The following is a 112,510-nucleotide window of genomic DNA, read 5'->3' on the forward strand; positions in this document are numbered from 1 at the left end:
AGCAGGCGGAGTCCGACGCGCTGCTGCGGCACCTGTTCGCGCAGGCGCACGTCCCGGAGTACCAGGTCCGCTACCGGTGGACCGAGGGCACCGTGACGTTCTGGGACAACCGCGCCACGCAGCACTACGCCGTGGGCGACTACGGCTCGCACGTCCGGGTCGCCGAGCGCGTGGCGATCCTGGGCGGCAAGCCGTACTGAGCCCCGGCCGAACCCACGAACGGGCCGTTCGTCACCTTCTTCGGTGACGAGCGGCCCGTTCGTACGTTCCGGCGGTGAGCCCTACCGCAGGCCGGCCCGCCGCCAGACGCGCTCCGACGACCCGCCGACCATGCCGACGTCGTCGAGGAACCCGAGCACCTTCTCCGTCATGAACCGCTTCGTGGCGCGGTGCTCCGGGTTCGCGAGGGCGGCGCGGCGGCCGACCCGCCCGGAGATCCCGACGCTGCGGTAGACCCGCGCCTGCCACAGCGAGTTGACGACCTCCGTCGACACCAGCGCCGTCAGCCACCGCTCCCGCTCGAGCTCGGCGCGCGACAGCGTCGGGACGAGGCGGGCGAGCTCCTCGCGGGCGAAGCGGACGTGGCGGGCCTCCTCGACCACGTGCACCCGGGCGACCGCCCGCATCAGCGGCAGGACGCGCTCGTCGTGCATCGACTCGCGCTGCAGCCGGTCGGTGGCCTCCTCCGCGACGAGGACCGACGCGAACATCGAGGCCCCGGACCCGAGGTGCCCGTAGATCCCGCCCAGGCGGTGGAGCCGGCCGTGCGGGCGGTAGTCCGGGCAGCCGAGCGCGTCGACGGCGCGGGCGAACATCACCGAGTGCCGGGTCTCGTCGCCGACCTCGGTGAGGGCGTACTGGGAGTGCGGGCGGCGCAGGTCGAGGTCGTAGGCGTGGCGGACCAGCATCTGCATGAGGATCACCTCGAACCACAGGCCGACCGAGAGCAGGCTCGCGGCCTCGTGGCGGGACAGCTCGCGCTGCTGCTCGCCGGAGAGCTCGTCCCACAGCGGCGTCCCGTGCAGCGACACCCGCTCCGGCGGGACGGCCCAGCCCGCCGGGTCGACCGGAGCCTCCCAGTCCACCTCGATCGCCGGGTCGAGGGTGTGGCGGGCGCTGGCGGTCAGGAGGCGGCTCGCGGTCGCGTCCCGGTCCAGGATCGTCATGGTGACCGACTGTACCCCGTACACAATGTCTCGCATAGTTGGTGCTACTGACGAGTCGGCGGCACCCTGGGAAGACCATGGATGGCAGGACCCGACGCTGGGCGGGGCATCGGGAGGCGCGGCGCCTCGAGCTGGTCGATGCTGCCGTGGTCGCGATCGAGCAGCACGGCCCGGACGTGACCACCGAGCAGATCGCCGCTCAGGCCGGCGTGTCCCGGCCCGGGCTCTACCGGCACTTCGACGGCAAGGACGACCTCCAGGCGGCCATCGCGGCCCGCTCGGTGGAGCGGCTGGTCACCGAGCTGGAGCCGGTGTGGCGGCCCTCCGGGCGCCCGCGCGAGATGCTCGAGCGCGCGCTCGCGGCGCACCTGCGGTGGCTCTCCGAGCACGCGAACGTCTACCTGTACCTCAAGCGCAACTCGCTGCCCTCCGGCGGGGACTCGGTCGAGTCCGCGAGCACGAACGTGCGCAGCGTGGTCTCCGCGCACGTCACGCAGATGCTCGTCGACGGCTCCCTCGGTGCGGAAATCCCGCCCGCGGTCGCGAACCCGCTGGCGTGGGGACTGGTCGGGATGGTCGACACCGCCGCGGCGCACTGGCTCGACGAGCCGCACGGGGCCACGGTGGAGCAGCTCGGTGCACAGCTCACGGAGGCCTGCTGGGCGGTGATCGGCGTGACGATCGGCTCGGGCGTCGTGGATTCGCTCGACACGGTGGGGGCGGACACCGCCTGAGCGGCGCGATCACCCATGATGGGGGCGACACCCGCTCGCCAGGAGGGCTGCCGATGGCGCTGCGCCGCGCGTTCCCGACGATCCTCACCGACCGCCTGCCCGAGACCCGCGACTTCTACGTCCGGCTGCTCGGGTTCGAGGTCGCCTTCGACAGCGACTTCCACGTCGCCCTGCGCACCGCGGAGGACCCCGACGGCGCGGTGTGCGAGCTCGGCATCTGGGCGGTCGGCCACGAGGCGGTCCCCCCGCCGTACCGGGCCGACCCCGCGGGGATCGTCCTCACGTTCGTGGTCGACGACGTGGACGCGCTGCACGTCGAGGCCCGACGCCAGCAGATCCCGGTCGTCGCTCCGCCGCGCGACCAGTTCTACGGGCGGCGTCGGATGCTGGTCACGGACCCCAACGGTCTGCTGGTCGACGTCTCGTCCCCGTCGACGCCGTCGCCGGAGTTCCGGGCGATGGGCGCGGGGGTCCTGCGGGATTGAGCAGGGCTGAGGGCAGCCTAAGCTGGGGTCGTGTTGCGCCGCCGGGACGACCCGCTCTGGGACATCCTGTCCGCCTCCGGACGCGGGGTCGTCGACGCCGTGGTCCCCTCGGCCGCCTTCGTCGTCGTGTGGCTCGTCGGCACCTGGCTGGGCTGGTGGGAGCCGATCCTGCTCGGCGGGTTCGCCGCGGTGGCGGTCGCGCTGGTCGTCGCGGTGGTGCGCTGGCGGGGCGGTGAGCGTCCGCGCGGCGCCGCGGTCGGTCTGCTGATCGCCGTCGTCGCGACCCTGATCGCCCTCTACACCGGGCGGGCGCAGGACTTCTTCCTCCCGCGCATCGTCGCGAACGCCGGATCGCTCACCGCGTGGCTGGTGTCGATCGCGCTGCGCTGGCCGCTGCTGGGCCTCGTCGTGGGGGCCGCGCTGGGGAAGCCGCGCTCGTGGCGGGCCGACCCCGACCTGGTGCGCGGCTACTGCCGGGCCAGCTGGCTGTGGGCGTCGCAGTACGCGCTGCGGCTGGTGGTGTTCCTGCCGCTCTGGGGGGCCGGCGCGACCGTGGCCCTCGGGATCGCCCAGGTGGTGCTCACCTGGCCGCTCGTCGTCGTGTGCGTCCTCGGCTCCTGGCCGCTGGTGCGCTCCGCCCTGCCGCCGGGCCACCCCGGCCCGCGCCACCCGGTCACCCCCCAGGCCCTTCCCGACGACGAGCCGCGCGGCTCAGCTCCCTGAGTCGATCGGCAGCAGCCCCGTCAGGACCCGGCGCAGCACGTCGGGCAGGGGGTCGTGCGCGGGATCGGGCGGCGGGGCGTCGAGGGCGCTGATGTGCGGGTGCGTCCCGGCGGCGGCCACGTGCGCCATGTACTCCGCGTTCCGCTCGAGGTCGCGTCCGGCGTGCTCCGCGCGCGCGAACGTGGCGACCAGCGCGGAGAGGACGCCGAGCGCGACGAGCTTGGCGCCGTCGTCGGCGGGGTGCTCGGCCAGCACCGCCAGGTGGTGCTCGACGAGGTCGGCGCCGTGCGGGCCGGTTCCCGGGGCGGTGAGGACGCGATCGGCCAACCAGGGGTGCCGGCGGTGGATGTCGCGGGCCTGCAGGGCCGTCGCGACCAGGTCCTCGAGCCAGTCGCCGGTGGGCGCGGCGAACGCGTACTCGCCCGTCACGTGATCGGCCATGAGGTCGAGCAGCTCGTCGCGGGTCTCCACGTAGCGGTACAGCGTCCCGGCGCCGGTCCCCAGCTCGGCGGCCACCCGGCGCATCGAGACCGCCTCCGCGCCGTCCCGGTCCGCCACGGCCACGGCCGCGGCGGTGATCTCGCTGCGGCTGCGCCGCGCGGGACGTCCGACCGCGGCGCGTTCCGGACGGAGCCAGACCGACGTGGGCACGCTCGACCCTCCTCGTTCGCGACCACCGTTTGCGAAGCCGGACCGTAGCAGGCTAGTTTCCCGGCACGGCGTTCGCGAACGAAGGACGCGAAAGGAGCGGTCGTGTCACCTCCGCTGCAGGTCGCGCACCACGGTGACGTCGACCTCGCCTACCTCGACCACGGCGGCCCCGCCGGATGGCCGCTCCTGGTCGTCGCCGGCCTCGGCGGCGGGCGCCTCGCCTACCCGGCCGGGTTCCTCGACGCCCTCACCGAGGTCGGGTTCCGCGTGGCGACCTACGACCCGCGCGACGTCGGTGCCTCCACCCGCTTCACCGGCGCGCCCCGGCCCGCCCCCTGGCGGGCGCTGCTCGGCGGTGGGGAGCCGGCGTACACGGCCGAGGACCTCACCGACGACGCCGTGGCCGTACTGGACGCCCTGGGCTGGGACCGCGCCTCGGTCTTCGGGACGTCCTTCGGCGGGCTGGTCGCGCAACGCGTCGCCCTGCGGCACCCGCACCGCGTCGTGAGCGTCACCTCGATGAGCGCGATGCCGAGTGACGCCGGACGCCTCTCCGGGCTGCGCCACCTGCACCCGGGCTTCGTCCGCCGTACCGCCGCGCTGGACTTCCCGGCCACCCCGGAGGGCGACCTGGAGACCGCCGTCGCGGTCGCCCGTCTCTGCGCCTCGCCGGTCTACCCGTTCGACGAGCACGGTGTCCGCGAGGCCCTCTCCGCCGTCCCGGTCGAGGGCGTGCGCGACGGCCAGGCCCAGTCCCGCATGCTCCGGGCCCCCTGGCGCGGCCCTCGCCTGCGCGAGATGCGAGTGCCGACCCTGGTGCTCCACGGCGACCGCGACCCGGTCGTCCGTCCGAGCGCCGCCCGCGCGATCGCGCGGGCCGTCCCCGACGCCCATCTCGAGGTCGTGCCCGGACTCGGCCACGACCTGCCCGCGCCCCTCTGGGATCGCTTCGCGGCCCGGACCCGGGCGAACGCCGACCGTCGCGGGAATGGGCCGAGCGGCGGATGGTGAGCCCGCTCACGTCCGGGGTAGCGTCGTCACTAGACCATTCGAGTGGCGGGAAGGCCTGTCGTGAACATCGACCGCCCCGTGCGTGAGCTCCTCGTCGAGCCCGTCGTGAGCCCCCTGCCCGACGGCGACCCGGCGGACATGCCGAGGTCCGACGGGCCCGACGTCCGGGTGCCCGGGCCCGGGCCCGTCGTGGCCCGGAGGCCCGACGACCCCGGTGCTCCGTCGCCGGCCCGGGTGTGACCTCGGTCCCGGACCTCGCGGAGCCGGTCGCCGCCTGGCGGGTGTGGAACCTGGTGGAGACGCCGGACGGGCCGTTGCTCGTCTCGCCGGTGCGTCCGGTGTTCTGGCCGCCCCGTCGGTCGATGACGGCGACCTGCCACCGCGGATGTGCCCCGCCGCCCTCGCTGCGGTGCCGGTGCGGGTTGTACGCCATGGACGAGCTGCCGCGCCTGTACCGCGAGTCGGCGGGTGCCGGCCGGGTCGTGGGGTGTACGGCCCTGTGGGGGCGTGTGGTCGAGCACGCGCACGGTGTCCGGGCACAGTTCGCCTACCCGCTGCTGCTCTTCCTGCTGCCCGAGACGCGGTCCGGCTCTCGGACCCTCGGGTCGGGCGGGGCGCGCCGGCTGAAGCAGCACTACCGGGTGCCCGTCGTCGTCGCGCCGGGGTCGTCCGCGGACGGGTACTTCCCGGACGACCGGCTCGCCGGGGCGGTCGCCGAGGAGGCGGTGCGGGGGCTGGCCGGCCGCCGGGCCGGTGACCACACCGCCCACGCCCGGTTCGCCGACGCCGTCGAGGACCTCGTCGGCCGGAGCTGGTGACGCGGCTCAGCGCACCGGTGCCGGCTCGGGCCGCTTCGGAGGGCGGCCGTCGCCGGTCGAGCGGCCCTGGAGCCGTCGTCCCACCCAGGGCACGAGGTGCCCGCGCACCCACCGCAGGTCCTCCTCGCGACGCCGCACCCACGGCGTCGGGGCGAGCGGCGGCCACGGGTCGCGCCAGTCCTCGCCGGTGGACACCCCGAGCACCTCGCAGACCCGGACCGCGACCCGGCGGTGCCCCTCGGCGTTGAGGTGCAGCCGGTCGTCGGCGCGGGCACGGGGATCGGCGAGCGTGTCCATGGTCCAGAGGTCGACGAGCTTCGCGCCGCGCCGGGCGGCGATCTCCCGGATGTGCTCGTTCATCGTCGCGAGCCGGCGCCCGACGAGGTCGACCACCGGGGTCGAGCGCGTGTCGAACCCGGTGAAGACCAGCACGTCCGCGCCGGTGCCGCAGAGCTCCGCGACGGCGGCGTCGAGGCGGGCGGCCAGGTCGGCCGGGCGGGAGGAGGGGCGCAGCAGGTCGTTGCCCGCGGCGCAGATGCTGACCAGGTCGGGGGCCATCGCGACGGCGGGTCCGAGCTGGTCGTGGACGATCTGGTCGAGCAGCTGGCCCCGCACGGCGAGGTTCGCGTAGCGCAGGCCCGGGTTCGCGCGGGCGAGGTGCTCGGCGACGCGGTCGGCCCAGCCGCGTTCGGTGCCCGTGCTCGGGTCGACGTCGCCGACGCCCTCGGTGAAGCTGTCGCCCAGGGCGACGAAGGTGCTCCAGGACATGGCCGGATCATCCCGCGCCGGTCCGGCCGTGTCGCTGTGACCCGTCCGGCCCAGTCGGCTGGTCTGGCGATCCGCCGGGCGCACGCGCGAGGGTGAACGTCCTCACCACGGGGCCACGCTGGCATCGTGGAGACGTCCTGCGACGTGGGTGGCCTCGAGGGGCCGTCCAGCCCGACGAGCCCGACGGACCGCGAGCACTGGGAGCCATGCCCGACGCGACCTCGAGAACGACCGCGACCGACCCGTCGCCGGAGGAGAAGCCCTCGGCGACCGGCCTGACGATCCCGCAGATCGTGGGCGGCGCCCTCGCCGCCGCGACGGCGGCCATCCTGGGGTCCTTCCTCGGGGTGGTGGGCACGATCGGCGGTGCGGCGGTCGCGTCGGTGATCTCCACCGTGGGCACGGCGCTCTACCAGCGGTCGCTGGAGCGCACCCGCGACGCGGTGAAGTCGCGGCTGGTGGTCAACCAGGCCGCCGGGCCGAAGGTCGCGAACGCGGTGGCGCGGGTCACCGGCGAGGTCGGCAGCCCCCAGGCCCGGCCCGGCCCCGGCGCCCCGCGACCGGGCATGCCCGGAGCACCCGTCCCCGGCGCCCCCGGCCGGCCCGGCGTGCCCCCGCAGCAGGGCGGTGCGCCGATGTCGCCGCCGTTCGGCGCTCCCGTGGCGCCCGGCGCCCCGACCCGGCGGCTGCCCGACGGCACGGTGGTGCCGGCCCAGCCGCAGCAGCTGCGCGCGGGCGGGCGCACCGTGGCGACGCGGCTGGACGCGTCCGGCCGCCCGGTGCCCGAGCCCGCCGACCCCACGCGGCGGATCCCGAACTCCCGCACGCCCGACGGCGGCCTGCCCACGCAGGCCGTGCCGCCGCTCGGCCCGGACGGCCGCCCGGCGGCCCGGCCGACGCAGCGGATGGGGATGACCGGCCCGTTCTCGCCCCCCGGCGGGCAGCCGACGACCCACCTCATGCACGGTCCCGGCGACGACCCGACGCAGCTGGCCCCGGCGGCCGACCAGCCGAAGCGGCGCCGGTTCGGCTGGAAGACCTGGGCGACCCTGGGCGGCGTCGCGGCCAGCATCTTCGCGATCGGGCTGCTGGCGAGCTTCGCGGTCGAGTCGGCGACCGGCCACCCGCTCTCCGGCGGGTCGTCCGGGACCTCCGTGGGCTCGCTGTTCGGCCAGGACACCGCGGCCCCCGCGACCACGGAGTCGACCGGCGACCAGGACACCCAGGACACCGACGCCCCGGCGACGACGTCGTCCGAGGAGGGCACGGGCAACGAGGAGGGCACGCAGGCCCCCTCGTCGACCACCCGCGCCCCGTCGACCACCACCTCGCGGGCGCCGCAGCAGCAGAACCCGCTGCAGAGCCTGCTGCCGCGCCCCGGCGACGGCGGCGGGACCGGGAACTGACCGCTACCGGAGGGCGTCGGCCAACGACCGGGCGGCGGCCTCCGGGTCCGCCGCGGCGGTGATCGCGCGGACGACCACCACCCGCGTCGCCCCGGCGTCGAGGACCTCGGGCAGCCGGTCGTGGTCGATGCCGCCGATCGCGAACCACGGGCGGTCCGGCTCCTCTCCGGCCGTCGCACGGACCAGGTCCAGCCCCGGTGCGGGGCGGCCGGGCTTGGTCGGGGTCGGCCAGCACGGGCCGGTGCAGAAGTAGTCCACGCCGGGCTCGACGGCGCCGGCCCGGGCCTGGGCCTCGTCGTGCGTGGACCGTCCGATGACCACGTCGTCCCCGAGGATGCGGCGGGCGACGTCGACGGGCAGGTCGTCCTGGCCCAGGTGCAGCACGTCGGCGCCGGCGGCCAGGGCGACGTCGGCCCGGTCGTTCACGGCGAACAGGGCTCCGTGGCGGTGGGCGGCCTCGCGCAGGATCTCGAGCGCCGCCAGCTCGTCCCGCGCCTCCATCCCCTTCTCCCGCAGCTGGATGACGTCCACCCCGCCGCGCAGCGCCGCGTCGGCGAACGCGGCGAGGTCGCCCTGCTCGCGGCGGGAGTCGGTGCAGAGGTAGAGGCGGGCGTCCGCCAGGCGTTCGCGCGTGTCCATCGGGTCCGGACGCTAGCGCGTAGGCTGGCGGGGCAACCGCGGGAGCCCGGACGAGCCGGGCTGAGAGGGGGCCCCACGAGGTCCCGACCGCCGAACCTGATCCGGGTCATGCCGGCGCAGGGAGGGAGCGTCAGTGGAGCTGGGCGAGCGCATCGTGGTCGTCGGGGCCGGCGTGGCCGGGACGACGGCGGCCTGGGTCGCGGCCCGCGACCACGCGGCGACCGAGGTCGTCCTGGTCGACCCGGCGCCGGGGTCCGGGGCGTCGTGGGTCGCCGGCGGGATGCTCGCGCCGATCACCGAGGCGTGGCCCGGTGAGCGGGAGGTGCTCGACCTCGGCGCCGCCTCGCTGGCCCGGTGGCCGGCCTTCGCCGCGGCCGTCGAGGAGGCGTCCGGACGGCGGGTCGGGCTGCGCACCGAGGGCACGCTCGGGGTGGTCGTCGACGCCGCGGACCGCGAGGACCTCGACCGGGTCGTCGAGCACCTGCGCGCGTGGGGCCGCGACGCCGAGCGCCTGACCGGCCGCGAGACCCGTCGTCGGGAACCCGCGTTGGGGCCGGCGGTGCGGGCCGGGATCGCCGTGCCGGACGACCTCGCCGTCGACAACCGGATGCTGCTCGCCGCGCTGCGGGAGGCCGCGCGGCAGGCGGGGGTCGTCGAGCGCGCGGAGGCCGTGCACGCGGTCGTCGACGAGGGCGTCGAGCTGGCGTCCGGGGTGCTCCCGGCCGATCGCGTGGTGGTGGCCGCGGGCGCGTGGTCGGCGGCGCTGCACCCCGCACTGGCCGACCTCGTGCGGCCGGTGAAGGGGGAGATCCTGCGGCTGCGGGCCCGGTCGGGGTCCCTGCCGCCGCCCGCGCACACGGTGCGGGCCGCCGTCTCCGGCCGGTCGGTGTACGCGGTGCCCCGCGACGACGGACGGCTGGTGCTGGGCGCGACGCAGTACGAGGTCGGGTTCGACGACGACGTGACCGTGGCGGGCGTGCGCGACCTGCTCGCCGACGCCGAGCGCGTGCTGCCCGGGATCGGCGACTACGCCCTCGAGGAGACCGCCGCGTCGTTCCGGCCCGGGACCGCGGACAACCTGCCGGTGTTCGGACCGGTACCGGGAGCGCCCTCGTCGCTGGTGGCGTGCTTCGGGCACGGGCGCAACGGCATCCTGCTGACCGCGCTGACCGCCGACGTGATGGCCGGGGTGCTCTCCGGTCATCCGGTGCCGGACGACATCCGCACGCTCGTGGAGGTGGCAACGTGACCGTGCTGGTGAACGGGATCGTGACGGAGGTCGGGCCGGACGCGACCCTGGCCGACGTGCTCGCCGTCCACGGCGTCCCCGAGCGCGGGGTGGCCGTGGCGGTGTCGGGCGAGGTCGTGCCGCGGGCGTCGTGGGCGTCGACGTCGCTGCGCGAGGGCGCGGTGCTCGAGGTGCTGACCGCGGTGCAGGGAGGTTGATCGGCCATGGGTGACCCGCTGGTGATCGGGGGCCGCGAGATCGGCTCCCGGCTGATCATGGGGACCGGGGGCGCGGCGAACCTGTCGGTGCTGGAGCGGGCGCTGGTGGCGTCCGGGACGGCGTTGACCACGGTCGCCATGCGCCGGCTGGACGCGGGCGGCGGACCGGGCGTGCTGGAGCTGCTGCGTCGGCTGGGGATCGAGGCGCTGCCGAACACCGCGGGCTGCCACACCGCCGCGGAGGCCGTGCTGACCGCCCGGCTCGCGCGCGAGGCGCTGGAGACCGACCTCGTCAAGCTCGAGGTGATCGCCGACGACCGCACGCTGCTGCCCGACCCGATCGAGCTCCTCGACGCCGCCGAGCAGCTCGTCGACGACGGCTTCACCGTGCTGCCCTACACCAACGACGACCCGGTCCTGGCGGCGAAGCTGGCCGACGCCGGGTGCGCGGCGGTGATGCCGCTGGGCTCGCCGATCGGGACGGGGCTCGGCATCCGCAACCCGCACAACATCGAGATGATCGTGGCGGCGGCGTCGGTCCCGGTGGTGCTCGACGCCGGGATCGGGACGGCCTCCGAGGCGGCGCAGGCGATGGAGCTGGGCTGCGACGCCGTCCTGTTGGCCACGGCGGTCACCCGGGCGTCCGACCCGGAGGCGATGGCGACCGCGATGCGCCTGGCCGTCGAGTCGGGCCGGCTCGCCCTGGGTGCCGGGCGCATCCCACGGCGGTACTGGGCGCAGGCGTCGTCACCGTCCCGGTGACAGCACTGCGGCCATGCTGACACTGAACGTCACATCCGCCGCAACGTCAGCGCGCCAGGTGGTCCTCCACGAGCGGCACCACTACGGACGCCCGGTGCATCAACCCGTTGTGCGTGGCGTTCGGGACGATGGCGAGGGTGGCCTCGGGCAGCAGGTCGCGGGTGAGCTCGGCGTGCTCCACCGTCACGAAGTCGTGGTCGCCGATCAGCACGAGCGTCCGGGCCGTGACCCGGGCCAGCTCGTCGTCGGACCAGCCGGTGAAGCCCTCGATGACGGGTCCGAGCTTCGCGCCGACCGCCTCCATGCCCGCCGCCCCGGGCGGGGCGAGGCGCTCGTGCTCGCGCGCCATGGCGGCGAAGTCGTCCTCCGTCGGCATGCGGGTCGAGGTGGCCCAGCGCTCCGGGTCGGTGATCTCGGCGTGGTAGCCGCCGGCGCGCACCGTCCCGCCCGCGAACACCAGCCGGTCCACCCGCTCCGGGTACCGCACCGCCAGCTCCATGGCCGCCATCGCGCCGAGCGAGAAGCCGCACACGTCGACCCGGTCGAGGCCGAGGTGGTCGAGCAGCCCGAGCAGGTCGCCGGCGAGCGCGGAGATGGTCGGCTCGCGGTCGACGTCGGCCGTGCGGCCGTGACCCTGCTGCTCGACCGCCACGACCCGCCGTCGGGAAGCCAGCTCCGGCAGGACGTCCGCGAAGTTCAGCTCGATCGTGAGGTGCCCGCCCGGCACGAGCAGCAGCGGCGTGCCGCCGGCCCCGTGCTCCTCGAAGTAGAGCTCCAGCGGGTCCAGGGGCGCGTACGGCATCGTCAGGAACGCCCTTCCAGGTAGGCCTTGAGCCGGGGGAGGGTCCGCTCGATGGCGCGGGTGTTGACGACGGGGTAGCGCAGCAGCTCGAGGACGAGGGGCGCGCGGGAGGTCGACCAGTCGAAGGTCTCGGTGACCTGGGTGCCGCCGTCCACGGGAGTCAGCTCGTAGCGCCAGCGGTGGTGGCCGACGTGACGCCAGGCGATCCGGCGGTCCTCCTCGAACTCCACGACGGTGTTGCTGATCGTGTAGGGCACGCCGATCTTCATGCTCATCCCGAACGAGTCGCCCAGGGACAGGCGTTCCGGGCCCTTGATGGCCGACCGGACGGTGCCGGACCCGTCGAAGCGCCCGTGCTCGCGGGGGTTCGCCAGGACGTCGAACACGGCCGACGGCGGGGCGTCGATGACGATGTCGCGGCTCACCTGGCGTGGGGTCACGGCCGGGAGCGTAGTGACGTTGCGGCGAATGTGACGTCCAGTGTCAGCATGGCCGCACTGCTGACATCCCGGGCTACGACCCCAGCGTCACCGGCAGCGCGTCCACGCCGTACACGATCGACGTCCCGCGCAGCGGCAGGGTGCGCTCGTCGACCGCCATCGTCAGCGCCGGGAAGCGCCGCAGCAGGGCCGGGTAGGCGGTGCGCAGCTCCATGCGGGCCAGCTCCGCGCCGATGCAGCGGTGGATGCCGTGCCCGAAGGCCAGGTGCGGCGACGGCGGGCGGCGCGGGTCGAACACCTCCGGGTCCGGCGTGAGCCGGGGATCGCGGTCCGCGGCGGAGAGCGAGACGAGCAGCCCGTCGCCCTCGGCGATGTCGACCCCGCCGATCGTCATGTCCTCGGTGGCGAAGCGGGGGAACGCGATCTGCACGACGGTCAGGTAGCGCAGCAGCTCCTCGACGAACCCGTGCACCGAGTCCGGCTCGTCGCGCACCATCGCGGCGACGTCGGCGTCGCGCAGCAGGATCACCGACCCGAGCGCCAGCATGGACGCGGAGGTCTCGAGCCCGCCGGTGAGCAGCCCGTCGGCGAGCTCGGCCAGCTCGTCGGTGTCCAGCTCGTCCCCGTGCTCGCGGATCAGCATCCCGAGCAGGCCCTCGCCCGGCTCGGCGCGCTGGCGCTCGACCACGCCGCGCAGGTACACCAGCGACTCGGAGATCTTGTCGAAGGCGGCTGTGGCGCCGGCGAGCAGGTCGAACCGGGCCGTGGAGAGAGCCTGGAACTCGTCGCGCTCGTCGTAGGGGATGCCGAGGAGCTCGCAGATGGTCAGCGAGGGGATCGGGGTCGCGAAGTCGCGGACCAGGTCCACCTCCTCGCCGCGCTCGGCCATCTCCGCCATGGCGTCGAGCCGGCCGTCGACGATCTCGGCGATCCGCGGGCCCAGCCGGGAGAGCCGTCGTCCGGTGAACTCCGGGGTGAGCAGGCGGCGCAGCCGGGTGTGCTCGGGCGGGTCGGTGAAGCCCAGGCCGCCCGGGTTCTGGCCGCTGGCGATCCCGGCCCGGCCGATGAGGTGGTTGAAGTCGTTCGACAGGCCCTTCGTGCGCCCGAGGACCTCGCGCGCCTCCTCGTGCCCCGTCACGAGCCACGCCTTGACCCCGAACGGCAGCGGGAAGTCGCGGACCGGGTGGTCCTCCCGGGCCTCGCGCAGCGCGGGCACCGGGTCGAGGCCGTCGCGGCGCAGCGGCATGAGCGCGTAGTCCGGGATCAGCGACATGGGGTCGAGCCCGCGGCGGGAGCGCCACGCGAGGTAGTGGCGGGCGACGAATCCGGTCGCCTTGCCGCGCAGTGCGTTCACGCCGCGCGCGACGGCCGCTCCCGTCCTGCCCACGGTGACCACGCCCCCTACCTTCCCGTACGGACCGATCCGGCCTGGCAGTCGGGGGTGAGGGTAGGACGTGGCGGGGTCTCACACAGGTGAGATCCGTCGTGTCACCGGTCTCCTCGGATGACCGATTCGCCGGATGTGGTGACCGCGGTGGCGCCCCGTAGCCCCATCCGCGCCAACTCGACGTCCGCCAACCGGAGCAGCACGTGCGGGTCGCCCCGCCGCCAGGCGCCGGCGGCGTCCCCGGTCGGGCCGACCGCCCGCCGGACCCGCCCCGGAGCGCCGTGCGTCAGCGCCCGCAACGCGAGCAGGTCGACGTCGAGCGCGCGGGCGGCTGCGGCGTGCCGCGCCCGCAGCACCCACCGCAGCCGCAGCCAGAACCACGTCGTCACCACCGGGAGGGCCGCCACCACGACGACGAGCCACGCGAGTCCCGTCGCGATCGCCGCGACCGCCTCGACCTGCGCCCGGCCCGCGTCGGCCAGGGAGGACCCGGCGTCGACCCCGGGGGAGAAGGCCCCCGCGAGACGGTCGCCCACGAAGGGCACCCCGCCCGCGGCGTCGGCGGCCCCGGTGAACACCCCGCGCACCCGGTCGCCGGCGTCGGTCAGGCCGCGCCCGGGCGCCTGGAGGGTGAGGACGACGTCGTGCAGGGCGACCGCGGCCGAGACCACGAGGACCGCCCACACCACCACGCACAGGTCGGCCAGCACCTGCACCATCCGTCGTCCGGGTCGCTCGGCGTAGAGCAGCAGGGCGGTGCGCGGGGGCTGGAGGCTCACGTCGGAGTGTGTGCCCCTCCGCCGCAGGGCATACGCGGACCATGAAGGTCGCGCTGCTCGACGACTACCAGCGGGTCGCCCGGACGATCGCGGAGTGGGACCGCCTGGACGCGGAGATCACCACCTTCACCGACCACCTCGGCGGGCCCGACGACGTCGTGGCCGCCCTGGAGCCGTTCGACGTGCTCGTCGTGATGCGGGAGCGCACGGCGTTCCCCGCGGACGTGCTCGGCCGGCTGCCGAACCTGCGCCTGCTCGTGACGACGGGGCCGGCCAACGCCGCGATCGACATGGACGCGGCCGCGGAGCACGGCATCACGGTCGCGGGCACCGGCGGCGTCGACGACAACGCGCCGACCGTCGAGATGACCTGGGCCCTGATCCTCGCGGTCGTCCGGCACCTGCCCGAGGAGGAGAAGCGCGTTCGCGACGGCGGGTGGCAGCGCACGCTGGGCCGCGATCTGAAGGGCCGGCGGCTCGGCGTCGTCGGGCTCGGCGGGATCGGGAAGCCGGTGGCGGCGATCGGGCAGGCGTTCGGGATGGACGTCGTCGCGTGGAGCCGCCACCTCGACCCGGACGACGCCCGGGCGGTCGGCGTGACGCCGGTGTCGAAGGAGGAGCTCTTCGCGACGGCGGACGTCGTCACGATCCACATGAAGCTCTCCCGCGGCAGTCGCGGCCTCATCGGGCGGGCCGAGCTGGACCTGATGACGGAGAACGCCGTCCTGATCAACACCTCGCGCGGCCCGATCGTGGACGAGGACGCGCTGCTCGAGGCCCTGCAGGAGGGGCGCATCGGCGGAGCCGGGCTGGACGTCTTCGGCACCGAGCCGCTCCCGGTCGACTCTCCCTGGCGGTCCGCGCCCCGCACCGTGCTGACGCCGCACCTGGGCTATGTCACCGCCGCGACGTACCAGGCGATGTACGCGGACGCGCTCGCCGACATCGAGGAGTTCGCGGCCGGACGCGACGTCCCGCGCCACATCGCGGGGCCGGAGCGCGCAAGTCGCTGACAAGTGGGCCCGGCGATCGTCGGGCCCATGACCGCAGCACTCCTCCCCGCTCCTTCCCGACGACGGGTCCCGGTGGGGCGGCTCGTCCGCCAGCCGTGGCCCACCGCTGACGTCGGACGTCAGCAGGTCGCCACGGTCACGGCGCCCCCGTCCACCCCCACGCCCGCTCACCACGCGCTGCACGACGACGCGGTCCGGCTCGCCGACCTGGTCCGCGGCCTGCACCACGGCACCGCGACCCTGCGCCGGCCGGACCTGCTCGACGCCCGGCTCCGGCGGCTCGGCGACGACGCCGCATCCCTGACCGGCGACGTCCGGCTCGTCGAGGACCTGCGGGCCGCGGCCGGCCTGGCCCTGCACGCCCTCCGCTCGCGCCCCCTCGCCCTCGCCACCCCGGCCGACTTCCGGCGGCTCGAGCGGCTCGGCGGACTCCTCGACGCGCTGGCCGCCTCGTGCCGACCCGAGTCGACCCGTGGTCGGGAAGCGCCCCGCGGCTGGCGCGCCCGCCGGGCCGATCGCGCTCTGTTCGGCTGAGTGACCAGGTCTGCCAAGTCCGCCGCCAAGTCGTCACCAAGTCGGCCCAGCCAGGCTCGTCGTCGTCACCACCCGTGAAGAGGAGACCCCGTCATGACCGCCACCACCGCCCTCGCCCCGACCACCGACACCGACCTGCTCGGCATCCGGATCGCCCACCGGATCATGCGGCGCGACGCCCGCCGGCTCGCCGGCCTCGCCGCGGCCTGGGCCGACGGCTCCGACCCGCTCAGCGGCCGACGACGGCGGGTGTTCGGCGCGTGGATCGAGGGTCTGTGCCGCGACATCCACCACCACCACGCCACCGAGGACGACGTGCTGTGGCCGGTGCTGGAGCGCCACGCCGGCGCCGAGGTGGACCTGGGCCCGCTCTCCGACGACCACGCCGCGCTGGACCCGGTGCTCGACGACATCCGGGCCGGCTTCGCGGTGGCGGCCTCGGGCGGGCGCGTGGACGTGCTCGCCGAGCGGCTCACCCACCTCGCCGACCTCCTCGACGAGCACATCGGCGAGGAGGAGCGCGACCTCTTCCCGATCATCCGCCGGCACGTGCCCCTGGCCGACTGGCAGGTCGTCGAGAAGGCGGCCCAGCGCGGCGGCGCCGGCATCCGCTACGCCCTCCCGCGGATCGTCGACGTCGCGACCGACGAGGAGTTCGCGACGATGACCGCGTCCGCCCCGAAGCCGCTGCTGCTCGTCATGAAGCTCCTGCTGCCGCGCTACCGGCGGGAGAAGACGCTGCTGGGCTGGTGACTCAGACGCGGAGCACCAACGTGGCCGTCCCGCTCATGGCGCCGGCGAGGTGCCCGCGCCAGGGCTCGAGGTCGCGACGGCAGGCCGCCAGCACGTCGGCGTCGCCGAGGTGCTGCGCGGTGTCGGCCCGGAGCGCCGTCCAGAGCAGCCACCACCAGTCCCGGCTGATCGGCTGCTCCGGGCGCCACACCCGCCGGGCGTCCCCGGGGCGCCCGGCGCCGATCAGGGCGGCGGCGTACGGCTCCGCGACGACGTCGCCGCGCGCGGCGTACTCGCCGGCCAGCAGGTCGACGAGGTCGCCGAGCCGTCCCTGCGCGTGCCGGACCCCGACGAGCCCGACCAGGGTGAGCACCCCGGCGTTCGCCAGGCCCCGGGCGGTCATCGCCTCGCCGAAGCCGAGGTAGAGCCGCTCGGCGTCGTCGTGGCGTCCGTCGAGGGTGGCCTCGAGCGCCCGGAAGATCGTCGTCCAGCCGACGGTGGCCGCGAGCTGTCCGTCCGGCGCCTCGGCGAGCGCGGTGTCGGCATGGGCCCGCGCGGCGGCGAAGTCCTCGCGGTAGCAGGCGTGCAGGAAGCGCGCGTGGTGCCCGACGACCCGGTGGCCCAGCGACCCCGCCCGGTCGGCGACGGCGAGCAGCTCGCTGCCCAGCGCGTCGAGCTCCGCCCACCGGTCCGGGCGCAGCAACGACCAGAACCGGGCGTTCAGGACGAGGCAGAGCAGCTCGGGGTCGTCCGGGACCGTGGCGAGGGCCTCGTCGGCGTCCGCGGCGGACCGCTCTGGTTCGCGCGGGTGCCAGGCGAACGCGCGGGCCGCGAGGAGCCGCGCCCGGTCGGACTGGTCCGGCCCGGCGTCCAGGAGCAGGCCGACCGCGTCGATCAGCGGGCCGTCCAGCGCGCCGTTCTCGGCGAGGGCGAACGTCACGGGTCCGTCGACGCACGTGGCGGCGGCGAGGAGGCCCGCCCGGTCGCCGAGCGCCCGGGCCTCGGCGAGCGCGGCCGAGCGTTCGCGGACGGCGGGTGACCCCGCTCCGGCGTTCGAGTGCGCGGAGGCGAGCGCACAGCGGAGCCGCAGGCGGCGGTGCGGGTCGGTGACCAGGCCCAGGGCGCCCGCGAGCAGGTCGGCCGCGGTGCGCGGCACCCGCTCCCGGCGAGCCTGCGCGGCCGCGCGGTCGACGTGGTCGAGCACGCGGTCGAGTCCCGCGACCGGCCCGGCGGCGAGGGCGTGGCGGGCGAGCGCGGCGTGGTCGTGCGGGTGGAGGGTCTCCAGGACGCCGAGCACCTCGGCGTGCACGCGCGTGCGGCGCAGCCGGGGGAGCTCGTCGTAGAGGGTCTCGCGGACGAGGTCGTGGGCGAACCGGACCGCGTCCGCGCCGGACTCGACGAGCAGCCCCGTCACCACCCCGGCCTCGCACGCGGCGAGCACCCGGTCCTCGTCGTCGCCCTCGAGCGCGACGAGCACCGACACGTCCACGTCGCGGCCGAGCACCGCCGCGCGGCGCAGGGTGGAGAGCGTGACGGCGGGGAGCTGGGCCGCGCGCCGCGACAGCACGTCCCGCACCCCGGCCGGCACGGTGCTGCCCGCCGCGTCCAGCCCGACCGTCCTGGCCAGCCGGGCGACCTCGCGCACGAAGAGGGGGTTGCCGCCCGTGCGGGCCGCGATCGCCCGGGCGGTCCCGCCGTCGATCTCGAGGTGCTCGGCCGCGACCAGCCCGGCGACGGCGTCCGGGTCGAGCCCGGTCAGCTCGACCCGCTCGGCGGTGACGGCGGCCAGCGCGGCGAGGGTGGCGACCAGCTCGTCGGGGATCTCGTCCGGGCGGGCCGTGCCGACGATCAGCACCCGCTCGACCTGGGCCGCCGCGACCACGCGCAGCAGGCGCCACGTCTCCTCGTCGCCGCGGTGGAGGTCGTCGAGCACGACGAGCAGGGAACGCCGAGCCGCGGTGATCGCGCCCAGGAGGGTCTGGCCGGCGTGGAAGGTGCCGGACGTGGCCGTCAGCGATGGACCGTTGCTGGCATCTGACGTCAGGACGGCGCCACTCGCACGTCCGAGCCCGCCGACCACCTCGGTCCACGCCCAGGCGGCGGGCGCACCGTCGACCTCCGGGCACCGGCCGCGCACCGTGTGCCAGCCGCGTCCGGCGAGGACCTCGACCAGGTGCTCGGCGAGCACCGACTTGCCCGCGCCCGCCTCCCCGGTGACGAGCGCGAACCGGCCCGGCCCGGCGCCGACCGCGTCGGCCACCGCGAGCAGCCGGCCGGTCTCGCGGTCGCGCCCGAGCAGGCCGGCCCCGTCGTCGGGACGGGGCGTCAGCGGTGGCCCACTGCTGACGTCGGGTGTCAGGGATGGGCCACGGCTGACGTCGTGGCGCAGGATCGCCGTCTCCAGCTCCGCCGTCGCGGGCGAGGGGTCGAGCCCGAGCTCGTCGGCGAGCCGGTGACGCAGTGCGCCGAGGGCGGCCAGCGCGTCGGCCTGGCGTCCGGACCGGTAGAGCGCGCGGGCCAGCAGCCGGACCGGCTCCTCGCGCAGCGGCTCGTCACGGACGTGGGGCGTGAGCAGGTCCACGACGGCGGCCGGATCGGGTTCGAGGGCGGCCAGGGTCTCGACGACGGAGCGGCGCAGCTCGGTCAGGCGCTCGATCTCCGCGGCGGCCCACGCCGCGTCGGCGAACTCCACGAGCGGCGTCCCCGTGCACAGGGCCAGGGCGCTGCGCAGGTCGGCGACCGAGCCGGACCGCCGGAGCTCGCGGACCCGGACGACGTCGAGGTCGGCGTGCAGGGCGTAGCCGCCGGCGGCGGAGACCAGCACGGTGGCGGGGGTGCGCGGCGCCCGGTGCGGTTCGAGGACGCGCCGCAGGTGCGAGACGTGGGCCTGCAGCCCGGCGAGGGCACGGGGCGGGGGTTCCCCGGCCCAGAGGTCGTCGACGAGCCGGTCGGTGCCGACGACCTCGCCCTCCGCGACCGCGAGCCGCGCGACCAGGGCCCGGCGCTGCGCGGAGCCGAGGTCGACCGGGCGGCCGTCCAGCGACGCGGCCAGCGGGCCGAGCAGCCGGACCTCGAGCACACCGATGAGCTTCGCACGTGAGCAGTAAGTGGGCCCATACGCCCACTTAGTGCTCACCTGGGACGGAGTCCCACTCCGCGATCGCCCACAGCGGCGAGACCGGCCCGGTGCCGGCGCCCAGCGGGTAGGACGCGGCGACCGCCCGGCGGATGTAGCGCTCGGCGTAGGCGACGGCGTCGGGCATGGCCAGCCCGCGGGCGAGCGCGGCGCACGTGGCGCTCGCGAGGGCGTCGCCGGCTCCGTGGACGTGCGGGGTGTCGATGCGCGGACCGGTGAACTCCCAGGTCTCGGTCCCGTCGGACAAGAGGTCGGTCACCTCGGGCGACCCGTGCAGGTGCCCGCCCTTGACGAGGGCCCAGCGGGCGCCGAGGTCGTGCAGGGCGTCCGCGGCCTTCCAGGCGGTGTCGCGGTCGGTCACGGTGATCCCCGCGAGCAGCCGGATCTCGTCGAGGTTCGGGGTGGCCAGGGCGGCGCGCGGGAAGAGCAGCGTGCGGATGGCCTCCATGGCGTCGTCGGCCAGCAGCGGCTCGCCGTACATCAAGGCGGCGACCGGGTCGAGCACGAACGGGGTGCCCTCCCGGCCGATCCCCACCTCGTCGACGACCCCCGCGACCGCCTCGATGATCCCCGCCGTCGCGAGCATCCCGGTCTTGGCGGCGCCCACGCCGATGTCCGAGACCACCGCCCGGACCTGCGCCGCGACCGTCTCCGGCGGCACCAGGTGCACGCCGGAGACGCCCAGCGAGTTCTGCACCGTCACGGCCGTCATCGCGACGCAGCCGTGCACCCCGCACGCCGTCATCGCCCGCAGGTCGGCCTCGATCCCGGCGGCACCCCCGGAGTCGGAGCCGCCGATCGTCAGCGCGCGGGGCGGGGTCTCGGCCATGCTCGGAGGATGCCACGGCCGCCCGAGGTAGACTAAGTGGACTAAGCAGGAGGTGGCGATGACCGTCAACGTCAACATCCACGAGGCGAAGACGCACCTGTCCCGCCTGCTCGAGCAGGTGGCCGCGGGGGAGCGCGTCATCATCTCGAAGGCCGGCGAGCCCATTGCCGAGCTCGTGCCGCACCATCGGACGCCGGTCGTGTTCGGCGGGCTCAAGGGCCAGATCCGCTACGACGACGCCGCGTTCGACTGGCCCGACCCCGAGATCGAGGACATGTTCTACGGGGCCGGAGGGTCCGACGGCGATGCTCCTGCTCGATAGCCACACCGCACTCTGGTTCCTCGATGATCATCCGCGACTGGGACGCGAGGCCCGCGGCAGGATCGCCGACGCCGCTGCCGTCCACGTGTCCGCGTCGTCGGTGTGGGAGCTGTCGATCAAGCACATGCTCGGCAGGCTCGATCTGCCGGAGAATCTCGTCGACGCTCTGACGGCTCAGGGCCTGACCATGCTCCCCGTCAGTGCGGAGCAGGCGGAGGGAGTCCGGACGCTGCCGGACGCCCTCCGTCGTCATGACCCGTTCGACCGTCTTCTCGTCGCCCAGGCGCGCGCACTCGGGCTCACCCTCCTGACGGCGGATCGGGTCCTGCTCGGCCTCGATCTCCCCTTCGTCGTGGACGCGACCCGCTAGAGAGCGGCGGCCCACAGCGACGACACCGGGCCGTGCCCGGCGCCCAGCGGGTAGGAGTGCTCCACGGCCTTCGTGATGTACCGCTTCCCCAGCGCCACGGCGTCCACCAGCGACATCCCGCGGGCGAGCCCCGCCGTGACCGCCGACGCCAGGGAGTCGCCGCCGCCGTGCGTGTGGGGGCGGTCCAGGCGGGGCGACCGGAACTCGTGGAGGTCCCCGTCGACCGACAGCAGGTCGACGCACTGTTCCTGACGGCGGCCCGAGACCGCCTCCAGGTGCCCGCCCTTGACCAGGACGGCCCGTGCGCCGAGCGCGTGCAGCGCCGTGGCGGCCTCGCGGGCGGAGGCGTCGTCGACCACCTTGACGTCGACGAGCAGGGCGATCTCGTCGAGGTTCGGCGTCACGAGGGTCGCGCGGGGGAGCAGCAGGGTGCGGACGGCGTCGAGGGCGTCGTCGGCGAGCAGCGGCGACCCGTGCATCGAGGCGGCCACCGGGTCGACGACGAAGGGGATGCGGCCGGAGCCGATCCCGACCTCGTCGCAGGCCCCCACGACCGCCTCGATGATCTCCGTCGACGCGAGCATCCCGGTCTTGGCCGCGTCCACGCCCATGTCGCCGGCGACCGTGCGGATCTGGGCCGCCACGACGTCCGGCGGGACCGGGTGGAACCCGCTGACGCCCAGCGAGTCCTGCACCGTCACGGCCGTGACGGCGACCGACCCGTGCACCCCGCAGGCGGCGAAGGCGCGCACGTCCGCCGTCATCCCGGCCCCGCCGCCGGAGTCGGTGCCGGCGATGGACAGGGCGACGGGCGGGCTCGTGCTCACGGGCGGACTCCCTACGCCGGCATGACCCGGTCAGGTTCGGGCGGTCGGCGGCGCCGTCTCCCGGCCGCCCTCTCAGCCCGCCTCCGGCGCGAGCTCCCGCGTCTCTCGGTCGCCGACCGTGCCACGCCGGGCGGGGTCGGGCAACCGCTCAGCCCGTGAGCTCGGCCGGCACCGCGAGCACGTCGACCATCGCCTCGCCGCGCAGCACCGTGACCGGCAGGGTCCGCCCGATCGCGTCCGCGAAGAGGCGCCGCTGCAGGTCCCGGGCCTGGCTGACCGGCTCGTGGTCGGCGTCGACGATGAGGTCCCCGGTGCGCAGACCCGCGCGGGCGGCCGGGCTGTCGCGCACGACCTCCGCCACCCGCAGCCCCTGACGGCGCCCGAGGCGCAGCGCCACGTCGACCGGCAGCGGCGCCGGGGCACCGACCACGCCGAGGTAGCCCCGCCGCACCCGGCCGTCGCGGCGCAGGCTCGTCACGATGGCGCGGGTCGTGGCGTTCCACGGCACCGCGAGGCCCAGCCCGACGCCCGCGACCGCCGTGTTGATCCCGACGACCCGCCCCTGCGCGTCCGCGAGCGCGCCCCCGGAGTTGCCGGGGTTGAGCGCGGCGTCGGTCTGGATGACGTCCTCGACGACGCGGCCGTCCTGCGTCGGCAGGCTGCGGCCCAGACCGCTGACGACCCCGGCGGTGACGCTGCCCGCGAGGCCGAACGGGTTCCCGACCGCCACCACCAGCTGCCCGACCCGCAGCCCGGCCGCGTCCCCGAGGGTCACCGGGGCGGGGGTCCGGGCGTCGGGGTGCACGGCGAGGACGGCGAGGTCGGACAGGGGGTCGGCGCCGAGGACGCGGACGTCGGCGTGGCTGCCGTCGGCGAACGTGGCGCGGCCGCTACGGGCGCGGTCCACGACGTGCGCGTTCGTCACCAGGACGGTGCCGGCGCCGTCGGCAGGATCGGCGATCACGACCGCGCTGCCGGCGCCGCGCGGGCGCTCCGGGTCGCCGACGGCGAGCGCGGCGACGGCGGGGCCGAGCGTCTCGGCGACGGTCACCACGGTGCGGGAGTAGGAGTCGAGCTCGTCCACCCCACCGTGCTTACACCGTTGCACGTGTTCCGGCGGCCGTGTTCGTCGTGGGCGGACGTCCCCCCGGGGCGTCAGCAGTGCGGCCATGCTGTCGTCCAGTGTCAGCATGGCCGCATTCACGACACGGGGAGGGCGGAACGCGTCAGTGGCCGAACGGGTCCGGGTCCACGCCCGGCATCCACGTGATCCCCGGGACGCCCCAGCCGTTCGCCCGGACCGCCCGCTTCGCGGCGCGCTTGTTCCGCCCGATCAGCCGGTCGGTGTAGACGAACCCGTCGAGGTGGTCGGTCTCGTGCTGCAGGCAGCGGGCGAAGAAGCCGACGCCCTCCACGGCCACGGGGTCGCCCTCGACGTCCCGGCCGGTCACCCGCGCCCACTCGGCCCGCCCGGTGGGGAAGGACTCGCCGGGCACCGACAGGCAGCCCTCCGCGTCGTCGTCCTCGTCGGGCATCGTCTCCGGGACCGGCCCGGTCTCCAGGACGGGGTTCACGACGACGCCGCGGCGGCGCTCGCCGTCGAGCTCGGGATCCGGGCAGTCGTAGACGAACACCCGCCGGCCGACGCCGACCTGGTTCGCCGCGAGACCCACGCCGTGCGCGGCGTCCATCGTCTCGAACAGGTCCGCGACGAGGGTGCGGAGCTCGTCGGTGCCGAACTCGTCGTCGGCGAACGGGGTCGTCGGGGCGTGCAGCACGGGCTCGCCGGTGACGACGATCGGGCGGACGGTCACGGCGGGGCAGCGTAATCGGCGGCTCCGGCGCTGGTGGGAGCTGGTGACGGCGTGCGTCGCCAGGGTGTTGTCGGAGGGGCGTGGTTGAATGGAGGGCACGCGAATGACACCCGTGTCATTCCGCGTGGCGGCTCCCGAGGGGGCCGATGGGACGACTCCGAGGAGCGTGATGGACGCACCTGCAGCGATGACCGACCCGGCCCCCTCCGCCGGTCGGCACGCCTCGGCACCCGACGACGGCCTGACGCGCCGCGACCGGGAGATCCTCGCGTTCGAGCGGCAGTGGTGGAAGTACGCCGGCGCCAAGGAACAGGCGATCCGCGAGCTGTTCGACATGTCGGCGACCCGCTACTACCAGGTACTGAACGCGCTCGTCGACCGGCCGGAGGCCCACGCCGCCGACCCGATGCTCGTCAAGCGGCTCCGCCGCCTGCGTCAGACACGACAACGCGCCCGTGCGGCGCGTCGGCTCGGTGTGGAGCCCGGCTAGTGGTCTCCTGATCCCTCGAACGGTCGTCGCCGGAAGGGGAGCAGGGTCATGACGGGTCCCGGGGCGTCCGGCGCCTCCCGCTTGCGCATCGCGGGGGTCGCGCTGCTCGGCGTGGCCGCCATCGCCGCGGTCGTGGGCCTGATCAGCCTCGGCGGCCAGGGGACCTCGAGCGCACCGGCCGCGTCCCCGCCGCCCGCGAGCGCTCCGGCGCCGGGCACCGAGGGACAGCCCGGCCAGCCGGGAGAGCCCGGTGCCGGTCAGCCCGGCCAGCCCGGCGCCGGCCAGCCGGGACAGCCCGGCGCCGGCCAGCCCGGTCTGCCCGGCGGTCCCGTGCCGCCCGGTCAGCCGACGCCCGGTGCGGCTCCTCCGGTCGTCGGGGCGCTCCCGCCGGTAGCGGCGGCGCCGCCGATCGTCCCGGGCGGTGGCTCGGGCTCGGGTGGCGGAGGCGGGGCGTCCTACGGCGGCGTCCCGGTCCGCGTCTACAACAACTCGACGATCCAGGGCCTGGCCGACACCGCCGCGGGCCAGATCCGCGGTCGCGGCTTCGACGTCGTCGAGACCGGCAACTACGCCCAGGGCGTCATCCCGGTCAGCACCGTCTACTACCGCCCCGGCAGCGGGGAGCAGGGTGCGGCGGAAGCCCTCGCCTCGTCGTTCGGCATCCGCGCCGAGCCCCGCTTCCCCGGCATCCAGGGCGCCTCGCCCGGCGTCATCGTCATCGCGACGAACAACTGGAGCCAGACGGCCGCGAAGGGCGGCTGACGCCCGGGATGCGCCACCCGCGGATGTGCGAGTGGCGCCGTCCTGACGTCAGGTGACAGCAACGGACCATGGCTGACACCCGGGGGTCAAGCTCACCCCCGGGTCGCGTACGCCTCCAGCTGGGCCAGCTGCACCGGGTCCAGCGACGGCCGGACCGCCGACCGCGCGGCCTCGAACTGGGCCGCGGTGACCTCGGTCGAGTCCAGGGACGCCCGCATGGCGGTGAGCGCGGCCTCGCGCACGAGCGCGGCACAGTCGGCCGCCGAGTAGCCCTCCAGCTCCGCGGCGAACGCGTCCAGGTCGACGTCGTCGGCCAGCGGGGTCGCCTTCGACGCGGCGCGCAGGATCGCGGCCCGGGCGTCGGCGTCCGGCGGCGGCACGTAGATCTGGCGCTCCAGCCGGCCCGGACGCAGCAGCGCCGGGTCGATGAGCTCCGGGCGGTTCGTCGCGCCCAGCACCACCACGTCGTGCAGCGGGGTCGCCCCGTCCAGCTCGGTCAGCAGGGCGGCCACCACGCGGTCGGCGACCCCGGCGTCGGTGGAGCCGCCCCGGCGGGGCGCGAGCGCGTCGACCTCGTCGAGGAACACGAGGGCGGGCGCCGCATCGGCTGCACGCCGGAAGAGCTCGCGGACGGCCCGCTCGGACTCGCCGACGTACTTGTCCAGCAGCTCCGCGCCCTTCACGACGAACACGTTCAGCTGCCCGGTCCCGGCGAGCGCGCGCATCAGGAACGTCTTGCCGCCGCCGGGCGGGCCGTAGAGCAGCACCCCGCGCGGCGGGTCGACGCCGAGCCGGGCGAACGAGTCCGGGTAGGTCAACGGCCAGAGCACGGTCTCGGTGAGCGCCTGCTTCGTCTCGACCATGTCGCCGACGTCGTCGAGGGTCAGCCCGCCGGAGTGCAGGGTCTGCGAGCCGGACGACGACAGCGACACCGGACGCACCGACGCCACCGCCCCGATCAGGTCGTCCTGCGCGAGCTGCAGGTCGTCCTCGGCGCCGCCGCGCAGCGCCGCCCGCACCGCCGCCTCGCGCCGCAGCGCCACCAGGTCGGCCGCGACGAAGCCCGGCGTGCGGAGCCCGACCGCCCCGAGGTCGACGTCCGGCGCCAGCGGCACCTCGCGCAGCAGCACCCGCAGCAGCTCCGCCCGTTCCCGGTCGCCGGGGGCGGGCAGGCCCAGCTCGCGGTCCACGACGTCGGGGGCCCGCAGCCGCGGGTCCACGGCCTCGCCGCCCTGCGCCGTGGCCACCAGGGCCACCCCGTCGGCGACCAGCGAGCGCAGCTCGTCGAGGACCACGGTCGCGAGCGGCGGGGCGTCCGCGGCCGGCAGGAGGGTCTCGACGTCGGGTACGAGCAGCACCGTCGGCCCGGTCGCCGCGCGCGCCCGGGAGCACGCCGTGCGAACCCGCTCCGCCGCCGCCCCGGCCTCGAGGGCCGCGGCCGCCGGGGCGTCCAGCACGACGACGCCGACCTCGGCCTCGGCCGCCACCGCGCGGACGAGGGTGGTCCGCCCCACCCCCTCCGGCCCGGTGACGAGGACGCCGAGCCGGGCGGCGGCGCCGAGGCGGGTGAGCAGCTCCGGGCGGCGGAACACCAGGTCCAGCCACTCCCGCAGGCGGCGGGCGGCGTCCTGGTGCCCCACGAGGTCGGGCACGGACACCGTCGGCTCCGCGGGTGTCTCGGCGGCCGCGGGGACGGCGGGTGCCGCCGCCGGGGTCCCGCTCGACGCCGCCGCGAGACCGGGACCGGGCGCGGCCGGACCGGTGGTCCGGGGCGCCGTCGCGAAGAACCCCGAGGGCGCGAAGGCCGACCTGTCGTCGGGCAGGGCCCGGACGCCGGTCCGCGGGCCGTCCCGCCACCCGACCACCGTGCTCGGCGCCACGACGTAGGCGCCGCCCCCGCCGGGCTCGATGTCCACCACGGACACGAGCTCGGTGGTCCAGGTGCCGCCGAGCTCCGCGGCGAGCCGGGTCCGGGTGCCGACGGCGTCGGCCCCGGGCACCGGGGCGAGGTCCTGGGGGAGCAGGGAGACGGTGTCACCGGGACTGAGCACCTTGCCGGTCAGCGCGAGGCGCAGCGTCTCCGGCGCGACGGCGGCCGTGGCCAGCTGCGACCCGGCCACGGTGATCGTGCGGGCGGCGGTCACCGTCACCGGCTCCACCGCGACCGTGGTGCCGGCGACGATGCCGGCGTTGACCATGGCGGTCTCGTCGAGCGTCGCGGTCCCCGGCGCCACCATCCCGACGGCGGGTGCGGCGAGCGCGACCGTCGACCGCGAGCCGACCAGGCGCACCGCGTCCCACGCGGCGAGGCCGAGGGCGGCGAACACCTCGCCGTGCAGGCGCACGACCCCGCGCCGGGCGTCGACCGCGGAGGTGGAGAGCTGGGCGGTGAGGGTGACCTGCTCGGGGGCGGTCGTCACGGCTGGTCCCCTCCCCGGCGGCGCCGGCGCACCCCGAGTCGTTGTGGCCCGGGACGGCTGCGGTCCCGGTCGCGGTTCATCGTGCGACGGCCGGCGCGGGCGGCGGCGCCGGCCACGCGTCGGGGCAGCGGGCGACGTGGCGGCAGCAGCCCGAGGCGGCGGTGCGCCCGGCGGACCGCGCGGCGCTGGCGGGGCGGAACGTGCCAGACCTCGGGATGCCGCTCCAGCCACCGGTAGCGGTACACCGCGTAGGGGATGTGCGCGAGGTAGGCCAGGATCGCGACCGGGTAGAGCGCGAACGGCACCGCCACGATCGCGGCCGCGACCAGCGCGACGAGGACCAGCGCCGGGGCGATCGCCGCGGCGGGCACGCGGACGCTCTTCAGCGAGGCGGTCGGGATGCGCGAGATCATCAGGCCGGCCGAGAGCACCGTCCAGATCGCGACGACGACCGGTGCCGACCACCAGCCCGGCCCCAGCAGCAGCTCGGTGGCCAGCGGGGTGAGCGCCACCAGGGCGCCCGCCGGGGCGGGGACGCCGACGAAGAACTCGCCGGCGAACGGCGGGGCCTCCGTGTCGTCGGAGAGCGTGTTGAAGCGGGCGAGCCGCAGCGCCGCCGACACCACGAGCACGAGCGCGACGACCCACCCGACCCGCAGGTCGTTCAGCGACCACAGGAACAGGATCAGCGCGGGGGAGACACCGAAGGAGATGCAGTCCGACAGGGAGTCCAGCTCCGCGCCGATCCGGCTGGTCGCGTCCAGGAGCCGGGCGAGGCGGCCGTCGAGGGCGTCGAAGACCCCGGCGAGCGCGATGCACGCGACCGCGGCCACCGTGTTCCCGGCGACCATGAACTGCACCCCGGACAGGCCCGAGCACAGCGCGAGCACCGTGACGGCGTTGGGCAGCAGCCGCACCCCGGGCGCGGTGGAGGCGGGCACTAGCCGAGCTCCGCGACCACGGTCTCGGCGCCCACGGTGCGCTGCCCCACCTCGACGCCGACCTCGGCGCCGGGCGGCAGCAGCAGGTCCACCCGGGACCCGAAGCGGATCAGCCCGTAGGTCTCACCGGCCGCCACCTCGTCCCCGGGCCGCGCGTCGCAGACGATCCGGCGGGCCACCAGCCCGGCGATCTGGACGACCGCGAGGTCGCGGCCGGCGGTGTCGCGCAGCCAGAGCGCGGTGCGGGAGTTGGCCTCGCTCGCCTCGGGCAGGTCGGCGGAGACGAACGTGCCGGGCCGGTGCTCGACGGCGAGGACCTGGCCGTCGACCGGGATCCGCTGGACGTGCACGTCGTAGACGGAGAGGAAGGTGCTGACCCGGGGGCGCGGCCCGGCCGGGAAGCCCTTGGCGATCAGTTCCGGCGGCGCCTCGGCGTCGCCGATCACGCTCACCGTGCCGTCGGCCGGCGCGACCGCGATGTCCGTCCGCCGCGGCGTGGTGCGGTGCGGGGCGCGGAAGAAGGCGGCGACCGCGCCCGTCGTCAGGACCGCCCCGAGGGTGCCGCGGCCGCGCAGCGCGCGGACGGCCAGCGCGCCCGCGGCGACGGCACCGATCACCGGCGCGCCGCCGGGGTGCAGGGGCGGCAACGTCTCGCGCACGAGGTCGACCGCGTGCAGCACGGGGTTGCGCCGCGGGGTGGGCAACACCTCGTGCGCCGTCGCGGCGGGGTCGCCAGGGGCGGGGGAGCGAACGGGCACGGCCATCCCTTGCGTCGACGACGGACCTGACCGAATCTATCGGCCCGCTCCGGGTGGAGCCGGGGCCGCCATCCCCCGAGACGGCGACCCCGGCGAGAACCGCTCGTCCGCTCCCCAGCGACAAGCGGTTGGTCCACGGTGATCGTCACGCGATCCGCCATCGGACTACCCGGGGTGAACTCGACCGGCGACGCCGGCATGAGAGTTCTCACACATGGTGCCCGATCTTCCCCGGGCCTCCAAGTCCCTTTCCCGCGTCCGGCCCAGCGAGAGCACTCGAACGGTGGCTTCCGCCCAGCTCGGCGGCCCGGGACCGGTTCAGGCGGCCGCACCCGGGTCAGCCGTCGAGCAGCCACACCTCGACCTCGGATCCGGCCGCCACCTCGGTGACCTCCGCAGGCACCACGAACAGGCAGTCCGCGTGGGCCAGGGCGGCCAGCAGGTGCGAGCCCGCGCCGCCGACGGGCGTCACCGTGCCGTCCAGGTCGAGGCGGCCGCGTCGGAACTGACGGCGCCCGTCGGGTGACCGCAGGTCCTCCGCGACGCGCGCCCACACCCGGGCGCGGTCGGGGTGCGGGTGACCCGCCGCCCGGCGCAGGGCCGGGCGGACGAAGACCTCGAAGGACACCAGCGAGCTGACGGGATTGCCCGGCAGGGTGACGACGGCGACCCGGTCCGCGTAGCGCCCTGCTCCCTGCGGCATCCCCGGCTGCATCGCCACCTTCGTGAAGGTGATCCCGCGGGTGGCGAAGGCGTCCTTGACCACCTCGTAGGCACCCGCGCTCACGCCTCCGGAGGTGACGACGAGGTCGGTCGGCTCGGCGAGGGCGGCCTCGAGCGTCGTCAGGAACTCGTCGACGTCGTCCGGCACGAACCGCAGGAGCCGGGCCTCGCCGCCCGCGTCCTCGACGGCGGCCGCGAGCATCGGACCGTTGGACTCGTGGATCTGCCCGTGGCGCAGGGGCTGCCCGGGCGCGACCAGCTCGGAGCCGGTCGAGAGCACGAGCACCCGCGGCCGGCGGTGCACCGTCAGCTCGGGTGCCCCGACCGCGGCGGCCAGGCCGATCTGCGCCGGGCCCAGCACCGTCCCGGCCGTGAGCACGACCTGACCGGCGACGACGTCGTCGCCGGCGCGCCGTACGCTCTGCCCGGCCTCGACGTGACGGTCGACGCGCACCGCGTCGCCCGGCAGGCCGCCGTCGGTCCACTCCACCTGCACCACCGCGTCGGCGCCGTCGGGAAGCGCGGCCCCGGTCATGATCCGGTGGGCCGTACCGGGGGCGAGCGGAGGGCCGTCGACCCGGCCGGCGGGGACGTCCTCCGGGACCGGGAGGGTCACCGGCGTCGACGCGAGGTCCGCCGCGCGCACGGCGTAGCCGTCCATCGCCGAGTTGTCGAAGGGCGGCAGCGACACCGGCGAGGCCAGGTCGGCGGCGAGCACGCGGCCCCGCGCCCGCGCCAGGGCGACCGTCTCGGTCCCGGTGGCGCGGATCAGCGCGGCGACCGCGGCCGCGTGCTCCTCCACCGGGCGCATCGCGGCCGGGTCGCCGTGGTCGTGGCCGTGACCCGCGTGTCCACCGTGTCCACCCTGTCCCGCCGCTGCACTCACGGCCGACATCGTGGCCCCTGCACCGGCGTCCCGCCGCGTCCGGCCCCGGGCGGCGCGGGTCGCGCCTTACCCTCGTCGCCGTGACCCGGAGCGAGACACCGATCGAGGACCTCACCGGGTCCTCGCTCGGCCGCTACCGCGTCGAGGGCGTCATCGGCCGCGGCGGCATGAGCACCGTCTACCGCGCCACCGACTCGCGGCTGGGCCGCGTCGTCGCGCTCAAGGTCATCGACCCGGCGCTGGCCCGCGACGAGGAGTTCCGCGAGCGGTTCCGCGACGAGGCACGCAACACCTCCGCGGTCGACCACCCGCACGTCGTGCCGCTCTACGACACCGACGACGTCGACGGCCACCTCTACATCGCGATGCGCTTCGTCGAGGGACCCGACCTCGCCACCCTGGTCGGCGGCCGTCCCCTCGCCCCGGAGCGCACGCTGCGCCTGCTCGACCAGGTGGCCGACGCGCTCGACGCGGTGCACGGCCACGGCCTGGTCCACCTCGACGTCAAGCCGGCCAACGTGCTGATCGGCGGCGCGTCCTCCGGGGCCGACCACGCCTACCTGGCCGACTTCGGCCTCACCCACCGCGGCGCCACCGGCCACCGCACCCGCGGCGGCGACTTCCTCGGCTCCCCGACCTTCGCCGCCCCGGAGCACCTGCGGGGCGAGCCGGTCGACGCGCGCACCGACCTCTACTCGCTGGGCTGCGTGCTCCACACCTGCCTCACCGGGCAGCCGCCGTACCGCGGGTCGGTCACCGAGGTCATCGACGCCCACCTCGCCGGCGTCGTGCCGGGGGTCGGGCCGGGCATCGACGACGTGCTGCGACGGGCCCTCGCGCTCGACCCCGCGGAGCGTCCGGCCAGCGCCCGCGAGCTCGTCGCCGGGGCCCGGTCCGCCCTGGCCCGCCGTCCCGCGCCCGCCGTCCAGCCCCCACGTCCGCGCGAGGGGAACCCCCACCCGGTCAGGACGTCCGGATCCTCCCCTCACGGCGTGCCCGGGCGTCCCCGCCCGCCGGCACGCGGACCCGTCGTCGGGGGCCTGCCGCCGCGCGCCCCGGTGCCGCCGCGCACCGCGCCGCCGCCACGCCGGACCCAGCCGCCGTCGATGCCGAGCGACTTCGGGCCGTTCGCGCGCCGGACGTCCCGGGGGCTGGTCCTGGCGGGGGCGATCACGGTCGGGGCGGTCGTCGCCCTGGTGGTCGTGCTGGTCCTCGCGCTCACCTGAGCGGCTTGCACTCACCCCACCCGAGTGCCAGACTCGCGATTGGCACTCGGTAGTGTCGAGTGCCAGGTCGGGACGGTGAGACCGGCGCAAGGGAGCCGGTCGTCCGTCGCGGGCACCGCCTGGCCGAGCACACGTGTCTCTCATCGGAGGACCACCCAGCATGGCCAAGATGATCGCGTTCGACGAGGAGGCCCGTCGCGGCCTCGAGCGGGGCATGAACAGCCTCGCGGACGCCGTCAAGGTGACCCTCGGCCCGCGCGGCCGCAACGTCGTCCTGGAGAAGAAGTGGGGCGCCCCCACGATCACCAACGACGGCGTCTCGATCGCGAAGGAGATCGAGCTCGAGGACCCGTGGGAGAAGATCGGGGCCGAGCTCGTCAAGGAGGTCGCGAAGAAGACCGACGACGTCGCCGGTGACGGCACCACCACCGCGACCGTCCTCGCCCAGGCGCTCGTCCGCGAGGGCCTGCGCAACGTCGCCGCCGGTGCGAACCCGATGGCCCTCAAGAAGGGCATCGAGAAGGCCACCGAGTCGGTGTCGCAGGCGCTCCTGAAGTCCGCCAAGGAGGTCGAGACCAAGGAGCAGATCGCCGCCACGGCCTCGATCTCGGCCGCCGACCCGCAGATCGGCGAGCTCATCGCCGAGGCGATGGACAAGGTCGGCAAGGAAGGCGTCATCACCGTCGAGGAGTCGCAGACCTTCGGGCTCGAGCTCGAGCTCACCGAGGGCATGCGCTTCGACAAGGGCTACATCTCGCCCTACTTCGTCACCGACCAGGACCGGATGGAGGCGGAGCTGGACGACCCGTACGTCCTGCTCATGTCCTCGAAGATCTCGTCGGTGAAGGACCTGCTCCCGCTGCTGGAGAAGGTCATGCAGTCCGGCAAGCCGCTGGCGATCATCGCCGAGGACGTCGAGGGCGAGGCCCTGGCCACGCTCGTCGTCAACAAGATCCGCGGCACCTTCAAGTCGGTCGCCGTCAAGGCCCCCGGCTTCGGTGACCGCCGCAAGGCGATGCTCGCCGACATGGCGATCCTCACCGGCGGCGAGGTCATCTCGGAGGAGGTCGGCCTCAAGCTCGACACCGCCGACCTCACGCTCCTGGGCCGCGCCCGCAAGGTCACGGTCTCCAAGGACGAGACGACCATCGTCGACGGTGCCGGCGACGCCGAGCAGATCGCGGGTCGCGTGACCCAGATCCGCTCGGAGATCGAGCGCTCGGACTCCGACTACGACCGCGAGAAGCTCCAGGAGCGTCTCGCCAAGCTCGCCGGCGGCGTCGCGGTCATCCGCGCCGGTGCCGCGACCGAGGTCGAGCTCAAGGAGCGCAAGCACCGCATCGAGGACGCGGTCCGCAACGCCAAGGCCGCGGTCGAGGAGGGCATCGTCGCCGGCGGCGGCGTCGCCCTGCTGCAGGCCTCGACCGGTGACGTCTTCTCCGGCCTCGGGCTGGACGGGGACGAGGCCACCGGCGCCAACATCGTGCGCACCGCGCTCGAGGCGCCGCTGAAGCAGATCGCGCACAACGCCGGCCTCGAGCCCGGCGTCGTGGCCGAGAAGGTCCGTGGGCTCAACACCGGTGAGGGCCTCGACGCCGCCACCGGCGAGTACAAGGACCTGATCAAGGCCGGCATCATCGACCCGGCCAAGGTCACCCGCTCGGCGCTGCAGAACGCCGCGTCGATCGCCGCGCTGTTCCTCACCACCGAGGCCGTCGTGGCCGACAAGCCCGAGAAGGCGGGCGCCGGTGCCGGCGCCGACCCGACGGGCGGCATGGGCGGCATGGACTTCTAGTCCCTGCTCGTTCTCGACGACGGGCCGTACCCCTGCGGGGGTGCGGCCCGTTCGTCGTCTTCCGGCCCGTGCGACGTGGTCTGGCCGGAAGCGGACGAATCACCTACCGTGCGTGCCCGACGAACCACCGTGAGGGAGCGCGCATGAGCCAGGCGACCGACCCGGCGTCGACCGAGAGTCACAAGCTGCCGGTGCGGACGCTCGTCGCGGCCAGCATCGGCAACGCGGTCGAATGGTTCGACTGGACGATCTACGCGACGTTCGCGGTCTACTTCTCCTCGCAGTTCTTCGACCGGTCGAACTCGACGCTCGCGCTGATCGGGACGACCTCGACCTACGCGCTCGCGTTCTTCTTCCGCCCGCTGGGCGGTGTGGTCCTCGGCCGCCTGGCCGACCTGCGCGGGCGCCGGTTCGCGATGCTGGTGACGATCCTGCTGATGGCGGGCGGGTCGCTGGTGATCGCGGTGCTGCCGACGTACTCCGCGGTCGGGTGGCTGGCGCCGATCCTCCTGCTGCTGGCCCGCATCGCGCAGGGGCTCTCACTCGGCGGCGAGGTGTCCAACGCCAGCGCCTACCTGGCCGAGATCGCGCCGCCGAACCGGCGGGGCCGGTACTCCAGCTTCTTCTACATCTCCACCGGCGTCGCGCTGCTCGCCGCGTCGCTGCTCGGGCTGCTGCTCACCTCGACGCTGTCGCGCCCCGACCTGGAGTCGTACGGATGGCGGATCGCGTTCGTGGTCGGCGGCGTCCTCGGTCTGGTCGGGCTCTGGCTGCGGCGCAGCCTCACCGAGACCGAGCAGTTCGAGGAGAACGTGGAGAAGGCCAAGGCGACGAAGAACCCGCTGCTGCGGACGCTGACCCACCACCCGCGGTCGGTCCTGCAGCTCTTCGGGTTCACGCTGCTCTCGACGCTCTGCTACTACACCTTCTTCAGCGCCCTGACCCCGTACGCGGTGCAGTTCCGCGAGGCCGCCGGCAGCGACGTGTTCCTCGCGCTGTCCATCGGCACGGTCGTGTTCATCGTGCTCCAGTACCCGATGGGAGCGTGTGCCGACCGGTTCGGGCGCAAGCCCCAGATGCTGATCTGGTCGGCGGCGTTCGCCGTGCTCACGGTGCCGCTGAGCCTGCTCATCACCGACCGCCCGCCGCTGATCAACCTCATCGTCGTGTTCTCGGTGGGCCTGGGTCTCTACGCGGTGTTCTCCTCGATCGCGCCCGCGATCATGAGCGAGATCTTCCCGACGGAGCTGCGCGCCCTCGGCATCGGCGCCTGGTACAACCTCACGGTCGCCCTCTTCGGCGGCACGGCGCCGCTGCTGATCGCGGCGTTCTCCGGCGCGGGCCAGCCGCAGCTGTTCTTCTGGTACGTCACCGGGGGCGCGGTGATCGCGTTCCTGATCATCCTGACGCTGCCGGAGACGAAGGGCCGCGTGCTGACCTGACCCGACCCGACGTCGGGAAAATAGTTCCCGCCGCGGCTCAGGGGGCTCTCAGCCGATCCGGGCATCCTGGACACATGGAAGCCCTGCGGATCCTGCTGAACCTGGTGTGGCTGGTGCTGGCCGGGGTGTGGATGGCGATCGGCTACGTGATCGCCGGCGTCATCTGCTGCGTGCTGATCGTGACGATCCCGTGGGGGATCGCGTCGTTCCGCATCGCGCTGTTCACCCTGTGGCCCTTCGGGCAGCGCCTCGAGAAGCGCTCCGACCACGGTGTCGGGTCGACGCTGGGCAACGTCGTGTGGTTCGTCGTCGCCGGGTGGTGGCTCGCGATCGGGCACGTCGTCACCGCGATCGCCCTGGCCGTGACGATCATCGGCATCCCGTTCGCGTGGGCCAACCTCAAGCTGATCCCGGTGTCGCTGACCCCGCTGGGCCGCCGGATCGTGGACGTGGACGACCCGCGGACCTTCGGGGTGGGGCCGACCACGGCCACCACCCCGATCCCGGGCGCCCGCCGCGAGGTGCCCTGGTACGGCCGCTAGTCGACCTCGGGCACCGGCGGGCCGAGGATGTCGTCGGCGTCGACGATCCGGTAGGCGTAGCCCTGCTCGGCCAGGAACCGCTGGCGGTGCGCGGCGTAGTCGGCGTCGACGGAGTCCCGTGAGACCACCGAGTAGAAGTGCGCCTGCCGGCCGTCGCCCTTCGGGCGCAGCAGCCGCCCGAGGCGCTGGGCCTCCTCCTGGCGGGACCCGAACGTCCCCGAGATCTGCACCGCGACCGACGCCTCGGGCAGGTCGATCGAGAAGTTCGCGACCTTCGAGACGACGAGTCGGGGAAGCTCGCCGCGGCGGAACGCGTCGAAGAGCTTCTCCCGCTCCTTGTTCGTCGTCGACCCCTGGATGACGGGGCAGTCGAGCGCCTGGCCCATCTCCTCGAGCTGGTCGATGTAGGCGCCGATGACGAGGGCGGGCTCGTCGGGGTGGCGCTCCAGGATCGAGCGGACCACCGGGATCTTCGTCCGCGCGCACGCGCACATCCGGTAGCGCTCGTCGGCCTCCGAGGTGGCGTAGACAATCCGCTCGTTCTCGGTCATCGTCACGCGGACCTCGACGCAGTCCGCCGGCGCGACCCAGCCCTGCGACTCGATGTCCTTCCACGGCGCGTCGTAGCGCTTCGGCCCGATCAGCGAGAAGACGTCGCCCTCGCGGTTGTCCTCCCGGACCAGGGTCGCGGTGAGCCCGAGGCGGCGACGGGACTGCAGGTCGCTGGTCATGCGGAAGACGGGCGCGGGCAGCAGGTGCACCTCGTCGTAGATGATCAGGCCCCAGTCGCGGGAGTCGAACAGCTCGAGCGCTCGGTACTCGCCCTTGGTCTTGCGGGTCATCACCTGGTAGGTCGCGATCGTGACCGGGCGGATCTCCTTGCGCTCGCCCGAGTACTCGCCGATCTCGTCCTCGGTCAGCGAGGTGCGCGCGACGAGCTCGCGCTTCCACTGCCGCCCGGCGACGGTGTTCGTGACGAGGATCAGTGTGGTCGCCTTGGCCTTGGCCATCGCGGCCGCCCCGACCAGCGTCTTCCCCGCGCCGCAGGGCAGCACGACGACCCCGGAGCCGCCGGCCCAGAAGCCCTCGACGGCAGCGGCCTGGTAGTCGCGGAGCTCCCAGTCCTCCTGGTCGAGCTCGATGGGGTGCGCCTCGCCGTCGACGTAGCCCGCGAGGTCCTCGGCGGGCCAGCCGACCTTGAGCAGCGTCTGCTTGAGCAGCCCGCGCTGGGAGGGGTGGACGATGACGGTGTCGTCGTCGATCTGCTCGCCGAGCAGCGGGGCGATCTTCTTGTTCCGCATCACCTCGGCGAGCACAGCGCGGTCGAACGACACTATGACGAGGCCGTGGGCGGGGTGGTTGGTCAGCTGCAGCCGCCCGTAGCGGCCCATCGTCTCGACGACGTCCATGAGCAGGTTCTGCGGGACGGCGAAGCGGGAGTGGCTGACGAGTGCGTCGACGACCTGCTCGGCGTCGTGGCCCGCGGCGCGCGCGTTCCACAGGGCGAGCGGCGTGACGCGGTAGGTGTGCACGTGCTCCGGCGCGCGCTCGAGCTCGGCGAACGGCGCGATGGCGGTGCGTGCCGCCGCGGCGTCGGCGTGGTCGACCTCGAGCAGCAGCGTCTTGTCGGACTGGACGATCAGCGGTCCGGTCCCGGGGGTGCTCACGGCGTCCGGCCTCCAGGGGTCTCGCGGGGTGGTCGGCGGGCGGGGCCGCCGCGGTCCATTGTCCCCTCCGCGGTCCGGGAGCGGCTCGCGCTTCCGCCGCGGGCGCCGAGCTGCCACGTCACGTGATCGACGCCGCTCGGAGGGGGTCGGAGGGGCGACGGGGAGATGATCTCGTCGGGGTGGACGGATACACTCCCGCATCACCGACACCCGCCCCGAGGAGTGAACCACCACTCGACGGGGCCGTCGCGGGCCACGCGCGTGTGCCCGTGCACGGCCACCCTGCCCACCATGCGACGGACCAGCGATGCGACCCACTGCCCTGCGGCGTGCACTCCGTGCACACGACCGCTCGTCGACCGGGGTGACCCCGTCACCCGCAGAGCGCCGCCGTGGCCGATCCGACGGCAGTGTAGCCCATGAACAACTACTGAGGGTGGAGCAGGCGTCCGTTCGAGGGCGCGTGTCCGCGGCAGGCGACTCACCGACCGGTGCAAGGGGAAGGACCATCGCGTGACCGCTCCCGTCCGTCGAACCGACGCGCGCGGCGAGGCCCGCGGCGGGGCGCCCGACCCGCCGGCCCGGCCCCCGCGCGGCGACCGGCTCGCCCTGCGCAACTGGAGCCTGCCGGTCAAGCTCGCGGCGGTCCTGCTGGTGCCGACGCTGTTCGTCATCACCCTCGGCGTGCTGCGCATCGTCGAGCAGACCGAGGAGGCCAGCTCCTACGACGGCGTGCAGCAGGCCGTCGCCCTGGAGAGCAACAACACCGCCCTGCTCGGGGCCCTGGACGCGGAGCGCCGCGCCGCCGCGGTGCTGCTCGCCACCAACCGCGCCGGCGGCTTCGGCCCGGTCCAGGAGGCCGTGGACGCGACGAACGACCGGCTGGCCCAGCTGCGCAGCGCCTACGGGTCGGCCGACTCGGTGGACGAGCAGACCCGCTCGGCCTACCGCGAGGCCTTCTCCGCGGTGGAGGGCCTCGACCGCGTGCGCGACGACGTCCGCGCCGGGGCCGTCGACCCGGCGGGCGCGATCTCCCGCTACACCGACGCGACGACCGCGGTGCTCACGTTCGACGAGTCGCTGACCCGCGAGGCGGCGGACCCGTCGATCGCGGGGTTGTCGAACGGCCTGTACGCGCTGTCGGTGGTGCGCGAGCAGGACGCCTACGTGCAGGCCGTCGTGGCGGCGGCGATCGCGGGCGGGCGCATCGACGCCCCGTCGATCGACCAGGCGCGCAACGCGACGCTGCGCCGCACGATCGCCGTCGACGAGTTCCGCAGCGCGGTGGGCACCGACAACGCCGCCCTCGCCGACGCCGTGGTCGGCCCCGACGTCGACCAGCGCGACCGGCTGGCCCAGGTGGTCCTGGGCCGGGGGAGCGCCGGGCTGCCGCCGCAGGTCTCCGCGCAGGACTGGGACGCCGCCTCCGCGGCAGTGCAGACCCGGGTCACCGGCGTCTCCGACCAGCTCCGCGAGCGCCTCCAGGCGAACGCCGCGTCGCTGCAGAACAACGCCCGCAACGCAGCCGGGATCGCGTCGGTGGTGCTCCTGCTCGCGCTGATGGCCGGCGCGGCCGTCGTCTTCTTCGTGACGCGCTCGCTGCTGCGCCCCCTGCGGCTGCTGCGCCGCACCGCGCTCGACGTCGCCGAACGCCGGCTGCCCGACGCGGTCCGCAGCCTGCGCGAGGGCGAGGCGCCCGAGGCCGAGGTCGCCCGGACGCCGATCGAGACCCGCGAGGAGATCGGGCAGGTCGCCCGCGCGTTCGACCAGGTCCACGAGCAGGCGGTCCGCCTCGCCGCGGAGCAGGCCGGGCTGCGGTCCGCGTTCAACAGCATCTTCGTCAACCTCTCCCGCCGTTCGCAGGCCCTCGTCGACCGGCAGCTGCGCCTGATCGAGCAGATGGAGAACAAGGAGGAGGACCCGGACGCCCTGGGCGACCTCTTCCAGCTCGACCACCTCGCGACGCGCATGCGCCGCAACTCCGAGAACCTGCTGGTGCTCTCCGGCACCGACCTCGCGCGGCGCGGCGGCCGACCGGAGGCGCTGGTCGACGTGCTGCGCGCCGCGGCCTCCGAGGTCGAGCAGTACCAGCGCGTCGAGCTCGCCCCGCCGCCCTCGGTGCAACTGCTCGGGCGGACTGCCGCCGACGTCGTGCACCTCGTCGCCGAGCTGCTCGAGAACGCCACCGCCTTCTCGGCGCCGGAGACCCGGGTCGACGTCACGGCCCGCTCGGAGCCGGACGGGGCGGTGGTCCTCGAGATCGCCGACCACGGCATCGGGATGACCGACGAGGACCTCGCCGACGCGAACCAGCGCCTGGCCTCGCCGCCCACCGTCGACGTGTCCGCCTCGCGCCGCATGGGTCTGTTCGTGGTCGGGCGCCTGGCCGTCCGGCACGGGATCGGGGTCACCCTGCGGGCCGGCGACGAGGGCGGGGTCGTCGCGGCGGTCCGCATCCCGTCCTCCGCGGTGCTCTCCGGGACGCCCACGGGCCGGCCGGGCGGCGGGCAGCGGTCCACCCGCGCCCTGGGCGGCACCGGCCTGCCCGTCCGCTCCCCGGGCTCGACCGGGGCGGGCACGCGCCCCGACGGTCCGGGCATCCCCCGCCAGGAGCCGCGCGAGGACCGGCCGGAGCTGCCCCGCCGCACCGCCGCCACGCGCGGGTCCGCGGCCACCGCATCCACCGCATCCACCGCATCCACGGCGGTGGGAGCGGCCGGGGTCGCGGGAGCGGCCACCTTCTTCGCGCCGTCGATCACCCCGTCGACCGCTCCCGAGCCGGGCGACCCGGTCCCGGGCGCGGAGCCGTCCGCCGACGAGCAGCCGGGCCGGCGCAACGGCCTGAGCGGGGCGCTCGCCGCCGCCCTCCCGCGCCGCCCGGTTCGCCCCGGCGCCACGCCGCCCCCACCGGAGCCGCCGGCGGGGGTCACCGGACCGCAGGACGACGCCCCCGAGCCCGACGACGAGGACGAGGACGACGACCGCGTCGCGACCGTCGGCGCCGCCAGGGACGGCGGAGACGACGGGGTGACCGTCTGGAGCCAGGGCGGCCCCGGATCCGACAACCAGCCGGCCGGGGTCCCCGAGCGGCCCGTCGCGGCCCACGCCTGGCGCGGGCCCGCCGAGGAGCAGGCCGAGGAGCCCGCCGGGTCGGAGACCCAGGAGGTCGACGACGCCGGCCCGCCCGGCCGCCACGGGTTCCGCCCGGACGCCGCACCCCCGGCGGCCCCGGTCCGGGACGGCCGTCCGCGGCCGCGCCCGACGCCGCAGGGGCCCGCGGCGCCGCCCGCTCCGCCGCAGGGCTGGGGCGAGCGTGCGCCCGACGGAGCGCTGGTCGGCCCTCCCGGCCGCCCGATGCCGCCGCGGCCGATGCCCCCGGGCCCCGCGGGACCGCCCCCCGGCGGGCCGCGGCCCGCGCCCTGGGGCCCGCCCCGCGACCGCGGTCCCCGGCCGGCCGGGTCGCCCCCGGCGCCGCAACCGACGATGTGGAACGGCGCGGAGGTCGTCCCCCCGCCCGTCCCGACCGGGTCGGGCGCCGAGGAGCCGGACCAGGTCGCGGCGGGGACGCCGGACCCGGAGGCTCCGGAGCCGGTCGTCGACGGCCCGGTCCCGACGGGGCCGACGACCGGCGTGCACGAGGCGGTCGTCGAGGAGGACGAGCCCGCGGGCGGCGCGGACGAGCCCGACCACGAGCCGACCCCGGACGAGGTCGACGCGGCGGTCGCCGGGCCGACCACCCCGGACGGCGAGGTCGACGACCCCTCGGCGGAGCCGGCCGACGACCTCCCGGCCCGTCCCACCCGGCGGTCGCTGCGCCCGCTCGCGCAGCGACGCCGGCCGGAGGGCGGGCCCCTGCTGCGGCCGGGCTCGGCGCCGCGACTGCGGCCCCGGCCCGCCTCCGAGGGCGACGAGGTGCCGGCCGCGGAGGCCGACGAGCTGTTCGCCCCCGCGGACGACACCCCGGCGCCCGCCCTCGCGGCCGACGCCCCGCCCCGGCCGGCCCCTGCCCCGGACGGAGCCCACGGGCCGGGCACGAACGGGCACGCCCCGACCTCCGACGAGGCCGACGTGCTGGGGACCAACGGATTCCCCGGCCCGGGCACGAACGGGACGGGCGGGCTCCCGACGCGGACCCCGGCGGGGAGCCTCCCCCGCCGTCCGGCTGCCGTGCTGCCGAACCGCGAACGCACGCCGATCTTCGACGAGGTCGCGTCGGTGTGGTTCCGGGAGGCCGAGCCCGACGCCCCGGACACGTTCGACCCGGAATGGGCGGACACCGGCCGCGGCGGCTTCGACGCGGGGGCACCGTCGCTCACCGCGGTCGACGCCGGGATCACCGAGTCCGGCCTGCCGCGGCGCCGGCCGCGCGCCCACCTGGTCCCGGGCAGCGCCCGTCCCGGGCCGTCCCCGGTGCCGGCGAGCCCGGGCGAGGCCACCCGCCGCAGCGCGGACGCGGTCCGCGGGCGGCTCGCCAGCTACCAACGCGGGGTCGCCGACGGGCGCACCCGCGCCACCCGGTCGCCCGACGGCGGGCCCGCCGCCGCGGACGACGCCCCCAACGCCATCGAGGAGGAGCAGTGACGGCACCCCAGTCGCAGCCCAGCAGGTTCGGCTGGCTGGTCTCCAACTTCGCCGAGCGGGTGCCCGGCGTGGCGCACGCCGTGGTCGTCTCCGCCGACGGGCTGCTGCTGACCGCGTCGAACCGCCTGCCGCGGGACCGGGCGGACCAGCTCGCCGCGGTCGCGTCCGGGTTGGTCAGCCTCACCCAGGGCGCCGCCCGCTGCTTCGAGGCGGGGGAGGTGGTGCAGACGGTCGTCGAGATGGAGCGCGGCATCGTGCTGCTGATGTCGATCAGTGACGGCTCCTGCCTGGCCACGCTCGCCGCCCCGAACTGCGACATCGGACTCGTGGGCTACGAGATGACGTTGCTGGTCGACCGGGTCGGCCAGCTGCTCACGCCCGAACTGCGCGCGGAGCTGCAGGGATCGGGGTTCCGGTGAGACGGCCGGGGGGAGGTGACCCGCGGTGACCCAGGGACCGGACGACGCGTTCGCCGAGGTCCTCAACGGGATCACCGGCGGGACGCCGCGCCGGGCGGGGGAGCGGCGCGGACTCTTCCGGCGCCGCCGCCGGGACGACGCCGGGTCCGACGCCGACTCCGACGCCGCGCGTCGGCTGGACGCCGAGGACGCCGGACACGTGGAGGGCGCCGGTGGGGCGCACCGCACCCCGCCCGGCGGGACGCCGACGACGAGCTTCGCCCCGCTCTCGGCACCGCTGTTCCCGCACGGGGACCCGGCCCTGCCGCCGACCACGCCGGGCGGCATCCAGGCCCCGGGCCGCCACGAGTTCGTGGCACCGGACTACCCGGACGGCCCCCGCCGCGGCGACGAGCCGCCGGAGGCGTCGTTCGTGCGGCCCTACGCGTGGACCCGCGGCCGGACCAGGCCGGCGTACGACCTGGCGGTCGAGGCCCTGCTGTCGACGACGGCCCAGGGACGCGACCCGGCCCAGGTCGTCCAGTACGAGCACCGCATGATCGCCGACCTGTGCGTCGAGCCCCGGTCGGTGGCCGAGGTCGCGGCGCTGCTGTCCCTGCCGCTCGGGGTGGCGCGCGTGCTGCTGGGCGACATGGCCGCGCACGGATCGATCGTGGTGCACGAGACCGCCTCGTCGACGGGGGAGACCCCGGACATGGCGTTGATGGAGAGGGTGCTGAGTGGACTACGACGGCTCTGAGCAGGCGGTCCCGACGACCACGTCGGCCAAGATCGTCGTCGCCGGGGGTTTCGGGGTGGGCAAGACCACCTTCGTCGGCTCGGTCTCGGAGATCGACCCGCTGACCACCGAGGCGGTGATGACCGACGCGAGCGCCGGCGTCGACGACCTCACCGCGGTCCCGAACAAGCGCACGACGACCGTCGCGATGGACTTCGGCCGCGTGACGCTGGACGAGGACCTGATCCTCTACCTGTTCGGCACGCCGGGCCAGGACCGGTTCTGGTTCATGTGGGACGACCTGGTCCGCGGGGCGATCGGCGCCGTGGTGCTGGTGGACACCCGGCGGCTGGCCGACTGCTTCGCCGCGGTCGACTTCTTCGAGGACCGCAACCTGCCCTACGTCCTCGGGGTGAACTGCTTCGACGGCGTCCTGGCGCACTCGCTCGACGACGTCGTCGAGGCGCTCGCCATCGACCCGGCGGTGCCGGTCGTCACCGTCGACGCCCGCGACCGCGAGTCGACCAAGGAGACCCTGATCGCGCTGGTGGAGCACGCGATGCAGGTGTGGGCGGTGGGCGCGCGGGCGTGACGCGAGGCCCTCACGTCTCGGTCAGCACGCTGACCGAGGTGATGCGGTGCAGGGCGAACGACACCGCCGAGCCCGGCCCCGTGTCGTCGGACTCGACCGCGGCGTCGGTGCCCTCCAGCAGCCCGCCGCCCACCCGCAGCGGCCGCACGACCCGCTGCGAGGCGGTCCCGGCGGCGTCGACGTAGCCGATCCACACCGTGCGGCCCGTCCGGGCCGCGTCGGCGAGCACCGCCACGGTGGCCGACGCGGTCTGGCGGGTCGAGCCGGGCACGGTCGCCGACCCGCGGGCCGCCGTCGCGGCCTTGTCGCCGGCCCGCAGCTGGGCGACCAGCGCCGCCACCTGGTCCTCGGACAGCGACGGCGAGCCGTTCGCGCCCGCCCGGTCCGGACGGCGCGGGGCGGTGCGGCGCCCGCGCGGGCGCAGGTCGAGCACCCCGCCGTCGGCGTCCTCGGCCACCGGCGAGAGCCCCGCGCCGCGCAGCGCGTCCATCAGCTCGGCCAGCGGCGCGGACGAGACGACCACGGTGGGCGCGATGCGCCGCAGCTCCAACGACCCCGCCGCCGGGAGCGCCATCACCTCGGCCATCAGCGCCTCGTCCTCGGAGCGCAGGAACGACGCGGCCGATCCGCCGCGCAGCCGCCCGTGGCGCCGGGCGACGTCGTCGACCAGGTAGGTCAGCCCCTGCGGCACCGGGGTCGCCGAACGTTCGGCGAACAGCGCGTGCACCTCGGCGGCGGTCCACCCGAGGTCGAGGGCGCGGCGCAGCGAGCCCTCGCTGATGCGGTACACCGTCGCGCCGCCCGCGGACTCCACGTCGGCGACCCGGTCCATCGCCGCCGCGAGCTCCGGCTCCAGCCGCCCCGGAGCCACGGCGGTGAGGTCGGCCTGCAGCAGCACGTGGCCCACCGGCTCGGGCATGGCCGGGCGCAGCGCGGCCGCCGCGGCTGCGTCCGGGTCGTCGTCCGGCCGCCGCGGCACCCGCAGCAGCTCGCGACCCGCCGTCGTGATCGCGTCGAGGGCGACGACGCCGAGCGCGGTCGCCTCCCGCACGGTCGCGCGGACCAGCTCGTCGCGCATCCGGCCGCCGCGCCGCGGCGCCCGCCACGCCAGCGAGGTGACCAGGGCGTCCACGGAGGCCGGACCGTCCCCGTCGTCGAACTCGGCCAGCCGTGCGAGCACCCGGCGGCGGACCGCCGCGGCCCACGGCCGCCGGACCTCGTCGGAGAGCGGGCCGACGAGCTTGTCCATCGAGTCGCGCTGCCCGATCGACGACGGCTGGCGCGGCATCTCCAGCCACGCCCGGGCGAGCGCGACCCACTGCGTCTCCGGCGGCGAGGTGAGCCAGCGGTCGGCGGTGGTCGTCGGGCACCAGACCGCGTCCGCCTCCTCGCTGACCGCGACGAGCGACGCGGCGGCGAGGGTCTCGACGAGCAGGCCGGCCGCGGTCTCGTCGACGTCGAGCTGCTTGGCCAGCCTGCGCAGGTCGCGGACGCCGAGCCCGCCGGAGCGCAGGACGGCGGGCGGGGCGGCCGACCAGGCGGCGAGCACACCCTCGGCGCGCCGCACGGTCTCGAGGGCCTCCCCGGCGGCCGTGGCGTCGACGGTGTCGGGCTCGTGGGTGGTCGGCGCCGGCATCGGGTCGGTGGCGACGATCGGCCCCAGCGGCCGGTCGCCGCGCAGGCCCAGCCCGGCCTCCCGGGTGAGCTCCACGGTCTCGTCGTCGATCCGGCGCAGGACGCCGGCCGCCAGCAGCCGCGGCACCGGCCCCTCGTCGCCGTCCCGCGCGCGGCTGCGCCCGACCGGGCCCTCGCGGTCGAGGGCGTCGACGACCGCGCGCTCGTCGTCGGGCAGGCCGTCCATCACCGCCGCGGGGTCGCCGTCCCGCAGCACCGATCCCTCCGGCGCGGGGCGGCCGAGCCCGGCGGGGTGGCGCCGCGCGGTGTCGCGCAGGGCGGGCACGGCGCGGATGGGGGAGCCGCGGCCGTGCTCGGCGTCCCAGACCAGCGCGAGGGTCCGCAGCCGCTCCAGGGCGGCCCGTCCGGCCGTGGCCGGCACGTCGGCGCCGAGGAGCCCGAGGACGGCGCCCGGATCGACCGGCGCCTGGTCGGCCTCGGCCACCAGCAGCGCGTCGACCAGGGCGAGGTGCAGCGCGTCGAGCTCCTCGCAGGCCCGGCCCACCGAGGTGCGCACGCCGGCGCGGGTCGCGACGACGCCGGTGTCGGCGGGCGCGGGCAGGGCCAGGTCCGGGCGGGCACGCAGCAGCGCACCGAGGGTCGCGTCGTCCTGGGCGCGCAGGTGCTCGAGGAGGGTCCTGGCCATCCCTACCAGGTTAATCGCTGCTGATCGCCGGGGCGGTCCACCTCGCTGCGCGGGCCCCGGATGCGGCAGACTGGGGCCCGGGAACCGCGACCAGGGAGGAACCGGTGGCAGCGCAGAGCGAGGGTGACCAGAGCGAGAAGGCCATGGAGCCCCGGCAGGACCCGTGGTGGCCCCAGGTCGACGGCGGGCACCCGATCACCGAGCTCATGGCCCCCACGCAGGGCGCGGCGTCGCCGTTCGGCGAGACCGAGTTCCCCCTGTCGGCCGAGCAGCTCGGCTACGAGCACCCGCACACGGAGATCAATCGCTGATGGCCGTCGCCGGCCTCCTCCTCGCGGCGGGGGCCGGGCGCCGGATGGGCACGCCCAAGGCGCTGGTCGCGCTGGACGGCGAACCACTCGTGGCGCGGTCGCTCCGGGCCCTTCGTGACGGCGGGTGCGACCCGCGGGTCGTCGTGGTTGGGGCGGCCACCGACGCGGTCACCGCAGCGGTGCACGACGCCGACCCGGCGGCCGTCGTCGTCCCCGCGCAGGCGTGGGAGCGCGGCATGGGCGAGTCGCTGCGCGCCGGGCTCGCGGGCCTCCCGGGGGACCCGGACGCCGTCCTGGTCCTGCTCGTGGACACACCCGGGATCGGCCCGGAGGCCCTGGCCCGGGTCGCCGCGGCCGCGACGCCCGGCAGCATCGTCCGCGGCGGCTACGACGGCCGGCCGGGCCATCCGGTGGTGTTCGGCCGCGACCACCTGGCCGCGGTGGCCGCCGCCGCGCACGACGACGTCGGGGCACGGGGCTACCTTGCCGGGCGGGACGACGTGCGGGCCGTCGAGGTCGGCGACGTCGCCACCCGGGACGACGTCGACACCCCGGCCGATCTGGCCCGGCTGGCATCGGACTAGAGCGCAGGAGGGCTGAACAGTGGCGGTCCCCGGACCCGGCTACGCGATCACCGCACGCGTCGAGGCGCCCGCGAGCGCGACCGCGGCGGGCGACCTCGCCGTCGCCGTCGGGCGCGTCGGCGGCGTCATGACGGCGTTCGACGTCGTCGAGTCCCGGGCGGACTCGATCATCGTCGACATCAGCTGCAACGCCCTGTCCGAGCGGCACGCGGAGGAGATCACCGACGCGCTCGACGCCCTGGACGGGGTGCGCGTGCGCAACGTCTCCGACCGCACGTTCCTGGTCCACCTCGGCGGGAAGATCGAGGTGACCGCCAAGGTCGGCCTGCGCACCCGCGAGGACCTGTCCCGGGCCTACACGCCCGGCGTCGCGCGGGTCTGCCAGGCCATCGCCCGCCGCCCGGACGACGCGCGACGGCTGACGATCAAGCGCAACACCGTCGCCGTGGTCACCGACGGCTCGGCGGTCCTGGGGCTCGGCAACCTGGGCGCCGCGGCCGCGATGCCGGTCATGGAGGGCAAGGCGGCGCTGTTCAAGCGCTTCGCCGGGGTCGACGCCTGGCCGGTGTGCCTGGACACCCAGGACACCGAGGAGATCATCCGGACGGTGGAGATCCTCGCGCCCGCCTACGGCGGCATCAACCTCGAGGACATCGCCGCGCCCGCGTGCTTCGAGATCGAGGCCCGGCTGCGCGACTCGCTGGACATCCCCGTCTTCCACGACGACCAGCACGGCACCGCCGTCGTCGTCCTCGGGGCGCTGCGCAACGCGCTGCGGGTGGTGGGCAAGCGGGCCGAGGACTGCCGCATCGTGGTGTGCGGGGTCGGGGCGGCCGGGTCGGCGATCATCCGGCTGCTGCTGCCGCTGGGGCCCGCGGACCTGATCGCGGTCGACGTGGACGGGATCATCCACCCCGACCGGGAGGGCCTGCACCCGTCGCTGCGATGGGTCGCCGAGCAGACCAACGTCGCGCGCCGCACCGGCGACGTGCACGACGCCCTGCCCGGCGCGGACGTCTTCATCGGCGTCTCGGCGCCGAACCTGCTGCACGCCGACGACATCAGGGGCATGGCGGACGACGCGATCGTGTTCGCGCTCGCGAACCCCGACCCGGAGATCGATCCCGGCATCGCCCAGCACCACGCGGCCGTCGTGGCCACCGGACGCTCGGACTACCCGAACCAGATCAACAACGTGCTCGCCTTCCCGGGCATCTTCCGCGGCCTGCTCGACGCCCAGGCCCGCGGGATCACCGACGCGATGCTGCTCGCCGCCTCCGCGGCGATCGCGGACGTCGTGTCCGAGCCGAACCCGCTGTTCATCGTGCCGAGCGTCTTCGACTCCACCGTGTCGCCCGCGGTCGCGTCCGCGGTGCGCAAGGTCGGCGAGGCGGGGGAGGCGCAGCCGTCCTCGGTGCAGGAGGCGCTCGACGCCGGCGCCGAGTCGGCCGAGGGCGTCGCGGAGAAGGAGGACGCGTGAACCGCCACCTGACCCACGTCGACGAGACCGGCGCCGCGCGCATGGTCGACGTCGGCGACAAGGAGGTCACCCGGCGCGTGGCCACCGCGAGCGGCGTCCTGCGGACCACCGCCGAGGTGTGCGCGGCCCTGCGCGACGGCACCGTGCCCAAGGGCGACGCCCTGGCCACCGCCCGGATCGCGGGCATCATGGGCGCCAAGCGCACGCCCGACCTCGTCCCGCTGTGCCACCCGATCCCGCTCGCCGGGGTCACGGTCGACCTCGAGGTGGGCGAGTCCGAGGTGCGGATCGCGGCGACGGCGCGCTCCGCGGACCGCACCGGGGTGGAGATGGAGGCGCTGACGGCCGTCTCGGTGGCGGGCCTCGCGCTGCACGACATGGTGAAGGCGCTCGACCCGGCCGCGACGATGGACGGGGTGCGGCTGGAGCGCAAGGAGGGCGGCCGGTCGGGCGTCTGGACCAGGCCGGAGGGGCGATGACGCGGGCGGAGCGACGGGGAGGGCGGCGATGAACGAGCCGTTGCGCAGGGCGCGGGTGGTCACGGCGTCGAACCGGGCCTCGACCGGGGTGTACGAGGACCGCGGCGGTCCGCTGATCGTCGCCTGGCTGCGGGAGCGGGGCTGGTCGGCCGACGACGCCGTCGTCGTGCCCGACGGGCAGCCGGTGGCGGACGCGCTGCGGGCGGCGGTGGCCGACCGCGTCCAGGTGGTCCTGACGACGGGTGGCACCGGCATCTCGCCGACCGACGGCACCCCGGAGGCCACGCGCACGGTGCTCGACTACGAGGTGCCCGGGATCGCCGACGCCGTCCGCGCGGCCGGGGCGGAGACGGTGCCGACGAGCATGTTGTCCCGCGGCGTCGCGGGGGTCGCCGGGCGCACACTGGTGGTCAACCTGCCCGGGTCGCCGGGCGGGGTGAAGGACGGTCTGGCGGTGCTCGAGCCCGTGCTCGAGCACGCCGTCGACCAGATCCAGGGAGGGGACCACCGGTGAGTGCACCCAGCACCCGCGCCGTCGTGCTGCGGGCCGCCGTCGGCGAGGAGCCGCTCGACGTCGCCGAGCACGCCGCGCTGGTGGACGGGCCGCGCAGCGGGGCGGTCGTCACGTTCGCCGGCGTGGTGCGCGACCACGACCACGGCCGCTCGGTCCGGACGCTCGACTACGAGGGCCACCCGTCGGCGGGATCGGTCGTGGAGGAGGTGGCCGCCGACGTCGCGGGCCGCTTCTCCGGCGTCACCGCGATCGCGGTGTCCCACCGGGTCGGCCCGCTCGCGATCGGCGACGTCGCCCTGGCGTGCGCGGTCGCGGGGGAGCATCGGCGCGAGGCCTTCGACGCGTGCAGCGAGCTGGTCGACGAGGTGAAGCGCCGCCTGCCGGTGTGGAAGCGCCAGGAGTTCGCGGACGGCTCCGAGGAATGGGTCAACTGCCCGTAGGCCGTCGCCTCCGGCGATGCGCGAGTGGCGCCGTTCTGACGTCAGGTGTCAGCAACGGACCAGCGCTGACCCACACACGACGACCCCCGCCGGAGCTCGGGGAACCGGCGGGGGTCGTGGTGCGGAGAGGTCAGCTCAGGGCGAGCTGCTGCCCGACGGCCAGCGTGTCGGGGTCGGCGATCGCGTTGCGCTGCGCGATCTGCTCCCAGCTCACGCCGTGCGCGGACGCGATGGAGCTGAGGGTGTCGCCGGAGGCGACGGTGTAGCCACCGGCCGGGGCGACGGCGGACGGGGCCGGCGCCTTGATCGCCGCGGCCTCGCCCTTCTTCTTGGACGACGACGAGCCGGACGACGAGCCGGACGACGAGCCGGACTTCGACGAACCGCTGTCGCCGTTCGACTTGTTCGAGGTCTGACCGGTCTTCTTGGAGCAGGTCGGCCAGGCGTTCATGCCCTGCTCGGCCTTGACCCGCTCGGCGACCTCGATCTGCTCCTCGCGGCTGGCGTTGTGGGCGCTGCCCGAGCCGCCGAAGGCCTTCCACGTGGACGGGGTGAACTGGAGCCCGCCGGAGAACCCGTTGCCGGTGTTCGTCGACCACTTGCCGCTGGACTCGCACTGGGCGAGCTTGTCCCAGTCGGTGTCCGCGGATGCCGTGCCGGCCGTGAACGCGAGCGGGGTGGCCGCGAGCGCGCCGACCAGCGTCAGCTGGGCCGCCCGTCGGGTGAGGGCGCGCGCCAGCGACTCTTCGGAACTACGAAGCATGACCTCTCTCGTCGCACCGCGCCCCACGATGCAGTCGGCCGGGAGTGATCTCCCCGACGGATCGTCGACCGGTTCCACGCGGCCTCACCGTGGGTACGCCGTGGGCGCACCATGCCTCTGCTCGCTCGGCCCGTCCGGTCCGCACCTCTCGTATCGGGTCACCCGGGGCCGCTGGACGGGCGTCGGACGCGGCGACCTCGGGGCTGGTCGATGGCCGTTCTCGAGACGGCCGAGAGCGAACGGTACGGAGCACACAGGTTCTTTCAAGCCTCTCTCAGATTCCGGGTATTCACCCCATCGGCGACTTGTAACGGCTCCTGCTCGCCGTTATTGCAGGTCAACGCGGCGTGACACCATGTTCAGGCAGATGTCACACGGTTGTGACTCAGGGTCGATGTGTCGCTCTCGTCACGGTGGTCGCGGGCCCGCCTGCGTCGTGTGCCACTGCAACCTGAGCAGCACCGACCCGCGTGAGGGACGATGAACCGGTGACAGCCGCCACCGAATTCGACGGACCCGACGCCGTCGCCGCCGCCCTCGAACGCACCGGGTACCTCGCCGACGCGGGTCTCGCCTCCGCCGCGTTCCTCGCCCTGCGCATGGGACGGCCGCTGTTCTGCGAGGGCGAGCCCGGCACCGGGAAGACGGCCCTCGCCCAGGCCCTCGCCGAGGTGCTCGGCGCGCCGCTGGTCCGGCTGCAGTGCCACGAGGGGATCGACGCCGCGCAGGCCCTCTACGACTGGGACTTCCCGCGCCAGCTGCTGCACCTGCGCACCGCCGAGGCGGCCGCCTCGGCCTCGGGCAGCGCCCTGGACGCCGACGCCGTCGAGGCCTCCCTCTACGACCGCCGTTTCCTGCTCGCCCGCCCCGTGCTGCAGGCCCTCCAGACGACGCCGAGCGTGCTGCTCGTCGACGAGGTCGACCGCGCCGACGACGAGTTCGAGGCGTTCCTGCTCGAGGTGCTCGCGGAGAACTCGGTGACGATCCCCGAGATCGGGGTCGTCCGGGCCGAGACCCCACCGCTGGTGGTGCTCACCTCCAACCGCACCCGCGAGGTGCACGACGCGCTCAAGCGGCGGTGCCTGTACCTCTGGCTCGAGCACCCCGACCTCGCGCGCGAGGTGGCGATCCTGCGCTCGCGCATGCCGCAGCTGTCCGAGGAGCTCGCGCAGCAGGTGGCGCAGGCCGTCCACCGGCTCCGCGGCCTCGACCTGCTCAAGCCGCCCGGCGTGGCCGAGACGCTCGACTGGGCCGCGGCGCTGGAGCTCATCGGCGCGCGCCACCTCGACCTGGAGTCGGCGACGACGACGCTGGGCGCGGTGCTGAAGTACCGCGAGGACGCCGACCGGGCCCGCGACGCGCTGGACGCCCTGCTCGCCTCATGACGACCGCCGACCGGGGCGGGAGCACCGACGGGCCGGCTCCCCGCCCGCACGCCGGCGCGGTGCTCGCCTCGGGCATCGTCGACTCGCTGTCGACGGTGCCCGACGACGACGCCGTGCTGCGCGACTTCGTCGCCTTCACCCGCCTCCTGCGGCACGCGGGGGTGCCCGTCACCCCCGATCGCACCGCCACCTATCTCCGGGCCCTGCGCGAGGTCGACGTCGCCAGCGAGGTGGCGACCTACTGGGCGGGGCGGCTGACGCTGTGCTCCGACCCCGACGACGTCGCCCGCTACGACCAGGCGTTCCACGCCTGGTTCTCCTCCGACCCGCGCGAGCAGCGGATGGGGCGCCCCGCCCCGCCGAAGCCGCGCACGGCCACGATCGCCGCGCTGAACCCGCCCGAGCGGTCGGGGCAGGGCGAGGAGGACGACGACGTCCCCGAGCTCAAGGTCGCCGCGTCCGGTGAGGAGGTGCTGCGCGACCGCGACATCGCGGAGCTGACGATCGGCGAGCGCGAGCACCTGCGACGGATGCTCGCGCTGCTCACGCCGGACCCGCCCCGCCGCCGCGCCCGACGGCGCCGGCCCGACCGGCGCGGGGAGGCCGACGCCCGCCGCACCCTGCGCGCGACGCTGCGCCACGCCGGGGAGGTGCCCGGGCTGGCGCGCAAGCAGCGCCGGGAACGGCCCCGCCGGGTGGTGATCCTGCTCGACGTCTCCGGGTCGATGGCGCCCTACGCCGACGCCCTGCTGCGGTTCGCGCACGTGCTGACCCGGCGGACCCCGCAGGCGGTGGAGACCTTCACCCTCGGCACGCGGCTGACCCGCGTCACCCGCGAGCTGCGCCAGCGCGACCCGGAGCGCGCGCTGCGCGACGCCGGGTCCGCCATCCCGGACTGGTCGGGCGGCACCCGGCTCGGCGAGGTGCTGGCGGCGTTCCTCGACCGGTGGGGACAGCGCGGCGTCGCCCGCCGCGCGGTCGTCGTCGTGTTCTCCGACGGCTGGGAACGCGGCGGCACCGACCTGCTCGGCGAGCAGATGTCCCGGCTGGCCCGCCTCGCCCACACCGTGGTCTGGGTGAACCCGCACGCCGGCAAGCGCGGCTACGAGCCGGTGCAGGGGGGAATCGCCGCGGCCCTCCCGCACGTTGACCGATTGCTGGCCGGTCACTCGCTGGCCACCCTGCAGGAACTCACGGAGGTGCTCGCCGATGCGTGACGTGCTCGGAACCCTCGAGGGGTGGTGGACCGAGGGACGCCCGACCGCGCTGGCCACCGTCGTCGGGACCTTCCGCTCCGCCCCCCGCCAGCCCGGGGCCTCGATGCTCGTCGGTTCGGACGGGCAGGCCGTCGGCAGCGTCTCCGGCGGGTGCGTGGAGGGCGCGGTCTACGAGCTGGGCTCGGACGTCCTCGGCGGCGAGGACCCGACGCTGCAGCGCTACGGCGTGTCCGACGACGACGCCTTCGCGGTCGGCCTGACCTGCGGCGGCATCCTCGACGTGTTCGTCGAGCAGGTCGACCGCGAGAGCTACCCGCAGCTCGGGGAGATCGCCGAGGCGGTCCGCGAGCACCGGCCGGTGGCCACCGCGACGATCGTGTCCGGGCCGGGGGTCGGCCGCCGCCTCGTCGTCTGGCCGGACCGGGTCGAGGGCACGCTGGGCAGCGAGCGGCTCGACGACGCCGTGCGCGACGACGCCCGCGGCCTGCTCGCGGCCGGGCGCACCACGCTGGTCACCTACGGCACCGACGGCGAGCGCCGCGGCGAGGGCCTCGGGGTGTTCGTCGAGTCGTTCGCGCCGCCGCCCCGCCTGATCGTCTTCGGCGCGATCGACTTCGCCGCCGCCGTCGCGCGGATCGGGAACTTCCTCGGGATGCGCGTGACGGTGTGCGACGCCCGCCCCGTCTTCGCGACGACGAGCCGGTTCCCGGAGGCCCACGAGGTGGTCGTGGAGTGGCCGCACCGCTACCTCGCCGCCGAGGCCGAGGCGGGCCGGATCGACTCCCGCACCGCGCTCGCCGTCCTGACCCACGACCCGAAGTTCGACGTCCCGCTGCTCGAGGTGGCGCTGCGCCTGCCCGAGATCGGCTACATCGGGGCGATGGGGTCGCGGCGCACCCACCTCGACCGGCTGGAGCGGCTGCGCGAGTCCGGGGTGACCGACACCGAGCTCGACCGCATGTCCAGCCCGATCGGACTCGACCTCGGCGCACGGACCCCGGAGGAGACCGCGGTGTCGATCGCCGCGGAGATGATCGCCCGGCAGTGGGGCGGGGACGGCACCCCGCTCTCCGGTCGCGAGGGCCCGATCCACGGCGACTCGAACGTCGAACCCGGCATCCAGGCGGCGGAGCTGACCTCCGGTTCACGCTGACGTGCGACCTACTCGGGGGTAGCCCGGACGATCTCCGCCGAGGCTGCCGAACGGCCGCATCCGTCTGTAACGTGGCCTACACCGAGCAACCGATGGCGGTGGGAGGGGGCAGCGTGGTCCTCGTCGACTCCGTGACCCGTGCGGGCGAGTCTCTGGTGGTGTGCCGGAGGCAGGCCGGCCCGGAGACGGAGGCCGAGGTGGCGTCCGGCGCCCGTCCGGCGCCCGTCCGTGACTCGGCCGGCCGCGGCCACGTCCAGTCCGGCCACGAGCCGCCCCGCCTGGCGAAGTTCCACGTCCCCGAGATCGTCTTCGGGTCCGGGTCGCTCTCCGAGGCCGCCCACGCCGCCGCCCGGCTGGGCGCGCGGCGGCCGCTCCTCGTCACCGACGAGGGCCTCCTGGCGGCCGGGTGGCCGCAGCAGCTGGGCCGGCACCTGCGCGACGCGGGCATGCGGCCGTCGGTCTGGAGCGGGGTCACCCCGAACCCCAAGGACCACGAGATCGCCGCGGGTCACGAGCACTACCGCGCCGAGCGCTGCGACGTCCTCGTCGCGGTCGGCGGTGGGTCGGTGATCGACGCAGCCAAGGGGATCGCCCTGCTCGCGGGCAACGGCGGTGCGATCACCGACTTCGAGGGCGTCGACCGGATGGTCAACCCCATCCCGCCGATGGTGATGGTGCCCGCGACGTCGGGCACCGGCGCCGACGTCAGCCAGTTCTGCATCATCACCGACACGCTGCGGAACACGAAGATCACGATCCTGGGGCGGGCGCTCGTCCCCGACGTCTCGGTGGTCGACCCGCAGCTGCTCACCACGATGCCGGACTGGCTGAACGCCGCCACCGGGCTCGACGCGCTCACCCACGGCATCGAGGCCTACGTCTCCCGGGCCCACAACCCGCTGACCGACCACCACGCGCTGCAGGCGATCTCGCTGGTCGGCGGGCATCTCGAGCGGACGATGGACCACCCGCTCGAGCAGGAGTCGCGGGTGTTCATGGCCCAGGCGGCCCTCGAGGCCGGCCTCGCGTTCACCAACGCGATCCTCGGCGCCGCGCACGCGATGAGCCACCAGGTCGGCGGCCTGCTGGACCTGCCGCACGGCGTGATCAACGGGATCCTGCTGCCGCACGTGGTGCGCTTCAACGCCGAGCCCGACCCGGCCCGCTTCGTCCCCATCGCCCAGGCCCTGGGCTTCCCCGACGCCGTCGGCGGACGGTGGTCGCAGGCGCTGGCCGAGGACGCCTCGGAGTGGGCGGCCGTGGAGGTGCGTCGGCTCGCCGACGAGCTGGGCGTCCCGAAGGGCCTGGCCGAGATCGGCGTGACCGAGGCCGACGTCGAGAAGCTGGCCACGATGACGATGGCCGACGCCTGCCTGTCGACCAACCCCCGCGAGGCGACGCGCGACGACATCGAGGCGCTGTTCCGGCAGGCCCTGTAGGGCACGTGACCGAGCACCGCATCCCCGACGCCCCGGATCTCGACCTCCTCACCGGGATCCGCTCGGGCAAGCCGTCCTTCTACGTCGAGTACCTGGCCTCGGCCGAGCGCCTGCGCCGGGTCATCCACGCGCTCGACCGCATCAGCCGGGCCCTGGTGCGCACCACGGAGGGCCCGGGCACGCTGGTCCGCTCCGTCGCCGAGGCGGCCTCGGAGCACCTGACCGCGCACTGGGTCGTCTTCGCCCTCGCCGACGGCGCCCTCCCCGAGGCCTCGCCGCGCCACCTGGTGCTGGGGCCGGACCTCGTCGAGGTCCCCGTCGACACGGAGGACGCCGGGTCCGAGCTGCCGCCGTTCGTCCTGCGGCACCTGCAGGCGGTGCGCCACGGCGAGCACGACGAGGCCGCCGACGTCGAGCCGGGGCCCGGCGCGGGGTCGCACCACCCCCACGACGCCCACCACCTGCACGTGCCGGTCCGGCTCGACGGGGCCGTGGTCGGCGAGATCGTGGCGTGGACCGGGGTGGAGCGCCGGATCGACGCCACGGACGCCTCGGTGCTGCGGGTCCTCGCGAGCCAGACCGCGGCCGCGCTGCAGAACTCGTCGTTGCACCAGCGCACGCTGCGCCTCTACGACGAGGCCAGCCGGCACGCGGAGGACCTCGCCGCCCGCAACGAGCAGCTCCAGCGCACCCGCGACGCCCTGACCGTCGCCCGCCAGCGCGAGGTGCTCGACTCCGAGCGCCACCGCATCGCCCGCGAGCTGCACGACTCGGTCACCCAGTACGCGCTCTCGGCGGGCATGCAGATCGAGGTCGTGCGCTCGGAGATCCGCGACGAGGGCCAGCGCGAGCGGCTCGAGACCGCCAAGCAGCTCACGCGCCGCGCCGTCGAGCAGCTGCGGTCCGCGATCTACGCGCTCAACCACTCCGGCGAACACGGCCACCGCACGCTGCCGGCGATGCTAGAGGAGCTCTCGACGGTGCACATGCCCTCGGACCTCCGGGTCGAGGTGCGCATCGAGGGGCGTCCGGTGTCGCTGCCCTCGGCGGCGGAGCGCTCGCTGTTCCGCGTCGCGGGGGAGGCGTTGTTCAACGCGGCGGTGCACGCCCAGGCGAACGTCGCGGTCGTCCGGCTCTCGTTCCGCAAGGACCGGCTCGTGCTCTCGGTGGCCGACGACGGGTGCGGCGACCCCGAGCACGTCCGCCGCTCGCTGCGGGTGTCCGCGGCCAACGACATCGACGGCTCGCACCGCGGGCTGGCGAACATGGCCGAGCGGGCCCGCGAGTTCGGCGGCACCCTGGCGGTGCAGCGCGCCCGACAGGGCGGGATCCGCGTGCAGGTGAGCGTCCCGCTGCCGATCGGGGGACCAGAACCGTCAACAACGACGGGGACGGCGACCCCCTCCACGGGCGAGGATGCCCACGGACCGTCCGACCCTGGGAGCACGCCATGACCGACATCCGCATCCCCGCCCGCGCGGCGGTCCGACGCGGCGAGGTCCGCATCGTGCTCGTCGACGACCACGCGATCGTCCGGCAGGGCCTGCGCTCGGTGCTCGAGCGCGAACCGCAGCTCGCGATCGTCGGGGAGGCGTCCAGCGCCGCCGAGGCGCTCGCCGTCGTCGCCCACGAGCGGCCGTCGATCGTGCTGCTGGACCTCAAGCTCTCCACCAGCTCGGACTCCGAGGGCCTGCAGCTGTGCCGCCAGCTCACCCAGGCCCACCCGGGGGTCGGGGTCCTGGTGCTGACGACCTTCCTCGACGACCGGCTGGTGGTCGAGGCCGTGCACGCCGGCGCCCGCGGCTACGTCGTCAAGGACGTCGACACCACCGAGCTGATCGCCGCCATCCGCGCGGTCTCCCGCGGCGAGTCGGCGTTCGACTCCCGCTCCGCGGCCGCGGTCGTGCGCTCGCTCAACGGCCAGCAGCCGCACGGCGAGACGCTCACCGGCCGCGAGCTCGACGTCCTGCGCCTGCTCGCGCGCGGGATGAGCAACCGCACCATCGGGCGGGAGCTGTTCATCTCGGAGACGACGGTGAAGTTCCACGTCGGCAACCTCATGCGCAAGCTGGACGTCTCCCGCCGCGCCGAGGCCGTCTACGCCGCCTCCAAGATGGGCCTGATCTAGACCTCCCCGGTGAACACGACGTCGGTGGCGGCGATCGTCGCCGGGTCGCCGACCAGCTCGACCCCGGTGACGACGCCGTCGACGACCGTGAAGCGGAACAGCGACACGGTCCGCCTCGGGGTGGCGTAGGCGAGGCCCGGGAGGCCGTCGATGAGGACCGGGACCGCCGCCCGTGCCCGTCCGGCGAAGACGCGGGCGACCGCGTCCGCCCCGGTGACCTCGGGTGCGAGGGCCGGCGCCCCGCGACCGACGTTGGCCGTCGCCACGCGCACCGCCACCGGGTCGGCCCGCAGCACCACCTCCGGGTCGAGCAGCTGCAGCAGGGCCCCGAAGTCGCCGTCGCGGGCCGCCGCGAGGAACGCCGCCACCACCTCGGCGGAGGCACGGCCCTCGGCCGGGGCGTCCCCGCGCACGCGGCGGCGCCCCCGGCTGGCGAGCTGGCGCGTCGCGGCGACCGACCGGTCCACGACGGGCGCGATCTCCTCGAACGGCAGCCCGAACACGTCGTGCAGCACGAACGCCAGTCGCTCGGCGGGCGCCAGCCGGTCCAGGACGAGCGTCAGCGCCGGCCCGACCGCGTCGGCGGAGACGACGAGCGACTCGGCGTCGTCGGCCTCGTCCGGGAGGTCCTCGGGCTCCTCGACCTCGGGGCGGCGGGCCCGCAGCTGGTTGAGCGCGATCCGCGCGACCACCGTGGTGAGCCAGCCGCCCAGGTTCTCGATGGCGTCCGGGTCCTCCTGGCGGGCCAGCCGCAGCCAGGCCTCCTGCACGGCGTCCTGGGCGGCGTCGGGCCCGACCAGCCGGCCCGCCACGGCCAGCAGGTGGGGGCGGTGGGCGGAGAAACGGTCGGCCAGATCGGTGGGCCGGCTCATGGCTGTCACATCCTTCGCGTCTCGGGGGTCACGTCCATGACCGACCGGCACCGCACGATGTGACCGGCGATCCGACACCGAGGAGCCGTCATGACCACCACTTCTCCCGTCACCGTCGAGGCCCGGATGGCGAATCCTGCCGCGCTGCTGCCCGGCGTGGGGGAGGCGATCGGCGGGCTGGTCGCCGCCGTCCGGTCCGGCGGCCTCCCCGAGCCGCTGCTGGCCCTCGTCCACCTCCGCGTGAGCCTGATCAACGGCTGCGCCTCGTGCGTCCACGGCGGCGCCCGCGACGCGCGGGCGGCGGGCGAGTCCGAGGAGCGGCTCGCCACGGTCGGCGTCTGGCGCGAGGCCCCGTGGTTCACCGACCAGGAGCGGGTCGCGCTCGAGCTCGCGGAGCACGTCACGCGCCTCGCCGACGCCGGCGACGCCGTGCCGGACGCGCTGTGGTCCGAGGTGACCCGCGTGTTCGACGAGCCGGGCCGGGCGGCCCTGCTGCTGTGGATCGCCGTCGTGAACCTGTTCAACCGGTGCAACGCCCCGATCCGGCAGGTCGCCGGCACCGGCTGGTGACGCCCCGAATCAGGGCAGCGGCGTGAGGAGGCGGTGCGGCTCGCGGAGGGCGACGCTGACGGCGTCGTCCCGGCGGCCCGGCCCGCCGACCGCGCGGACCACCAGGTCGGGGGGCGGCGGCACGATCCGGCAGGTCGGGCACCACCCGTCGGCGGTGGTGTCCGTGCCGCACCCGGCGTGGGCGAACCGGCGCACCGACCCGCCGGACTCCGCCTGCGCCTGCTCGCCGAACGCGGCGAGCGCCCGCAGCGCGGGCCACAGCGGCCAGGCGGCCTCGGTCACGCGGTAGGACCGGCCGTCGGGGACGAGCAGACCGGCCTCCACGAGGCGCGCGAGCCGGTCGGTGAGCACGGCGCGCGGGACGTCGAGGCGGGCGACGAGGTCGGCGAACCGGTGCACGCCGAAGAAGCAGTCGCGGAGCACGAGCAGGGTCCAGCGGTCGCCCACGAGCTCCAGGGCGCGGGCGATCGCGCAGTCCTGCCGGGGATAGCCCTGTCCGAGAGGCACGGCCGACAGTCTAGTTCAATGACCGAACCGGGCCGTGCTAGCGTCCCGGACCGTGCGGTCCCAGCCAGACGGTCCAGCTCCGCGGCGCTCCGCGTCCGGGTCCGGAGCCACCCTCGTCATCGCCTCCGCCGCGACGTTCCTCGCGCTCGTGGTCTTCACGTCCACCCTCGCGACCATGCCGGCGACGGCGGCCGCCCTCGGGGCGGGCGCCGAGGGGCAGGCGTGGATCCTCAGCTCGATGAGCATCGGGCTCGGGGTCGCGCTGCTCCCCGCGGGCGCGGTGGCCGACGACCTCGGGCGGCGCCGCGCGCTGGTGCTGGGTGCGGTCGTCCTCGCCGTCGGCTCCGTGCTGTGCGCCGTCGCGCCCTCGACCGCGGTGCTCGTGGCCGGCCGGATCGTCGCCGGGGTCGGGGCCGCCGCCCTCGTGGCCGCGAGTCTGGGGCTGATCGGACACGCCTTCCCGGCCGGCACGCCGCACGCCCCCCGGGCCAGCGGCATCTGGGGTGCCTCGCTCGGCGCGGGGATCGCGGTCGGGCCGCTCCTCGCCACCGGCAGCGAGGCGCTCGCGGGGTGGACCGCGGAGTACTGGATCGAGGCGGTGCTCGCGGTGGGGCTCGCCGTGGCGGCGCGGCTGGGCGTCGAGGAGTCGCGGGCGGCGACGCCCCGCCCGCTCGACCTGCCCGGCGTGGCCCTGCTCGCCGTCGGGATCGCGCTCCTGCTCACCGGCCTGGTGGAGGCTCGCACCGGGGTGTTCCGTCCGGCGCCGGTCGGCCTCGTCGTCGGCGGCCTGCTCGTGCTCGGCGGGTGGCTGCTGGTCGAACGGCGGCGCCGGGACCCCATGCTCGATCCGGCGCTGTTCCGCTCACCCCGCTTCCTCGCGATGATGCTCGCGGCGCTGGCGACCGGCATGGGGATCATCTCGACCACGTCGGTGCTGCTCAGCGTGGCCGAGCGCGGGCTGCGCACGTCCGCGCTCACCGCCGCGGTGATGCTGCTGGCCTGGTCGGTGACCAGCGTGGTCACCTCGCTGCTCGCCCGCCGGCTGCCCACTTCGATCAGCGGACGGCTGCAGATGGCGGTGTCGCTGCTCGTGGTCGCGGCCGGTCAGGCCCTGCTGCTCGGCGCGGCGCCGGACTCTTCGGTGTGGCGGTTCGTCCCGGGGCTGTTCGTCGCCGGCGTCGCCTCCGGGGTGCTGAACGCGGCGTTCGGCCGGGAGGCGGTCGCCAGCGTGCCCGCGGGCCGCGCGGCCATGGGCAGCGGCGCCAACAACACCGCCCGCTACGTCGGGTCCGCGATCGGGACGACGGTCGTCGCGGTCGTCACGACCCGGCCCGGGCTGCCCCCCGGCCCCGCGGGGCTGCTGGGCGGCTTCGACGACGCGGTGCTCGTCGCCGGGACCTTCTCGCTGCTCGGGGCGATCGCCGTGTTCCTCTGCCGCCCTCGCGGGCACCGGGACGAGCAGGCAGACTCGAATCATGGACAAGGCAGCGCTCGCCGAGACCCAGGGCCCTCTGAAGCAGCAGTACCGTGACGACCCGGAGTCGGCCGTCGTCGTCCTGAAGGCCGACGGCGACCTCGACGGATCCGGGATCGCCTGCCGCGTGCAGACCGCGCAGGCGATGGTCGAGGCCGGCCTGCACCCCGCGACCGGCGGCACCGGGGAGCTGCTCTGCTCCGGCGACATGCTCCTCGAGGCCCTCGTCGCCTGCTCCGGGGTCACCCTGCGGGCGGTCGCGACGTCGATGGGCGTCGAGGTCCGGGGCGGCACCATCCACGCGGAGGGCGACCTGGACTTCCGGGGCACGCTCGGCGTCGCGAAGGACGCCCCCGTGGGGTTCAAGGACATCCGGCTGTCGTTCGACCTGGACACCGACGCCGACGACGACACCCTCGCCACGCTGCACAAGCTCACCGAGCGGTACTGCGTGGTCTACCAGACCCTCGTCCGCTCGCCCGAGGTGTCGCTGAGCCTCGACAAGCGCCAGGCCGCGCAGGCCTGAGCAGTACCCGTCGTCGGGAAGGGCCTTCCCGACGACGGGTCGCGCGGCTCAGTCCGTGTGGTAGGGGTCGTAGTGGATCTGCAGGAACGGTGTCCCGGCGTCGAGCATCGCCGACACCGTGGAGCGCACCATCGGCGGTGACCCCGCGACCACGACCTGGCGGTCCGCCCACGCGCCGTACCGGGCCACGACCTCACCGAGGGTGCCGGTCTCCGCGCCGTAGCGGCGGCCGTCCTCCTCGACGACCGGGACGACGGTCAGCCACGGGTTGTCCTGGGCCATCCGCCGCAGCGTGTCGATGTCGTAGAGCGAGCTCCACGTGCGCCCGCCGACGAACAGCGCGACCTTCCGGTCGGAGCCGTCGACCATGAGCTGCTCGATCAGGGCGCGGGCCGGGGCGAGGCCGGTGCCGCCGGCGACCATGAGCAGGTCGGCCTGCGAGCGCGGGTCCAGCGTCATCTGGCCCATCGGCGGGCCGATGCGCCACACGTCGCCGACGCGGGCGTGCGACACGATCGCCCGGCTCACCCAGCCGCCCGGGACCGTGTGGACGTGGAACTCCATCACGCAGTCCGGGCCGGGCGCGTTCGCGGGCGTCAGGGACCGCCACATGCGCGGGCGCTGCGGGGTCTCCACGGAGACGTACTGTCCCGCGAGGTAGGGGACCGGCTGGCTGGTCTGCACCCGCACGATCGCCAGGTCGGGGGCGACCCGGCGGTGCTCCATGACCCGTGCCATCCAGACGGCGGGCCCGCGCTCGGCGTCCGCCGCCTCGCGCATCGAGGCCGAGACGACGCCGTAGGCGCCGACCCAGGCCTGCTCGACCTCGCGGGTCCATGCCGGCCCGGCGATCTCGCCCAGCGCACCCAGCAGGGCCTCGCCGACCTTGTCGTAGTGCTCGCCGATGACGCCGAACTTGCGGTGGTCGCGGCCGAGCTGGCGCAGGAACACGTTGAGCTCGTCGGGCCGGTCCACCATCTGCACGACGTGGATGAGCGCGCGGAGCAGGCGCGTGCGCTGCAGTTCCATCGTGACCGGGAACAGCTCGCGGGTCTCGGGGGCGATCCGGAACAGCCAGCCGTAGAACAGCTGGGTCAGCTCGTCGGTCCGGTGCGCGACGGCCTCGAAGCTCGCCCGGATGGTCGCGACCATGTCCGTCGCGTCGTTCGAGGCCGGGGCGGCCTCGCGCGGCGTCGGGAGACCGACGCCCTCGGGGACCTGGTGGGCCGGCATGGCGGTGGTGCGGGCGGGCTCGTCGCGGTACGACCCGTAGCCCGAGCCGTACTCGGGGGCGTACTCGGGGGCGTAGCCGCCGGCGTCGTGGCCGGGGGAGCCGTAGGTGGTCGAGCCGTACGAGCCCGAGGCGTGGTCGGCGGGCTGGTAGCCGCCGGAGCCGTAGCCGCCGGAGGCGTAGCCCCCGGTCTCGTAGCCACCACCGCCGGAGCCGTAGCCCCCGGTCTCGTAGCCGGACGAGCCATGGCCGCCGGTCTCGTACCCGGAGGAGCCGTAGCCGCCGGAGGCGTAGCCCCCGGTCTCGTAGCCGCCGGTCTCGTAGCCGCCGGTCTCGTAGCCATCACCGCGGTAGCCGCCGGTGGAGCGGCTCTCGGCGTGGTGGCCCGACTCCGAGCGTGCCGTCGGCAGGGACGGCGGCGGGAAGGCGGTGGTGCGGGCCGGGGGCGGGGGCACGGCCCCGCGGCCGGAGGGATGGCTCATCGTCGTCCCGTCGTCGCGCCGGTCGTCGGCGATGTCGAACACGGCGTCGTCGGGGTCGTAGGACCCCAGTGTGGATCCCCGTCCCGACGATCCGAGGTCGGACCACCGGGATGGTCCGGCGCCGAACGGTTCCCGGCCGGACACCGCCGACCGGTCGAGCGCTGCGGCGCCCCAGTTCCCGGGGAACTCCCCGGCCGTGCCGTCGCGGGGAGGACCCGCCGGTCCGGCGGGGCCGTGACGCCCCGCGTCAGGACCGTTGTTCCTCGCTGCGGTCACGTCCGGTCGACTCCTCATCTCGCGATGACTCGCTCGCCCCCCCGCCCGGGCCACCCCTGCGGTGGGCACTAGGCCGCGACGCTACTCCGCGTCCGCCCCCGATCGTGGAGGGTGGCCTACCGTGCGGTCAGCGTACGGCCACGGCCGGTGAACGGCGACGCCCGCTCCACGGTCGTGCGACCGATCACCCGGCGACGGTCACTGGACGTGGGAAGCCGACCGCTCTCCCCGCCGACCGGGGCCTACTCGTCGGTGTCGTCCGCCGTGTCCGGGGTGTCGGGCGCGGTCGTCGAGGCGGTCGTGGTCGGCTCGTCGTCCTCGGGCGCGGTCGTCCCCGGCAGGGCCGAGCGCTCGGCGATCGGGCGGGTCGAGGCCGACGAGGTCGGGGTGGCGCTCGAGCGCGGGGTGGCCGAGCGGGTGACCGTGGGCCGGGGCGGCTTCGACGGGCGCGGCGTGGTGGACCGCGTCGTCGTCGGGCGGCTCCGGGTGGTCGTCGTCGGCGCGGCCGAGCTCGTCGAGGAGGGGCGTTCGGCGGTCGTCGGGGCAGGTCGGGCCGGGGCCCGCTCGAGCCGGCCGTCGTCGGGCCGGATGAGGTCCGCGCCCGCGACGGCGGGATCGAGGTCGGCCGTGGTCGTGGCCACGCCCTCCGCCGAGGTGGTCGGCAGCTCGGTGACCGGGTCGGCGAGGGCCGGCGACGGCGCCGCGGGCAGGAGTCCCTCGGTGCCGGTGGGCGTGAGGCCGAGGGCCAGGCCCACGCCGCCGACGCTCAGCGCACCGAACGCCGCCACCGCGGCGGGCAGGGCGGTCGAGCTGCGGCGGCGACGGCGGCGCGCGCGTGGAGCGGCCTCGTCGAGCAGCGCGGCCATCTCGTCCGCGCGCTCGCGCAGGTCGCCGGCGCGCGTACGGCCGCCACGCCTGCCTCCCGAGGGACCCGCACCACCGGTGCGGCCCCGTCCGGCTCGGCTCACTCGTGCCTCCCACCGTCGGTCTCGTCACGCTCGGTTCCCGCGACGACTACTGCCGGTCGTCGATCAGCGTGCCAGAGCGACCGGCCCGCGGTCGCGCCGGGCCGACACGGAGAGCACCAACGAGTGACGGACGGTGAGGAACTCCCACCCTCCGAGGAGCGACGGGCGACCCCCTACAGTGGGCCGGAGTGACAGGTCCCGGGGCTGTGCGCGCGCCCGCGCGTCCGGTTCGCCGGGATCGGTCACCGGAGGGGCGGTCGGCCCGCGGGGCGATCGTGTGATGCGACGGGCGGGTGTCAATTGGGCCGGACGGTCCAGCAGATGGACCCGGACCGCCGATGATGTGAGTCCGAACGGCTAGATCCATCGACCGGGAGCCTCGGTCAGGATGGTGTCCGGGCGCGCGGGGGTCCGGCTCGGACGTCGTCACCGACGACGGTTTGACCAGTCTGTCGACGATGTCGCCGGAGCACATGGCGGCGGGACGCAGGACCTCGGAGCACACGGAGGTGGCATGGCGCGCGGGATGGCCACGATGGCCGTCGTCGGGAACTCGTCCGACGCCGATGCGGTGACCACACCGGCGGGCGGGACGCCCGCCCCCGCCGACGAGCCCGCGGGCACGGTGCCCACCGCCCGGGTCGCCGATCCGGGCGTCGCGACGGCCCCGCTCGCCGCCGCACCCCCGACGGCCGGTGCGCCGGCCGTCGTCGTGGACCGGCCCCGTCCCCGGCCCCGCCCGGTGCCGCAGGCGCCCGACCCGGCCGCGACGCCGACGTCGTGGGGTGCGCCCGCCGCCGGGACCACCGGCGTCGCCGCGGTCGACCCGGACGAGGCGGAGGAGTTCCTCCGCCTCTTCCACGCCGAGTCCGAGGAACCGGGTGCGACGACGGTCAAGGGCACGGAGACCCCGGCGACCCCCCTGGCCGACCGGATCGCCGCGGTGCGCGACGAGATCGCCCGCACCGGCACCTACGTCCACACCACCGCCGAGCTCACGTTCGGCGCCCGCGTCGCCTGGCGGAACTCCGCGCGCTGCATCGGTCGCCTGTACTGGCGCAGCCTGCACCTGCGCGACCGCCGGCACGTCGTCGCGCCCGACGAGGTCGCCGCGGAGTGCGTCGGCCACCTCGACGCGGCGACGCGCCGCGGCCGCATCCGCTCGACGGTGACGATCTTCGCCCCGGACACCCCGACCACCCCCGGGCCGCGGATCTGGAACGAACAGCTCATCCGCTACGCGGGCTACCGCACCGGTGGGCGCGTGCTGGGCGACCCGCGCTACGTCGGGTTCACCGACCACGCCCGCTCGCTCGGCTGGGTGCCGCCCTCCCCGATGGGCCGCTTCGACGTGCTCCCGCTGGTCGTCTCCGGCGGCGGCGAGTGGGCCGAGAAGGGGCCGCAGTTCTTCGACGTGCCGACGGAGTCGGTGCTCGAGGTCGACGTGGCCCACCCCGACCACGCGTGGTTCGCGGACCTGGGCCTGCGCTGGCACGCGCTGCCCGTGATCAGCAACATGCGCCTGGACGTCGGCGGGGTCTCCTACCCGGCCGCACCGTTCAACGGGTGGTACATGGCCACCGAGATCGGGGCGCGCAACTTCGCCGACGCCGACCGCTACGACATGCTGCGCGAGGTCGCCGAGAAGATGGGCCTCGACACCTCGAACGACCGCACCATGTGGCGCGACCGCGCGGCGGTGGAGCTCACCCTGGCGGTGCAGCACTCGTTCGACGGCGCCGGCGTGTCGATGGCGGACCACCACGGCGAGTCGCAGCGCTTCCTGCGCCACCTGGAGCGCGAGGAGCAGGCCGGGCGCACGTGCCCGGTCGACTGGAGCTGGATCGTGCCGCCGATCTCGGGCGGGCTCACCCCGGTGTTCCACCGCTACTACGACGAGCCGACCGACACCGGCCCCATGTTCCGGATGGACCCGCAGCAGGCGGCGCGGGGTCAGGGCTGTCCGATGTGAGCGTCGCTCACACGAGACGAAGTCACCTCTCCGCGCACATCCAGCCGCCGTGGTGCTCGTCCACCCGGAACCGCAGGCCGGTGCGCTCGCCCAGGGCGACGAGGTCGTCCGGGGTGAAGCGGCGCAGGTGGCCGTAGACGGGGTCGGGGGTCTCCTCGTAGGGCACGGCCACCACGATCCGGCGGCGGGCGACGCGCACCATCTCGTCGACGACGACGGCGGCCGCCTCCTCGGGCAGGTGCTCGAGCAGGTGGATCGCGGTCACGGTGTCCACCGAGGCGTCGGCCAGCGGGACCGCCCGGGCGTCGCAGGCGAGCGTCCGCACCCGTGACGCCGCCTGCGGCACCACCCCGGCCCGGGCGACGGCCGCGAGCAGCGTCATCGTCCCGACGGTGTGGTCGGTCGCGACCACGTCCAGGCCCCGCTCGGCCATGAGCAGCGGCAGGAACCCGAAGCACGACCCGAGGTCGGCCACCGTCGTCCCCACCACCTCGTCGAGGGCCCGCGCGTGGACGGGCGCGAAGCCCGCCAGGGACGCCTCGGGCAGCCCCCCGGGCCGGGCGCCCGGACCGGGGTGGCGCAGCACCGCGAGGGAGTTCGCGTAGAACGTCGACCACGCCGTCAGCGGGTCCAGCACGGTGGAGCGCACGATCCCCGTCACCACCCGCTCGAACAGCGGTGCCGAGTCGACGACGCCCCCCAGCTCGTCCGCGACCACCGTCGACACGTCGTCGTCGAGCTCGTCGGGCCGGAACCGGTGGAGCACGAGCAGCCGGTCGCCGAGGCGGTGGACCTCGAACCGGGGCGTCACGAGCTCCGGGGCACGCCCCTCGGCGAGGCGGACCGGGACGGCGGCCCGGTCGAGGTGACACACCACCACCGGGCCGTTCTCCCAGCGTCCGGGGTGTCCCGGGGCCAGCGGGTCGATCCGCAGCGAGCCCGCCGCGGGGGTGAGCGTCACCGGCCGATCATCTCGGCCACCATGTCGTGGCTGACCTCGGAGAGCCCGGTGAGGTCGCGGACGACACGGATGCGGTCGACGAACTCGGCGTACTGCGGCAGGTCGCAGGCCCCCAGGCCCCACGAGTAGCGCGGCTCCGGGGTGAGCCAGATCGTCTCGCGGGCCCGCCGGGCGATCTCGGCGAAGGCCTCGATGTTCGGGTCGTTGCCGTTGCCCCGGCCGTCCCCGAGCACGATCACCGTGGACCGCCGGTTGACCGCCGACGCGTGGTCCTCCAGGAAGTCGCCGAACGCCTGCCCGTAGTTGGAGTTGGCGTCCACGTCCAGCAGGTCCCCGCCGAAGATGAGGCCGAGCGCGTCCTCCACGGTGTGGTCGCTGAACAGGTCGGTGACCTCGATCAGGTCGCCGACGAAGGCGAACGAGCGGACCTGGCCGAACATGTCCTGCAGACCGTGGACCAGGTGCAGGGTGAAGCGGGCGGTGGCGCGCACCGACAGCGACACGTCCGCCAGGATCACCAGCCGGGGCTTGTCCTCGGCGCGGCTCACCGTCACCGGGGTGAACGGGACGCCGTCGAAGCGCATGTTGCGCCGCATCGTCCGGCCCGCGTCGATACGGCCGCGCGGGGACTGGCGCCGACGGTGCGTCAGGGCACCGTGCAGCGTCTTCGCGAGCCGGCGCAGGGAGTCCTCCAGCTGCTGGCGCTCGTGCTCCTGCGCGCGGTCGACCTCGGCCTTGTGCGCCTCCTCGTCGGCGTGCCCGCCGTCGACGATGCGCTGCTCGAGCTCCATCAGCCGCTCGAGGTGCCGCTTGATCGCCTCGGGGAGGTTCTCCAGCATCCCGGCCAGACGGCGCCGCAGCGCCATCGCGTCGGTCTCGTCGCCCTCGTCGTCGATGCCGTCCTCGACGCCCTGCAGCCAGCCCAGCAGGGCCTCCTGCTGGGCCACGTTGAGGTCGGCGTCGACCTTCGTGCCCGACGAGGTCGCGATGTCGCCGGGCAGCCCGCCGCCGTGCAGGCGGTCGGTCTCGATCTGGACCTTCTCGGTGGTGTTCGTCTGGTCGGTCGCGCCGTCCTTGGAGAACACGATCTCGTCGGTCATCGACGCCAGGTCGATCTTGTTGGCCTCCTGGTGCAGGTTGAACTGCTGGGCCATGTCCTCCGGGTCGAAGAACTCCTTGATGTCCACCGGCTTGCCGTGGTCGTGGCCCTGCTCGGGCGTCTCGGCCGGCTCGTCGGAGAGCGTGAAGTCCTCGAGCTCGCCGCCGTCGGAGAGGTCCTCGTGGCCGTGCCCGTGGCCGTGGCCGGTGTCCTCCTTGCCGATCCGCACGAGCGCGAAGAAGGCGTCGAAGATCTCCTCGAACGTCGCCTCGTCGCGGATGTCCTTGACGAGCGACACCTGCAGCGCGGCCTTCAGCGTCGGGCGGTCGGCGAGGACGCCGGGCTCCCTCGCGCAGTGCATCGCGTCCAGGACCTCCGAGGTGGAGATCCGGACGTTGCGGATGCGCAGGAGCCGGACGAAGCGGTGGATGGTGGCCTCCACGACGGGGCCCTCCTCTCGTGCTGCTCCGGGGGACTACAGGGCGCGCTTCTTGCCCAGTCCGAAGGACCGGTTGCCCTGCGAGGAGCTCACCGAGCGCGACCGGGTCGGGTTGTCCCCGGAGCGGGCCGCCTCCTGGGCCTCGCGACCCGGGGCCCCGTACACGCCGGCGTGCCGGCCGGGCTCGTCCTTCGCCGCCCGCACCGCGCGGCCGTCGGGACCGTCCTCCTCGTCGTGCACGACCGCCGGGCCGCGCGAGTGGCCGTTGGTGCCGTGGTCGTCGTGCCCGTGGCCATGGCCGTGTCCATGGCCGTGCCCGTGACCGTGGGCGTCGTCGACCACCGCGTTCGGGTCCACGAGGTTCGGGAGCGCGCCGAGGGCCTTCTGGACGTCCTTGTCGTACTTCACGACGACGGACACGGTGTCGGAGAGGATCTGCGAGTTCAGCTCGTCGACGCCGAGCACCGCGAGGGTCCGGGCCCAGTCGATGGTCTCCGAGATCGACGGCGCCTTGCGCAGCTCGAGCTCGCGCAGCCCGCGGACCACCTCGACCAGCTCGCGGGCGGCGGCCTCGGGGAGCCCGGTGTCCTTCGAGCGCACGATCTCCAGCTCGCGCTCGGCGGTCGGGTAGTCCAGGAACAGGTGCAGGCAGCGCCGCTTGAGGGCGGCGGCGAGGTCACGCGTGTTGTTGCTGGTCAGGATCACGTAGGGCGCGTTCTCCGCGGCGAACGTCCCGACCTCGGGCACCGAGATCTGGAACTCGCCGAGGGTCTCGAGCAGGACGGCCTCGAGGGCCTCGTCGGCGCGGTCGACCTCGTCGATCAGCAGCACGACCGGCTCGTCGGACCGGATGGCCTCGAGCAGCGGGCGGGGCGCGAGGAAGCGCTCGGAGAAGAACACCGAATCCTGCGCGCCGATCCGGTCCACCGCGGTGGGGATGTCGGGGGCGTCCTCGACGACCTGCCCGATCTTCTCCCGCAGGATCTGGGTGTAGAGGAGCTGCTTGCCGTAGTCCCACTCGTAGAGGGCCTTGGTCTCGTCCTGGCCCTCGTAGCACTGCAGGCGCAGGAAGCGGCGGCCGGTCGCGACGGCGAGCATCTTCGCCAGCTCGGTCTTGCCGACGCCGGCGGGGCCCTCGAGCAGGAGCGGCTTCTCCAGCCGCGTGAGCAGGAAGACGGTCGTGGCCAGTCGTCGGTCGGCGATGTAGCCCTGGGCGGCCAGTGCCTCCACGACGTCGTCCACCGACTCGAACGTCGCGGTCGCGTCGGTGGTGGGCTGATCGGACGTGCTGGTCACGCGGGGTCCTTCCTACGGGTCGATCGAAGGTAAACACGCCGGTGCCCGGTGGGCCAGCCGCAGGCCGACCCACCGGGCACCGAGATGGGACATCAGCTGAGCAGGTCGTCCAGGTCGCCGTTGAGGCAGTGGTCGACCACGGGGCGCACCGTCGTGAAGGTGCACTCCTTCGGGTTGCCCGGGGTGCAGGCGTCACCGAGGACGTGGTTGGTGATGCGGTCCACGTCGGCGTCGTTGCCCGTGATGGTCTTCTCGTTCTCGTAGAACTTGGTCGGGCCCTGGCCCAGCCGGTTCTTCGAGTACGAGTCCTGGGTGACGTCGGTGAACTTCTCCGGGATGCCCACGTCGCGGAGCAGCCGGATGGAGGCGGCGAGCGCGGCCTCCGCGGCCTGCACGTCGGTCATGTGCGTGGTGTCGACGCCCATGGCCTCGGCGATCTTCGCGAAGCGCTTGTAGGCCACCGGCATGTTGAACGCCCACACGCGGGGGAGCGCGATGGCGTTGTTCAGGCCGTGGTGGGTGTCGTAGAAGGCCGACACCGCGTGCGAGATCGAGTGGATGATCCCGAGACCGCCGGAGTTGAACGCCTGGGCGGCGATGTACTGCGCGTACATCATGCCCTCGCGACCGGGGAGGTCCTGGCCGTTCCACACGGCCTCGCGCAGGTGCTCGTTGGTGAGCTCGATCGCGCGCAGGGCGTTGCCGAGGCTCGGCTGGAAGTTCAGCCGCGACACGTAGGGCTCGGAGGCGTGCGCGAGCACGTCGAACCCGCACTGGGCGGTGAAGTCGATCGGGCAGTCGTAGTAGAGCACCGGGTCGTCGATCGCCAGGGTGGTCACCGAGGCGTCGTCGAACGCGACGTACTTGTGCGGGTTGTTCGGGTCGGTCGTGGTGTCGGTGATGACGTAGGCCCAGCTCGTCTCCGAGCCCGTGCCCGCCGTCGTAGAGACCGCGATGTGCGGCGGGTTCTTCGGGTTCTCGGACTGGTTGAAGCCCTCGAACTCGTTGACGTTGCGGCCGTCGTGCGCGACCGAGACCCGGGCGCCCTTGCAGGCGTCGTGGGAGGAGCCGCCGCCGATGGAGACGAAGCTGTCACAGGAGTTCTCCTGGTACAGCTTCACGGCGTCCATGACGTTGTAGTCCTTGGGGTTGGACTCGACCTGGTCGTAGATGACCGTCTCGACCCCGTGCCACTTCATCGACTCGCTGATCTTGTGCACGATGTCCGTGCCGCGCAGACCCGACGTCATGATCAGGGTCTTCTTGAAGCCCAGCTTGAGGGCCTCCGGGCCGATCAGCTCGTGCGAGCCCGGTCCCAGGAGCGCCCGCGGGAACGGGTGGAACTCCTTGATGGGGAACGGCTTGAGCAGCTCGTCGACCTGCATCGCGATCCTCTCGTCGTCGGGTGAGGACCCGCTGGTGGTCAGCCGGTCCCTCGTCCGGCCGGACGCTAGGCGTGCGCCAGGTCACGGGTAAGAGGAGACGCGTGATCCCGTTCACGGAGCGGGGAGATCACCTGGACCTTCGGGCAGTGTCGGGGGCTGCCCTTCGTGCGGCCCTGATTCGGCGATGCAGTTGCCAGAATCTTGCGACAGGGGTGCGGGGTTCGTCCAGCGATCCGCGGGAACTCGGCGGGGTGGACAGTGCGGACCTCTCCGGTCGGACGGCGGTGGTGACCGGCGCCAGCCGTGGGCTGGGGCGGGAGATCGCCCTCGGGTTGGTGACGGCGGGTGCGCGGGTCGTGGGGATCGCCCGGCCCGGCTCGGCGGTGCCCGACGGGGTCGAGGCGCTGCCGCTCGACCTCGCCGCCGTGGACGCGATCGCGGCCGGCGTCGCCGGGGTGGGCGAGGTGGACGTGCTGGTCAACGCCGCCGCGGTGATGAGCGCGCGGCGCTCGAAGACGCTGGAGATCTCGCTGGAGGACTGGCGGGCGGTGCGGGACGTCGACCTGGACGCCCCGTTCGCGCTCGTCTCGGCGTTCGTGCCCGGGATGGTGCAGCGGCGCTCCGGCCGCGTGGTCAACGTGACCGCGTGCCTGGGACGGATGAGCGGGCCCGGGAACGCCGGCGGGCTCGCCCCGTACCGCGTCGCGAAGGCGGGGCTGAACGCGCTCACCCGCAACCTCGCCCACGAGCTCGGCAACGGGCGCAAGGGCGTGCTGGTCGACGCCACGTGCCCCGGGCACTGCCGCACCGACATGGGTGGCCCGGACGCTCCGCGCTCTGTCGCGGAGGGGGCGGACACCGCGATCTGGCTGGCCGGCCGCACCGCGACCCTCTCCGACCCGCCGCCCACCGGCCGGCTGTGGGAGGACCGCGCCGAGGTGCCCTGGTAGGTCCGGGTGCAGGCCTTCCGCCGGCATCAGCCGTCCGCGAGCGCCGCCCGGGCCAGATCGAGCGCGCGCTCCGGCGACACCCCGAGCTCGCGCATCCGGCCGGCGAAGGCCCGGGCGGCCTCCCGGGCCTCGTCGGGGCCCTCCGACGACTCGACGACGAACGTCCCGAGGCGACCACGGGTCTCCACCACACCGGCCGCCTCGAGCTCGCGGTAGGCCCGGGCGACCGTGTTCGCGGCCAGTCCGAGGTCCACCGCGAGCCGGCGCACCGCCGGCAGTCGCGTGTGGGCGGGCAGCACCCCGGTCCGCACCAGCTCCGTCACCGATGCCCGCACCTGCTCGTAGGGCGCCACCGGCGACGACGGGTCGACGTCGATCGATGCGGTCGGATCGGAGGTCACCCGAACCCCCGCGCGAGGTCGTCGAAGGCCGCCACGACCAGGGACTCGAGCTCCGCGTCGGGCGCGGCGAGCCACACCGTGAACGCCCCGCGCATCGCCGCGACCACGACGCGCGCGAACACCTGCGGCCGCAGCTCGCCGGGTGCGCAGCCCCACCGCGCGGCCGCGTCGGCCGCCAGGGCCCGCTCCCATCCCTCGTAGCGCACGGCGGCGCGGGCGCCCACCTCCGGCACGGTCTCGATCAGCGTCAGACGCCGCCGCAGCACCGGCTCGTCGTCGGGGGAGTAGGCGTTGACCTGCAGGAACGCCCGGCGGGCGGCCGAGGTCGGGTCGACGGTGCCCGGCACCGCGGCGAGGGCGGAGACGAGGCCGGCGAGGGCGTCGTCGAGCTGGCCGAGGACCACGTCGAGCTTCGTCGGGAAGTACCGGAAGAACGTGCGGCGCCCGACCCCGCCGGCCGCCGCGAGGTCGTCCACGGTGACCGCGTCGAACCCGCGCACGGTGAACATCTCCAGGGCGACCGCCTCGAGATGGCGGGCCCGGAGCGTTCGAGTGGCAGAGGTCACGACGACAGTGTCCCCCGTCCGTGACCGCGCTCTCCACGCGCGTAGCAAACGAGACCGCGCTCACGCCCCCGCTGATCGGACAGTGTGAATGGCACCGAGTGCCAACTAGCGTCCGTCGCTGTCCGGAGGTCGAACGCAGGAGGTCGGTATGGCTGAGCCCACGCACGAGGAGACCCCCCTCGTCGAGGAGACCCTCGTCGAGGAGGTCTCGATCGACGGCATGTGCGGCGTCTACTGATGACCGCGGCTCCGGTGGAGGCCTCCACGGCGTCGTCCCTGGAGGCCTCCACCGGCGCCTTCGACCCCGCGCTCCCGTACCGGCTCTCGTCGTCGGTCTCGGTGCGGCCGGAGTCGTTCGGCGCCCTCGTCTACGACTTCCACACCCGCCGGCTGTCGTTCCTCAAGACCAAGCCGCTGGTCCGTGTCGTCCAGGCCCTCGAACACCACCACGACGTCCACGGCGCGCTCGAGACCGCCGAGGTCCCCACCACCCAGCGTGACCAGTACCTGCGGGCCCTCGCCGGCCTCGCGGACGCCGGCACGATCAGGAGGCGAGACACGTGAAGCTCGTCGAGCACTTCACCCACGGCCTGAACTCCCCGATCTGCCTGACCTGGGAGCTCACCTACGCCTGCAACCTCTCGTGCGTGCACTGCCTGTCGTCCTCGGGGCGCCGCGACCCGCGCGAGCTCTCGACCGACGAGTGCAAGGCGGTCATCGACGAGCTGCAGCGCATGCAGGTCTTCTACGTCAACATCGGCGGCGGCGAGCCGACCGTGCGCAGCGACTTCTGGGAGCTGCTCGACTACGCGATCGCCCACGACGTCGGCGTCAAGTTCTCCACCAACGGCGTCAAGCTGGACAAGGCCCGCGCGGAGCAGCTCGCGAGGACGGACTACGTCGACGTCCAGATCTCGCTCGACGGTGCGACGGCGGAGGTCAACGACCACGTCCGCGGACCGGGCTCGTACGACACCGCGATCCGCGCGATGGAGAACCTGTACGAGGCGGGCTTCGGCCAGTTCAAGATCAGCGTCGTGGTCACCCGCCACAACGTCGACCAGCTCGACGCCTTCAAGGCCATCGCCGACCGCTACGGCGCCCAGCTGCGGATCACCCGCTTCCGGCCGTCCGGGCGCGGCGCCGACTCGTGGGACGAGCTGCACCCGACCCGCGAGCAGCAGCGCCAGCTCTACGACTGGCTGGTCGCCCGCGGCGAGGACGTCCTCACCGGCGACTCGTTCTTCCACCTCTCGGCATTCGGCCAGGAGCTCCCGGGGCTCAACCTCTGCGGCGCCGGGCGCGTGGTGTGCCTGATCGACCCGGTCGGCGACGTCTACGCCTGCCCGTTCGCGATCCACGACCAGTTCCTCGCCGGAAACGTCCGGTCCGAGGGCGGGTTCCAGGGCGTGTGGCAGGACTCGGAGCTGTTCGCCGAGCTGCGCGGCCCGCAGTCCGGCGGCGCGTGCACCAAGTGCTCGCACTACGACGCCTGCCAGGGCGGCTGCATGGCCGCGAAGTTCTTCACCGGGCTCCCGCTCGACGGGCCCGACCCGGAGTGCGTGCTGGGTAACGGCGAGGTGGCGCTGGCCAAGCTGGAGATGGACACCGTCATCCCGAAGCCCTCGCTGGACCACTCGCACAAGACGACCCGGGGACCGCGCAAGGACGGCGGGCCGGTGCCGTTGACGCTGTCCGTGCGTCGCCCGGACAAGGCGTGCGACACCGATCCGCTCGCCGGCGAGGGGCGCCGGCTGCCGGCGGGCATCCGCGCCCACTAGACACCGCGGAGCGGAGCTCGACCCGTCGAGCAGAGACTCCCCCGGCGCCGCGATCCCCGCGTCGCGGCGCCGGGGTGACCCCTCAGTCGTCGCTCCGGCCGGGGATCGTCAGGGGCGGCTTCGGCTTGTTCGGAATGGTCAGCGGTGGCTTCGGCTTGTTCGGGATCGTGATCGGCGGCTGGGACGAGCCGCCGCCCGACCCGCTGCCACCACCGGACGACGGCGATCCGCCCCCACCGCCCGTTCCCGACGGCGGGCCGCTGCCGCCCGCCGGCGCCGCAGGCGCGGCCGGCACGGGAGCCACCGGCACGGCAACCGCGCCGGCGGGTGCCTCGACGGCCGGCGGCCCGACGAGCGGGGCGGGCGCGACCGGTGCCTCCGGCAGCGTCGGCACCGCCGGGGAGACCACGGCCGCCGGCGGGGACGAACCGACCCCCGCGATCAGCGCGACCCCTCCGCAGAGGCTCCCCAGCACGAGGCCCGCGGCCACGATCGCGACGCCGGTACGGGCCCGCGTCCGGGTGGGCCGTGGACGACCGGGCCGCGCCGTCGCGGGCACCTGGGGCCAGTGCGGGGGACGGTCGCCGTCGGCGAGGTGGTGGGCGATGCCGTGCTGGTCGACCCAGAGGTCGCCCCGCACGCTCCGGCCCCAGGCCACGAAGCGCGGGGACTCGTCGGGCCGGTGCGGGACGGGGTGTTCGGTGGGGTGGAGCGATGCGGTCATGGGGTGCCTCCCGGAGGCTCTCGCCGGTTCGAGGTCGGCGGGTCCCCGCCGTCCGGGGACGAGTCTGGGCAGCGCTCCGCGCCCGGACCCGAGTAGCGCACTACTCGCCTCGACCGGCCGTCGCGGACGACTACTCAGGCCCCGAGGTCGATCGTCGCGAGCTCGCGCCGACCGGCGACGTGCAGCTTCGCGTAGACGCTGCTCAGGGTGTTGTCGACGGTCCGGACCGACAGCGTGAGGCCCTCCGCGATCGCGCGGCTGGTGAGGCCGCGGGCCGCGAGCCGGGCGACCTCCCGTTCGCGGGGCGTGAGGTCGTCGGGGGCGTCCAGCAGGTCCAGGGCCGGGGTCCGGGCACCCTCGCACCGGGCGGCGAGGGTCCGGGCGCGCGCGGCGGCGGCCCGCTCGGCGGCGACCCGCCCCGCCCGCCGGTGGGCGGCTGCGGCGTGTGCCGCGACCTCGGCGGCGAGCAGCAGTCCACCCCCCGTCGCGAAGACCTCGACGACCTCGTCCAGGGCGGGCCCGTCGCCGGCCGCGAGGGCGCGGGCGTGCGCGAGGGCCGCGCGCGCGTACTCGCCCTCGACCCCGTCGACCTGCCGGGTCAGCCGCTCGACGAGCGCGTCGTCGCTCACGCCGAGCCGGACCAGGCCGTGCAGCATGAGGAAGGTCAGTGGCCGCTCGTCGCGTTCCTCGGCGGCGTCGGCGGCGGCGGTCATGTCGCGGACGGCGCGGGCGAGCTCGCCGCGGGCGGCGGCCGTCCAGGCCCGCGCCATGTGGATCCAGGGGGCGTACTCGGGGTCCGGGTCGCCCAGCTCCGCGAGGACGGCCTCGGCGGCGGTCACGTCGCCCGCGAGCGCCGTCGACTGGGCCAGGCCCGCCCGCAGGACGGGGACGAGCGGTGCGGCACCGATCCGCACCCCGGCCGTCGCGTCGCGCAGCCGGTGGGCCGACGTGCGGACCTGCCCGCACAGGAACAGGACCAGGCCGCCGAAGCCGCCGAGGACGATCTTCGCTCCGGTCAGCCCGGCGTCGAGGGCCTCCTCGTAGCGCTGCTCGCAGAGGCGGACGCCCTCGGCGAAGCGGCCGGCGAAGGCGTGGCCGGACACCTCGCCCATCGCGAGGTGCATCCGCTGCCACTCGGGAGCACGGTCGGCGAGGGCGGCGGCGAGGGCGAGCCCCCGGGTCGCGAGCGCCGCGAGGGTGTCGAAGCGGCCGCAGCCCCGCAGCGCCGTCACGCCGACGACGCAGGCCCAGAGGGTGGTGGGGTCGCCGCCGTCGACGTCGACGAGCAGCGGTGCGAGCAGCTCCCAGGTCTCCACGTAGCGGCGCTCGTAGGACAGGACCGCGGCCCGCAGCACCGTCAGCTGCCGGTCGGTGTCCAGACCGCCGGCGTCCAGCTCGCGGAGGACACCCGCGGCCTTCTCGGGGGCCCCGAGGGCGTAGAAGAGGTTCTGCGCGCGCGTGGTGGCGAGGCGGACCCCGCGGTCGGGGGTGTCCGCCTCGAGCGTCGCGAGCAGCGCCTCGGCCTCGTCCGCCCGGCCCGCGGCGAGGAGGACGCGGGCGGACAGGAAGCCGGCGTCGAACCCGCCGCCCGCCTCGACGGCCGCGTCCGCGAGCCGGCCCGCCGTCGCCGGGTCGCCCGGCAGGACGCGCTCGGCGATCTCGCACAGCTCGGCCGGGTCGACGGACTGGGCCGCGCCCAGCCGCCACAGCAGCAGCCGCAGCCGGTCGCGGGCGCGCCGCGTCCCGATCGCCTCCTGGGCGTCGGCGAGGCGACGGTTCAGCGCGCGGACGCGCAACGGGCTCGCCCGGCCGCGCAGCAGCTCGGCGTAGAGGGGGTGGGCGAGGCGGAGGTCGATCCGGCGCCCGAACTGCTCGGAGACGACGAGCCCGGAGCGGTCGAGGCGGTCCAGCACGGCCGGGTCGACGAGCGACGCCAGCAGGTCCGTCCCGGCGGGCTCGCAGAAGGCGAGCAGCTCCAGCGCGTCGCGGTCCTCGGGCGGCAGGGCCCCGAGGCGGTCGTCGAGGACGTCGTCCAGGCCGTGGGTCGGCGCGTCCCCCGACCACACCCAGACGCCGTCGAGCGGGCGCAGCGTCCCGTGGCGGCACGCCGCGGACACGAGCTCCCGGACGTAGAGGGCGTTGCCGCGCGTGAGGTGCCACAACCGGTAGGCGGCGGCACCGTCGAGCTGCCCGCCGAGCGAGGCGGCGACGAGCTCCTCGACCTCGGGCCGGGTGAGGGCGTCCAGCTCCACCCGCTCCAGCAGGCGTTCGCGCCGCAGCGTGGCGAGGGCGTCGGGCAACGGCGCGCCGGAGCGGGCGGTGACGACGACCGTCGCGGACCGGGTCAGGGCGAGCTGGCCGACGACGGCGGCCGAGAGCGGATCCAGCAGGTGCCCGTCGTCGATCCCGAGCACCAGCCGAGCGCCCGCCTCGGCGCGGGCGACCAGCGCCCGCGCCGCCCACTGCACGAGGTTGGGTTCGCCCTTGCGGTCACCCCACGGCGGGAGGAGGGGGCCGAGGGCCCCGAGCGGGACGTCCACGGTCGCCGAGGTCGCGAGGGCACGCCGGACGGTGTCGCGCGCGGCGGCGCGGCGGGCCAGGAGCTCCCCGGCGGTGCGGGTCTTCCCGACGCCGGCCGGTCCGACCAGCAGGACCCCGCGGTCGGCGTCGAGGGCGGCGTCCGCGACGGCGAGCGGCTCCGCGCGGCCGACGAAGGGCCACGCCCGGGAGGTCGCGACCGCGCTCACCGGGCCCCCGCGGCTCGCGGTCCGGGACGGGGGAGCACGAGCACGGACGCACGGTGCCAGAACCGGACGTCCCGGGACAACACACGTCGCGGCGCGTGCCCGGGCGGCGACGATCAGTCGCCGGAGCTGCCCGAGCTCCCGGAGTCGGAGCTGCTGCTGCCCGAGTCGGAGGTGCAGCTGCCACCGCTGTCGGACCCGCCGTGGTCGGACCAGGAGCCGGCGTCGCAGCCACTCCACCCGCCGCCCCACCCGCCGTCGTACCCGCCGCCGTACGCGTCGTGGTGCGGTGCGGGCTGCCACCATCCGTCGTCGTGCCCGGACCCGCCGTCGTGATGGCGGTGGGGGCCGTGAGCGCCGGCGACGACGAGGCTCGTCGTCGCCTGCCCGAACGCCTCGACGAGGCGCCGTCGGGCCAGGTGGGTGAGGGCGAGGACGGTGAGCACCGACGCGGCGGCCACGCCGAACACGGCCGGGATCAGGATCGACGGTTCCGGCCCGGTGAGGACGGCCAGGACGAGACCGGCGATGGCGAGACCCTCGACGGTGAGGGCGGCGACGACGAGGAGGCGGGGCGCGGTGTCCATGGTGGGAGCCTGGCCGGGCGGCGGGTCGTGCCGGTAGACCCGGACGGACCGAGCAGATCGGGCGCCGACTACTCGGGATCCCCCGCCGGCTACTCCCTCGTCGCGGGCTGCGAGGTGCGGGGCCGGCACCTGCCGTCGCGGGTGCTGTTCGGGCCGCACGCGACGAACCTCGCGCGCCGCCTCGGCCCGGAGCACGTCGGGTACTACCGGGCCCGCGCGGCCGGGGGCGCGGGTGTCGTCGTCACCGAGGTCGCGTCCGTGACGCCCGACGACCGGCCCTACGAGTACGCCCCGCTCGCGTCGGAGTCCCGGGACGGGTGGGCGGCGATCGCCGCGGCGTGCTCGCCGGCCCTGGTGCTGGCCGGCCTGGGGCACGCGGGATCGCAGTCGCGGGGACCGCTGCCGCGGGCTCCTGCGGTGGTCCCCGACCCGGCGACCCGGGTGGTACCGCGTCCGCTGTCGGCGGCGGAGACCGACGAGGTGGTCGAGGCGTTCGCGACGGCGGCCCGGGCGGCCGTCGACGCCGGGTGCGGCGGGGTGGAGGTCCAGGCCGGGCAGTACTCGCTGTTGCGGCAGTTCGGCTCGGGGCTGAGCGGTCCGACGCCGGACGACCGCGTGCTGGTCGACGTACTGCGCGCCGTGCGGGACGCGGTCGGCGACGCGTGGGTGGGCGTCCGGCTGTGCGTGGACGAGCTCGCGCCCTGGGCCGGGATCACGCTCGAGCAGGCGCTGGAGACGGTGGACCGGGTCGCCGACCTCGTCGACCACGTGGTGCCGGTGCGCGGGTCGGCGATGTCGGTGGGCGCGACGCGGCCCGACGCCCACACCCCGACCGGGTTCCTGGCCGAGGAGTGCGCGGCGGTGCGGTCGGTGGTCGCCGGTCGCTGTGCGGTGGTGCTGGCCGGGAGCGTCGTGGACCCGGGGCAGGCGCAGGCGGCGCTGGACGACGGCATCGCCGACCTCGTCGAGATGACCCGCGCGCAGATCGCCGACCCGACGCTCGTGTGGACCGTGCGCGACGGCAGGACGCCGCGCCCGTGCGTGCTGACGAACCAGGGGTGCCGGGTCCGCGACGTCCGGAACCCGCGGATCGCGTGCACCGTCGAACCGGCGGTCGGGGCGCCCGTACCGGGTCCGAATGTGACGTCAGACGTCAGCATGGCCGCACTGCTGACATCGGTAGCCGCACCGGAGGTGCTCGTCGTCGGCGCCGGGCCGGCCGGGCTCGAGGCGGCGCGCACGCTGGCGCTCGGGGGCCGGGCGGTGCGCATCGTGGAGCGCGACGAGGAGCCGGGCGGGCTCCTGCGCGCGATCGCGACCCTCCCCGGGCGGCACCGCTTCGCCGGGCTCGCCGACTGGCTCGTCGACGAGGTCGTGCGGCTCGGGGTGTCGATGCAGCTCGGGATATCTTCGGATCTTCCCGACGGCGGGTCGGTGCTGTTCGCCACCGGCGGACTCGACGCTCCTCGCCCGGGTCTCCCGATCGCCGCGGTCGTGCGGGGGACGGCGCCGCTGCCGGACGGTCCCGTCGTCCTCGACGACCCGCTCGGCGACGGGGCCGCGGTCGCCCTCGCCGAGCACCTCGCCCAGTACCGGGCCGTCGCGCTCGTGACCCCCGACCAGGTCGCCGGCAAGCAGCTCGCCGACCTCGTGGGCGCGAACGGCCGGCTCCAGCGGGTCGGGGTCGAGCGGGTCCTCGAGCACCGTGTCGTCGAGCGCCACCCGGACCACGTCGTCGTCGCGGACGTCGTCACGGGCACGCGCCGGACGCTCGTCGGGACCCTCGTCGACGCCGGCCCGCGCCTGCCCGCGCCCACGCACCCCGGAGCGATCGGCGACGCCCGCGCCCCGCGGACCGTCGCCGAGGCGATCCGGGAGGGCCGGCGGGCCGCCGAGGGGATGCTCCGTGCTGGGTGAGCCGATCCGGGTCGGCCGACAGGTCGTCCGGAACCGGATCGTCTTCCCGGCGCACCTCACGAACGCCGCCGAGGACAACCGTCCGAGCGCGCAGCACGCGGCGTACTACGCGGCCCGGGCGCAGGGCGGTGCCGGGCTGGTGATCGTCGAGGAACAGGCCCTCGACCGGCCCTACGAGAAGGCCGTCCTCGGCACCGATCCCGCCGTCGTCCCCGGCTACCGCGCGATCACGGACGCGGTGCACGCCCACGGCGCCGTGGTGCTCGCGCAGGTCGGCCACAACGGCGCGCAGTCGTCGTCGCTCTACGCGCGGACGGTCGTCGAGGCCCCGAGCCCGGTGCCGGACCCGATGTTCCGCGAGGTCCCGGTCGCCCTGGACGACGCCGGCATCGCCCGGGTCGTCGAGGGCTTCGCGACCGTCGCCCGGCACTGCGTCGCCGGCGGCTTCGACGGCGTCGAGATCCAGGGCTCGCAGGCCTCGCTCGTGCGGCAGTTCCTCTCGCCGCTGACGAACCACCGCACCGACCGGTACGGCGACGGGGTGCTGTTCCTGCGCGAGGTGCTCGCGGCCGTCCGTGCCGAGGTCGGCGGGGGGATCCTGGGTGTGCGGCTGCAGGGCGACGAGGGTCTCGACGGCGGGTTGACCGCGGCCGACGCCGCCCGGGTCGCGGCGCGGATCGCGGACCTGGTCGACGTGGTCAACACCGCGGTCGGGGTCGCCACCGTGACCCTGCCGCTGATCGAACCGCCCATGGGAGTTCCCGCCGGCTACGCCGAGCCGGTGCCGAGCGCCGTCCGCGCCGCCCTCGCCGGCACCGGGATCCCGGTGATCGGGGTCGGTCGGTACACCACGCCCGAGCAGGCCGAACGGGCGCTGAGCAGCGGTGCCTGCGACCTCGTCGGCGTCGTCCGCGGGCAGATCGCGGACCCGTCGTTCGCGACGAAGGCGCTGGCCGGCCGCCGGGTCCGGCACTGCATCGGGTGCAACCAGGAGTGCATCGCGGCGGTCGGCCTGAACCGGCGGCTCGGGTGCGTGGTCAACCCGGACGCGGGCCGCGAGTCGGTCCCCGTCCCGGCGCCCGGTCCCCGACGGCGGGTGCTGGTGGTCGGCGGCGGACCGGCCGGGCTCGCCGCCGCGGCGGAGGCGGCGGAGCGGGGCCACGACGTGGACCTCGTCGAACGCTCCGACCGGCTCGGCGGGCGGCTCGCGCTCGCCGCCGCGGCCCCGGAGCGCGGGGAACTCGCGCTCGCCGTCGCCGACCTGGCACGCCGGTGCCGGGACGCCGGCGTGCGGATCTCGCTCCGCACCGACGCGCGAGAGCTACGTGACGCAGGTTCCGGGGCCGCGGATCCTGCGTGGTGTCGCACTCGCGAGGAGGAGGTCGGCGGCCCGGACGGCGGCCCGCCGCGACAGCTACGTGACGCAGGTTCCGGGGCCGCGGATCCTGCGTGGTGTCGCACTCGCGAGGGAGCCGACGTCGTCATCGTCGCCACCGGAGCCCGCCCCGACCCGCCGTCAGGAACGATCGACGTCACCGACGTGCTCACCGGCACCGCCTCGCCGTCGGGACGGGTCCTGGTCGTCGACGAGCTCGGTGGTCCCGCGGCACCGAGCGTGGCCGAACTGCTCGCGCGGCGCGGGGCGCGCGTCCGGCTGATGACGAGCGGGATGGTCGCGGCGGAGGGCCTCGGCCCCCTGCTGGAGCGCGAACGGTGGCGGCGGCGGGCCGACGCGTTGGGGATCGAGCTGCTGACCGACCGCGTGCTGCTCGGGGACGGCATCCTCCACCACCCCACCGACACCCTCGAGCCCCTCGACGCCGACGCGATCGTGCACGCGGGTCCCGCCGTCCCGGCGGAGATCGAGCTCGTCGGTACCCGCGTCGGCGACGTCCTCGCTCCCCGCGACGCGGCCGCCGCGATCCGTGAGGGGACCGACGCCGCGCGAGCCGTCAGGTAACCGTAGGGTTGCCTGACTCAACAGGGAACCGATAGGTTCCCTGTCGTGCGCGACGACGACGCGGTGTTCCGGGCCCTGGCCGACCGGAGCCGTCGCCACGTGCTCGACGCCCTCAACGCCCGCGACGGGCGGACGCTGGGCGACCTGGTGGCGGGCCTCGACATGACCCGGCAGGCCGTGGCCAAGCACGTCGCAGTGCTGGAGGAGGCCGGCCTGGTCGTCGTGCGCCGCGTCGGCCGCGAGAAGCACCACCACCTCAACCCGGCCCCGCTCGGCGAGATCGCCGACCGGTGGATCCGCACCTTCGACCGATCGCGCGTCGACGCCCTGACCGACCTCAAACGAGCCCTGGAGGAGCCCGCCATGACCACCGACACGACCACCGAGTTCGTCTACGTGACCTACATCCGCACCACCGCCGAGCAACTCTGGGAGGCGCTGACGAACCCCGAGTTCGTCCGCCGCTACTACGGCGGGGGCGGCCCGGAGTCCGACTGGACGGTCGGCTCGCCGGTCCGCTGGAGCATGACCGGCGAGCCCGCGCACGACTGGGACCAGCACGTGCTCGAGGCCGACCGGCCCCGGCGCCTGGCCTACACCTGGCACAACTACCAGCCGGAGATGGTGGAGTTCTCCGACTTCTCCGACGACGACCTCCCCCGCCTGCGCCAGGAGCCGATCAGCCGGGTCGCGTTCGAGATCGAGCAGGCCGGTCCGGACGCGGTCAAGCTGACCGTGGTCCACGACGGCTTCGTGCCCGGCAGCGAGATGCTGCGCGGCGTCTCCGGCGGGTGGCCGGGCATCCTGTCCAACCTCAAGTCGCTGCTGGAGACCGGGGACGTCGTGGTGGCCTGACACCCTGGGGCGGTGCAGATCAGCAACGCGCGGTCGCAGGAGTGCGCGGGGACGGACCTGCTGCTCGTCCCCGTCGGGGCGACCGAGCAGCACGGACCGCACCTGCCGCTCGGCACCGACACCACGGTCGCGACGACGGTGGCCGGACGGCTCGGGCTGCCGGTCAGCGCGCCGGTCGCCTTCGGGGCATCCGGGGAGCACGAGGGGTTCCCGGGCACGATCTCGATCGGCACCGAGACCCTCGCGGCCGTCCTGGTGGAGACCGGCCGTTCCGCGTGCCGGTGGGCCCGCCGCCTGTGCTTCGTCAACGGCCACGGCGGCAACCTGCCCGCTCTGGTCACGGCGACGACGCTGCTGCGGTACGAGGGCCGCGACGTCGCCTGGCACTCCTGCGGGGTACCGGGCGCCGACGCCCACGCCGGGCGGCACGAGACCTCGGTGATGCTGTCGCTGGCCCCGGAGCACGTGCGCGCCGACCTCGCGGCGTCCGGCAACACTGCTCCACTGGCCGAGCTGATGGCGGCCATCCGGGCCGGGTCGGTCCGCGACGTCAGCGGCAACGGCGTGCTCGGCGACCCGACCGGGGCGAGCGGCGCGGAGGGTGCCGAGACGGTCGCGGTCATGGCGGCCGCCCTGCGCGCCGCGCTCGCCGACTGGCGGGTCGACGAGCACGGTCGGCTCAGCTGAGGACCCGGTCGAACTCCGCCTCGTCGACGAACGCCTCGAAGGACGCGATCGATCCGTCGCGCACGCGCAGCACGTGCACCTCGGCGGCGTCGAAGGACCGTCCGGTCGCCCGTGCCGTGCCGCGGGTGCGGCCGACCTGCACCACCGCGTCGCCCGCCGCGAACAGCTCGCCGATCTCGACCCGTGAGTCGACGTGTGCGAGCAGCGCGCCGAGGAAGGCCTGCACACCGGCCGGACCCGTGTACGTGCCCGACCACGGCAGCCCGCCCCCCTGCTCCACCCGCACCTCGGGGTGCAGCAGCGCCCCCACCGCGGCCATGTCCCGCGCCGCGAAGCCCGCGTAGAGCTCCCGGGCGACCTCCACGTCGTCCCTGCTGGACATCCGTCCCCTCCGTCCTGAACGCTCGTCGCGTGTCCCGCTCAGCGTCGGTCGTCCCGCTGCTCACGAGCGAGCCCGCGGCGACTTCCGGAGAGGAAGGGGCGCCGTCGTTCGGGAAAGCCCGCGGCCGACCGGCCGACGACGTCGTGCTGCGGCGGCGGGAGATCTTCTCCGCGGTCGTCCCGCTGATCCCCGACGGCGGGGCGCGGCGACTGACGATGGCGCGTGCGGCCCGCGCCGCCGGCCTGTCGGTCGGCGGGCTCTACCACCGCTTCGACGGCAAGCGGTCCCTGCTGCTCTACGGGCTCGCCCCGGAGAACCTCGGTCGGGCCTGCGCCGACTTCCAGGCGCGGTGGGGGCACGTCGGACCGGTCGAGCTCGTCTCGCGCGCCCTGGACGGGTTCTCCGACGCCGTGGACCGCTGGGTCCGGCCGTCCGTCGACGCCGCCGGGCAGCTCGGGATCGACGTCCTGCAGGGCGCGCTCGAGGACGCGATGACGACGGAGCTCGTCGGGATGGTCCGCTCGGTGCGGCGGATGCGCCCGGACCTTCCCGACGACCGCGCGGCCGACCTGGAGCGCGCGCTGCGCCGGGTGTGCACCGCGCACGTGGTCGACCCGACGGCCCGCGACGGCGAGCTGCGCGAACAGCTGCGCCTGACGGTGGTCGGTGCGCTCTACTCGTAGAAGTACGGGCCGCGGGTCTTGACGGTGCCCATGCCCGCCTTCCCGGTCACGACGATCGTCGGCTTGCCCGGGCCCGCCGGCCCGCGGTGCCGGTTCTTCACGCTGCCCCAGCCGGAGGAGACGCCGTCGGTGTCGACCGACCAGTCGTCGGGAACGATGAGCACCAGCGAGCCCATGCTGCCGTGGACCTCGATGTGCACCCGCTCGTGCCGGCAGATCGCCTCGCGGAAGTCCAGCTTCACGTCCGAGGCCGACGGGACGGCGACGATGTGCGGCGGCACCTCCCACACCCCGACCCGCTTCTCCGAGGCCATGTTCGCGGTCAGGGTCAGCACCGGGATGTCCGCCGTGGGGACGGGTGCCGGCGCGCGGGTGACCCACGGGAGCGCGGCCCCCGGCAGATCGGTGACCACCGCCTCGAGCTCGCCGTAGGTCCGGGACGCGTAGACCGTGACGAGCCGTTCGTCGACCTCGGCGAGGTCGAGCCGGCCCTCGCCGTGGGCCTCGTGCAGGAGCTGGGCGACGGCCTCGCGGTCGCGGTCGCCCGCCCGCATGTCCCGGTGGTCCGGCTCGTCGGCCATGCGCCAACCCTAGTGGGGAAGGGCCCGGCGGCTGCGCCTCGTCGACGCGCAGGCTGGCGCAACGATACGTGGCCCGTCCTGCGGCCATCCCTGCGTGACGCGATCGCCGACTCGCGCGAACGAGCTGACCGACCGAGTCGACGTCAGGCCCGGATGGACGACTGCCGCCGGAACTCATCGAGCTCGCGACCGAGCAGCACCGCCCCGTGATGGTCGGCGACGGCACCGGCGTCCGCGAGCAGCTCCGCCGCGCCCGGCTCGCCCATCGCGTCCAGCGCACGTAAACGCGAGAGCTGGAGCCACGCTCGTTGGTGGGCCGGCAGGGTCACCAGCGTGCGGTCGTCTAGCAGGTCCGGCACTCGTCCAGGTTCATCCATAACGAGCGCCAGCAGCGCGCGGAACCGCGCGACGGGTCCGAGCAGGACCGTCGGCCACCCTGCGAGCACGGTCTCGGTGGAGTGTGGTGCCAGGAGTCGGTCGACCTCCGCGGCGAGGTGGCCAAGGCGCGCCGCCGGCGCAGCACGTCGCCGGTCGAGCACGTCCAGGGTCTCGGCGAGCAGGGCGAGGGTAGGGACGCTCCACCCGTGGACCGGAAAGCCCGGAGCTGCGCGCACCAGGGCCTCGACCCCATCGACGGCCGGACCGCCGAGCCCCACATCGGCCTGCAGGAGGGCGGCACCTGCCGCCCAGACGGGGAAGAAGCGTCGCCGATCCACCAGCCGACCGACATCTCCGGCCAGCAGCTCGTCTGACCGGCCCTGCTCGCGACGCAACCAGAAGCACTGCCCGAGCCAGGTCTGCCGTAACGAGTCCGAGGCGTCGTCGGACGGCTCGTCGCTTTCGAGTCGAGCCTCTGCAGAGTCGAGCCGTCCGTCCCACAGATCGAACAACGTGTCGAGTGCGGACACGAGCCAGGGGCCGAGCCCATGGCGGTGCCGTCGGACGAGGTCACGATGTACCTCGACGAGGCCGCGGGCGCCGTCGAGCTCGCCAAGGCGGAGCAGGTCCACCACGCCGCAGACGTGGGCCTCCCCCAGGAAGTGCACCGAGTCCGCGGAAAGCGCGCGGAGGGCGAGGTCGGTGCTAAGCGTTCGGCCACGGCTTGGGGTCGCGTGGTCGAACAGGGCCCAGCGGGCCTCGACGAGCACATCACAGGCCGTCTCGGGTGGCGTCGCCGAGTTGAGCGCGGCCAGGGTTTTCTCCGCCAGGACCACGCCGTCGCCCGTGGAACCACCGGCTAGGGCCATCGTCGACTTGTGCGCGAGGTGCGCGCAGGCGCGCAGCCACTGGTCGCGGTGAGTGGGTCGGTCGGCCAGCGCCTCGCACAGGTGCGTGAGCCGCTCGATCTGCGCCCTGTCCTCCCGACCCGGGTCCGACCAGCGCCGCGCCGAGCGCAGGGTGGCCTCGGCCCACCAGGTGAGCCCCCAGTCCTCCTGCTCGGGTGACGACGACGGGAGGTGCCGCAGCCGGTCCGCCTCCTCCCTCGCGGCGTCGAAGGCGTCGGCCGCGGCGCTCATGCGGCCCCTGTCGTGGTGGGCATCGCCCACGCATATCAAGAGCCCGATCCGGGTCCTCGGCTCGACGTCGAGGGCGAGCGCGCGCCGCGCGAGGTCCACGGCCCGGTCGGGGGCCCCGCTTTGCCGCGCGGCCCTGCACGCCGCGAGCGAGAGCCGACCGACCCTGTCGTCGGGAAGCAGCGGCCGCGCCTGCCAGGCGTGTTCGGCGCGTCGGACGTCGTCGTCGGTCCCCTCCTGGAGTAGTACGCAAGCGTTACGGTGCAGACGGCGGGCCCTCGCTGGGTCGGCCCAAGCCAAGCGCAGAGCAGCGGCGCGGGCGGCGTCGTCGCGGAAGTGGACGCCGTCCTCTACCAGGACAATCGCGGCGGCGACGGCGGCCGCGAACCCGGCGTCGGCGTTGGCGGACGGTCCCTCCTCGTCGGCCAGCACCCGCCCGACGAGGATCGGATCGATGCGACCCTCGAATTCGACGACCGCCGCTGCGGTCAACCAGGATCCAGGGTGGGCCGTCCGAGACGCCGGGGCAGTGGGCCGCGGTGCCTCCGGCATGACCACCAACAGCGTCGCGTTGTGACGCCGCTGCAATAGGTGGTCGACGAGTTCGATGGACGCGGCCCCGTCTATCACTACGAGGAGCCGGAAACGTTGCGCCGCTCGCTGCATCAGCCCGCCGAGCACCCCGACCCCGACGTCATCGCGCCCTCCGCGCAGCGCCGCCCAGCCGGAGAGGTCCACGGTCCGGTCGCGCAGCAGGAGACTCCACAGTCCCGCCGCGAGCGCTGATTTCGGCCGGCTCCCGACGGCGTCAACCACCATCACCCCGAACGCCTGCGCGGCCTCGATGATGGAGGGTACGAGAGCGGTGGGCTCCGCCGTCAGGTGCTGCACCCTGGGTCCCGTGCCTGGGTGTGCGGCCGCCTCAGCGACTAGGCGGTGCAACTCGGTGGCGTCCGGCGAGGGCGGAGAGTCACCGGAAGAGGCGGAGTGAATCACGACTCCCTGTTCGGCCAGCGCCACGAGGTCGACGCCGCGGGTGAGCGTGGGATCGTCGTAGCGACCGGTCGCCCGGTACCGACTGTCGAGCAACGAGTCGGCGCCGCGGGGACCGCGCTCTGCGAGCGCGCGCACCACACGCAGCAGCCACAGGTCCTCGTCGTCGGGCCCGTCGGGTCGGTCCTCGAGCAGGTGGACCTGGTGGAGGACATCGTGCGTACCTGTGCGCAGCCCGGCCCTGGACCAAGTGCGTACAAGGGCGTCCCTGCGGTCGAGGAGTCGTGCCCGGGCGACCCGCACCCGACGGGGTGGCTCAGTCGCGCCGAGGTCGAACGGGGTTCCCGTCCAAAGCGCGCCTGCGCGCTGTACGGCATGCGCAGCGGCGGCCGGGTCCTTGTCCAGGGCGCGTTCGGCCGTGGCGACATGGGTCTCGAACTCGACGGCGTCGACGGTGACCGCTCGGCCCGGCTCGGCTTCCAGACGGCGGGTGGGGTCACCGCGACCGTCGGTCACGCGGAGTCCGACTGGCGCGAGGAAGCCCCGTAGGTGGGACATCACCGGGGGGAGAGACCGGGGGCGAGCGGCGTCCGGCCACAGGGCGTCGATGATCTCGTCGCGTCCGACTCCCGCGTGCCCGGCCGCGACCAGTAGAGCGAGCACGATGCGTTCCTGGCCGGGCAGGCGCACAGGAACGCCGTCGTGCAGAAGGCGCACGCGCCCGAGGACGGCGATCCGGCCCTCCACGTCACCCCCTGCGACGGTGTTGATGAACCTTAGCGAATGCCATCACTTGATGGTCAGGCTCCGGCCAAGGTTTCCCCAACGTCGACACCTAGCGTCACAGGTATCGAACGGCGGCGCCGCGCCCCGTCATTGTCGAAGGGTTGGGGCGACATGCCGGTCGATCCACGTGAGATCGCGCGGGAGCGCATCGAGGCGGCGGTGGCGCAGAAGAAGGATCGAAACACGAAGGCTGACGCAGCCATCTGGGCCGCCGTTGCTCTCAACACCGGACTGGGCGCTGTCCCGTTCGGCGTCAACATCTGGACTTTCCTCGGAGTGACATCGGTCCTCGTCGTCGCGCTGGGCGCCATCTACGGACATAGTGTCAGCCACGAGGGCGCCGGGAAGATCATTAAGCAGATCTTCATGTCGGTCGGTGCCACGACGCTCGCTCTCACGATCGGAATGAAGTTCTTCGTAGAGGTCATGAAGGGCGCGGGCGTTATCACGATGGGTGGCGCGACGGCGGCCGGTATGGCCCTCGATGCCGTCCTCTGTGGTGCAGTCACGTACGCCATCGGGTTCACGTCCAAGAAGTACTTCCAGCAGGACCAGCAGATGTCCCCCCAGCAGATGAAGGCAGAATTCAACCGCTCCTTCGACGAAGGCAAGTCGAAGGTTCGTGAGGCGCGCGGGAACTGAGGAAGACATGGCCGATGACGGGATGCTGAACGCGCTGCTTGGGGCAGGCGATTCCGCCGACGTGCTGAGTATTTTGGCTCAGCACGGGCTGGCAGGACTGGACTTCGGGCAGCTGACCGACCTGTTGGTGGGAGCGGGGATCGACCAGTCGACGCTCACCGATGCGCAGATCGACCGGATCTCGGGTGCACTCGGGAGCCATACTGACCCGGTGCACTTTGCGGGAGGACGGTGGGAGGGTGTGGACCAGTGGGGTAACCCAGTGCAGCAGAGTCCGGGGACGCCACCGACCGACCAGACGACGGGCAAGCTGGTGAATCCCCGGACCATTACCTGGAATTCGTGATCGAGTCCGATCACCGTCGGCTCGCCTGCAAGAGCCGTGCCCGTAGGGCCTGGCGATGTTCCTCCAGGCCTCCCTGATGTCGACGATTGCCGGGTGTTTAGGCTTCGCGTGCGCTTCGTGCTCGCGTGGCGCCTCGAGGTGCACCCGCTCGTGCGGACAGAGGGCCTCTCGGCCCTCCGGCCCGGGCCCCGCGGCGTAGCGCGCTGGGATCGCGCACCACTCTCGGCTTCCCTTGGAAGTCATCCCGCGGTTTTCGGCGGTGGGCGAGGCGGGCGCGATCGGCACGGACGTCCAGCGCGGCCGGCCCCGGGCTCTGCTGTGGCCGTGGACACCGGGGGCCCGGCCACGTGCCCGCCTAGACTCGCGGTCCGCCATGACTACCCCGCGCCTGCCCGACGGCTGGACCGTCCGCCCCGATCCCCGCACGTGGCGCGTCGACGGCGGCGCGACGTGGATCGGCGGGTCGCCGCCGCGGGTGCTGCGGCTCTCCGCGGCCGCGCGGGAGCACCTCACCGGGCCGGAGCTCGTCGTCGGGAACGCGACGACGGCCGCGCTCGCCCGGCTGCTCTCCGACGCGGGGGTGGCGCACCCCGTCGGGGGCGGCGGTCCGGCGCCGGACGAGGTGACCGTGGTCGTGCCGGTGAAGGACCGGCCGCACGAGCTGGACCGGCTGCTCGCGGCCGTCGTCGCGACCGCCCCGGGGCTGGGCGGGATCGTGGTGGTCGACGACGGGTCCGACGAGCCGGCGCGGACCGAGGAGGTCGTCGGACGGCACGGCGGGCGGGTGGTGCGCCACGAGGCGTCGCGGGGTCCGTCGGCGGCGCGGAACACCGGCGCGCGGGCGTCGACGACCCCGGTGGTCGCGTTCCTGGACTCCGACGTGGTGCCGGAGCCGGGGTGGCTGTACACCCTGCTCGCGCACCTCGGCGACCCGGCCGTCGGCGCGGTCGCCCCGCGGATCGTCGCCTGGGCGGACGGCGGCCCGGAGAACCCGGTGACCCGCTACGAGCGGCGGCGGTCGTCCCTGGACCTCGGCGCGCGGCCGGCGCCCGTGACCGCCCGGTCCCGGGTGGCCTACGTGCCCAGCGCTGCGCTCGTGGTCCGGCGGGAGGCGTTCGGCGACGGGTTCCGCGAGGACATGCCGGTCGCCGAGGACGTCGACCTCGTGTGGCGGATCGCCGCGGCCGGGTGGCGGCTGCGCTACGAGCCGGCCGCGCGGGTCGCCCACGAGCACCGGGCCGCGGTCCGGGCGTGGCTGGCGCGCAAGGCGTTCTACGGCACCGGCGCGGCGCCGCTGGCCCGGCAGCACCCGCGGCGCGTCCCGCCGGTCGCGCTCGCGCCGTGGACCGCGGCGGCGGTGACGCTGCTCGGGGTGCAGCGACGGTGGTCGACGGTGGCGGCGGGGGCGGTCACGCTGGTCGCGACCGCCCGGCTGGCCCGTGGACTCCGCAAGCCCGGGGAGCCGTGGATGGTGCTCCGAGCGGCTCGTACCCCCCACGAATGTGACGTCCGGTGTCAGCATGGCCGCACTGCTGACACCGTCGGGGGCCCCGTCCCCCTGGCCCTCGTGCTGGCGCCGTGGGGCCTCGGCGGCGCCCTGTGGCAGGCGGCCGGCGCCCTGACCCGGCACTGGTGGCCGGTCGCGGCGGTGGCGGCGCTCGCGAGCCGGCGGGTGCGGCGGGCGGTCGTGGTCGCGGCGCTCGCGGAGGGCCTGGCGGACTGGTGGCGCTTCCGCGACCGAGGTGCCGGGCCGCTGGACGCCGCCCTGCACGTCGCCGCGCACCGTGCCGACGACCTGGCCTACGGCGCGGGCCTGTGGTGGGGCGCGTGGCGCCACCGCACGCCGGCCCCGCTGCTGCCGGACCTCTCCGGGAAGGGACCCGATGGCTGAGCCGCAGGTGCTGTCCGTCGCCGCCGGGCGGGCCGTCGAGATCGCCGGGCCGAAGGACCGCCGGACGCTCACGGCGAGCGCCAAGCACCTCCTCGACGGGCCCGTCGCGGTGCACGCCGAGCACCTCGAGGGCGACGAGCAGGCGGACCGGGAGAACCACGGTGGTCCGGACAAGGCCGTGTACGCCTACGCCGCCGAGGACGTCGCGTGGTGGAGCGCCGAGCTCGGGCGCGACGTCGACCGCCAGACCTTCGGGCAGAACCTCACGACGGCCGGTCTGGACCTGCGCGACGCCGTGGTCGGCGAGCGCTGGCGCGTCGGGTCCGCCGAGTTCGAGGTCGCCCAGCCCCGCATCCCCTGCTTCAAGCTCGGGCTGCACTCCGGCGACCCGACGATGCCCCGTCGGTTCATCGCCGCGGTCCGCCCGGGCGCGTACCTCCGGATCGTGACGACGGGCCACGTGGCCGCCGACGACCGCATCGAGGTGCTCGGGCGTCCCGCGCACGGCGTCACCCTCGGCGAGGTGTTCACGATCTACCACCACGAGCGCGACCGGGCGGCGACACTGCTCGACGTCCCGCAGCTCGCCCCGATGTACCACCGGTGGGCGCGCGGACGGGTGTGAGATCGGCGCGAAACCCCACCCTGTCCGATCGGACAGGTCCGCCTGCTGTCCGGACCGCCCGATTTCCGGCCCCAGTCGGTGGCGGCCCGGAAGCGCGGCGCTTGTATGGAACGCAGTTGCGGTGCTCTCGGGGTCAGTGATCCGCATCTTCGGATCGAGCGCCCCGCAGTGACCTGACCTGCACCGGAGGTCACACCCGACGCACCCCGGCCGGGCGTTGCGCGTCGGCGATCACGGGGGTGTGATGTGGCCGCCACCACGCTGACGGGCGTGACGGCATCGTCGTGCGCTTCCGGCCCACACCGGCGGCGCCCCGACGGACCACCACCACGACGACGTGCTCGCCTCCTCGACCCGCGGGACGCGGACGGGGGCGTGTGTGAGGAGTGAATCCATGGCACGCATCCGGACCACCGTCGACGGCCTCGTCTACGAGGACGACGTCGAGCCCCGCATGCTGCTCGTGCAGTACCTGCGGGAACGACTGGGCAAGACCGGCACGGTGATCGGCTGCGACACCAGCAACTGCGGTGCCTGCACCGTGCACCTCGACGGCCTGTCGGTGAAGTCCTGCTCCGTGCTGGCCGTCCAGGCCAACGGCAGCGAGGTGCTCACCGTCGAGGGCCTCGAGCGTGACGGTCAGCTGCACCCGGTCCAGCAGGCGTTCCACGACAACCACGCCCTGCAGTGCGGCTACTGCACGCCCGGCATGATCATGCAGTCGATCGACCTGCTGGGCGACAACCCCGACCCCTCCGAGCAGGAGGTCCGGGAGGGCATCGAGGGCAACCTCTGCCGCTGCACCGGCTACCAGAACATCGTCCGCGCGGTCCAGGACGCGGCGCAGAAGATGAAGCCGGGCTCGGCCGCGTCGCAGCCCGCGACGTCCTCGGTCGCCGGGGGCGGTGCCTGATGACCACGGTCGAGAACAGCGCCCCGGCGCAGGAGATCGGGCGCGACCGGCGCCGCAAGGAGGACCGTCGGCTCATCACCGGGCGCACCCGGTGGACCGACAACCAGGCCATCACCGGCCTGCTGCACCTCTCGATCGTCCGCAGCCCGTTCGCCCACGCGGAGATCGGCAGCATCGACACCAGCGCCGCCAAGCAGGTCCCGGGCGTCGTCGCGGTCTACACCGCGTCCGACATCGGGGCCGACGCGGTCCAGCTGCCCTGCGCGTGGCCGATCACCAAGGACATGAAGTCCCCGCAGCGTCCGGCCCTGGCCGGCAGCCGCGTGAACTTCGCCGGCGAGGGTGTCGCCGTGGTCGTGGCCCGCACCGCGGCCGCCGCCAAGGACGCCGCCGAGCTGGTCGAGGTGGACTACTCCGAGCTGGCGCCGGTGCTGGACATGGAGGAGGCCCTCAAGGAGGGCGCCACCCTGGTCCACCCGGAGCTCGGCACCAACGAGAACGCCCAGTGGGTGTTCGACTCGGGCGAGGCCGGCTCCGGCGGGTCCGCGTCCGAGGCGATCGCGGCGGCCGAGAAGGCCGACGACCAGATCGTCGTCCGGCGCCGCTTCCGCCAGCAGCGCCTGGTGCCGGTGTTCATGGAGCCGCGCTCCACGGTCGTCGACCCCACCGGCGAGCAGCTGGTCATGTGGTCGTCGACCCAGGTGCCGCACATCCTGAAGACGATGCTGGCGCTGACCCTCGGGCTCCCCGAGCACAAGGTCCGCGTCATCGCGCCGGACGTCGGCGGCGGCTTCGGCGGCAAGATCGCCGTGGCGCCGGAGGAGGTCGTCACCCTGCTGGTGGCCCAGAAGCTGGGCAAGCCGGTGAAGTGGACCGAGACCCGCTCGGAGTCGCTGCTCACGGCCCACCACGGCCGCGACCAGATCCAGGACCTCACGGTCGCCGTCACCAAGGACGGCGAGATCAAGGGCCTGGACGTCAAGCTCCTCGCGGACATGGGCGCCTACCTCGGCCTGGTCGGGCCGGGCGTGCCGATCCTCGGCGCGTTCATGTTCAACGCGATCTACAAGATCCCGGCCTACCGGTTCGACTGCACCAACGTCTTCACCACCAAGACGCTCACCGACGCCTACCGCGGCGCCGGCCGGCCGGAGGCCACCTTCGGCATCGAGCGGATGATGGACGAGGTCGCCGTCGAGCTCGGCATGGAGCCGATGGAGCTGCGCAAGCGCAACTGGATCAAGCACGAGGAGTTCCCGTTCACCACGGTCAGCACGCTGACCTACGACACGGGCAACTACGAGGCCGCCACCGACCAGGCCATGTCGATGTTCGACTACGACGGCCTGCGCCGCGAGCAGCAGGAGCGCCGCGACCGCGGCGACGTCAAGCAGCTCGGCCTCGGCATCTCGACCTTCACCGAGATGTGCGGCCTCGCCCCGTCCCGCGTGCTCGGCTCGCTGGACTACGGCGCCGGTGGCTGGGAGACCGCGGCCATCCGGATGCTGCCCACGGGCAAGGCCGAGGTGGTCGTCGGGGTCAGCCCGCACGGGCAGGGCCACGAGACCGCGTTCTCGCAGATCATCGCGGACAAGCTGGGCATCCCGTTCGAGGACGTCGAGATCCTCCACGGCGACACCCAGTCGTCCTACCGCGGGCTGGACACCTACGGGTCGCGCTCGCTCGCGGTCGGCGGGATCGCCATGGTCAAGGCGGCCGAGAAGGTCGTCGAGAAGGCCCGGCCGATCGCGGCGTACATGCTCGAGGCCTCCGAGGACGACCTCGAGTTCACCGCGGGCAAGTTCTCGGTCAAGGGCACCGACAAGGGTGTGGGCATCCAGGACATCGCGCTCGCGGTGTTCGCGGCCCACGACTACCCCGAGGGCATCGAGCCCGACATCGACGCCCACGCCACGTTCGACCCGGAGAACTTCTCCTACCCGCACGGCACCCACCTGTGCGCGGTCGAGGTCGACACCGAGACCGGGTTCGTCCAGCTGTACAAGTACGTCTGCGTGGACGACGTCGGCACGGTGATCAACCCGCTGATCGTCGAGGGGCAGGTCCACGGCGGGCTCGCCCAGGGCATCGCCCAGGCGCTCTTCGAGGACGCCCCGTACGACGAGTCCGGGACCCTGCTCTCGGGCACGCTGGTCGACTACACGCTGCCCTCGGCGGCGGACCTGATCAGCTTCGACACCGCGAACACGTCGACGCCGTCGACGACCAACCCGCTCGGTGTCAAGGGCGTGGGCGAGGCGGGCACGATCGCCTCCACCCCCGCCGTCGTGAACGCGGTCCTGGACGCCGTGCGGCAGTACGGGGTCAAGGACATCGAGATGCCGACCACGCCCTACCGCGTGTGGACGGCGCTCAACTCCGCCAAGGGCACCGGCGCGCAGTCCGACGAGGCGAACGTCGCCTCGCCCGGCGCCGGCCTCGGCAGCATGGCCAAGAGTGACTCGGTGAAGAACCAGGGAGGCGCGCTGTGATCCCGGCATCGTTCGACTACGTCCGGCCGACGTCGGTCGCGGAGGCCGTGCAGGCGCTCGCCGACGGCGGGGACGACGCGAAGATCCTGGCCGGCGGCCAGAGCTTCATCCCCGTCCTGCGGCTGCGCATGGGTGACCCGTCGCTCGTCGTCGACCTCGGCGGCATCGCCGAGCTCCGCGGCGTGCGCGAGGAGGGCGACAAGATCGTCGTCGGGGCCATGACGACCCACCACGACGTCACCCGGGACGACCTGCTGAACCAGCACGTGAAGCTGATCAGCGAGGCCACGAAGACGGTGGCCGACTTCCAGGTCCGCCACCGCGGCACCCTCGGCGGCGCCCTGGCGCACGCCGACCCGGCCGGTGACCTCGCGGCGCCCACGCTCGCGCTGGACGCCGAGTTCGTCGTCGCCGGCCCGGACGGGGAGCGCACCGTCGCCTCCGGGGACTTCTTCCAGGACTACTTCACGACGGCCATCGGGCCGCAGGAGATCCTGACCGCGATCCGCTTCCCGAAGTACACGGGCTGGGGCGCGCGGTACGAGAAGTTCAACCGGGTCGCGCAGGCCTGGTCGATCGTCGCCGTCGCCGCGGCGGTCAAGGTCGAGGGCGGTTCGATCACCGACGCCCGCATCGGCCTGACCAACATGGCAGGCGTGCCCGTCCGTGCGCGGGGTGTGGAGTCGGCCCTGGTGGGGCAGACGATGAGCGAGGAGACGGTCCGCGCTGCCGCGCAGGCCGCCGCCGAGGGCACCAGCCCCACGTCGGACGCCGACGCCGGGTCGGACTACCGCGAGCACCTCGCGAAGGTCCTCACCGGACGTGCGGTGCTCGCCGCGGCCGGCTGACACGCTCGGCCGACAGCCCTACCGTGAGGCCCGTCCCTGCTCGGGGCGGGCCTCACGTGCGTCCACCCACTCGCCTGGAGGCGTAGATGCAACTCGAGAACTCCTTCACCGTGCCGGTCGCGATCGACACCGTGTACGACGCCATGAACGACCCGGAGAAGATCACGCCCTGCTTCCCCGGTGCCACGCTGACCTCCGCCGACGGTGACGACTTCACCGGCACGGTCAAGGTCAAGCTCGGCCCGATCTCCATGACCTACAAGGGCAAGGGGACGTTCGTCGAGCGCGACAAGACCGCGCACAAGATCGTCGTCGACGCCCAGGGACGCGACTCCCGCGGCAACGGCACCGCCTCGGCGAAGGCCACCCTGACGATGTCGGAGGAGGGCGCGAACTCGACGAAGGTCACCGTCCTCACCGAGATGCAGGTGACCGGCAAGCCGGCGCAGTTCGGCCGCGGCGTGATGTCCGACGTGGGCGACAAGATCCTGGGGCAGTTCGCCTCGTGCCTGGCTGACGAGTTCGCGGACGCCCCGGCTCCGGAGGCCGCGCCCGCCTCGGCCTCGACGTCGAACGGTGCGGCCGCGCCGGTCTCCTCGGGCGCGGAGCCGGTGTCCGGCGCCGCCACCCCGGTGTCGCAGCCGGCCTCGCCGGCGCCGGTCGCGGCCGGGTCCGGTGCGCCCGAGGCGGCGCCGATGGCCTCCACGGTCGCCGAGGCCCGCAAGGCCGACGAGACCGCGGCGGTCCCCGGTGCGTCGCCCGCCTCGGGTGCCGGCCCGCGCCCGGTGCAGTCGGCCCCGAAGCCGAAGCGCCAGCAGGCCGAGGCCATCGACCTGCTCGACGCCTCGTCCGACGCGCTCACCAAGCGCCTGGTGCCGGTCGCGGCCGGCGTCGGCGTGCTGGCGCTGATCCTGCTGATCATCCGGCTCGCCCGGCGCTGATCGTGTTCTGAGCGAAGGGCCCCCTCGGTCGAGTAGATCGACCGGAGGGGCCCTTCGCTCGTTCCGCGGTCCCGACGACGGGGCAGGATGTCGACCATGGACGAGGGACCCCTGGCAGGGCTGCGGGTGCTGGAGATGGGGACGATCATTGCCGGGCCGTTCGCGGCGCGGATCCTCGGCGACTACGGCGCCGACGTCGTCAAGATCGAGCCGCCCGGCCGCCCCGACCCGCTGCGCGAGTGGGGCCAGGGCGCGTACCGGGGCGAGCACTTCATGTGGACCGTCATCGGCCGCAACAAGCGCTGCATCACCCTCGACCCCCGCAGTGGCCGGGGGCGCGAGCTGTTCCTGCAGCTCGTGGCGCGCACCGACGTCATCGTCGAGAACTTCCGTCCCGGCACCCTGGAACGCTGGGGCCTCGGCTTCGACGTCCTCGCCGAGGTCAACCCCGGCCTGATCCTCGGGCGCGTCTCGGGCTACGGCCAGACCGGCCCGTACGCGTCCAAGCCCGGCTACGCCTCCGTCGCCGAGGCGATGAGCGGCCTGCGGGGCATCAACGGCTACCCCGACCAGCCGCCGCCCCGCACCGCGGTCTCGCTCGGCGACTCGCTGGCCGGGATGGTCGCGGTCCAGGGCGTGCTGGCTGCGCTGTACTCCCGCTCGGTCACCGGGAAGGGACAGGTCGTCGACATCGCGATCACCGAGGCCTGCCTGTCGGTGCTGGAGTCCTGCATCCCCGAGTACGACAAGCTCGGCCGCGTGCGCCGGCCCGGTGGCACCCGGTTGGACGGGATCGCGCCGTCGAACATCTATCGGAGCGCCGACGGGCTGTGGATGGTCGTCGCCGCCAACCAGGACACGGTGTTCCGACGGCTCTGCGCGGCGATGGGGCTCCCGGAGCTCGCCACCGACGAGAAGTTCGTCGACCACGTCGCCCGCGGCCGGAACCAGGACGAGATCGACGGCATCGTCGCCGACTGGGTCGCCTCGAAGCCCGCGGACGAGGTGCGGCGGCTGCTCGACGAGGCCGGGGTCATCGTCGGGCCGGTGAACACGATCGCGGAGGTCGTCACCGACGAGCAGTTCCTCGCGCGCGACATGATCGTCGCCCACCACGACGAGCGCCTGGACGAGGACGTCCTCGGGCCCGGCGTCGTCCCGACCTTCGCCGGCACGCCCGCCCGCGTCCGCCGCGCCGGGCCGCGGCTCGGGGCGGACAACCACGAGGTCTACGCCGAGCTCGGGCTCTCCACCTCGGAGATCGCGGAGCTCGCCGAGGAGGGGACGATCTGATGATGCGGATCGGCCACGCGGCGCTGTCCGGCCCCGGCGCGCTCAGCGGCACCACCGTCGTGCTCCCCGGCCCCGAGGGCGCGGTCGCCGGGGTCGACGTCCGCGGCGGCGGCCCCGGTACGCGGGAGACCGACGCGCTCGACCCGCGCACGCTCGTCGACCGCGTGCACGCCGTCGTGCTCTCCGGCGGGTCGGCCTACGGGCTCGCGGCCGCCACGGGGGTGATGGACGCGCTGGGGGAGGCCGGGATCGGGTTCCCGGTGGGCGGCCCCGGTGAGGTCGTGCCGATCGTGCCTGCCGCGGTGGTGTTCGACCTCGGCCGCGGCGGCGACTTCCGCCGCCGGCCGGACGCCGCCCTCGGTGCCGCGGCCTACGCGGCCGCGGTCGAGGGGCCGTCCCCGATGGGCGTCGTCGGAGCGGGGACGGGCGCCGTCGTCGGGGGCCTCAAGGGCGGGGTCGGGACGGCGGGCGTGGCGACGGACGCGGGCGAGGTGACCGCGCTCGTCGTCGTGAACGCGGCGGGGTCGGCCGTGGATCCGCGCACCGGCGAGCTGTGGGCCGCGCGGCACCTCACCACGGACGACCGCACACCCCCGCCCCTTCCCGACGACCGGTCGGCGCTGCTCGGGCGGCTGTCCGCGGCGGCGGCCCCGCCCACGTTGAACACCACGATCGGCGTCGTCTGGACCGACGCCACGCTGTCGGTCGCGCAGTGCTCGAAACTCGCCGCGGTGGGCCACGACGGGCTCGCCCGCGCGATCCGCCCGGTGCACGGGATGACCGACGGCGACACCCTGTTCGGGCTCGCGACGGGCGACCGGCCCGCGCCCGACCTCGGCGGCATCCAGGCGCTCCTGACGGCGGGGGCGGACGCGGTGACGCGGGCGGTGGGCAACGCGGTGCTCGCGGCGGAGTCGGTGGGTGGGTTCCGCAGCTACACCGAGGTGGTCAGGGACGCGGAGCGCAGCGGAGCCGGACCCGGGGGTACCGGATGAGGCTCCGCGTCGCCACCTGGAACCTGTGGTGGCGCTTCGGGGAGCCGGACCGGCGACGCCCGGCGATCCTGGAGACCCTGCGCGCGGTGGACGCCGACGTGATCGGCCTGCAGGAGGTCTGGTCGCACGGCGACACCGACCTCGCGACCGAGCTGGCCGCCGAGCTCGGGATGCACGCGGTGTTCGGGGCGTCGCCGGACCCGTCGTCGTGGACCTCCCGGGTCCGCACCGACCACGGCATCGGCAACGCCGTCCTCGCCCGCTGGCCGGTGCGGCCGCGGCACCTCGAGGGTCTGACCGGGACCGGGCGGGTGCTGCTCGGGACCACGGTCGACACCCCGGCCGGGTCGTGGCAGGTGCAGTGCGCGCACCTGACGTCGTCGGTCACCGGGTCCGCGCAGCGGTGCGAGCAGGTCCGGGCGATCGCGCGGCACGTGGTCGCGGCCGACCCGACCGACCTGCCCCCGCTGGTCGTCGGCGACTTCAACGCCGAGGCCGCCTCCGACGAGATGCGCCTGGTCGAGGGGCACCTGACCGCGCCCGCGGAGCCGGGGCTGGTCCTCGTCAACACCCGCCGCTGGGCCGCCGACCCCGACGAGCCGACCTGGACCCCGGCCAACCCGTACGTCGCCCCCAGCGGCTCTCCTCCCTCCCGGATCGACCACGTGCTGCTCGGGGCCGGGCGCGGCTCGGTGCCGCTGCGCGTGGCCGGGACGGCGGTGTTCGGCGACGGCCCGGGCGCCGAGGGGGTGTGGCCGTCGGACCACCACGGCATCCTGGTGGACTTGGAGGTGGTCGCGTGACGGTGGCGCACCCGTGGGTCCGGGAGGCGGCCGGGCCCTCGCTGATCCTCCCGGACGGCTGCCTCGACGTGATCGTGCGGCCCGACGGCGAGGCGGTCGTCGCGGGGCCGGACGCGGTCGCCCGCGAGCACGCGACCGTCGGTCGGTTCCGCGGGGTGCGGTTCTCGCACGGCGTCGGGTCGCTGGTGCTCGAGGTGCCCGCCGAGGAGCTGGTCGGGCGGACGGTGCCGCTGGCCGACGTCGTCGGGCGGGTTCCCGACGTCGGGTCGTGGCTGCGGCGGCGGATGGCCGACCTGCCCGACGACGGGCCGTGGGCCCGGTACGTGTTCGACGCCTCCGCGCGGGGCGTGCCGGTGGCGGCGATCGCCGACGAGGTCGGGCTCTCGGCCCGCACGCTGCAGCGCCGGTGCCGGGTGCGGTTCGGGTACGGACCGCAGCACCTGCACCGGGTCCTGCGGCTCCAACGGGCCCTCGCCCGTCGTCGGGAAGGGAGCTCCTGGGCGGACACGGCGGCCGCCGCGGGCTACGTCGACCAGCAGCACCTGTCCCGCGAGGCGCGGGCGCTGACCGGACGGGCGCCCACGGCGCTCGGGTAGGCGCCCCCGCCCCGCCGAGTGCTGCACCTGGCAGCTCTCGAGGCCCGTCGGCATGCCTGGTGTTGCACTCGACGCGACGTCAGGACGAGGCGGCGAACAGGTCCACCCCCACGCCGTCGGGGTCGAGCACCGAGGCGTAGCGCTGCCCCCACACGGCGTCGAACGGGGCGAGGTGGCCGCGGTACCCCTGGCCCACCAGCCGCTCGTAGGCGGCGTCGACGTCGGCGGGGGAGTCGCACTCGAGCGCGAGGCCCACCCGGCCCTCGCCGGTCGGCGGCGTGAAGGACGGGTCGAACGACGCCACGGTCTCCTCGGTGTCGAGGAGCAGGCGGAGTGCGCCGAACGGGACCTCGACATGCGGCGCGGGCTCGTCGGGCACGTCCAGGCCCAGCGAGCGGTAGAAGGCGAGCGAGGCGGCCATGTCGGCGACGACGATCCCGACGGCGAACGGCTGGAGCTTCATGGCCGCGACGCTAGGACCGCGCCGCACCCGGGGTCGTGGATCCATCGGACGGCGCCACGGGATTGCCGCATGCGCATGGGTGGGCAGCCGGGACGCTCCGATCGACGACGACGACGACGAAGGAGTCCCACCATGGCCGTCTGCGAGACCTGCGGGAACGACTACGAGATGGCGTTCCAGATCACCGCCGCCGGGGCGACGCACACGTTCGACAGCTTCGAGTGCGCCATGCACGCGATGGCGCCCCGCTGCGAGCACTGCGGCGTCATGATCATGGGGCACGGCCACCAGGTCGAGGGCCGCTTCTACTGCTGCGCCCACTGCGCGTCGGCGGCCCAGGGGGCGTCCACGGTCGACCACGTGTAAGGCTCGCGCCGTGGCGGTCGTGCGCGCGGCGCTGGAGTTCACGGAGCCCCTGCGGCCCGACAACCTCTACGGTCACCTCGTCGCGACGGCGGTCCCCGGGGTCGAGGAGTGGTCCGGCGGTGCCTACCGCCGCACGCTGCGGCTGCCGCACGGACCCGCCGTCGTGAGCCTGCCGCCGCCGGTCGGCCGCGTCGTCGAGGCCGAGATCCGCGGCGATCCCGACGACGGGGCGGAGGCGGTCCGCCTCGCGCGGCGCCTGCTCGACCTGGACGCCGACCCGGCCGCGGTCGACGGGGCACTGCGCGCCGACCCGGTCCTGCACCCGCTCGTCGACGCCGCGCCGGGCCGCCGGGTGCCGGGCAGCCCGGATCCCGACGAGTTCGCCGTCCGCGCCGTGCTGGGCCAGCAGGTCTCCACGGCCGCCGCCCGCACCCACGCCGCCCGCCTGGTCCGCGCCCACGGCACCCCCTTGCCCGAGGGCCTCGCCCCGCCCGGATCGGGCCTGACCCACCTCTTCCCGACCCCGCACCAGCTCACCGCCCTGACCGACGACGAACTCGGCATGCCCGCGAGCCGCAAGCGCACCCTGCACGGCCTGGTCGCCGCCCTCGCCGACGGGTCGGTCGACCTGCGCGGCCCGCACGCCCGCGACCAGCTCGGGGCGCTGCGCGGGATCGGCCCCTGGACCGTCGACTCGGTCGCCATGCGGGCGCTCGCCGACCCCGATGCCTTCCTGCCCTCCGACCTCGGCATCCGGGTCGCCGCCAAGCAGCTGGGGCTCCCGGAGCGCGACCGCGACCTCGTCGCCCGCGCCGAGGCCTGGCGCCCCTACCGCGCCTACGCGACGCAGTACCTGTGGGCCGCGCTCGACCACGCGGTCAACACCATGCCCGACTACTGAGCCGCGAGCCGCGCCCGGAGCGCCTTCTTGTCCACCTTCCCGGCGTCGGTCAGCGGCATCTCGTCGACGAACCCGACGTCGGCCGGCGCGTACATCGGTCCCTGCCGCCGCGCGACGAGGTCGGTGAGCTCGGCGGGGTCGGGCGCCGCGCCGGGCTCGGTGACGACGGCCGCGTGGACCGCCTCCGACCCGTCGTCGTCCGGCGCGCCGAACACCGCGGCCTCCCGGACGCCGTCGTGCCCGACGAGGACGTTCTCCACCTCGGGCGTGTGCACGTGCCCGCCGACGACCACGACGACGTCACCGAGCCGGTCGACGACGTGCAGGTAGCCGCGGTCGTCGAGGTAGCCGACGTCCCCGGTGTGCATCCAGCCGTCGGCGTCGAGCGTCCGCGCGGTGAGCTCGGGCTGCTTCCAGTAGCCGTCGAACTCCATGCCGGTGCGCACCCACAGCTCACCCGGCTCGCCCTCGGGACCCCGGACCGACAGCTCCGTGGTGGGCAGCACCCGGCCGACGGTGCCGAGCAGCGACGGGTCCTCGTGCTCCTCCCGGGTCAGCACGCTGATGCCGCCCGCCTCGGTCTGGCCGTAGAACTGCACGAACACCGGCCCGATCCGGCGGACCGCCTCGGCGGTCCGGGCGGGCACGGCGGGCGCCCCGCCGTAGATCACGGTGCGCAGGCTGGACAGGTCGCGGTCGTCGAGGTCGGGGTGGTCGAGCAGGCGGTGCAGCAGCGGCGGGAGCAGCCACAGGTCGGTGATCCGCTCGCGCTCGATCGTCGCCAGCACCTCGGCGGGGTCGAAGCCGTCGAGCAGCACGACCGCACCGCCGACGGCGAGCGTGCGGTCGGCGATGCCGCCCGCGGCGTGCGCGATCGTCGTGCACACGAGCTGCCGGACGGGCTCGGCGGGCTCGTCGGCGTCGTCCGCCGCCGACGGGCGCCAGGTGTGGGAGAGCATCCGCAGGTGGTGGGCGAAGGTGTAGGTGATGCCCTTCGGGTGGCCCGTCGTCCCGCCGGTGTGGCGGATCTGCTCGACGTCCCCGGGCCGGGCGCGGCACGCGACCGGGTCGGCGCCGTACCCGGCCGTCAGCCCCTCGTCCAGGACGACGCGGTCGACGGGCGGAGCGTGCTCCAGGACCGCGTCGGCGTCCCGCTCGTGGCCGGGCACGACGAGCATCGTCGCGGCGTCGACGTCGGCGACGATGCGCCCACGGGACTCCGGGGACAGGCCCGCGTAGGGCTGGGTGACCCCGGCCCCCAGGAGGTTCACCGCGAAGCGGGCGACGATGCCCTCGGGCTCGTTGCCGCCCAGGAGCACGACGATCGAGCCGGGCCCGACGCCCCGCCCGTCGAGGGCACGCGCGGTGCGGAACACCGCGTCGCGCAGGTCGCCGTGGGTGATGCGCCGGTCGTGGTGGACCAGGGCGAGGTCCTCCGCGTGCTCGGCGAACGCCTGCAGGTGGGCCTCGACGTCGGCGCGGGGCGCCATGAACTCCTCCTCGAGTCGTTGCTATACGCAACGACTACCCGGTGATCCGGAGGAGCGGGGCGAGTGTGACGAAGCTCAGAACAGCATGACGTCGGCGGCCTCGAGGTCGAGCAGGGTCCGCTTGGTCCCCAGCCCGCCCGCGTAGCCGGTCAGCGAGCCGTCCGCGCCGACCACCCGGTGGCACGGCACCACGATCGCCACGGGGTTCCGTGCCATCGCGCCGCCCACCCGCCGGGAGTCCGACAGCGGCAGCCCGACCTTCGTCGCGAGCGCGCCGTACGTGATCGTCGAGCCCCACCCGACGTCGTCGAGCCCGGCCAGCACCCGGCGGTGCGCCCCGGAGGTCCCCGAGAGGTCGACCGGCACGGTGAACTCCCGCAGCCCGCCGTCCAGGTAGGCGTCGATCTCTTGGCGGGCCAGGTCCAGCACCGCCTCGTCGTCGGGACCGTCGGTCTCCGGCTCGGTGAACCCGACCAGGCTCAGCCCGGCTCCCGACGCCGCCAGGTACAGCGGCCCGATCCGTGTCTCGTGCACCACGCTCATACCCGTTCGAACACCGTCCCGACGGCGGGTGTTGCGCGTCAGGCGGGCAGGCGGGCGACCACGCCCTCGGCCACCGTGACCACCTGGGCGCAGCTGACCTCGGCCGGCGCCGGGCGCTCCACGGTCACGCGCACCATCTGCCGCTGCCGGTACTCGGGCGGGCCGACCGGGCCACGGTCGAGGTAGAGCTGGCAGCCGGGGGAGAACTGGCCGGGGTAGGAGGTCACGACGGCGGGCGTGGTCCCGACCGTGGTGGACCGCCCGGCCGGGATCGGGGCGTAGTCGTCGATGACGACGAAGTCGGTCCACGCCACGGCGCGCCCGGGCAGCGGCTCCCCGACCAGGCAGCGCCACCCGCCGAAGCCGGGGTAGCGCGGCGGGTCGACGACGCCGAGCAGCGGCGCCGGGTCGCCCAGCGCGGCGCACGCGTCGGCGGCCACCAGCGACCGGTCGGCGAACCAGCCGGGGGTGTAGGTGATGCCGCGCGCCGCGAGCGTGGCCACGCCGGCGCGCATCGCCCGCTCCGCGCCCTCGCAGTCGGCGACCCACCGCGAGCCGGCCTGGCCGCGCCCGGAGAACACCACGAGGGTGCCGTCGACGAGGCGCACGACCCGACGGCAGACGTCGTCGGACGGCGTCGGGCTGAGCACGCTCGCGGCGCCGAGCTGCCGCACGGGTTCGCCGGAGGTGTACGTCGTGGCGGCCTCGGAGTCGTAGACCGCCTCGAGGGCCTGCAGGCGGTCGTCGGCGGCGCGGCCCTGGATGCGGCAGGAGCCGACGGAGTCCCCGGACAATGCCACCGGGTACCAGGAGGCGCCGAACGACCGCGGGTCGAGCAGGTCGCACGGGTTCGCCGCCCGCGGGTCGCCGGTGAGCGTGAGCGGGCCGAGCGGGACCTCCGGCAGCGGCGCCGCCGGCGGGCGCCCGGGGGGAGCCGGGGCCGCCGTCGAGCAGGCCCCGAGCAGCAGGGTCACGACGACGACGGCCACCGCCGCCCAACGACGCATGCCGGACATCCCACCGCACGTCGACGGGCCGCGGAAAGGGGTGCTCAGCCGCGGGCGGCGACCGGCTCGCGGCGCGCGAAGGCGGGAGCGCGCTCCGGCCGGAACCCGACGCCGATCAGGTAGGCGGGCAGGATCGTCGCCGGCGGCACGGCCGCCATGAGCCGGCGCACCGCGGCGGGCGGTCCGGTGCGGCGCCCCTCGAGCACCGGGCTCAGGATCGCCCGGTGCATCAGGCGCTGCAGCGTCTGGACGAGCACCGTGGGCAGCATCCGCCGCCGTCGCACCGCGGCCAGCTCGTCGGGCCGGACGTGACCGCGCAGCAGCGGCGCGGCGAGCAGGGTCGCCGCGGCGACCGCGTCCTGGATCGCGAGGTTGATGCCGACGCCGCCGATGGGCGACATCGCGTGGGCCGCGTCGCCGAGGCAGAGCAGGCCGTCGACGTGCCAGCGGCGCAGCCGGTCGAGCTTGACCGACAGGAGCTTGACCTCGTCCAGCGAGGTGATCGTGTCCATCCGGTCGGCGAACTCCGGGATCAGCTCCGCGACGTCGGCCCGGAACGCCTCGAGCCCGCGCGCCCGCAGGGCGGCGTCCGAGCCGGGCGGCGTCATGTATGCGACCTGGTAGTAGTCCTCGCGCGGGATCAGCAGGCCGAAGCGGCGCTCGCCCATGCGGGGCGAGAGCGCGGTCAGGGTGTCGCCCGCGTGCCGCGGGAGCCGGAACCACCACACGTCCATGGGGCACGCGTACTCGGTGCTCGGCAGGTCGACGCCCGCCCGGGCCGTCGAGGTCCGGCCGTCCCCGGCGACGGTGAGGTCGGCCTCGATCTCGCCCTCGACGCCGTCGGCGGTGCGGTAGTGCACCCCTGTCACCCGGTCGCCGTCCCGCCGCAGCCCGGTCACCTCGGTGCTCATCCGCAGCGTGAACGTGGGCTCGCGCCCGGCCTCGTCCGCGAGCAGGTCGAGCAGGTCCCACTGCGGCACCATCGCGACGTAGGGGTGGCGCACGCCCAGGGCGGCCAGTCGCGTGAAGTCTCCGACGCGCAGCATCTCCCCGCTGCCGACCGCCGTCGCGGGCTCCACCGGCCGCACGGGGAAGGCCACCTCCTCGACCCGGCTCTGGGGCAGCGCGGCGAAGCGCTCGCCGAGCCCCAGGTCGTCGAGGAGGTCCAGCGTCGTCGGGTGGACCGTGTCGCCGCGGAAGTCGCGGAGGAAGTCCGCGTGCTTCTCCAGCACCGTGACCTCAACCCCGGCCCGGGCCAGCAGCAGCCCGAGCATCATGCCGGCCGGGCCGCCCCCGACCACACAGCACGTCGTGCGCTCCATCGCGCCCGCCCCCTAACTCACTGATCGATGAATTCCTCTCGGGGTCACGGTACGACCGGGCCGCGCAGAATTCAACGGCCAATGAGTTCGGCTAGGGTGACGCCATGGCGAAGCGGGCGGCCGGGCGGCGCCCCGGCGACTCCGGCACCCGCGAGGCGATCCTCGGCGCGGCCCGGGAACGGTTCGCCGAGCAGGGGTTCCGGGAGACGACGATGCGCTCGGTCGCGACGGCCGCCGACGTGGATCCCGCCCTCGTGCACCACTACTTCGGCACCAAGGAGGGGTTGTTCGCGAGCGCGATGGCGTTCCCGTTCAACCCGGCCGACGTGGTGGCGCGGATGCTCGAGCAGGGCGTGGACGGCCTCGGCGAGCGCCTCGTGCGGACCCTGCTCGTCACCTTCGCCCGGCTCGGGCCGGCCAACCCGATGATCGCCCTGCTGCGCTCGGCCGTCGGTCACCCGCCGGCTGCGCAGATGCTCCGGGAGTTCCTGACGGGAGCCGTGCTCGACCCGGTGGCGACCGCGATCGAGGTCGACCGCCCACGGCTGCGGGCCGAGCTCTGCGCGTCCCAGGTGGTCGGGATCCTGGTGGCGCGCGAGGTCGTCGAGCTGCCGGAACTGCGGGCGGCGGACACGGCCACGCTGGTGGCCGCCTACGGGCCGACCCTGCAGCGCTACCTCACCGCGGACCTCTGACCCCGCGGCATCCTCACGTGCGCGGTGCGGGGAGCCGGGGCACGGACTCCCGGGCGAGCTGGACGGCCAGGTCGCAGGCACGGTTCGTGCCGACCTCGGGGAGCTCGACGACGATGCGCACCACCTCCCACTGCTTCGGGCCCGGGCGCACGTAGTAGTTCGTGATGTTCCACGGGACGAGGACCTGGCAGGCGGTCCCGAACTGGCCGGGGTAGCGCGAGAGCTGGCCCTCGAGCCCCGGGCGGACCTCCGGTCGCTGGTCGGGCGGCGTGGGGAACGGCGGCAGGGTGTCCATGGCCACGAAGTCCAGCCAGGCCACCGGTTGACCGTAGGACGGGGTCCCGACGAAGCAGTGCCGGTCGGCGAACCCGACGTAGCGCGGCGGGTCGGTGAGGCCGAGTCGGGCGGCCGGGTCGCCCAGCGCGGCACAGGCGTCGGCGCGTTCGAGCACCGACTCCGGCTGGTGGCTGGGGCCGTGGGTGACGCCGGCGTCCTCCAGCCGCACGAGCCCGAACCGCATGGCCCGCTCGGCCACCTGGCAGTCCGCGACCGGCGGCGGTCCGCCCTCCGCGCCGATGCGGGCCTGCTCGGAGATGGTCCGTCCCGAGAAGATCACGTAGGTCCCGTCGACGAGCCGGACGGCCCGGCGGCACACGTCGTCCGCGGGCTGCGGGCGCAGGATCGTCGCGGTCCCCGCCGGTTCGGGCGGCTCGGTGGAGGTGATCGTCATCGAGCGCTCGGTGGCGAAGGACGCCTCGACGCTCTGCGGGCGGTAGGGCTCCGCCTGGCCGATCAGACGGCAGGAGCCGACGGCGTCACCGACGCCCGGGTAGGGCGACGGCGGGATAACCCCGGTGAACAGCTGCGGGTCCAGCAGCGCGCACGCGTCCGCCGTCCGCGGATCGCCCGTCATCGCCACCGGTCCGAGGTCGGGCAGCGGTGGTGGCTCCGCGCTTCCGGAACACGCGGTGCCGAACAGGACGACGAGGGCGATCAGGACGACGGGCGCGAGGCGGCTCATGCCCGTAGTGGTAGCAGAGCGTGACGACGAGCGGCGAGCAAGCCACTCGTTCGGCTCAGTGCTGGTCAGCCTCCGGCGAACGGCGGCAGGACGTCGAGGACCGCGCCGTCGGCGAGGACCTCGTCCCGAGAGTGCACGGCCGTGCCGTCGAGCAGGAACGACGACGCCGCCAGCACCTTCACCAGGGCCTCGCCGTGGTCGGCGGCGACGGCCTCGACGAGGGCGGCGATCGTGGTGCCCACGGGCACCGTCATCGGTTCCGTGCTGCGTCCGGCCGCGGCCTTGGCCCCGGCGAAGTAGCGGACGGTCACCGTGACGGTGCGGGTGCCGAGGGAGCTCGTCATCATCCTCCGATCGCGCTCATGGGACGGTCGGGCTGCAGGAACCCGGGGTCGTCGATCCCGTGGCCGGGCTTCTTGCCCCACATCGCGACGCGCCACGCCGCCGCGATCTCGGCGTCGGTGCCGCCGCCGCGCAGGAGCCCGCGCAGGTCGTTCTCGCTGCGAGCGAACAGGCAGGTGCGGACCTGGCCGTCCGCGGTGAGGCGGGTGCGGTCGCAGGTCCCGCAGAACGGGCGGGTGACCGACGCGATCACCCCCACGCGGGCGGGTCCGCCCCCGGGGCGCTCCCAGCCGTCGACGAGGAACCGCTCCGCCGGCGCGCCGCCCCGCTCGGCCGGGTCGGGGCGCAGGTCGAACCGCGTGCGCAGCGAGGCCAGGATCTGCTCGGCGGTGATCATGCGCTCGCGCTGCCAGGAGTGGCCGGCGTCCAGCGGCATCTGCTCGATGATCCGCAGCTCGAAGCCCTCGGCGAGGGCCCAGGCGAGCAGGTCGGGCGCCTCGTCGTCGTTCAGGCCGGGCATCAGCACGGTGTTGATCTTGATGGGGCCGAGGCCCGCGTCACGGGCGGCGGCGAGCCCGTCGAGCACGTCGCCCAGCCGGTCGCGGCGGGTGATCTCGGCGAAGCGCTCCGGGCGCAGCGTGTCCAGCGAGACGTTCACGCGGTCGAGCCCGGCGGCCGCGAGCCCGCGGGCCCGCCGGGTCAGCCCGAGACCGTTCGTGGTCACGGACATGTCGGGCCGCGGGGCGAGCGCGGCCGTGGCGGCGACGATGTCCTCCAGGCCCTTGCGCAGCAGCGGCTCGCCGCCGGTGAAGCGGATCTCCTGGACGCCGAGGTGCTCGACGGCGACCCGCACCAGCCGGACGACCTCGTCGTCGGTCAGGGCCTGTTCGGTCGGCATCCACTCCAGGCCCTCGGCGGGCATGCAGTAGGTGCAGCGCAGGTTGCAGCGGTCGGTCAGCGACACGCGCAGATCCGTGGCGATCCGGCCGTAGCGGTCGGTGAGCCGGGGGTCGTCGGGACGGTCCGTGGTGGTGTCCGGCGGCCCCGGGACGGACGGGACGCCGAGGTCGAGGATGGTCATCGCCCGCCACGATAACCGCGTCGCGCGGGTGTGGGTGAGCAGCATCTCCGCAGGTGGGAGTGGTGATCCGCAGATGCGGACGCAGGTGATCGCCGGTCCTCGCACCTGCGGCGCGAGTGCGGCGGAACTCTGCGATCGGGCAGGTGGCCGACGCCCGTCACCGTGGCGGGCTCTCGCCCACACGGGTGACACGCCGAACGGTGTCCGCCTCCACGGACGGGCGAGGTGCGGTCACTAGCGTGACGGGAGTGGCCGTCGTCGGGACCCCGTCGCCCCCGGCCCGACGCCCACGCCGGCGCGGCCGGGCCGTCGTGGCCACCCTCGTGCTGCTCGCCGTGGTCGTCGTGGTGGGCGGGTTGGCCCTGGGCGCGGACGCCCCGCCGCGGGTGGAGACCGTCCCGGTCGGGCGTGGCAGCGTCGTCGCCGAGGCGCACACCGGCGGCACCGTCGTCAGCCGCACCGCTGCCGCCGCCGGCTTCGCGGTGGACGGGGTGGTGGCGACCGTCGAGGTCTCCGACGGCGCCGTGGTCAGCACCGGTGACGTGCTCGCGACGCTCGACGACCGCGCCGCACGCCCCCGGATGGAGGCCGCCGCGGCCGCGGTGACCGCCGACGAGCAGGCCCGGGACGCGGCGGCCGCCGCGCCCGTGCCCGATCCGGTGGCCCTCGCCCGGCTGGACGCGACGCTCTCCGCGGACCGGGCGGCCCTGGCCGAGGCCCGGCGCGTCGTCGACGCCGGGGTGCTGCGCGCGCCCCAGGACGGCACCGTCACCGCCGTGCGGGTGCAGGCCGGGACCCGGGTGACCGCCGGGTCGCCGCCCGCCGTCGAGATCGCGGATCTCGCCGCGCTCGCGGTGCGGGTGGGGCTCGAACCGGCGCAGGTCGCCTCGGTCCTCACCGGACGGACCGCCTTCGTGACGCCGGGTGCGGGCACCCCGGGCGCCGACCCCGCGGCG

At 74.9% G+C, this 112,510-nt stretch carries 108 protein-coding genes and 1 pseudogene (1 of these 109 cut by a window edge); 65 read left to right on the plus strand and 44 right to left on the minus strand.

Annotation, left to right across the window (positions count from 1 at the left end):
* A protein-coding gene (locus WCD74_RS05925; protein ID WP_373696036.1) for a TauD/TfdA dioxygenase family protein crosses the window boundary here: on the plus strand, positions 1 to 200 show its 3' portion. 757 nt of this gene lie to the left of the window's left edge; the window shows 200 of its 957 coding nt (coding positions 758–957); its start codon lies off the left edge, out of view; its stop codon occupies positions 198 to 200.
* Between the two features lie 81 nt (positions 201 to 281).
* On the opposite strand, the gene WCD74_RS05930 is transcribed toward WCD74_RS05925, so the two are convergent.
* Entirely contained in the window at positions 282 to 1,166 is an 885-nt protein-coding gene (locus tag WCD74_RS05930) for an AurF N-oxygenase family protein (RefSeq protein WP_337693909.1), read from the minus strand.
* A 77-nt stretch (positions 1,167 to 1,243) separates the two neighbouring features.
* On the opposite strand from WCD74_RS05930, the gene WCD74_RS05935 reads away from it, so the two are divergent.
* From WCD74_RS05935 to WCD74_RS05945, 3 genes are read left to right on the plus strand one after another with little or no spacing between them, the layout of a single operon-like run.
* A complete protein-coding gene (locus WCD74_RS05935) occupies positions 1,244 to 1,900 on the plus strand; it encodes a TetR/AcrR family transcriptional regulator (protein WP_337693910.1) in 657 nt (218 codons plus the stop codon).
* 53 nt (positions 1,901 to 1,953) lie between these two features.
* On the plus strand, positions 1,954 to 2,385 hold the full coding sequence (locus tag WCD74_RS05940) for a VOC family protein (protein ID WP_337693911.1): 432 nt from the start codon (positions 1,954 to 1,956) through the stop codon (positions 2,383 to 2,385).
* 30 nt (positions 2,386 to 2,415) lie between these two features.
* Positions 2,416 to 3,108, plus strand: coding sequence for a DUF3159 domain-containing protein (locus WCD74_RS05945; protein ID WP_337693912.1), 693 nt, complete (start codon positions 2,416 to 2,418; stop codon positions 3,106 to 3,108).
* Here WCD74_RS05945 and WCD74_RS05950 read toward each other — a convergent pair.
* The gene (locus WCD74_RS05950) at positions 3,097 to 3,759 is read right to left on the minus strand and encodes a TetR/AcrR family transcriptional regulator (protein WP_337693913.1); all 663 of its coding nucleotides are present in this window, start codon (positions 3,757 to 3,759) and stop codon (positions 3,097 to 3,099) included. The two genes, WCD74_RS05945 and WCD74_RS05950, sit on opposite strands and share 12 nt — an antisense overlap.
* A gap of 102 nt (positions 3,760 to 3,861) precedes the next feature.
* On the opposite strand from WCD74_RS05950, the gene WCD74_RS05955 reads away from it, so the two are divergent.
* From WCD74_RS05955 to WCD74_RS05965, 3 genes are all read left to right on the plus strand, one after another.
* Entirely contained in the window at positions 3,862 to 4,770 is a 909-nt protein-coding gene (locus tag WCD74_RS05955) for an alpha/beta fold hydrolase (protein WP_337693914.1), read from the plus strand.
* Positions 4,771 to 4,848: 78 nt separating this feature from the next.
* Positions 4,849 to 5,010 carry a hypothetical protein gene (locus tag WCD74_RS05960; RefSeq protein ID WP_337693915.1) on the plus strand — a complete coding sequence of 54 codons (162 nt, stop codon included), beginning with the start codon at positions 4,849 to 4,851 and terminating at the stop codon, positions 5,008 to 5,010.
* A complete protein-coding gene (locus WCD74_RS05965) occupies positions 5,007 to 5,588 on the plus strand; it encodes a hypothetical protein (RefSeq protein WP_337693916.1) in 582 nt (193 codons plus the stop codon). The genes WCD74_RS05960 and WCD74_RS05965 overlap by 4 nt, the downstream gene beginning before the upstream one ends.
* A 6-nt stretch (positions 5,589 to 5,594) precedes the next feature.
* Here the strand turns inward: WCD74_RS05965 and WCD74_RS05970 are convergent, their stop codons facing one another.
* Positions 5,595 to 6,356, minus strand: a complete 762-nt coding sequence (locus tag WCD74_RS05970) for an SGNH/GDSL hydrolase family protein (RefSeq protein WP_337693917.1) — start codon at positions 6,354 to 6,356, stop codon at positions 5,595 to 5,597.
* Positions 6,357 to 6,562: 206 nt separating this feature from the next.
* On the opposite strand from WCD74_RS05970, the gene WCD74_RS05975 reads away from it, so the two are divergent.
* Positions 6,563 to 7,762, plus strand: a complete 1,200-nt coding sequence (locus WCD74_RS05975) for a hypothetical protein (protein WP_337693918.1) — start codon at positions 6,563 to 6,565, stop codon at positions 7,760 to 7,762.
* A gap of 3 nt (positions 7,763 to 7,765) precedes the next feature.
* Here WCD74_RS05975 and thiE read toward each other — a convergent pair whose 3' ends face one another.
* A complete protein-coding gene (gene thiE / locus WCD74_RS05980; RefSeq protein WP_337693919.1) occupies positions 7,766 to 8,401 on the minus strand; it encodes a thiamine phosphate synthase in 636 nt (211 codons plus the stop codon).
* Positions 8,402 to 8,534: 133 nt separating this feature from the next.
* On the opposite strand from thiE, the gene thiO reads away from it, so the two are divergent.
* From thiO to WCD74_RS05995, 3 genes are read left to right on the plus strand one after another with little or no spacing between them, the layout of a single operon-like run.
* The gene (thiO, locus tag WCD74_RS05985; RefSeq protein WP_337693920.1) at positions 8,535 to 9,650 is read left to right on the plus strand and encodes a glycine oxidase ThiO; all 1,116 of its coding nucleotides are present in this window, start codon (positions 8,535 to 8,537) and stop codon (positions 9,648 to 9,650) included.
* Positions 9,647 to 9,847, plus strand: a complete 201-nt coding sequence (gene thiS / locus WCD74_RS05990; protein WP_337693921.1) for a sulfur carrier protein ThiS — start codon at positions 9,647 to 9,649, stop codon at positions 9,845 to 9,847. The genes thiO and thiS overlap by 4 nt, the downstream gene beginning before the upstream one ends.
* 6 nt (positions 9,848 to 9,853) lie before the next feature.
* Entirely contained in the window at positions 9,854 to 10,609 is a 756-nt protein-coding gene (locus tag WCD74_RS05995) for a thiazole synthase (RefSeq protein WP_337693922.1), read from the plus strand.
* Between the two features lie 46 nt (positions 10,610 to 10,655).
* On the opposite strand, the gene WCD74_RS06000 is transcribed toward WCD74_RS05995, so the two are convergent.
* The 4 genes from WCD74_RS06000 to WCD74_RS06015 form a co-directional block, all read right to left on the minus strand.
* Positions 10,656 to 11,411 carry an alpha/beta fold hydrolase gene (locus WCD74_RS06000; protein WP_337693923.1) on the minus strand — a complete coding sequence of 252 codons (756 nt, stop codon included), beginning with the start codon at positions 11,409 to 11,411 and terminating at the stop codon, positions 10,656 to 10,658.
* 2 nt (positions 11,412 to 11,413) lie between these two features.
* On the minus strand, positions 11,414 to 11,851 hold the full coding sequence (locus tag WCD74_RS06005) for an SRPBCC family protein (protein ID WP_337693924.1): 438 nt from the start codon (positions 11,849 to 11,851) through the stop codon (positions 11,414 to 11,416).
* 73 nt (positions 11,852 to 11,924) lie between these two features.
* Positions 11,925 to 13,205, minus strand: coding sequence for a cytochrome P450 (locus WCD74_RS06010; protein ID WP_373696042.1), 1,281 nt, complete (start codon positions 13,203 to 13,205; stop codon positions 11,925 to 11,927).
* Positions 13,206 to 13,339: 134 nt separating this feature from the next.
* Positions 13,340 to 14,017: a hypothetical protein gene (locus tag WCD74_RS06015; RefSeq protein WP_337693926.1), complete on the minus strand. Its 678-nt coding sequence runs from the start codon at positions 14,015 to 14,017 to the stop codon at positions 13,340 to 13,342.
* 41 nt (positions 14,018 to 14,058) lie between these two features.
* Between WCD74_RS06015 and WCD74_RS06020 the strand changes: the two genes are divergently transcribed.
* From WCD74_RS06020 to WCD74_RS06030, 3 genes are all read left to right on the plus strand, one after another.
* A complete protein-coding gene (locus tag WCD74_RS06020) occupies positions 14,059 to 15,030 on the plus strand; it encodes a D-2-hydroxyacid dehydrogenase family protein (RefSeq protein WP_337693927.1) in 972 nt (323 codons plus the stop codon).
* A 27-nt stretch (positions 15,031 to 15,057) separates the two neighbouring features.
* Complete coding sequence (locus WCD74_RS06025; protein WP_337693928.1) at positions 15,058 to 15,564, plus strand: hypothetical protein; 507 nt, start codon at positions 15,058 to 15,060, stop codon at positions 15,562 to 15,564.
* Between the two features lie 93 nt (positions 15,565 to 15,657).
* Positions 15,658 to 16,317, plus strand: coding sequence for a hemerythrin domain-containing protein (locus WCD74_RS06030; protein ID WP_337693929.1), 660 nt, complete (start codon positions 15,658 to 15,660; stop codon positions 16,315 to 16,317).
* Between the two features lies 1 nt (position 16,318).
* Here the strand turns inward: WCD74_RS06030 and WCD74_RS06035 are convergent, their stop codons facing one another.
* Positions 16,319 to 19,375: an ATP-binding protein gene (locus WCD74_RS06035; protein ID WP_337693930.1), complete on the minus strand. Its 3,057-nt coding sequence runs from the start codon at positions 19,373 to 19,375 to the stop codon at positions 16,319 to 16,321.
* A 46-nt stretch (positions 19,376 to 19,421) separates the two neighbouring features.
* Entirely contained in the window at positions 19,422 to 20,261 is an 840-nt protein-coding gene (thiD, locus tag WCD74_RS06040; protein WP_337693931.1) for a bifunctional hydroxymethylpyrimidine kinase/phosphomethylpyrimidine kinase, read from the minus strand.
* A 58-nt stretch (positions 20,262 to 20,319) separates the two neighbouring features.
* Here thiD (WCD74_RS06040) and WCD74_RS06045 point away from each other — a divergent pair, with 58 nt between their 5' ends.
* Positions 20,320 to 20,583: a type II toxin-antitoxin system Phd/YefM family antitoxin gene (locus tag WCD74_RS06045; RefSeq protein WP_337693932.1), complete on the plus strand. Its 264-nt coding sequence runs from the start codon at positions 20,320 to 20,322 to the stop codon at positions 20,581 to 20,583.
* Positions 20,567 to 20,953: a type II toxin-antitoxin system VapC family toxin gene (locus WCD74_RS06050; protein WP_337693933.1), complete on the plus strand. Its 387-nt coding sequence runs from the start codon at positions 20,567 to 20,569 to the stop codon at positions 20,951 to 20,953. Before WCD74_RS06045 ends, WCD74_RS06050 begins: the two co-directional genes overlap by 17 nt.
* Here the strand turns inward: WCD74_RS06050 and thiD (WCD74_RS06055) are convergent.
* The 3 genes from thiD (WCD74_RS06055) to WCD74_RS06065 form a co-directional block, all read right to left on the minus strand.
* Positions 20,950 to 21,780 carry a bifunctional hydroxymethylpyrimidine kinase/phosphomethylpyrimidine kinase gene (gene thiD, locus WCD74_RS06055; protein ID WP_337693934.1) on the minus strand — a complete coding sequence of 277 codons (831 nt, stop codon included), beginning with the start codon at positions 21,778 to 21,780 and terminating at the stop codon, positions 20,950 to 20,952. The genes WCD74_RS06050 and thiD (WCD74_RS06055) overlap by 4 nt on opposite strands.
* A 148-nt stretch (positions 21,781 to 21,928) precedes the next feature.
* A complete protein-coding gene (locus WCD74_RS06060; RefSeq protein ID WP_337693935.1) occupies positions 21,929 to 22,864 on the minus strand; it encodes a S1C family serine protease in 936 nt (311 codons plus the stop codon).
* A gap of 142 nt (positions 22,865 to 23,006) precedes the next feature.
* A complete protein-coding gene (locus WCD74_RS06065) occupies positions 23,007 to 23,594 on the minus strand; it encodes a peptide deformylase (RefSeq protein WP_337693936.1) in 588 nt (195 codons plus the stop codon).
* 169 nt (positions 23,595 to 23,763) lie between these two features.
* Between WCD74_RS06065 and napA the strand changes: the two genes are divergently transcribed.
* Positions 23,764 to 24,084 carry a nucleoid-associated protein NapA gene (napA, locus tag WCD74_RS06070; protein ID WP_373696037.1) on the plus strand — a complete coding sequence of 107 codons (321 nt, stop codon included), beginning with the start codon at positions 23,764 to 23,766 and terminating at the stop codon, positions 24,082 to 24,084.
* Between the two features lie 48 nt (positions 24,085 to 24,132).
* A complete protein-coding gene (locus WCD74_RS06075; RefSeq protein WP_337693937.1) occupies positions 24,133 to 24,846 on the plus strand; it encodes a LytR C-terminal domain-containing protein in 714 nt (237 codons plus the stop codon).
* 92 nt (positions 24,847 to 24,938) lie between these two features.
* On the opposite strand, the gene WCD74_RS06080 is transcribed toward WCD74_RS06075, so the two are convergent.
* From WCD74_RS06080 to moeA, 4 genes are all read right to left on the minus strand, one after another.
* Positions 24,939 to 27,266: an AAA family ATPase gene (locus WCD74_RS06080; RefSeq protein ID WP_337693938.1), complete on the minus strand. Its 2,328-nt coding sequence runs from the start codon at positions 27,264 to 27,266 to the stop codon at positions 24,939 to 24,941.
* The gene (pssA, locus tag WCD74_RS06085; protein WP_337693939.1) at positions 27,263 to 28,207 is read right to left on the minus strand and encodes a CDP-diacylglycerol--serine O-phosphatidyltransferase; all 945 of its coding nucleotides are present in this window, start codon (positions 28,205 to 28,207) and stop codon (positions 27,263 to 27,265) included. The genes WCD74_RS06080 and pssA overlap by 4 nt, the downstream gene beginning before the upstream one ends.
* Complete coding sequence (locus WCD74_RS06090) at positions 28,207 to 28,971, minus strand: phosphatidylserine decarboxylase (RefSeq protein WP_337693940.1); 765 nt, start codon at positions 28,969 to 28,971, stop codon at positions 28,207 to 28,209. Before WCD74_RS06090 ends, pssA begins: the two co-directional genes overlap by 1 nt.
* A gap of 331 nt (positions 28,972 to 29,302) precedes the next feature.
* Positions 29,303 to 30,499: a molybdopterin molybdotransferase MoeA gene (gene moeA / locus WCD74_RS06095; RefSeq protein ID WP_337694263.1), complete on the minus strand. Its 1,197-nt coding sequence runs from the start codon at positions 30,497 to 30,499 to the stop codon at positions 29,303 to 29,305.
* A gap of 155 nt (positions 30,500 to 30,654) precedes the next feature.
* On the opposite strand from moeA, the gene WCD74_RS06100 reads away from it, so the two are divergent.
* The 4 genes from WCD74_RS06100 (at position 30,655) to WCD74_RS06115 (ending at position 35,579) form a co-directional block, all read left to right on the plus strand.
* On the plus strand, positions 30,655 to 31,800 hold the full coding sequence (locus WCD74_RS06100; protein WP_337693941.1) for a serine/threonine-protein kinase: 1,146 nt from the start codon (positions 30,655 to 30,657) through the stop codon (positions 31,798 to 31,800).
* A gap of 160 nt (positions 31,801 to 31,960) precedes the next feature.
* A complete protein-coding gene (groL, locus tag WCD74_RS06105) occupies positions 31,961 to 33,595 on the plus strand; it encodes a chaperonin GroEL (protein ID WP_337693942.1) in 1,635 nt (544 codons plus the stop codon).
* A gap of 143 nt (positions 33,596 to 33,738) precedes the next feature.
* Positions 33,739 to 35,037, plus strand: coding sequence for an MFS transporter (locus tag WCD74_RS06110; RefSeq protein ID WP_337693943.1), 1,299 nt, complete (start codon positions 33,739 to 33,741; stop codon positions 35,035 to 35,037).
* Positions 35,038 to 35,120: 83 nt separating this feature from the next.
* On the plus strand, positions 35,121 to 35,579 hold the full coding sequence (locus WCD74_RS06115) for a YccF domain-containing protein (RefSeq protein ID WP_337694264.1): 459 nt from the start codon (positions 35,121 to 35,123) through the stop codon (positions 35,577 to 35,579).
* Here the strand turns inward: WCD74_RS06115 and WCD74_RS06120 are convergent.
* On the minus strand, positions 35,576 to 37,246 hold the full coding sequence (locus tag WCD74_RS06120) for a DNA repair helicase XPB (RefSeq protein ID WP_337693944.1): 1,671 nt from the start codon (positions 37,244 to 37,246) through the stop codon (positions 35,576 to 35,578). The genes WCD74_RS06115 and WCD74_RS06120 overlap by 4 nt on opposite strands.
* A 513-nt stretch (positions 37,247 to 37,759) precedes the next feature.
* On the opposite strand from WCD74_RS06120, the gene WCD74_RS06125 reads away from it, so the two are divergent.
* From WCD74_RS06125 to WCD74_RS06140, 4 genes are read left to right on the plus strand one after another with little or no spacing between them, the layout of a single operon-like run.
* Positions 37,760 to 41,827 carry a nitrate- and nitrite sensing domain-containing protein gene (locus tag WCD74_RS06125; protein ID WP_337693945.1) on the plus strand — a complete coding sequence of 1,356 codons (4,068 nt, stop codon included), beginning with the start codon at positions 37,760 to 37,762 and terminating at the stop codon, positions 41,825 to 41,827.
* The gene (locus WCD74_RS06130) at positions 41,824 to 42,246 is read left to right on the plus strand and encodes a roadblock/LC7 domain-containing protein (protein ID WP_018332375.1); all 423 of its coding nucleotides are present in this window, start codon (positions 41,824 to 41,826) and stop codon (positions 42,244 to 42,246) included. Before WCD74_RS06125 ends, WCD74_RS06130 begins: the two co-directional genes overlap by 4 nt.
* A gap of 25 nt (positions 42,247 to 42,271) precedes the next feature.
* Complete coding sequence (locus WCD74_RS06135; RefSeq protein ID WP_337693946.1) at positions 42,272 to 42,985, plus strand: DUF742 domain-containing protein; 714 nt, start codon at positions 42,272 to 42,274, stop codon at positions 42,983 to 42,985.
* The gene (locus WCD74_RS06140) at positions 42,966 to 43,556 is read left to right on the plus strand and encodes a GTP-binding protein (protein ID WP_337693947.1); all 591 of its coding nucleotides are present in this window, start codon (positions 42,966 to 42,968) and stop codon (positions 43,554 to 43,556) included. Before WCD74_RS06135 ends, WCD74_RS06140 begins: the two co-directional genes overlap by 20 nt.
* Before the next feature lie 10 nt (positions 43,557 to 43,566).
* On the opposite strand, the gene WCD74_RS06145 is transcribed toward WCD74_RS06140, so the two are convergent.
* Positions 43,567 to 45,876 carry a helicase-associated domain-containing protein gene (locus WCD74_RS06145; RefSeq protein ID WP_337693948.1) on the minus strand — a complete coding sequence of 770 codons (2,310 nt, stop codon included), beginning with the start codon at positions 45,874 to 45,876 and terminating at the stop codon, positions 43,567 to 43,569.
* A gap of 104 nt (positions 45,877 to 45,980) precedes the next feature.
* Here WCD74_RS06145 and WCD74_RS06150 point away from each other — a divergent pair, with 104 nt between their 5' ends.
* From WCD74_RS06150 to WCD74_RS29930, 5 genes and pseudogenes are all read left to right on the plus strand, one after another.
* A complete protein-coding gene (locus WCD74_RS06150; RefSeq protein ID WP_337694279.1) occupies positions 45,981 to 46,187 on the plus strand; it encodes a hypothetical protein in 207 nt (68 codons plus the stop codon).
* A complete protein-coding gene (locus tag WCD74_RS06155) occupies positions 46,187 to 46,771 on the plus strand; it encodes a nucleotidyltransferase family protein (RefSeq protein ID WP_337693949.1) in 585 nt (194 codons plus the stop codon). The genes WCD74_RS06150 and WCD74_RS06155 overlap by 1 nt, the downstream gene beginning before the upstream one ends.
* A gap of 19 nt (positions 46,772 to 46,790) precedes the next feature.
* Positions 46,791 to 48,251, plus strand: coding sequence for an NAD-dependent malic enzyme (locus WCD74_RS06160; RefSeq protein WP_337693950.1), 1,461 nt, complete (start codon positions 46,791 to 46,793; stop codon positions 48,249 to 48,251).
* Positions 48,248 to 48,730, plus strand: coding sequence for a cyclic pyranopterin monophosphate synthase MoaC (gene moaC / locus WCD74_RS06165; protein WP_337693951.1), 483 nt, complete (start codon positions 48,248 to 48,250; stop codon positions 48,728 to 48,730). The genes WCD74_RS06160 and moaC overlap by 4 nt, the downstream gene beginning before the upstream one ends.
* 28 nt (positions 48,731 to 48,758) lie before the next feature.
* Positions 48,759 to 49,684, plus strand: a pseudogene (locus WCD74_RS29930) (molybdenum cofactor biosynthesis protein MoaE).
* Between the two features lie 130 nt (positions 49,685 to 49,814).
* Here the strand turns inward: WCD74_RS29930 and WCD74_RS06180 are convergent.
* On the minus strand, positions 49,815 to 50,447 hold the full coding sequence (locus WCD74_RS06180) for a LysM peptidoglycan-binding domain-containing protein (RefSeq protein WP_337693954.1): 633 nt from the start codon (positions 50,445 to 50,447) through the stop codon (positions 49,815 to 49,817).
* Positions 50,448 to 50,935: 488 nt separating this feature from the next.
* On the opposite strand from WCD74_RS06180, the gene WCD74_RS06185 reads away from it, so the two are divergent.
* The 6 genes from WCD74_RS06185 (at position 50,936) to WCD74_RS06210 (ending at position 57,769) form a co-directional block, all read left to right on the plus strand.
* Positions 50,936 to 51,832, plus strand: a complete 897-nt coding sequence (locus tag WCD74_RS06185) for an AAA family ATPase (RefSeq protein WP_337693955.1) — start codon at positions 50,936 to 50,938, stop codon at positions 51,830 to 51,832.
* 86 nt (positions 51,833 to 51,918) lie between these two features.
* Entirely contained in the window at positions 51,919 to 53,049 is a 1,131-nt protein-coding gene (locus WCD74_RS06190) for a vWA domain-containing protein (RefSeq protein ID WP_373696043.1), read from the plus strand.
* Positions 53,042 to 54,202 (plus strand): XdhC family protein, encoded by a 1,161-nt coding sequence (locus WCD74_RS06195; RefSeq protein ID WP_337693957.1) that lies wholly within the window; start codon positions 53,042 to 53,044, stop codon positions 54,200 to 54,202. The genes WCD74_RS06190 and WCD74_RS06195 overlap by 8 nt, the downstream gene beginning before the upstream one ends.
* A gap of 92 nt (positions 54,203 to 54,294) precedes the next feature.
* The gene (locus WCD74_RS06200) at positions 54,295 to 55,641 is read left to right on the plus strand and encodes an iron-containing alcohol dehydrogenase (RefSeq protein ID WP_337693958.1); all 1,347 of its coding nucleotides are present in this window, start codon (positions 54,295 to 54,297) and stop codon (positions 55,639 to 55,641) included.
* Between the two features lie 5 nt (positions 55,642 to 55,646).
* The gene (locus WCD74_RS06205) at positions 55,647 to 57,095 is read left to right on the plus strand and encodes a MadS family sensor histidine kinase (protein ID WP_337693959.1); all 1,449 of its coding nucleotides are present in this window, start codon (positions 55,647 to 55,649) and stop codon (positions 57,093 to 57,095) included.
* On the plus strand, positions 57,092 to 57,769 hold the full coding sequence (locus WCD74_RS06210) for a MadR family response regulator transcription factor (RefSeq protein WP_018332359.1): 678 nt from the start codon (positions 57,092 to 57,094) through the stop codon (positions 57,767 to 57,769). Before WCD74_RS06205 ends, WCD74_RS06210 begins: the two co-directional genes overlap by 4 nt.
* On the opposite strand, the gene WCD74_RS06215 is transcribed toward WCD74_RS06210, so the two are convergent.
* The gene (locus WCD74_RS06215; RefSeq protein WP_337693960.1) at positions 57,766 to 58,641 is read right to left on the minus strand and encodes a sigma-70 family RNA polymerase sigma factor; all 876 of its coding nucleotides are present in this window, start codon (positions 58,639 to 58,641) and stop codon (positions 57,766 to 57,768) included. The two genes, WCD74_RS06210 and WCD74_RS06215, sit on opposite strands and share 4 nt — an antisense overlap.
* Before the next feature lie 90 nt (positions 58,642 to 58,731).
* On the opposite strand from WCD74_RS06215, the gene WCD74_RS06220 reads away from it, so the two are divergent.
* A complete protein-coding gene (locus tag WCD74_RS06220; RefSeq protein WP_337693961.1) occupies positions 58,732 to 59,211 on the plus strand; it encodes a carboxymuconolactone decarboxylase family protein in 480 nt (159 codons plus the stop codon).
* 9 nt (positions 59,212 to 59,220) lie between these two features.
* On the opposite strand, the gene WCD74_RS06225 is transcribed toward WCD74_RS06220, so the two are convergent.
* Entirely contained in the window at positions 59,221 to 59,718 is a 498-nt protein-coding gene (locus WCD74_RS06225) for a winged helix-turn-helix transcriptional regulator (RefSeq protein ID WP_337693962.1), read from the minus strand.
* Positions 59,719 to 59,770: 52 nt separating this feature from the next.
* On the opposite strand from WCD74_RS06225, the gene WCD74_RS06230 reads away from it, so the two are divergent.
* Both WCD74_RS06230 and WCD74_RS06235 read left to right on the plus strand, forming a co-directional pair.
* On the plus strand, positions 59,771 to 61,249 hold the full coding sequence (locus WCD74_RS06230; protein WP_337693963.1) for an MFS transporter: 1,479 nt from the start codon (positions 59,771 to 59,773) through the stop codon (positions 61,247 to 61,249).
* On the plus strand, positions 61,194 to 61,718 hold the full coding sequence (locus WCD74_RS06235; protein WP_337693964.1) for an OsmC family protein: 525 nt from the start codon (positions 61,194 to 61,196) through the stop codon (positions 61,716 to 61,718). The genes WCD74_RS06230 and WCD74_RS06235 overlap by 56 nt, the downstream gene beginning before the upstream one ends.
* 48 nt (positions 61,719 to 61,766) lie before the next feature.
* Here the strand turns inward: WCD74_RS06235 and WCD74_RS29935 are convergent, their stop codons facing one another.
* Together WCD74_RS29935 and WCD74_RS06245 are read right to left on the minus strand one after the other, a co-directional pair.
* Complete coding sequence (locus WCD74_RS29935; RefSeq protein ID WP_373696044.1) at positions 61,767 to 62,870, minus strand: globin domain-containing protein; 1,104 nt, start codon at positions 62,868 to 62,870, stop codon at positions 61,767 to 61,769.
* Positions 62,871 to 63,949: 1,079 nt separating this feature from the next.
* A complete protein-coding gene (locus WCD74_RS06245) occupies positions 63,950 to 64,675 on the minus strand; it encodes a hypothetical protein (protein ID WP_337693966.1) in 726 nt (241 codons plus the stop codon).
* A gap of 514 nt (positions 64,676 to 65,189) precedes the next feature.
* Between WCD74_RS06245 and WCD74_RS06250 the strand changes: the two genes are divergently transcribed.
* Entirely contained in the window at positions 65,190 to 66,647 is a 1,458-nt protein-coding gene (locus WCD74_RS06250; protein ID WP_337693967.1) for a nitric oxide synthase oxygenase, read from the plus strand.
* A gap of 22 nt (positions 66,648 to 66,669) precedes the next feature.
* On the opposite strand, the gene mftM is transcribed toward WCD74_RS06250, so the two are convergent.
* The 4 genes from mftM to mdo all read right to left on the minus strand — a co-directional run bounded on the left by mftM (position 66,670) and on the right by mdo (position 71,827).
* Positions 66,670 to 67,608 (minus strand): mycofactocin oligosaccharide methyltransferase MftM, encoded by a 939-nt coding sequence (mftM, locus tag WCD74_RS06255; RefSeq protein ID WP_337693968.1) that lies wholly within the window; start codon positions 67,606 to 67,608, stop codon positions 66,670 to 66,672.
* Positions 67,605 to 69,149, minus strand: a complete 1,545-nt coding sequence (locus tag WCD74_RS06260) for a VWA domain-containing protein (protein ID WP_337693969.1) — start codon at positions 69,147 to 69,149, stop codon at positions 67,605 to 67,607. The genes mftM and WCD74_RS06260 overlap by 4 nt, the downstream gene beginning before the upstream one ends.
* A gap of 33 nt (positions 69,150 to 69,182) precedes the next feature.
* Positions 69,183 to 70,442 (minus strand): AAA family ATPase, encoded by a 1,260-nt coding sequence (locus WCD74_RS06265; protein ID WP_337693970.1) that lies wholly within the window; start codon positions 70,440 to 70,442, stop codon positions 69,183 to 69,185.
* A gap of 92 nt (positions 70,443 to 70,534) precedes the next feature.
* Positions 70,535 to 71,827 carry an NDMA-dependent methanol dehydrogenase gene (gene mdo / locus WCD74_RS06270; RefSeq protein ID WP_337693971.1) on the minus strand — a complete coding sequence of 431 codons (1,293 nt, stop codon included), beginning with the start codon at positions 71,825 to 71,827 and terminating at the stop codon, positions 70,535 to 70,537.
* A gap of 251 nt (positions 71,828 to 72,078) precedes the next feature.
* Between mdo and WCD74_RS06275 the strand changes: the two genes are divergently transcribed.
* Positions 72,079 to 72,777 (plus strand): SDR family NAD(P)-dependent oxidoreductase, encoded by a 699-nt coding sequence (locus tag WCD74_RS06275; RefSeq protein WP_337693972.1) that lies wholly within the window; start codon positions 72,079 to 72,081, stop codon positions 72,775 to 72,777.
* 26 nt (positions 72,778 to 72,803) lie between these two features.
* On the opposite strand, the gene WCD74_RS06280 is transcribed toward WCD74_RS06275, so the two are convergent.
* Together WCD74_RS06280 and WCD74_RS06285 are read right to left on the minus strand one after the other, a co-directional pair.
* Entirely contained in the window at positions 72,804 to 73,178 is a 375-nt protein-coding gene (locus tag WCD74_RS06280) for a GntR family transcriptional regulator (protein ID WP_337693973.1), read from the minus strand.
* Entirely contained in the window at positions 73,175 to 73,744 is a 570-nt protein-coding gene (locus WCD74_RS06285; protein ID WP_337693974.1) for an acyl-CoA-like ligand-binding transcription factor, read from the minus strand. Before WCD74_RS06285 ends, WCD74_RS06280 begins: the two co-directional genes overlap by 4 nt.
* Before the next feature lie 148 nt (positions 73,745 to 73,892).
* Between WCD74_RS06285 and mftA the strand changes: the two genes are divergently transcribed.
* From mftA to mftC, 3 genes are read left to right on the plus strand one after another with little or no spacing between them, the layout of a single operon-like run.
* A complete protein-coding gene (gene mftA / locus WCD74_RS06290; RefSeq protein WP_018332344.1) occupies positions 73,893 to 73,982 on the plus strand; it encodes a mycofactocin precursor MftA in 90 nt (29 codons plus the stop codon).
* The gene (gene mftB, locus WCD74_RS06295) at positions 73,982 to 74,308 is read left to right on the plus strand and encodes a mycofactocin biosynthesis chaperone MftB (RefSeq protein ID WP_337693975.1); all 327 of its coding nucleotides are present in this window, start codon (positions 73,982 to 73,984) and stop codon (positions 74,306 to 74,308) included. Before mftA ends, mftB begins: the two co-directional genes overlap by 1 nt.
* Positions 74,305 to 75,525 (plus strand): mycofactocin radical SAM maturase, encoded by a 1,221-nt coding sequence (mftC, locus tag WCD74_RS06300; RefSeq protein WP_337693976.1) that lies wholly within the window; start codon positions 74,305 to 74,307, stop codon positions 75,523 to 75,525. Before mftB ends, mftC begins: the two co-directional genes overlap by 4 nt.
* Before the next feature lie 82 nt (positions 75,526 to 75,607).
* Here the strand turns inward: mftC and WCD74_RS06305 are convergent, their stop codons facing one another.
* From WCD74_RS06305 to WCD74_RS06315, 3 genes are all read right to left on the minus strand, one after another.
* Positions 75,608 to 76,249, minus strand: coding sequence for a hypothetical protein (locus WCD74_RS06305; RefSeq protein ID WP_337693977.1), 642 nt, complete (start codon positions 76,247 to 76,249; stop codon positions 75,608 to 75,610).
* Between the two features lie 134 nt (positions 76,250 to 76,383).
* Positions 76,384 to 78,996 carry a helix-turn-helix transcriptional regulator gene (locus tag WCD74_RS06310; protein ID WP_337693978.1) on the minus strand — a complete coding sequence of 871 codons (2,613 nt, stop codon included), beginning with the start codon at positions 78,994 to 78,996 and terminating at the stop codon, positions 76,384 to 76,386.
* A 113-nt stretch (positions 78,997 to 79,109) separates the two neighbouring features.
* On the minus strand, positions 79,110 to 79,580 hold the full coding sequence (locus WCD74_RS06315; protein WP_337693979.1) for a hypothetical protein: 471 nt from the start codon (positions 79,578 to 79,580) through the stop codon (positions 79,110 to 79,112).
* A gap of 27 nt (positions 79,581 to 79,607) precedes the next feature.
* Here WCD74_RS06315 and WCD74_RS06320 point away from each other — a divergent pair, with 27 nt between their 5' ends.
* Genes WCD74_RS06320 through mftE form a run of 4 tightly spaced genes read left to right on the plus strand, consistent with a single transcriptional unit; the run spans position 79,608 to position 84,999 of the window.
* On the plus strand, positions 79,608 to 81,497 hold the full coding sequence (locus WCD74_RS06320) for an oxidoreductase (RefSeq protein WP_337693980.1): 1,890 nt from the start codon (positions 79,608 to 79,610) through the stop codon (positions 81,495 to 81,497).
* Positions 81,487 to 83,457: an oxidoreductase gene (locus WCD74_RS06325; protein WP_337693981.1), complete on the plus strand. Its 1,971-nt coding sequence runs from the start codon at positions 81,487 to 81,489 to the stop codon at positions 83,455 to 83,457. The genes WCD74_RS06320 and WCD74_RS06325 overlap by 11 nt, the downstream gene beginning before the upstream one ends.
* Before the next feature lie 45 nt (positions 83,458 to 83,502).
* Entirely contained in the window at positions 83,503 to 84,312 is an 810-nt protein-coding gene (locus tag WCD74_RS06330) for an ArsR/SmtB family transcription factor (protein ID WP_337693982.1), read from the plus strand.
* A 12-nt stretch (positions 84,313 to 84,324) separates the two neighbouring features.
* Positions 84,325 to 84,999 carry a mycofactocin biosynthesis peptidyl-dipeptidase MftE gene (mftE, locus tag WCD74_RS06335; protein ID WP_337693983.1) on the plus strand — a complete coding sequence of 225 codons (675 nt, stop codon included), beginning with the start codon at positions 84,325 to 84,327 and terminating at the stop codon, positions 84,997 to 84,999.
* Here mftE and WCD74_RS06340 read toward each other — a convergent pair.
* A complete protein-coding gene (locus tag WCD74_RS06340; protein ID WP_337693984.1) occupies positions 84,992 to 85,381 on the minus strand; it encodes a nuclear transport factor 2 family protein in 390 nt (129 codons plus the stop codon). The two genes, mftE and WCD74_RS06340, sit on opposite strands and share 8 nt — an antisense overlap.
* A 29-nt stretch (positions 85,382 to 85,410) precedes the next feature.
* Here WCD74_RS06340 and WCD74_RS06345 point away from each other — a divergent pair, with 29 nt between their 5' ends.
* Positions 85,411 to 86,064 carry a TetR/AcrR family transcriptional regulator gene (locus WCD74_RS06345; RefSeq protein WP_337693985.1) on the plus strand — a complete coding sequence of 218 codons (654 nt, stop codon included), beginning with the start codon at positions 85,411 to 85,413 and terminating at the stop codon, positions 86,062 to 86,064.
* Here the strand turns inward: WCD74_RS06345 and WCD74_RS06350 are convergent.
* Positions 86,055 to 86,645: a DUF1707 SHOCT-like domain-containing protein gene (locus WCD74_RS06350; protein ID WP_337693986.1), complete on the minus strand. Its 591-nt coding sequence runs from the start codon at positions 86,643 to 86,645 to the stop codon at positions 86,055 to 86,057. The two genes, WCD74_RS06345 and WCD74_RS06350, sit on opposite strands and share 10 nt — an antisense overlap.
* 143 nt (positions 86,646 to 86,788) lie before the next feature.
* Positions 86,789 to 89,899, minus strand: coding sequence for an AfsR/SARP family transcriptional regulator (locus WCD74_RS06355; protein ID WP_337693987.1), 3,111 nt, complete (start codon positions 89,897 to 89,899; stop codon positions 86,789 to 86,791).
* Between the two features lie 150 nt (positions 89,900 to 90,049).
* Between WCD74_RS06355 and WCD74_RS06360 the strand changes: the two genes are divergently transcribed.
* The 12 genes from WCD74_RS06360 (at position 90,050) to WCD74_RS06415 (ending at position 102,323) form a co-directional block, all read left to right on the plus strand.
* Entirely contained in the window at positions 90,050 to 90,580 is a 531-nt protein-coding gene (locus WCD74_RS06360; protein WP_337693988.1) for a DUF697 domain-containing protein, read from the plus strand.
* Positions 90,581 to 90,587: 7 nt separating this feature from the next.
* The gene (locus tag WCD74_RS06365) at positions 90,588 to 90,926 is read left to right on the plus strand and encodes a hypothetical protein (protein ID WP_337693989.1); all 339 of its coding nucleotides are present in this window, start codon (positions 90,588 to 90,590) and stop codon (positions 90,924 to 90,926) included.
* Positions 90,927 to 91,299: 373 nt separating this feature from the next.
* Positions 91,300 to 92,817 carry a mycofactocin biosynthesis glycosyltransferase MftF gene (gene mftF / locus WCD74_RS06370; RefSeq protein ID WP_337693990.1) on the plus strand — a complete coding sequence of 506 codons (1,518 nt, stop codon included), beginning with the start codon at positions 91,300 to 91,302 and terminating at the stop codon, positions 92,815 to 92,817.
* Positions 92,810 to 93,442 carry an MOSC domain-containing protein gene (locus tag WCD74_RS06375; protein WP_337693991.1) on the plus strand — a complete coding sequence of 211 codons (633 nt, stop codon included), beginning with the start codon at positions 92,810 to 92,812 and terminating at the stop codon, positions 93,440 to 93,442. Before mftF ends, WCD74_RS06375 begins: the two co-directional genes overlap by 8 nt.
* Positions 93,443 to 93,836: 394 nt before the next feature.
* Positions 93,837 to 94,355 carry a (2Fe-2S)-binding protein gene (locus tag WCD74_RS06380; protein WP_337693992.1) on the plus strand — a complete coding sequence of 173 codons (519 nt, stop codon included), beginning with the start codon at positions 93,837 to 93,839 and terminating at the stop codon, positions 94,353 to 94,355.
* On the plus strand, positions 94,355 to 96,847 hold the full coding sequence (locus WCD74_RS06385) for a xanthine dehydrogenase family protein molybdopterin-binding subunit (protein ID WP_337693993.1): 2,493 nt from the start codon (positions 94,355 to 94,357) through the stop codon (positions 96,845 to 96,847). Before WCD74_RS06380 ends, WCD74_RS06385 begins: the two co-directional genes overlap by 1 nt.
* Complete coding sequence (locus WCD74_RS06390; protein WP_337693994.1) at positions 96,844 to 97,695, plus strand: FAD binding domain-containing protein; 852 nt, start codon at positions 96,844 to 96,846, stop codon at positions 97,693 to 97,695. Before WCD74_RS06385 ends, WCD74_RS06390 begins: the two co-directional genes overlap by 4 nt.
* A gap of 86 nt (positions 97,696 to 97,781) precedes the next feature.
* Positions 97,782 to 98,636, plus strand: a complete 855-nt coding sequence (locus WCD74_RS06395; protein WP_337693995.1) for an SRPBCC domain-containing protein — start codon at positions 97,782 to 97,784, stop codon at positions 98,634 to 98,636.
* 96 nt (positions 98,637 to 98,732) lie between these two features.
* Entirely contained in the window at positions 98,733 to 99,929 is a 1,197-nt protein-coding gene (locus WCD74_RS06400; RefSeq protein ID WP_337693996.1) for a CaiB/BaiF CoA transferase family protein, read from the plus strand.
* Positions 99,929 to 100,924 (plus strand): P1 family peptidase, encoded by a 996-nt coding sequence (locus WCD74_RS06405; protein ID WP_337693997.1) that lies wholly within the window; start codon positions 99,929 to 99,931, stop codon positions 100,922 to 100,924. The genes WCD74_RS06400 and WCD74_RS06405 overlap by 1 nt, the downstream gene beginning before the upstream one ends.
* Entirely contained in the window at positions 100,921 to 101,727 is an 807-nt protein-coding gene (locus WCD74_RS06410; RefSeq protein ID WP_337693998.1) for an endonuclease/exonuclease/phosphatase family protein, read from the plus strand. Before WCD74_RS06405 ends, WCD74_RS06410 begins: the two co-directional genes overlap by 4 nt.
* Positions 101,724 to 102,323 (plus strand): helix-turn-helix domain-containing protein, encoded by a 600-nt coding sequence (locus WCD74_RS06415; RefSeq protein WP_337693999.1) that lies wholly within the window; start codon positions 101,724 to 101,726, stop codon positions 102,321 to 102,323. Before WCD74_RS06410 ends, WCD74_RS06415 begins: the two co-directional genes overlap by 4 nt.
* 79 nt (positions 102,324 to 102,402) lie before the next feature.
* Here the strand turns inward: WCD74_RS06415 and WCD74_RS06420 are convergent, their stop codons facing one another.
* Positions 102,403 to 102,786, minus strand: a complete 384-nt coding sequence (locus WCD74_RS06420) for a VOC family protein (RefSeq protein ID WP_337694000.1) — start codon at positions 102,784 to 102,786, stop codon at positions 102,403 to 102,405.
* A 132-nt stretch (positions 102,787 to 102,918) separates the two neighbouring features.
* On the opposite strand from WCD74_RS06420, the gene WCD74_RS06425 reads away from it, so the two are divergent.
* Both WCD74_RS06425 and WCD74_RS06430 read left to right on the plus strand, forming a co-directional pair.
* Entirely contained in the window at positions 102,919 to 103,152 is a 234-nt protein-coding gene (locus WCD74_RS06425) for a metallothionein (RefSeq protein ID WP_337694001.1), read from the plus strand.
* A 10-nt stretch (positions 103,153 to 103,162) separates the two neighbouring features.
* Positions 103,163 to 104,053: a DNA-3-methyladenine glycosylase family protein gene (locus WCD74_RS06430; protein WP_337694002.1), complete on the plus strand. Its 891-nt coding sequence runs from the start codon at positions 103,163 to 103,165 to the stop codon at positions 104,051 to 104,053.
* Here the strand turns inward: WCD74_RS06430 and WCD74_RS06435 are convergent.
* The 4 genes from WCD74_RS06435 to WCD74_RS06450 form a co-directional block, all read right to left on the minus strand.
* Complete coding sequence (locus tag WCD74_RS06435) at positions 104,047 to 105,543, minus strand: AMP-binding protein (RefSeq protein ID WP_337694003.1); 1,497 nt, start codon at positions 105,541 to 105,543, stop codon at positions 104,047 to 104,049. The two genes, WCD74_RS06430 and WCD74_RS06435, sit on opposite strands and share 7 nt — an antisense overlap.
* Positions 105,544 to 105,618: 75 nt before the next feature.
* Entirely contained in the window at positions 105,619 to 106,086 is a 468-nt protein-coding gene (locus WCD74_RS06440; RefSeq protein ID WP_337694004.1) for a methylated-DNA--[protein]-cysteine S-methyltransferase, read from the minus strand.
* 38 nt (positions 106,087 to 106,124) lie between these two features.
* Positions 106,125 to 107,093 carry a hypothetical protein gene (locus WCD74_RS06445; protein WP_337694005.1) on the minus strand — a complete coding sequence of 323 codons (969 nt, stop codon included), beginning with the start codon at positions 107,091 to 107,093 and terminating at the stop codon, positions 106,125 to 106,127.
* 44 nt (positions 107,094 to 107,137) lie between these two features.
* Complete coding sequence (locus tag WCD74_RS06450; protein ID WP_337694006.1) at positions 107,138 to 108,415, minus strand: FAD-dependent oxidoreductase; 1,278 nt, start codon at positions 108,413 to 108,415, stop codon at positions 107,138 to 107,140.
* A gap of 104 nt (positions 108,416 to 108,519) precedes the next feature.
* Between WCD74_RS06450 and WCD74_RS06455 the strand changes: the two genes are divergently transcribed.
* A complete protein-coding gene (locus WCD74_RS06455; RefSeq protein ID WP_337694007.1) occupies positions 108,520 to 109,110 on the plus strand; it encodes a TetR/AcrR family transcriptional regulator in 591 nt (196 codons plus the stop codon).
* A 13-nt stretch (positions 109,111 to 109,123) separates the two neighbouring features.
* Here the strand turns inward: WCD74_RS06455 and WCD74_RS06460 are convergent, their stop codons facing one another.
* The 3 genes from WCD74_RS06460 to moaA form a co-directional block, all read right to left on the minus strand.
* Positions 109,124 to 110,131 (minus strand): hypothetical protein, encoded by a 1,008-nt coding sequence (locus WCD74_RS06460; RefSeq protein WP_337694008.1) that lies wholly within the window; start codon positions 110,129 to 110,131, stop codon positions 109,124 to 109,126.
* Positions 110,132 to 110,196: 65 nt separating this feature from the next.
* Positions 110,197 to 110,475: a MoaD/ThiS family protein gene (locus tag WCD74_RS06465; RefSeq protein ID WP_337694009.1), complete on the minus strand. Its 279-nt coding sequence runs from the start codon at positions 110,473 to 110,475 to the stop codon at positions 110,197 to 110,199.
* Positions 110,475 to 111,554, minus strand: coding sequence for a GTP 3',8-cyclase MoaA (gene moaA / locus WCD74_RS06470; protein WP_337694010.1), 1,080 nt, complete (start codon positions 111,552 to 111,554; stop codon positions 110,475 to 110,477). Before moaA ends, WCD74_RS06465 begins: the two co-directional genes overlap by 1 nt.
* Positions 111,555 to 112,510 lie beyond the last annotated feature (956 nt).

It is taken from the genome of Actinomycetospora aurantiaca (assembly GCF_037401875.1).
GTDB classification, from domain to species: domain Bacteria; phylum Actinomycetota; class Actinomycetes; order Mycobacteriales; family Pseudonocardiaceae; genus Actinomycetospora; species Actinomycetospora aurantiaca.

Bases quoted from the DNA above. Each gene is read 5' to 3' on its own strand.
- WCD74_RS05930 (WP_337693909.1), bottom strand. From the start codon at position 1,166: ATGACGATCCTGGACCGGGACGCGACCGCGAGCCGCCTCCTGACCGCC.
- WCD74_RS05935 (WP_337693910.1), top strand. From the start codon at position 1,244: ATGGATGGCAGGACCCGACGCTGGGCGGGGCATCGGGAGGCGCGGCGC.
- WCD74_RS05940 (WP_337693911.1), top strand. From the start codon at position 1,954: ATGGCGCTGCGCCGCGCGTTCCCGACGATCCTCACCGACCGCCTGCCC.
- WCD74_RS05970 (WP_337693917.1), bottom strand. From the start codon at position 6,356: ATGTCCTGGAGCACCTTCGTCGCCCTGGGCGACAGCTTCACCGAGGGC.
- WCD74_RS05975 (WP_337693918.1), top strand. From the start codon at position 6,563: ATGCCCGACGCGACCTCGAGAACGACCGCGACCGACCCGTCGCCGGAG.
- thiE (WP_337693919.1), bottom strand. From the start codon at position 8,401: ATGGACACGCGCGAACGCCTGGCGGACGCCCGCCTCTACCTCTGCACC.
- WCD74_RS05995 (WP_337693922.1), top strand. From the start codon at position 9,854: ATGGGTGACCCGCTGGTGATCGGGGGCCGCGAGATCGGCTCCCGGCTG.
- WCD74_RS06000 (WP_337693923.1), bottom strand. From the start codon at position 11,411: ATGCCGTACGCGCCCCTGGACCCGCTGGAGCTCTACTTCGAGGAGCAC.
- WCD74_RS06020 (WP_337693927.1), top strand. From the start codon at position 14,059: ATGAAGGTCGCGCTGCTCGACGACTACCAGCGGGTCGCCCGGACGATC.
- WCD74_RS06025 (WP_337693928.1), top strand. From the start codon at position 15,058: ATGACCGCAGCACTCCTCCCCGCTCCTTCCCGACGACGGGTCCCGGTG.
- WCD74_RS06030 (WP_337693929.1), top strand. From the start codon at position 15,658: ATGACCGCCACCACCGCCCTCGCCCCGACCACCGACACCGACCTGCTC.
- thiD (WP_337693931.1), bottom strand. From the start codon at position 20,261: ATGGCCGAGACCCCGCCCCGCGCGCTGACGATCGGCGGCTCCGACTCC.
- WCD74_RS06045 (WP_337693932.1), top strand. From the start codon at position 20,320: ATGACCGTCAACGTCAACATCCACGAGGCGAAGACGCACCTGTCCCGC.
- WCD74_RS06050 (WP_337693933.1), top strand. From the start codon at position 20,567: ATGCTCCTGCTCGATAGCCACACCGCACTCTGGTTCCTCGATGATCAT.
- napA (WP_373696037.1), top strand. From the start codon at position 23,764: ATGGACGCACCTGCAGCGATGACCGACCCGGCCCCCTCCGCCGGTCGG.
- WCD74_RS06075 (WP_337693937.1), top strand. From the start codon at position 24,133: ATGACGGGTCCCGGGGCGTCCGGCGCCTCCCGCTTGCGCATCGCGGGG.
- WCD74_RS06090 (WP_337693940.1), bottom strand. From the start codon at position 28,971: ATGGCCGTGCCCGTTCGCTCCCCCGCCCCTGGCGACCCCGCCGCGACG.
- moeA (WP_337694263.1), bottom strand. From the start codon at position 30,499: ATGCGCCCGGTGGAGGAGCACGCGGCCGCGGTCGCCGCGCTGATCCGC.
- groL (WP_337693942.1), top strand. From the start codon at position 31,961: ATGGCCAAGATGATCGCGTTCGACGAGGAGGCCCGTCGCGGCCTCGAG.
- WCD74_RS06110 (WP_337693943.1), top strand. From the start codon at position 33,739: ATGAGCCAGGCGACCGACCCGGCGTCGACCGAGAGTCACAAGCTGCCG.
- WCD74_RS06145 (WP_337693948.1), bottom strand. From the start codon at position 45,876: ATGGCCAGGACCCTCCTCGAGCACCTGCGCGCCCAGGACGACGCGACC.
- WCD74_RS06155 (WP_337693949.1), top strand. From the start codon at position 46,187: ATGGCCGTCGCCGGCCTCCTCCTCGCGGCGGGGGCCGGGCGCCGGATG.
- WCD74_RS06180 (WP_337693954.1), bottom strand. From the start codon at position 50,447: ATGCTTCGTAGTTCCGAAGAGTCGCTGGCGCGCGCCCTCACCCGACGG.
- WCD74_RS06195 (WP_337693957.1), top strand. From the start codon at position 53,042: ATGCGTGACGTGCTCGGAACCCTCGAGGGGTGGTGGACCGAGGGACGC.
- WCD74_RS06200 (WP_337693958.1), top strand. From the start codon at position 54,295: ATGGCGGTGGGAGGGGGCAGCGTGGTCCTCGTCGACTCCGTGACCCGT.
- WCD74_RS06210 (WP_018332359.1), top strand. From the start codon at position 57,092: ATGACCGACATCCGCATCCCCGCCCGCGCGGCGGTCCGACGCGGCGAG.
- WCD74_RS06215 (WP_337693960.1), bottom strand. From the start codon at position 58,641: ATGAGCCGGCCCACCGATCTGGCCGACCGTTTCTCCGCCCACCGCCCC.
- WCD74_RS06220 (WP_337693961.1), top strand. From the start codon at position 58,732: ATGACCACCACTTCTCCCGTCACCGTCGAGGCCCGGATGGCGAATCCT.
- WCD74_RS06235 (WP_337693964.1), top strand. From the start codon at position 61,194: ATGGACAAGGCAGCGCTCGCCGAGACCCAGGGCCCTCTGAAGCAGCAG.
- WCD74_RS29935 (WP_373696044.1), bottom strand. From the start codon at position 62,870: ATGGTCGCGACCATCCGGGCGAGCTTCGAGGCCGTCGCGCACCGGACC.
- WCD74_RS06250 (WP_337693967.1), top strand. From the start codon at position 65,190: ATGGCGCGCGGGATGGCCACGATGGCCGTCGTCGGGAACTCGTCCGAC.
- mdo (WP_337693971.1), bottom strand. From the start codon at position 71,827: ATGCAGGTCGACGAGCTGCTCAAGCCGTTCCCCATCAAGGAGTTCCAC.
- mftA (WP_018332344.1), top strand. From the start codon at position 73,893: ATGGCTGAGCCCACGCACGAGGAGACCCCCCTCGTCGAGGAGACCCTC.
- mftB (WP_337693975.1), top strand. From the start codon at position 73,982: ATGACCGCGGCTCCGGTGGAGGCCTCCACGGCGTCGTCCCTGGAGGCC.
- WCD74_RS06305 (WP_337693977.1), bottom strand. From the start codon at position 76,249: ATGACCGCATCGCTCCACCCCACCGAACACCCCGTCCCGCACCGGCCC.
- WCD74_RS06315 (WP_337693979.1), bottom strand. From the start codon at position 79,580: ATGGACACCGCGCCCCGCCTCCTCGTCGTCGCCGCCCTCACCGTCGAG.
- WCD74_RS06340 (WP_337693984.1), bottom strand. From the start codon at position 85,381: ATGTCCAGCAGGGACGACGTGGAGGTCGCCCGGGAGCTCTACGCGGGC.
- WCD74_RS06350 (WP_337693986.1), bottom strand. From the start codon at position 86,645: ATGGCCGACGAGCCGGACCACCGGGACATGCGGGCGGGCGACCGCGAC.
- WCD74_RS06360 (WP_337693988.1), top strand. From the start codon at position 90,050: ATGCCGGTCGATCCACGTGAGATCGCGCGGGAGCGCATCGAGGCGGCG.
- WCD74_RS06365 (WP_337693989.1), top strand. From the start codon at position 90,588: ATGGCCGATGACGGGATGCTGAACGCGCTGCTTGGGGCAGGCGATTCC.
- mftF (WP_337693990.1), top strand. From the start codon at position 91,300: ATGACTACCCCGCGCCTGCCCGACGGCTGGACCGTCCGCCCCGATCCC.
- WCD74_RS06375 (WP_337693991.1), top strand. From the start codon at position 92,810: ATGGCTGAGCCGCAGGTGCTGTCCGTCGCCGCCGGGCGGGCCGTCGAG.
- WCD74_RS06380 (WP_337693992.1), top strand. From the start codon at position 93,837: ATGGCACGCATCCGGACCACCGTCGACGGCCTCGTCTACGAGGACGAC.
- WCD74_RS06385 (WP_337693993.1), top strand. From the start codon at position 94,355: ATGACCACGGTCGAGAACAGCGCCCCGGCGCAGGAGATCGGGCGCGAC.
- WCD74_RS06395 (WP_337693995.1), top strand. From the start codon at position 97,782: ATGCAACTCGAGAACTCCTTCACCGTGCCGGTCGCGATCGACACCGTG.
- WCD74_RS06400 (WP_337693996.1), top strand. From the start codon at position 98,733: ATGGACGAGGGACCCCTGGCAGGGCTGCGGGTGCTGGAGATGGGGACG.
- WCD74_RS06405 (WP_337693997.1), top strand. From the start codon at position 99,929: ATGATGCGGATCGGCCACGCGGCGCTGTCCGGCCCCGGCGCGCTCAGC.
- WCD74_RS06410 (WP_337693998.1), top strand. From the start codon at position 100,921: ATGAGGCTCCGCGTCGCCACCTGGAACCTGTGGTGGCGCTTCGGGGAG.
- WCD74_RS06420 (WP_337694000.1), bottom strand. From the start codon at position 102,786: ATGAAGCTCCAGCCGTTCGCCGTCGGGATCGTCGTCGCCGACATGGCC.
- WCD74_RS06425 (WP_337694001.1), top strand. From the start codon at position 102,919: ATGGCCGTCTGCGAGACCTGCGGGAACGACTACGAGATGGCGTTCCAG.
- WCD74_RS06435 (WP_337694003.1), bottom strand. From the start codon at position 105,543: ATGGCGCCCCGCGCCGACGTCGAGGCCCACCTGCAGGCGTTCGCCGAG.
- WCD74_RS06440 (WP_337694004.1), bottom strand. From the start codon at position 106,086: ATGAGCGTGGTGCACGAGACACGGATCGGGCCGCTGTACCTGGCGGCG.
- WCD74_RS06445 (WP_337694005.1), bottom strand. From the start codon at position 107,093: ATGCGTCGTTGGGCGGCGGTGGCCGTCGTCGTCGTGACCCTGCTGCTC.
- WCD74_RS06450 (WP_337694006.1), bottom strand. From the start codon at position 108,415: ATGGAGCGCACGACGTGCTGTGTGGTCGGGGGCGGCCCGGCCGGCATG.
- WCD74_RS06455 (WP_337694007.1), top strand. From the start codon at position 108,520: ATGGCGAAGCGGGCGGCCGGGCGGCGCCCCGGCGACTCCGGCACCCGC.
- WCD74_RS06460 (WP_337694008.1), bottom strand. From the start codon at position 110,131: ATGAGCCGCCTCGCGCCCGTCGTCCTGATCGCCCTCGTCGTCCTGTTC.
- WCD74_RS06465 (WP_337694009.1), bottom strand. From the start codon at position 110,475: ATGACGAGCTCCCTCGGCACCCGCACCGTCACGGTGACCGTCCGCTAC.
- moaA (WP_337694010.1), bottom strand. From the start codon at position 111,554: ATGACCATCCTCGACCTCGGCGTCCCGTCCGTCCCGGGGCCGCCGGAC.